We start from the raw sequence: 110,650 nt of genomic DNA, 5'->3' as shown, positions 1-110,650 counted from the left end.
AGACCCAGGCCAACGACGTCTCGGCCTACATCCCGACCAACGTGATCTCGATCACCGACGGCCAGATCTTCCTGGAGACCGACCTGTTCTACCAGGGCATCCGCCCGGCGGTGAACGTCGGCCTCTCGGTCTCGCGCGTCGGCTCCTCGGCCCAGACCAAGGCGATGAAGAAGGTCGCCGGCAAGATCAAGGGCGAGCTGGCGCAGTACCGCGAGATGGCGGCCTTCGCCCAGTTCGGCTCGGATCTCGACGCCTCGACCCAGCAGCTGCTCAACCGCGGCTCGCGCCTCACCGAGCTCCTGAAGCAGCCGCAATTCTCGCCGCTGAAGATGGAAGAGCAGGTCGCGGTGATCTACGCCGGCGTCAACGGCTACCTCGACAAGATGCCGGTGGCGAAGGTCCGCCCGTTCGAGGACGCGCTGCTCTCCGCGCTGCGCTCCAAGCACGCCGACCTGCTCTCCACCATCCGCGACTCGAAGGACCTGTCGGACGACAGCGCCGCCAAGCTGAAGAGCGTGGTCGAGGGCGTGGCCAAGTCGCTCGCGAACTGAGAACCCGCCGCATCGGGCGCCCGGCGACGGGCGCCCGATCGTGAACAGGCCCTGAGAGACCGGACCACCCGATGGCGAGTTTGAAGGATCTGCGCAACCGCATCACTTCGGTGAAGGCGACGCAGAAGATCACCAAGGCGATGCAGATGGTCGCCGCCGCGAAGCTGCGGCGCGCCCAGACGGCCGCCGAGAGCGGCCGGCCCTACGCCGAGAAGATGGCGGCCGTGCTCGGCAACCTCGCCGGGAACCTCGTCGGCGGCGTCGGCGCCCCGAAGCTGCTGGCCGGCACCGGCAAAGACCAGACGCACCTGCTGATCGTCTGCACCGGCGACCGCGGCCTGTGCGGCGCCTTCAACTCGTCGATCGCGCGCCTGGCGCGGGCCCATGCCGACAAGCTCATGGCCGAGGGCAAGACCGTCAAGATGATGACGGTCGGCAAGAAGGGCCTCGACCAGCTGCGCCGCCAGTTCCGCGAGCAGATCGTCGAGAGCCAGGACATCCGCGGCAACCGCCCGGTGGACTACCCCTTCGCCGCCGAGATCGCCGACAAGATCCTGACCCGGTACGAGGCCGGCGAGTTCGACGTCGCGACGCTGTTCTTCTCCGAGTTCCGTTCGGTGATCTCGCAGATCCCGACGGCGCAGCGGCTGATCCCGGCGGAGCTGCCCGAGGGCGTGGCCAGCACCACCGGCGCGCCGGCCGACTCGGCCCTGGAGTTCGAGCCGTCCGAGGAAGCGATCCTCGAGACGCTGCTGCCGAAGAACCTCACGGTCCAGGTCTACCGGGCGCTCCTGGAGAACGCGGCCTCCGAGCAGGGCGCCCGTATGAGCGCCATGGATTCCGCGACCCGCAACGCGGGCGAGATGATCAAGAAGCAGACGCTGATCTACAACCGCACGCGTCAGGCGATGATCACCAAGGAACTCATCGAGATCATCTCGGGCGCCGAAGCCCTCTAAGCGCCCTCACCGGCGCACCGACCGCATACCTTTCAAGGGCACGCAATCATGGCAAACACCGCTCTCCCCGGCGCCGGCTCCAACAAGGTCGGCAAGATCACCCAGGTCATCGGCCCCGTCGTCGACGTCCAGTTCGACGGCCACCTGCCGGAAATCCTGAACGCGCTCGAGACCAAGAACAACGGCGCCCGCCTCGTTCTCGAAGTCGCCGCCCAGCTCGGCGAGAGCACCGTGCGCTGCATCGCGATGGACACTTCCGAGGGCCTGACCCGCGGGCAGGAATGCACCGACACGGGTTCGCCAATCATGGTGCCGGTCGGCCACAACACGCTCGGCCGCATCATGAACGTCATCGGCGAGCCGATCGACGAGGCCGGCCCGATCCAGTCCGACAGCCTGCGCGCCATCCACCAGCCGGCGCCGGACTACACCGACCAGTCGACCGAGTCGCAGATCCTCGTCACCGGCATCAAGGTGGTCGACCTGCTCGCTCCCTACGCCAAGGGCGGCAAGATCGGCCTGTTCGGCGGCGCCGGCGTCGGCAAGACCGTGCTGATCATGGAGCTGATCAACAATATCGCCAAGGTGCACTCGGGCTACTCGGTCTTCGCCGGTGTCGGCGAGCGCACCCGCGAGGGCAACGATCTCTACCACGAGATGATCGAGTCCAAGGTCAACATGGACCCGAAGGAGCATAACGGCTCGGCCGAGGGCTCCAAGTGCGCGCTGGTCTACGGCCAGATGAACGAGTCGCCCGGCGCCCGCTCGCGCGTCGCGCTCACCGGCCTCACCATCGCCGAGGACTTCCGCGACCAGGGCCAGGACGTGCTGTTCTTCGTGGACAACATCTTCCGCTTCACCCAGGCCGGCTCGGAAGTGTCGGCGCTGCTCGGCCGCATCCCGTCCGCGGTGGGCTACCAGCCGACGCTGGCCACCGACATGGGCGCCCTGCAGGAGCGCATCACCACCACCAACAAGGGCTCGATCACCTCGGTGCAGGCGATCTACGTGCCGGCCGACGATCTGACCGACCCGGCGCCCGCCGCCTCCTTCGCCCACCTCGACGCGACCACGACGCTGTCGCGCTCGATCGCCGAGAAGGGCATCTACCCGGCGGTGGACCCGCTCGACTCGACCTCGCGCATGCTCTCGCCGGCGATCCTCGGCGAGGAGCACTACGAGGTGGCCCGCAAGGTTCAGCAGACGCTGCAGCGCTACAAGTCGCTCCAGGACATCATCGCCATCCTCGGGATGGACGAGCTGTCGGAAGAGGACAAGCTGACCGTGGCCCGCGCCCGCAAGATCGAGCGCTTCTTCTCGCAGCCGTTCTCGGTGGCCGAGATCTTCACCGGCTCGCCGGGCATCCAGGTGCCGCTGGAAGACACCATCAAGGGCTTCAAGGGCCTCGTCGAGGGCAAGTACGACGACCTGCCGGAGGCGGCCTTCTACATGGTCGGCACCATCGAGGACGCCCAGGCCAAGGCCAAGAAGCTGAAGGCCGCCTGAGGTCTTAAACGGCAAGATCATCCTTCTGGTCGTCGGCCTCCTGGCCGGCGGCCTCGTCGGCTACGTCACGCGGCCCGAGGCGGCCGAGCTCAAGATCGGGCCGCTCTCGGTCGAGGTGCAGGGCGACCGCCCGGCCGGCACCCGGGGCGGCGAGCTGACCACCGGTCAGATGCAGCATATCGGCCTGTTCGCCGGCATCGGCGCTCTGGTCGGCTTCGGCCTCGGCTTCGCCACGGACCGGCGCAGGGCCTAACCTCTCAGGTCGGCACGCAGCCTTCAGCAGGCCGCGTGCCGGGAATGACAAACGTCGGGATTCCGAGCGCATGGCCACCTTCCACTTCGATTTCGTCGGCCCCGAGCGGTCGCTGTATTCCGGCGAGGTCGAGTCGGTGCAGCTTCCCGGCACCGAGGGCGAGATGACCGTCCTCGCCGGCCACGCTCCGGTGCTGACCTCGCTCCGCGTCGGCGTGATCGTGGTCACCGAGCGCGCCAACAGCGGCAAGCGCATCTACGTCCGCGGCGGCTTCGCCGACATCGGCCCGACCGGGGTGACGGTGTTGGCCGAGCGCGCGGCGCCGATCGAGGAGCTGACCCCGGAATCCCTCGACCGCGACATCGAGGCGGCCGAGCTGCAGCGCGACGCCACCGAGGACCTGCAGAAGCGCGAGGAGCTGAACGGCCAGATCGTGCAGCTCCAAGAGACCAAGAACCTCCTCAAGCTCTGAGCCGTTCGCCGCTCTCGGCCGAGGCTCCCGAAGCCCGCTCGAACCGCCGTCACCGGTGCGGTTCGGTGGGCTTTTCCATGTCGAGGACGTGCGCGATCAGCGCCTCGGCCGCTTCCGGGCCGACGGGACAGCCCTGGTCGAGCCAGCGCCGGCGCGCCGCCGCCAGGGCGAGCCCGATCCGCGGCCCGGCCGGGATGCCGCGGGCGACGAGGATCGCGCCGGTCACCGGCAGGACCGGGGCCGGGCCGTCCTTCATGTCCCTCCAGGCAGCCGCGGCGTCGGCCCCGATCACCGGCCGCGGCTCGCCGGCGACGACGGCCAGCGCCGCCCCCAGGGCTGCCGTTCCGTGCTCGGCCGCGAGCGCCCGCAGCGCCGGAATGTCGATCACGGCCCGGGTCTTCAGCGCGGCGAGGGCGCGGGCGTAAGCCTCGAGGGCGACGTGCTCGGCCTTGGACAGGCGCAGGCTCTCGGCGAGGCGCTCGGCATCGGCCCGCGTCGTCACGGAAAGGGCGGCGAGCCGGTGGATCGTCGGAGCGCCGGCCGCGATCGCGCGCGACAGACGCCCCCTCTCGGCGACGCCCCCGGTGATGCGGGCCAGGAGGCCGGTCTCGGCGAGGACATCGACCGCCTCGAGCGCATGCGGCCCGGCCAGAAGCTTCAGGAATTCCGATCGCACGCGCTCCCGCGACAGGCCGTCGAGGGCCGCCCGCGTGGCGATGCAGGCGGCGAGCGCGTCCGCGTCCGGTCGGCCCTCGCCGAAGCGGGCATGGAAGCGGAAGAACCGGAGGATGCGCAGGGCGTCCTCGCGGATCCGGGTCGCGGGGTCCCCGATGAAGCGGACGCGGGCGGCCGCGAGGTCGGCGCGGCCGCCGGTGGTGTCGTGCAGCGTGCCGTCGGCCCCGAGCGAGAGCGCGTTGACCGTGAAGTCCCGCCGCTCGGCGTCGCGCACGAAGTCGCGGCCGAAGCGGACGACCGCGTGCCGCCCGTCGGTCTCGACGTCCTCGCGCAGGGTCGTGACCTCGACCGGTCGGCCGGCGACGACCAGCGTGACGGTGCCGTGCTCGATCCCGGTCGGAACCGCCTTGAGGCCCGCCGCCTGCGCGCAGGCGATCACGGCGTCGGGCAGCAGCGTCGTCGCCACGTCGATGTCGGCGGCGTCGATCCCGAGGAGCGCGTCGCGGACGCAGCCGCCGACGAGGCGGGTCTCCTCGCTGGCCTGGTCCAGGGCGCCGAGCGCCGCCCGCACCTCCGGCCTGGCGAGCAGCCGTGCCGGGCCCTCGGGGTCGAGGCTGCGCATCAGCGGAACTCGCCCGGCACCAGGCGGCCGTTCTCCATGTGGGTCGGCACGAAGCCGGCGGCATGGCGCTCGGAGAACAGGCCCGAGGCGACCATCGAGGCGATCACCACGGCCAAGCCGGCCAGGACGAGGCGGAAGGCCTGCGCGTCCCAGTGCGCCCGCTGCAGCGGGTTGCGGCCGACGAGCAGCAGGTAGGCGAAGAACAGCCCGAAGGGCAGCAGGAAGAGCCCGAACTCCTCCACGAAGCGACGCAGCATGGCACCCGATCGTTGGGCGCGGGCGATCCCCGCGCGGCTTAAGATTGGGCCTTCGGCCGCCCGAAATCGAGCCGTTCGGCGAGGTTGTGCAGGATGCCCGCTGTCACACCCCAGATCAGCCGCTCGCCGTAGGGGAGGGCGTAGAATCGCCGCTCGCGCCCCTGCCACACCCGCATCCGCAGCTCGTAGCGCGCGCGGTCGGCGAGCACCGCCAAGGGCACCTCGAAGATCGCGTCGACTTCGGCCGGGTTCGGCGCGAGGCGCGCCTCCGGGTCGATCAGCCCGATCACCGGCGCCACCAGGAACCCGGTGCCGGACAGGTAGGGATCGAGGTACCCCAGCATCCGCACGCGCTCCGGCAACAGGCCGATTTCCTCCTCGGCCTCGCGCAAGGCCGCCGCGTGCGGGCTCGCATCGGTCGGGTCGATCTTGCCGCCGGGCAGCGCGACCTGGCCGGAATGGTCGCGCAGGTGGGCGGCGCGCTGCGTCAGCACGATCGCGAGGCCGGCGTCGCGCGCGACGACCGGCACCAGCACGGCCGCCCGGCGATGGGGCGGCGGCGGGATCACGGCGCTGCCGTCGGGCTCCAGGCTGTGGTCGCCGCGCGGGTTCGAGGTCGGGTCGTCCGGCCCGGGCGGGTCGCGCGCGAGACGCGCTTCGGCGCGCGCCAGGAAGTCGGCGAGGTCCGCGTCGCGGGTCGGGCTGCCCACGATGCTCACGCCGCATCGGCCGGGGCGATGCGGTGGAAGCGGCCGCCGGCGGCGATCCCGAGCCAGGGGGCGCCGTCGAGGTCGCGTTCCTCGGCCAGGGCGACGAGGTCGTAGGTGAGCGCCCGCGTCACCAGCGCCCAGAGGCCGCGGCGGACGTGGAGATAGGGCTTGAGCGCCCCGGCCTCGCCTTGCGCGAAGCGGAGCTCGTGCTCGGCGTCGACGGGCACGAGGTCGTCGACGTTGGTGCGGAAGCTGATGCGGCGCGCCTCGCCCGCGCCGTCGACCGCCATCTCGACGGCGAGGAAGGCCGCATCCTCCACCACGATCGAGACCTTCTCCACCGGCGTGACCAGGACGGTGGTGCCGTCGGGCTCGCGCCGCAGGATCGAGGCGAAGAGCTTGACCATCTTCGGGCGGCGGATCGGCGTGCCCGCGTGGAACCACGTGCCGTCGGCGGCGATGCGCATGTCGATCGCCCCGCAATCGGGCGGGTTCCAGGTCTCGACCGGCGGCAGGCCGCGCCTGGGCAGGTCGGCCAGGGCCGCGCCGAGGCGGCTCAGGGTCGGATCGTCTGAGATGGTCATGGCGCTCTCAGATAGCGTCGCCGGTCGGTCCGGGAACGGGGGGCGCCTCCGGGCGCCGGCGCAGGATCTTCCAGACGCCGGAGGCGACGCCGACGACGCGCGCCGCGTGCCGAAGCTCGCAGCGCAGGAAGACGAGCGAGCCGGTGCGCTTGATCACCTCCGGCGCCACGGTGATCCAGTCGCCCAGCCGCGCGGTGTCGACGAACTGCATCTCCATCTGGATCGTCACGCAGTTCGCCCCGTCGGCCGCCCGCATCGCGGTCTCGCCCAGCGCCCGGTCAGCGAAGCTCATCAGCATCCCGCCGTGGACGACGCCGATCAGGTTGGCGTGCTTGTCGGCGGCCCGGAACGCGTAGGCGCCGTCGCGGACGTAGACCGGGCCGACATGGGCGATGAAGCCGGTGTCGTGGATCGGCGTCCAGCCGTCGCCCTCGGGCTGCCCGGCTTCAGGATTCTGCGGTTCTTCGGTCGGCATGCGGGCGGAGTCTCGATCTCGCGGCGGGCGGTCGCGCCCGGCTTCGTGTCACGGTCGCATCGCGCCCGCCGCCTGTCACCTGTCACCTGTCACCTGTTACCTGCCGTTCGCGCTCACGTGCCGCGCGGCTTGGCGCGGCGGGTCGGCGGCGCCTCCAGCGGGTTCTCCGGCCAGGGGTGGCGCGGATAGCGGCCGCGCATCTCGGTGCGCACGGCGCTCCAGGAGCCGCGCCAGAAGCCAGGGAGGTCACGGGTGATCTGCACCGGACGGTGGCCGGGCGAGAGCAGGTGGAGCACGAGCGGCACCCGGCCGATGGTCGGATGCGTCGCCAGCCCGAACAGCTCCTGCACCCGCACGGCCAGGACGGGGCCGCCCTCGGCCTCGTAGTCGATCGGGATCCGCGAGCCGGTCGGCACCTCGACATGGGTCGGTGCCTCGGCGTCGAGGCGGGCCCGGAGGGGCCAGGGCAGCAGCCCCTGCAGCGCCTCGCCGAGGTCGCTGGCGGTGACGGCGTCGAGGCCGAGGCGGCCGAGGAGGGCGGGCGCGAGCCAGTCCTCGACCGTCCCGGCGAGGGCGCCGTTCGCCAGATCGCGCCAGTCGCCGCCTTCCGCCGCGCGCAGGAACGCGATGCGGGCGCGCCACTGCGTTAGCGCCGGGGTCCAGGGCAGGCGCTCGAGGCCGAGCCCGGCGATGCCGCGGGCGAGGACCTTGGCCGAGTCGAGATCCGGCGGAACCGGGCGTGTGCGCTCGCCGAGCGTGACGGCGCCGAGACGGCGCAGGCTGCGGGCCCGCAGCGCCCGTGCCGCCGCGTCGAAGGTCACCTGCGTGACGCCCTCGATCCGGTCGGCGAAGCCGGCCTCGATCGCGTCGAGGTCGATCGCGGCGGCGGCGAGGATGCGGGCGTTGCCGGCGGCGCCGACGATGTCGGCGACGACGAGGAACGGCTCGCGGGCGAGCGGGGAGGCGGGGTCGAGGCGCCCGGCCCGGCCGTTGGCCATCACGAACTCGCCCTCGCGCCCGCGCGCCTTCGCGACCCGGTCGGGATAGGCCAGCGCCAGCAACGATCCGGCGCTCGGCTCGGGAGCCCCGCGCTCGCCGGATGCGGCGGCCGACCGTGCCCAGCCCTGCGCCATCCGGCGCATGTCGGCCGCGCGCTGGCCGCGGTCGCGGCGGAAGCGCTCGACCCGGTCGGCGAGGTCGACCGCGTCGCCGCCGAGGCCGCGCTCGACCAGGACGGCGGCGAGGTCGGCGGCGGCCGCCGCTGCGCCGAGGCCGGCGGCGGCGACCACCATGCGGGCGAGCCGCGGCGGCAGGGGGAGGGCGCGCAGGCGCCGCCCGGTCTCGGTGAGGCGCCCGTCCGCGTCGATCGCATCGAGGTCGCGCAGCATCGCGCGCGCTTCGTTCAGGGCGGGCGCCGGCGGCGGGTCGAGGAAGGCGAGGGTGCCGGGATCGGTCACGCCCCACTCGGCGCAATCGAGCACGAGGCCGGCCAGGTCCGCCGAGACGATCTCGGGGCGGGTGAACGGCTCGAGCGCGCTGGTTCCGGCCTCGGCCCAGAGCCGCCAGCACACGCCGGGCTCGGTCCGGCCCGCGCGGCCGCGGCGCTGGTCGACCGAGGCGCGGGAGGCGCGCGCGGTCACCAGCCGGGTCAGCCCGAGCCCGGGTTCGTAGACCGGCACCCGCGCGAGGCCGGAATCGACCACGATGCGCACGCCCTCGATCGTCAGCGAGGTCTCGGCGATGCTGGTGGCCAGCACCACCTTGCGCGCGCCGGGTGCGGCCGGCGACACCGCCCGGTCCTGCTCGGCCGGCATCAGCGCGCCGTAGAGCGGCGCGACCGCGACCTCGGGCCCGACGCGGCCTTCCAGCGCCGCGGCGACGCGGCGGATCTCGCCCTGGCCCGGCAGGAAGGCCAGGACCGAACCCGGATCGGCCCGCAGTGCACGCAGGATCGCGTCCGTCATCGCGTCCTCGATCCGGCGGTTCGGATCGCGGTCGGCGTAGCGGGTCTCCACCGGAAAGGCGCGTCCCTCGGACGCCACGACCGGCGCGTCGCCGAGCAGGCGCGCGACGCGGGCGCCGTCGAGCGTCGCCGACATGACCAGGATGCGCAGGTCGTCGCGCAAGCCGGCCTGCGCGTCGAGGGCGAGGGCGAGGCCGAAATCGGCATCGAGCGAGCGCTCGTGGAATTCGTCGAACAGCACCGCGCCGATGCCGGACAGTTCCGGGTCGTCGAGGATCATGCGGCCGAAGACCCCCTCGGTCACGACCTCGATCCGGGTGCGGCCCGAGATCTTCGAGCCGAGCCGGACGCGCAGGCCGACGGTGTCGCCGACGCGCTCGCCCAGGGTTCCGGCCATGCGATCGGCCGCGGCACGCGCAGCGAGACGGCGCGGTTCCAGCACGATGATCTTGCCGGAGCCGAGCCAGGGCGCGTCGAGGAGGTCGAGCGGCACCCGCGTCGTCTTGCCGGCACCCGGCGGAGCGACCAGCACGGCGGCGTTCGAGGATGCCAGCGCCGCGCGCAGGGCGGGAAGCGCCGCATCGATCGGCAGGGGGCTGAGCGGGGACAGAGCAGACGTCGGGGCGGATGGCATCGCGATCGTCCTACCGTGACGATCGGGCGGCGTTACGATTCAAGCCCGCGAACAATCCCGATTTAGCCAAGAAATTAATCCCCCTTCGACGGCACGATTCCACGGCCGATGCCTGGAACGACTTGAGGCGCTTGAACTTATAGCCCGGCAGCGCATGAGCGCGGACTGGAGAATTCTTGATGACACGTCTTTCCTTGACCCTTGCGACCGGACTGCTTCTCGGCGGCCTCGGCCTGGGGTCGATCTCCGTCTCCGCCGCGCCCGCGATGCCGCAGGCCGGCATCGTCGCCGGCAGCACGACAGACGCGGTCGCCTATCGCCGCCACTACCGTCATCACCACTCCACCAAGGCCGAGCGCATGATGCGCCGCCGCAATACCATGCGCCACGGGAACCCGAATGCGCGCAACCCGGCGATGCGCGGCTACCAGCAGAACCTCGGCAACACGGTCGGCGGCCCGCGCTACTGATCGATCCGCCTCGGAGCGATGCGAGGAAGCCGGCGCCCCATGGCGCCGGCTTCCTTCGTTCGTCGCGTCGCCGGCAGCGTCCGGCCTTCTCCCCAGCGATCCGGCGGGCGGCCGCTGATCAAACCCGGACGCGTCTGCTAAGAGCCGTCTCATGGCCCGCAGCTCAGCCCGAAACCTCGCCGACGTCGCCGGATCAGGCACCGCGGAGGTCGCCGGCCCGACGCCGATGATGGCGCAGTACATCGAGATCAAGGCCGCCAACCCGGACTGCCTGCTGTTCTACCGGATGGGCGACTTCTACGAGCTGTTCTTCTCCGATGCCGAGACGGCCTCGCGGGCGCTCGGCATCGTCCTGACCAAGCGCGGCAAGCACGGCGGCGCCGACATCCCGATGTGCGGCGTGCCGGTGGAGCGCGCCGACGACTATCTGAGCCGGCTGATCGGGCTCGGGCACCGGGTCGCGGTCTGCGAGCAGACCGAGGATCCGGCCGAGGCCAAGCGCCGGGGCCCGAAATCGGTGGTCCGCCGCGAGGTCGTGCGCCTCGTCACCCCCGGCACCATCACCGAGGACCGTCTGCTCGATCCGGGCAGCGCCAACCTGCTTCTGGCGGTCGGCCGTCGCAAGGTCTCGGACACGGCCTTCGCCTACGGGCTCGCGGCGATCGACATCTCCACCGGGCGCTTCGCCCTGAGCGAGGTTGCGGGCGCCGACCTTGCCGGCGCGATCGCCCGCCACGATCCGCGCGAGATCGTCCTGTCGGAGGCCATCCACACCGATCCGGCGCTCGCCCGGCTCTGGGCCGAGACGCGGGCGGCGGTGGTGCCCCTGGCCCAGGCGGAGCTGGAGCCGGCCTCGGCCGAGCGCCGCATCCGCGCGCAGTACGGCGTCGCGACGCTCGACGGCTTCGGCGCCTTCACCCGGGCCGAGATCGCCGCCGCCGGAGCGGCGCTGCTCTACGTCGCGCGCACCCAGCTCGCCGCCCGCGCGCCCCTGAGCGTGCCGACCCGCGAGGAGGCCGGGACGACGCTGGCGATCGACGCGGCGACGCGCGCGAACCTCGAGCTCACGCGCACGCTCTCGGGCGAGCGGGCAGGCAGCCTCCTCGACGCGATCGACCGGACCGTCTCGGCCAACGGCGCGCGGCTCCTGGCCGAGCATCTGGCCGGGCCGCTGACCGACCTCGCCGCCATCGCGCGGCGACACGAGGCGGTGGCGCGGCTGGTGGAGGATCGCGCCCTGCGCGCGACGCTGCGCGACGCGCTCGCCCGCGCGCCCGACCTGCCCCGCGCGCTGGCCCGCACCGGCCTCGGCCGCGCCGGCCCGCGCGACCTCGCCGCGATCCGCGACGGGCTCGACGTGGCGCTGGCGCTCGGCGCGCGCCTGTCGGACGGACGCGACCTGCCGGAGGATCTGGCGCGGCTCTCCGGCATCCTCGCCCGCGCCGATCGCGACCTGCTCGACATGCTGCGCGCGAGCCTCGCCGACGAGCTGCCGCTGAACCGCCGCGACGGCGGATACGTCCGCGCCGGCTACCATCCCGACATCGACGAGGCCCGCCTGCTCGGGAGCGACTCGCGCAAGGTCGTGGCGGCCCTGCAGGCGCGCTACGCCGAGGAGACCGGGTGCCGCACGCTGCGGATCAAGCACAACGGCCTGCTCGGCTACTTCATCGAGGTGCCGCAATCGGTCGGCGAAGCCTGCCTGAAGGGCCTGATGCGCGACTTCGTGCATCGCCAGACCATGGTCGACGCCATGCGCTTCACCAGCGTCGAGCTCGGCGCGCTGGAGCAGAAGATCTCCGGGGCCGCCGAGCGGGCGCTCGCCCTGGAAGGTGCCGTCTTCGACGACCTCGCCGCCCGCATCGTCGCGCAGGCCGAGGCGATCGGCGGCATCGCCGAGGCCCTGGCCGCCCTCGACGTGGCCGCGAGCCACGCCGAGCTTGCGGTGGAGCTCGACTGGCGCCGGCCGCAGGTCGACGCGTCGCTGAGCTTCGTCATCGCGGGCGGCCGCCATCCGGTGGTCGAAGCGGCCCTGCGCAAATCCGGCGCGGCCTTCATCGCCAACGATTGCGACCTCTCGGGCGAGGGGCGCGGCCGCATCCGGCTGATCACCGGCCCGAACATGGGCGGCAAGTCGACCTACCTGCGCCAGAACGCCCTGATCGCCGTGCTCGCGCAGATCGGCGCCTTCGTGCCGGCGCTCCAGGCCCGGATCGGCCGCGTCGACCGCCTGTTCTCCCGGGTCGGCGCCGCCGACGACCTCGCGCGCGGGCAATCGACCTTCATGGTCGAGATGGTCGAGACGGCCGCGATCCTGAACCAGGCGACCCGGCACTCGCTGGTGATCCTGGACGAGATCGGGCGCGGAACCGCGACCTATGACGGGCTCTCGATCGCCTGGGCCTGCCTCGAGCACCTGCACGAGACGAACGCCTGCCGCGCGCTGTTCGCCACCCATTTCCACGAGCTGACCGCCCTGGGCCAGCGGCTGGCGCGGCTCGACAACGCCACCCTGAAGGTCGCCGAGCACCGGGACGGCGTGGTCTTCCTGCACGAGGTGGTGCCGGGGGTGGCGGAGCGCAGCTACGGGCTCCAGGTGGCGCGGATCGCGGGCCTTCCGGGCAGCGTCGTCGCGCGGGCCGGCGCGATCCTGAAGGGGCTGGAGAAGGCCGAGCGCGAGCGCCCCAGCCGTCCGCGCATCGACGACCTGCCGTTGTTCGCGAGCCTCGCCCCGCCCCCTCTGCCGGAACCGGCGGTCGAGGCGGACGACGCGCTCGGCCTGCTGCTGGACGCGATCGACCCGGACGCGCTGACGCCGCGCGAGGCGATGGAGGCGCTCTACCGGCTCAAGCGCGAGCGCGAGGCGGCCGCCGGCTGAGCCCGGCTCAACCGGGCGCGCGGAAGAACCCGTCCGGGCAGGGCGGGGCCGGGACGCGCCCGGCGCGGCAGCCGGCCACGTAGTCGAGGGTGCTCGCCACGACCCGCTCGGAATAGGGCTTGGAGATCACGCCGAAGGCGCCCGCGAAGTCGTCGGGGATGCGCTTGGCGTTGGCGGTCATGAACACCACCGTCGTGCGCGGGTCGGCGCTGAGCGCGCGGGCGACGTCGACGCCGGTCGGCCCGTCGACGAGGTGGATGTCGACGAGCGCGATGTCGGGTGCGGTGGACTGGCCGAGCGCGATCGCCTCGGCCGAGCTGGCGGCGATGCCGACCGTGACGTAGCCGAGGTCGTCGAGCAGGAACTCGAGCTCGAGGGCGATCAGCGCCTCGTCCTCGACCACGAGGATGCGCAGGGCCGGGGCGCTCACGCGTCCTCCGCCAGGGGAATGTCGATCTCGACGACGGTGCCCGGCGCCCGATCGCGCCACGTGATCGTGCCGCGCAGCTGTCGCACCACCATCTCGACGAGGTTCCGGCCGAAGCCCGCCGGGTTCACCGGCCCCGCATCGAGGCCGACGCCGTCGTCCTCGATCGTGAGGTGCATGCCGGCGTCGGTGCGCTGCGCGGTGATGCCGATGCGGCCGCTCCGGTTCTCGGGAAAGGCGTGGCGGACGGCGTTGGTCGCCAGCTCGTGGATCATCAGGGCGAGCGGCGCGGCCATCGCGGCGGAGACGGCGATCGAGTCGATCCGAGCCTCGACCCGGGTCCGCTCCGCATCGAGCCCGGCGTTGAGATCGGACAGGAAGTCGTCGGTGAAGTCCGACAGGTTGAACTTGGTGACGTCGCCGGCCGAGTAGAGCATGCGGTGGGCGGTCGAGAGCGCGCCGATGCGCTCGGCCATGCTCGAGAGCGCATCGCGCGCCTCGCCCTCGGGCGTGCGCCGGGCCTTCAGCAGCATCAGCGACGAGATCACCTGGAGGTTGTTCTTGACCCGGTGATCGACCTCGTGGAGCAGGGCGGTCTTCTGCTCGAGGGCCGCCTGCAGGTCGGCGGTGCGCTGCCCGACCTGGCGCTCCAGCTCGTCGTTGGTGCCGCGCATCGCCTGCTCGACGGTGCGCTTGTCGGTCATGTCGGCCTGCGCGGCGAAGAAGAACGTCACCCGTCCATCGGCGTTTCGCACCGGGTTGACGGTCATGCTGTTCCAGAAGGCGGTGCCGTCCTTGCGGTAGTTCAGGAGCTCGCACTCGATCGGCTCGGCCGCCTCGAGCGCGGCGCGCAGGCGCGCGACCTCCGACGCGTCCGTGCCGGCGCCCTGCAGCATCCGGCAATTGCGCCCGAGAAGCTCGTCGCGGTCGTAGCCGGTCAGCTTCAGGAAGGCCTCGTTCACCCAGACGATCGGGTTGTTGTCGTGCGTCGCCCCCGTGAGCAGCATCGGCGTCGGGCTCGAGTCGAACGCCCGCGCGAATGTCGCCGGAGCGAGCGGATAATCCGCCTGATCGCTGGTCTCCATCATCCTGTAACCGATCGGTACGCGAGGAGCCTCGAGGCAGGGATGGCCGCCGCGCCGGGCCAGCGCGGCAGACCGTTGCGAGCGGAACGGCTACGCTCGCATCATCCGAACAGGTACGCAGGGGCAAGGTTCCCGCCCCGCCCCGCTTGTACCCAGGCAAATGTGCGATGTCGCGTTAAGCAGACATCGACCATGATCCGGCCGCCGCATCCCGCACGGATCGCCCCCGATGCGGGGGCGGCGCAAGGCTGCCACGATTCTCACGGATCAAGGCGGAAGGGCGTCAAGGAGTTCCACCGCATGGCCATGGACACCGCACCCGACAAGCCCGCACGACGGCTGCGGGCCCGCGACCTCGTCGAGGATCGGCGCATCGTCCTGATGCTGGCGCTCGGGTTCTCCTCGGGGCTGCCGCTGCTCCTGGTGCTCGGGACGTTCACCCTGCGGCTCGCCTTCTCGGACATCAACGTCAAGGCGATCGGCCTGTTCAGCTACGTGGCGCTGCCGTACTCGCTGAAGTTCCTGTGGGCGCCGATGATCGACCGGATCGACGTTCCGGTGCTGAGCGCTCGTCTTGGGCGCCGCCGCGCCTGGATGGTGACGACGCAGGTCGCGGTGGCGCTCTGCCTGGTGCTGATGGCCTTCGCCGATCCGCAGACGAGCCTCGCGCTGCTCGGCCTCGGCGCCTTCCTCGTCGCCTTCTGCGCCGCGACCCAGGACGTGGTCGTCGACGGCTGGCGCATCGACGCCGCCGGCACCGACTTCCAGGGCATCCTCGCGGCGACTTCGAACCTCGGCTACCGCCTCGGCCTGATCACGGCGGGCGCCGGCGCGCTGTTCATCGCCTCCGACAAGGGCTGGACCTTCGCCTACCTGACGATGGCGGCCCTGATGCTCGTCGGCCTGATCGCGGCCCTGCTCGCGCCTGCCTTCGACACCCGGCGCCCCGAGCCGGCGGCCGCAGCCGCGCAGACGCCGAAGGCGGCCGGGACGCGGCTGTTGTCGATCCGCCAGGCCGTGCTGGAGCCCCTGGTCGAGCTGCACGGCCGGATGGGGCCGGCCCTGTGGGGCGTGCTGGTGCTGGTCGCGCTCTACCGCATGCCGGATTTCGTCTCCGGCGTGATGGCGAGCCCGCTGTACCGGACGCTGGGCTTCGACCTGAAGGAGATCGCCACCGTCACCAAGCTCTACGGCATCTGGGTCGGCATCGCGGGCGGGTTCGCGGGCGGCTGGGCGATGGCGCGATTCGGGATGTTCCCGACGCTGCTGGCCGGCGCCTTCCTCGCCGCCGCCTCGCACCTCTCCTTCGCCTGGCTGTCGACCGGCGGGCCGGAGGTCTGGCGGCTGACGGTGGCGATCTCGATCGAGAATTTCTGCGGCTCCTTCGCCGGCATCGCGCTGATCGCCTACATGTCGAGCCTGACCACCCCCGGCTACGCGGCGACGCAGTACGCCCTGTTCTCCTCGCTCTATGCGCTGCCGGGCAAGCTCGTCGCGGGCACCGCCGGCTACATCGTCGCCGCCTTCGGCTACCCGACCTTCTTCGTCCTGACCTCGGCGGTCGGCATCCCGGTGGTGCTGCTCTGCCTCGCCGTCGGCAGAACGCCGAGCCGCAGGCCCGTGCCGGCCTCGGGCGACGCGGGGATGGCCGCTGCGGGCGGGCACGGGAACCCTCCCGCGCCCGTCCCGCTTCCTACCGGTTCGCCGGGCGTGCCCCTGAGAACCCAGGCTTGAGGAGGAATGCATGAGCGATATCGCGCTGACCGGTGAGGTCCTTCCGGCCGCTACCGAGTCCATCGAGCGTCCCTTGAGCGAGGCGGACCTCGCGGCATTGCGCCGGTCCGTCCGCGCCCTGGAGCAGCCGGGCCTCGCCGCCCGGCTCTCGGCCGCCGCCGGCGCTCCCCTCGACATGATCGGCCGGTCCCTGCCGGCCCCGGTGACCGAGGTCGTCGGGCGCTCGACCGAGGCGGCGATGCGCGGGGCGCTGCGCGTCGCGCTCAAGACCCTGCCGAAGGTCGCGGTCGCGCCGGCCGCCGGCACCGAGATCGAGAGCGTCGCCGTCAAGCCGGAGGGACGCCTCGGCGCGCTGCTCGGCAGCCTGACCGGATCGAGCACCTTCAACCACAAGGCCATGGCCGCGCTGTCGGGGGCGTTCGGAGGCGCCTTCGGCCTCGCGACGCTGGCCGTCGAGCTGCCGGTCTCGACCACCCTGATGCTGCGCTCGATCGCCGAGATCGCGCGGGAGGAGGGCGAGGACCTCGACGACCCGGAGGGTGCGCTCGCCTGCGTCCAGGTCTTCGCGCTGGGCGGAAAGGGCGATGCGGCGGGCGCGGCCGAGGGCACCGGCCTGACCGAGAGCGGCTACTTCGCGGTGCGCGCAGCCCTCGCCAAGACGATGGCGGAGGCCGCCCGCTACGCCGGGAGCAAGACGCTGCTCGACCAGTCGGCGCCGGCGCTGATCCGCTTCACCGCGCAGATCGCGGCGCGCTTCGGCATCGTGGTCTCGCAGAAGGTCGCCGCGCAGGCGGTGCCGGTGCTGGGCGCGTTCGGCGGCGCGGCGGTCAACACCGCCTTCATGAGCCACTTCCAGTCGATGGCCCGCGCCCACTTCACCGTCCGGCGCCTGGAGCGCACCTACGGGCAGGCGACCGTGCGTGCGGCCTACGAGGTGGAGAAGGCCGCGCTCGGCGTCGCATGACGGGCTGAACCGGCCTATCGTCCCCAGAGGATCGCGGGACAGAACGGAGACCGGCCCTGCTCGGCAACGGAGAGATGATCGGCCGGCTCGCGCTGGCGGCCCTGCTCGGCAGCGTGATCGGGCTCGAGCGTGAGCGCCTGCTCTGGGCGGCCGGCCTGCGCACGCACATGCTGGTCTGCGTCGGCTCGTGCCTGATCATGCTGGTCTCGACCTACGGCTTCGCCGACGCGCTGGGCGCCCGGAACGTCGTCCTCGACCCGTCGCGCGTCGCGGCGCAGGTGGTCTCTGGGATCGGCTTCCTCGGCGCGGGCACGATCCTGCTGCGCGGCGAGGTCGTGAAGGGGCTGACCACCGCCGCGAGCCTGTGGGCGGTGGCGGCGATCGGGCTCGCCATCGGCGGCGGGCTCTACGTCCCGGCGGTGGCGACCACGACCTTCGTCGTCGCGATCCTCGCGGGCGTGAAGCCGCTGGAGGAGCGCTGGCGCGACCGGATGCAGACGCGGACCCTCCGCCTCGTCGCCAAGCGCGGGACGCTGTCGATCGACACCCTGCACGCGGCGACCGGCGAACGGGCCTCGCGGGTGCGCCAGTTCGTGGCGCGCACCGCCGAGGACCCCGCCCTCGACGAGATCGAGGTCGCGTTCGTGCGCCTGTCGGCGACCAGCGTCGAGGCGATCGCCGAGACCCTGCGGGCGAACCCCGACGTCGTCAGCGTCGAGACGGCGCAGCGCTAGAGCACCGTCTTCACGCGAGCCGGGAGCCACCTCGCTCGAAGATGCTCATCTTGTGAAGTCGCATTTTCTTCACGCGAGCCGGGAGCCGCCTCGCTCGAAAATGCTCGGGGCGCGCCGGACCCGAGGTCGCTCAGGCCTTCCTGAGCCCGAACCAGCCGGCGATGCCGGTCTTGGCCGCCGCGGGCTCGCCGTCCAGGAACATCCGGTAGGCAGGGTTCTCGGTCTCGTCGAAGCACGGGAAGCCGAGAGCTTCGACAGCCCGGTCGAAACGGCCTTTGGCGTCGGGGGGCACGGCGATGCCGGCGAGCACCCGGCCGTAATCGGCACCGTGGTTGCGGTAGTGGAACAGGGTGATGTTGAAGTCCTCGCCGAGCGCGTCGAGGAACTTCAGCAGCGCGCCCGGCCGCTCCGGGAACTGGAAGCGGTAGAGCCGCTCGTGCGCCAGGCCCGAGACGCGGCCGCCGACCATGTAGCGGACATGGACCTTGGCCATCTCGTTGTCGCTCATGTCGTGGACGTCGTAGCCCCCGGCGACGAGGCCCGCGACGAGGTCGCGCTTCTCGGGCCGGCCGCCGGGCAGGTTGATGCCGACGAAGATCCTGGCCTGCGCGCCCGGCGCGTAGCGGTAGTTGAACTCGGTGATCGCGCGCGGTCCCAGGGCCCTTATGAAGGCCCGGTAGGCGCCGGGCTTCTCCGGGATGGTGACGCCGAGCAGGACCTCCCGCTCCTCGCCGAGCTCGGCCCGCTCTGCGATGTGGCGCAGGCGGTCGAAGTTGAGGTTCGCCCCGGAGGAGATCGCGACGAGCGTGCCGGCGCCGCCCTCGCGCTCGGCGTAGAGCTTGGCGCCGGCGAGCGCGAGCGCGCCGGACGGCTCGGACACCGCGCGGGTGTCGTCGAAGATGTCCTTCACCGCCGCGCACATCGCGTCGGTGTCGACGGTGATGACCTCGTCGAGGTGCTGGCGGCACAGCCGGAACGTCTCGGCCCCGGCCTGGCGGACGGCGACGCCGTCGGCGAACAGCCCGACGCTCGGCAGCAGCACGAGCTCGCCGGCCTTCAGGGCCTCGGCCATGCAGGCGGCGTCGTCCGGCTCCACGCCGATCACCTTGGTCTCCGGCCGCAGGTACTTGACGTAGGTCGCGATTCCCGCCGCGAGCCCGCCGCCGCCGACGGGCACGAAGATCGCCTCGATCGGGCCGGTATGCTGCTGCAGGATCTCCATGCCGATCGTGCCCTGGCCGGCGATCACGTCGGGATCGTCGAAGGGGTGGAGGAAGGTGAGGTCCTGCTCGGCCTCCAGGCGCCGCGCCTCGCTCAGCGCCTCGTCGAAGGCGTCGCCGTGCAGGATCACCTCGGCGCCTCGGGCGCGACAGGCGTCGACCTTGATCGCGGGCGTCGTGCGCGGCATCACGATGACCGCCCGCACCTGCAGGCGCGCGGCCGCCAAGGCCACGCCCTGCGCGTGGTTGCCGGCCGAGGCGCAGATCACGCCGCGGGCGAGCTGCTCGGGCGAGAGCCCGGACATCTTGTTGTAGGCGCCGCGCAGCTTGAACGAGAAGACCGGCTGCAGGTCCTCGCGCTTCAGAAGCACCGGCCGCCCGAGCCGGACGGTCAGGCGCGGCATCGGATCGAGCGGGCTCTCGATCGCCACGTCGTAGACCCGCGCGGTGAGGATCTTGCGGATGTAGTCGGGTGCCGGTTCGGCCGGAGGACTTGCGGGTTTCACGGTGTCGGACATGCGGCCGGCAATAGCCGCTTGCCGCGCAAGATGCGAGCGCGCGCCCCCGCTCGGCCCCGCATGCCTGCCCGGCCCCGGATGCCGGAGACCGCCGGACGTGCGGCAGGGACCATGGTCCGCACCGCCGCCCGGGCGGGACGTCGGAGCGCGAGCGGCTTCGTGACGATCCGGACGCCGGCTCGGGCGTTCCGCGAGCGTCCGAGCGACGGCGTCATGGTGAAGGCTCGCTCGGCAGTCCGCACGGTCCCGGCTCGGGAGCGACGATGGCGGGAACGCCGCGGCGTCAGAGCCGGTCGATCAGCGCGGCGACCCAGACCAGGGCGGCGATCGCCTGCGCCGAGAACGTCCCGGCCGAGGCGAGGTCCTTCACCGTGCCGATCCGCGGGTGGCGGCCGGGATGGAGGTGATCGCACAGCTTCTCGATCGCGGTGTTGAGGAACTCCGCGGCGAGCATCAGCAGAAGCGTCGCCATCAGCGCGACGCGGACCCAGAGGCTCGCGCCGAGCACGAGGGCCGCCGGCACGCCGACGACGAGCAGCGCCAGCTCGAGCCGCACGGCGCGCTCGGTGCGGGCGCCGTGGACGAGGCCGCGCCAGGAATTCAGGAAGGCGAGCCAGAGCGCGTGCATTCACGCCGCCTCGTCCATTCAAGCAGATTCCTGCGGCACCGCGCGGGCGATCCACTTGGCCAGCACCGGGCCGGTGATCAGGACCACGAACAGCCGGAGCGTCTGCACCGCGAGCACGAACGACACGTCGACCTTCGAGCCGACCGCGATGATCGCCACCGAGTCGAGGCCGCCGGGGCTGGTCGCGAGGAAGGCGGTGAGGAAGTCGATCGCGAGCAGGTGCGTCAGCCCGAGCGCCCAGCCGGCGCAGAGCAGGATCACGGCGAGCGTCGCGACGAGGATGCCGGGCAGCGCGTGCAGCGTCGCGCGCAGGGTCTCGCGGGTGAAGCGCAGGCCGACGTACCAGCCGATCGTCGCGTAGGCGAGCTCGAGGATCGGCAGCGGCAGGGTGATGCTGGCGACGCCGGTCGCGTGAAGCGCCGCGCCGAGCAGCATCGGCCCGATCAGCGCGCCGGCGGGCAGGCGGAGCCACAGCGCGATGCCGGCGCCGCCGGCCGCGACCGCGAGCGTGACCAGCACCGGCAGCACGGTCGCCGCCTCGGCGACCGCCGGCGGCGGGCCGGCCGCCACGGAATCGGTCAGCAGCCGCGCCACCAGCGAGGCCGAGAGCACCACGGCGGCGACGCGCACGTACTGCATGAAGGCGACGAGGCGGGGATCGGAGCCGTATTCCTCGGCCATCGCCACCATCGCCGCCGCCCCGCCCGGCGAGGAGCCCCAGGCGGCGGTCGTGCCGGGCAGCACCCGCAGGCGCGTGAGCACCAGCCCGACGAGGGTGCCGGCGAGCACCGTGACGCCGACCACGAGCAGGATCAGCGGGCCGTCCGCGATCAGGGTCTTGGTGATCTCCGCGGTGATGGCGTGGGCCACCATGCAGCCGATCATCGCCTGCGAGGCCTGGAAGGCCGGCCGCGGCATCCGGAGCGGCGCCCCCCGCACCCCGAACGCGATCGCCGCGATCATCGGCCCGAGCAGGAACGCGGCCGGGAACTGCCCGAGCTTCAGGCCGAAGCCGAGCAGGCCCGAGGCGGCGATCAGCGCCGCCCAGAGGGCGATGGTCCGTGCGGGAAAAGGCAAGGCGACGCGCCAGGTTCGATCGATCGCATGGCGGTCCGCGATCCTGGCGCCGCGCTACACCCTGTCGCCCGGCCTGTCACGCGCACGGGCGCACAACCCAGCCCTGTGCGACCCGTTCGTCACCCGGCGGCGATCGTCGCCTCGCGGCAGGCGGCGGTGCCGGCCGGCGCCTGGGCGCGGAAGAAGGCGGCCAACGCGGCGAGGCCCGGCGCCCGCGGGTCGCTCGCCCGCCAGGCCAGCGCGATGGTCCGGCCCGGCCCGTCGGTGTCGAAGCCGCGGATCACGGTGAGCCCGCTCGGATCGGGGCCGGACGGGACGGCGAGGGCGGGAAGCAGGGTGTAGCCGGCCCCGGCCGCCACCATCGAGCGCAGGGTCTCCAGGCTGGTGGCATGGCGCCCGGCGGCGCTGCCCGCCCCGCAGGCGGCGATCGCCTGGTCGCGCAGGCAGTTGCCCTCGTCGAGGAGCAGCAGGTCCGGCCCGGCGATATCGGCGGCGCGCAGGGCCCCGCCCTGCGCGAGCGCATGGTCGGCCGGGCAGGCGAGGCGGAACGGCTCGACGAAGAGCGGCGAGACGGTGAGCCCCGAGGCGGGCAGGGGCAGCGACACCAGGGCGGCGTCGACCCGCCCGTCGCGGAGGGAGGCGAGGATGTCGGCGGTGCGGCCCTCGCTGAGGGCCAGCGCCAGCATCGGGAATTCCTGGCGCATCGTCCGCAGCACCAGGGGGAAGAAGTACGGCCCGAGCGTCTGGATCGCCGCGAGCACGAGCCTACCGGTGAGCGGCGCGCCGCGGCCCTCGCTGGCCAGCGCGAGCAGGCGCTGCGCCTCGGCCAGCACCGCGCGAGCCTGACGCACGATGATCTGGCCCGGCGCCGTCATCAGCACGCGCCGGTTGGAGCGCTCGAACAGCACGAGCCCGAGCGCGCCCTCGAGCTTGCGCACCTGGACGCTGAGCGTCGGCTGGCTGACGTTGCAGCGTTCGGCCGCCCGGCCGAAATGCCCCTCGTCGGCGATGGCGACCACGTATTCGAGGTCGCGGAGCGACAGGCCGGCAAGATTCATAGTTTTTGTCTATCATACCCTTTGCGACGATGCATTGGCTAATGGGTTCGGAGTGGCGCATAAGGAGAGCCCGGAACGATTCCAGGAAACGGCGTCCCCTCGTTCGCGGGCGCAGGCGCCGATCCTCGAGCCTCGTCACCACCACGGAGAGATTCTTCGCATGAGCGATCAACGCCCGATCCTGACGACCCGCCAGGGCCACCCGGTCCGCGACAACCAGAGCACGCGCACGGTGGGCGAGCGGGGTCCCGCGACGCTCGAGAACTACCAGTTCATCGAGAAGATCACGCATTTCGACCGCGAGCGCATCCCCGAGCGGGTCGTGCATGCCCGCGGCGCCGGCGCCCACGGCTACTTCGAGGCCTACGGCAAGATCGGCAACGAGCCGGCTTCCAAGTACACCCGCGCCCGCGTCCTCAACGAGACCGGCGTGAAGACGCCGATGTTCGTGCGCTTCTCCACCGTGGCCGGCGCCAAGGAGAGCCCGGAGACCGAGCGCGACCCGCGCGGCTTCGCGGTCAAGTTCAAGACCGTCGACGGCAACTGGGACCTGGTGGGCAACAACCTCAAGGTCTTCTTCATCCGCGACGCGATCAAGTTCCCCGACATGATCCACGCGTTCAAGCCGGACCCGGTGACGAACCGCCAGGAGGCGTGGCGCTTCTTCGACTTCGTGGCGCAGCACCCTGAAGCGATCCACATGGTGACGCACCTGAAGTCGCCGTGGGGCATCCCCGCCAACTATCGCGAGATGGAAGGCTCCGGCGTCAACACCTACAAGCTGGTCAACGACCAGGGCGAGGCGGTGCTCTGCAAGTTCCACTGGGAGCCCAAGCAGGGCATCCGCAACCTGACCTCGGCCCAGGCGGCCGAGATCCAGGGCAAGGACGTCGGCCACGCCACGCGTGACCTCTACGACAACATCAAGGCCGGCAACTTCCCCGAGTGGGAGTTCTGCGTGCAGATCATGCCGGACGGCCCGAACGACCACCTGTCGTTCGATCCCCTCGACGACACCAAGCTGTGGCCGGTCGAGGACTTCCCGCTGCTGCCCGTGGGCCGCATGGTGCTCGACCGCGTGCCGGACAACTTCTTCGCCGAGGTCGAGCAGTCGGCCTTCGGCACGGGCGTGCTCGTGGACGGCATCGACTTCTCGGACGACAAGATGCTCCAGGGCCGGACGCTGTCCTACTCGGACACGCAGCGCTACCGGGTCGGCGCCAACTACCTGCAGCTGCCGATCAACGCGCCGCAGCCGGGCGTGAAGGTCTACTCGAACCAGCGCGACGGGCAGATGACCTACGGCGTCGACGGGACCGGCCCGAACAAGCACATCAACTACGAGCCCTCGACGCTGGCCGAGGGCCTGCGCGAGGCGCCGAAGCCCGCGAAGGACTACCACCAGCCGGTGCAGGGCAACCTCGGCCGCTACCAGACCTCCCGCACCGAGGACGACTACACCCAGGCCGGCGTGCGCTACCGCTCGTTCCAGGATTGGGAGCGCGACGACCTGATCGCCAACCTCGTCGGCGACATGAAGCAGTGCCCCGAGGCGATCCAGCTGCGGATGGTCTGGCACTTCTCGCATGCCGACGCCGATTACGGCCGCCGGGTCGCGGAAGGGGCCGGGATCGACCTCGCCAAGGCGCTGGCGCTGCCGCCGCTGCCGGGGCGCGCCGCGCCGGGCAAGCGCCTGACGCCCGAGACCTACACGGACGGCTCGCAGGCGCACCAGATCGCCGCCGAGTAGCCCGCTTCGCGCTTCGCGCGGACGACGACATCAGCCCCGCGCGGTCGAAGGACCGCGCGGGGTTCTTTCTTTGGCGCCAGCGCCGCCGCGCGGCGCGGCGTTTCCTCCCGCCCGGAAACGGTCTAAACGGCCGCTCCCGCGCCCCGCGCGGGGACCGACCCTCGTTTGCGCTTACCTGCCGCGTACGCAGGAGTGAGCCCGGAGACACCGCGACGATGCCCATCCTGACATTCCCCGACGGCAACACCCGCGGCTACGACGAGGCCGTGACCGGACGGAGCGTGGTCGAAGGCATCGCGAAATCGCTGGCCAAGCGCACCGTCGCGATGGCGCTCGACGGCGTCGTCGCCGACCTGTCCGACACGATCGAGCGCGACGCCCGCATCGAGTTCCTCGACCGCACCGACCCGCGGGCGCTGGAGCTGATCCGCCACGACTGCGCCCACGTGCTGGCTGAGGCCGTTCAGGCGCTGTGGCCGGGCACGCAGGTGACGATCGGCCCGGTGATCGAGAACGGCTTCTACTACGACTTCGCGCGCGACACCCCGTTCACGCCGGACGACTTCCCGGCGATCGAGGCGAAGATGCGCGAGATCATGGCCCGCGATGCGGCCTTCACCAAGGAGGTCTGGAAGCGCGACGACATCCGCAAGGTGTTCGCCGACCGGGGCGAGGCCTACAAGGTCGAGCTGGTCGACGCGATCCCGCCGGGCGAGGACCTGAAGGTCTACCGCCAGGGCGACTGGTTCGACCTGTGCCGCGGCCCGCACATGACCTCGACCGGCAAGGTCGGGCCGGCCTTCAAGCTGATGAAGGTCGCCGGCGCCTACTGGCGGGGCGATTCGAGCAACCCGATGCTGACCCGCATCTACGGCACCGCCTGGGCCACGAAGGAGGAGCTCGACGCCTATCTCCACCGCCTGGAGGAGGCCGAGCGCCGCGACCACCGCCGGCTCGGCCGGGAGATGGACCTGTTCCACTTCCAGGAGGAGGGGCCGGGCGTCGTGTTCTGGCACGCCAAGGGCTGGACGATCTTCCAGGAGCTGATCGCCTACATGCGCCGCCGCCTGAAGGGCGACTACGCCGAGGTCAACGCGCCGCAGATCCTCGACAAGGCCCTATGGGAGACCTCCGGCCATTGGGGCTGGTACCGCGAGAACATGTTCGCGGCCCAAAGCGCCGGCGACGAGGCCGAGGACAAGCGCTGGTTCGCCTTGAAGCCAATGAACTGCCCGGGCCACGTTCAGATCTTCAAGCACGGTCTGAAGAGCTACCGCGACCTGCCTCTGCGCATGGCGGAATTCGGCGTCGTGCACCGCTACGAGCCGTCGGGCGCGATGCATGGGCTGATGCGCGTGCGCGGCTTCACGCAGGACGACGCGCACATCTTCTGCACCGAGGACCAGCTCGCCGACGAGTGCCTCACGATCAACGACCTGATCCTCTCGACCTACGCCGATTTCGGCTTCGACCAGATCGTGGTGAAGCTCTCGACCCGGCCCGAGAAGCGGGTCGGCTCGGACGCCCTGTGGGACCATGCCGAGGAGGTGATGACCCGCGTGCTGGCGCAGATCGAGGCGCAGTCGGGCGGGCGCATCCGCACCGAGGTGAACCCGGGCGAGGGCGCCTTCTACGGGCCGAAGTTCGAGTACGTGCTGCGCGACGCGATCGGGCGCGACTGGCAGTGCGGCACCACGCAGGTGGACTTCAACCTGCCAGAGCGGTTCGGCGCGTTCTACGTCGATGCCGAGAGCCAGAAGGTGCCGCCGGTGATGGTGCACCGGGCGATCTGCGGCTCGATGGAGCGATTCACCGGCATCCTGATCGAGCACTTCGCCGGCCACTTCCCGCTCTGGCTCGCCCCCGTCCAGGTGGTGGTCGCGACCATCACCGGGGAAGCCGACGCCTATGCGGCGGAGGTCGTCCGGGCGCTGACGCGGGCCGGCCTGCGGGTCGAGGCGGACCTGCGCAACGAGAAGATCAACTACAAGGTCCGCGAGCACTCGCTGGCCAAGGTGCCGGTGATCCTGGCGCTCGGCCGGCGCGAGGCCGAGGAGCGCACGGTCTCGATCCGGCGGCTGGGCAGCCAGCAGACCCGGACGCTGCCGCTCGCGGAGGCGGTGGCGAGCTTCGTCGCCGAGGCGACCTCGCCCGACCTGCGCCGGGCCGAGGCCGTCGCCGAGAGCGTGCCGAGCACGGGCACGGTGCTCGACGGGCAGCATGGCGAGAGCCCGACGCCCTAAGGCGCCGGCGCCCGCTCACCCCGCCTTCGCCAGGACCTCGATGTCGCGGTCGAGCCCGCTCTCGACCTTGAACTCGCGGGTGTAGACCTGCCCGTCGTGGCGGGCGATCAGCACGTAGTCGCCCTCCGCCAGGGTGACCTGCGGGAACGCGCCGATCGCCTCGCGGATGGTGTCGCCGCCGGGCGTCAGCACCGAGAAGGCCGTGCCGGCGAAGGCCTCGGCGCCGGGGCTGGTGACGAGCTTCAGCGTCACCGTGGCGGCCCGGTGGTTGAGGGTGGCGTCGGTGACCTTGCCGTTCTCGACCTTCAGGTCGGCGCGCTGGATCGCGTTCGATTCCCCGTAGGTCGAGACCACGTGGTAGGTGCCCTCGGGCAGGCGCAGCAGCTCGCCGGCCTTGACGCCGCTGCGCACCAGCCGCCCCTCCGAGTTGGTGCCGATCGGCACGAAGACCGAGAAGGAGAGCTGCGCCGGAGCGATCCGGGTGTCGCCGATCGCGCCGGACAGCTTGAGCGCGCCGGCGGCCACCCGCAGGGTGTCGGTCGCGGGCTGGCCGGACATCGCGATCTTCTTCGTCGCGCTGGCGAAGCCGTAGGTCACGGAGGCGACGTAGGCGCCCGGCGCGAGCTTGAACGTCGGCGCCGGGTCGGTGGAGCGCGCGACGATCGCGGGCCGGACGCCGTCGGTGCGGTCCTCGTAGATCCGCCAGACCAGGCCGGACCGCAGCGGCTGGCCGATCCCCGACAGCAGCGCGGAGAGCGACAGGGTCGCCTCGCCCTCGGGCTGGCTCGGGGGCAGGTCCGGCGTCGTGATCGAGGGCGAGGGAAGGCCGCCGCCGAGGCGGTTGCCGAAGGGGTCCGGCGACTGCGCCGCGGCTGCGAGCGGCGCGACCGCAGTCAGCAGCGCCAATCCGGGCCCGAGCCTTCGTCCGCGCATGTCGCAAGCCTTCTCCCCAAAGGCCGAACCGGCCGAACGTCACCGTCTCGCCCGTGTGATCCCGGACCGTGGCGAGCGCAAGGCCGCCGAGGGTCCTCGCGCTTCCCGCGCCAAGCTGCCCGACTTCCCAGCCGGTCCCACCCGTGCGAAATCCCGGCGCGATCGCGGGACCGCCCCGCACCGGCCAGCCGAGACGCCCCGATGAACGCCACCCTCGACATGCTGCGCACCCGCCGCTCGGTGCCGCCCGTGCGGATGACGGACCCGGGACCGAGCCCGGAGCAGATCGACACGATCCTGACGCTGGCCTCGCGGGTGCCCGACCACGGCAAGCTCGCGCCGTGGCGCTTCATCGTGATCGCGGGCGCGGCGCGCGAGCGGATCGGGGCCGTGATCGCGAAGACCTACGCCGCCGACAACCCGGAGGCCGACGCCGCGCGGCTCGACCTCGAGGCCAAGCGCCTCGCGCACGCGCCGGTCGTCGTCGCGGTCGTGTCGCGGGCCGGGCCGCACGTGAAGATCCCGGAATGGGAGCAGGTCCTGTCGGCGGGCGCCGCCTGCATGAACCTCGTGGTGGCGGCCAACGCCCAGGGCTTCGCCACCGCCTGGCTGACCGAATGGTACGCCTACGATCGCCGCGTGCTCGAAGCCCTTGGCCTCGACCCGCGCGAGAAGCTCGCGGGCTTCATCCATATCGGTGCCCCCGAGGAGATCCCGGCGGACCGGCCGCGGCCGGACCTCGCCGAGATCGTCACGCGCCTGTAAGGCTCGCACCAATGCATTACGCCCCCGACGACCGCACCCTGCCGCACAACCCGCTGAAGGCGATCGTCGCGCCGCGGCCGATCGGCTGGATCAGTGCCATGAGCCGCGACGGGAAGCTCAACCTCGCGCCGTACTCGTTCTTCAACGCGGTCGGCGACGACATGGTCGCGTTCTCCTCCACCGGCCGCAAGGACGCGCTGACCTTCGCGGAGGAGGGCGGCGATTTCGTCTGCAACCTCGCCACCTACGATCTGCGCGAGCCGATGAACGCCTCCTCGGCCCCATTGCCGCGCGGCGAGAGCGAGTTCGATTTCGCGGGGCTGACCACGGCCCCGTCGCGCAAGGTGCGCGCGCCCCGGGTGGCGGAAGCCGCCGCCGCCCTCGAATGCCGGTGGCTGCAGACCGTGCCGCTGGTTCCGCTCGGAGGGGGCGAGGCCGCCAACTTCCTGGTGATCGGGCAGGTGGTCTCGATCTACATCGACGACCGCTTCGTGAAGGACGGCCTCGTCGACACGGCCGCGATGCAGCCGATCATGCGCGGCGGCTACTTCGACTACTTCAAGATCGGGCCGGACGCGAAGTTCGCCATGCAGCGCCCCAAGGGCGCCGGCGACTACACCGCGCGCTGACGCGACGGGAAGCGGAACAGGCGCGCGCTCGGGCTCTGCAGCCCGGCGCCCTTCGACGGATCTCCGCCCGCGCAGGGTCGTGTGCGCAAGACCCGTGCGCGCTCGAAGAAAGCTTAGACCCTCATCGCCGGCACGCGCCCCTGCATCCCCGTGCGGTGGCGACGCGCCCTGAGGCGGAGCGCAGGCCCGAACCCCGGTCTTGCCGGCGCTTCGTTAACCTTCGCCGGGCGCGAATGCCGGCACGGAATCTCCCCCTGGGGTCCGCTTCGCCACGGAACCTTCGGAACGATCGCCCAGCTTCAGCGTTAAGCTTGTGAATTCGATGGATCATCGAGAAAGGATCATCATGCGCAAGTTCGCTCTCGTCACCGCCGCGATCATCTCGGCTGGTGTCCTCTCCGCCACCACGGCCGATGCGCGTCCCGGCTTCCGCGGCGGATACGGCCACGGTTACGGCGGCGGCTACGGCCGGGGTTATGGCTACCGCGGCGGTCGCGGCATCGGCACGGGCGCCGCTGTCGGCCTCGGCATCGCCGGCCTCGCAGCCGGTGCGATCGCCGCCGGCGCAGCACGCGATGCCTACGGCTACAACCGCGGTTACGGTGCGTACGGCGGCTACGGCGCCCCGGCCTACGGCGGCTACTACGGCTCGCCCTACTAAGGGCTCGCCATCCAGCACGTGAATTTGGGGCGACCGGGCATTCCGGTCGCCCTTTTCGTTCGTACGGCTTCCCTCAGCGGGCGCGGTAGGGCGGGACGCCGGGATCGGGCAGCCAGACGGAGGCGGGCGGCGCACCGGTCTGCCAGAACACGTCGATCGGGATGCCGCCGCGCGGGTACCAGAAGCCGCCGATCCGCAGGTAGCGCGGCCCGAGCAGGTCGACGAGCGTCTTGGCTATGCCCACCGTGCAATCCTCGTGGAACGCGCCGTGGTTGCGGAATGCGCCGAGGTAGAGCTTGAGCGACTTCGACTCCACGAGCCAGCGATCCGGGACGTAGTCGATCACCAGGATCGCGAAGTCGGGCTGGCCGGTCACCGGGCAGAGCGAGGTGAATTCCGGGACGGTGAAGCGGGCGAGGTAGTCCGTATCCGGGTGCGGGTTCGGCACCCGGTCGAGGCGGGCCTCGTGCGGGCCGGCGGGGAGGGGCGTCGGCTGCCCCAGCTGCAAGGATTCATCGGTCATGGCCCTCCTTACCGCAGGCCTCGCCGCGGTGCATCCGACCCGCGTGCATGGTTCGGCCGCGCGTCGCTCGCGGCATCGCCGCTGGGGCTCGAAACCGGAACGGGCGGCGCCAGCTTTTGCATTCACTTTGCCGGTCGCATCGCGCGATCGCGCACCGCCTTGCCCGAGGCCGCGCCTTGACGGATAAGCCGCAGCGACGAGACCGAATCCGGGCCCGCCGCCGATCGCGTGCGCCCTTGGGGAGGAGCCTTCATGACCGCGATCACCAACATCGCCGCCCGCGAAATTCTGGACAGCCGCGGCAACCCCACCGTCGAGGTCGACGTGCTGCTGGAGGACGGTTCCTTCGGCCGCGCGGCCGTGCCGTCGGGCGCCTCCACCGGCGCGCATGAAGCGGTGGAGCTGCGCGACGGCGACAAGGGCCGCTACGCCGGCAAGGGCGTGCGCAACGCCGTGCACGCGGTCCAGACCGAGATCCTCGACGCGATCGGCGGCATGGACGCCGAGGACCAGGTCGCGGTCGACGAGGCGATGATCGAGCTCGACGGCACCCCCAACAAGGCCCGCCTCGGCGCCAACGCCATCCTCGGCGTGTCGCTCGCCGTGGCCAAGGCCGCCGCGGAAGCCTCCGGCCTGCCGCTCTACCGCTACGTCGGCGGCGTCCAGGGCCGGGTCCTGCCGGTGCCGATGATGAACATCATCAACGGCGGCGCGCATGCCGACAACCCGATCGACTTCCAGGAATTCATGATCATGCCGGTTGGGGCCACCTCCATCGCCGAGGCGGTGCGCATGGGCGCCGAGGTGTTCCACACCCTCAAGAGCGCGCTCAAGAAGGCCGGGCACAACACCAACGTCGGCGACGAGGGCGGCTTCGCCCCGAACCTGCCGACGGCGGAAGCCGGCCTCGACTTCGTCATGGAGTCGATCCAGGCGGCGGGCTTCAAGCCGGGCACCGACATGGTGCTCGCGCTCGACTGCGCGGTCACCGACTGGTTCAAGGACGGCGCCTACCACTACGAGGGCGAGGGCACCGTCCGCTCGATCGAGAGCCAAGTCGACTACCTGGCCAAGCTCGTCGACGCCTACCCGATCCTGTCGATCGAGGACGGCATGGCCGAGGACGACTGGGAGGGCTGGCGCCTGCTCAACCAGCGCATCGGCGACCGCTGCCAGCTCGTCGGCGACGACCTGTTCGTGACCAACGTCGAACGCCTCGCCCGCGGCATCGCGGAGGGCTCTGCGAACGCGATCCTGATCAAGGTCAACCAGATCGGCTCGCTCACCGAGACGCTGGCCGCCGTCGATATGGCTCACCGAGCCGGCTACACCGCGGTAATGTCGCACCGCTCCGGCGAGACCGAGGACGCGACCATCGCCGATCTCGCGGTCGCGACCAATTGCGGGCAGATCAAGACCGGCTCGCTCGCCCGCTCGGACAGACTGGCCAAGTACAACCAGCTGATCCGGATCGAGGAGGGCCTCGGCGCGCAGGGGCGCTACGCCGGGCGCGGCGCGCTGCGCCAATCCGTGCGCGCCTGAGGCGGAACCTCCGTACCCGCACCCGCGTCATCCCGGCCTGCAGCCCAGCGCAGGCCGGAGCCGACGATGACGAAGCCGGACGCGACGCCCACCGCCCAGCCCGACCCTGGACCTGCGGCCGACGCCCCGCCGCACGACCTGCCTCCGGCGCTGGCCGCCCTGTGGTGGGCGGCGAAGGGTCCGACGCATTGGGACCGCGCCCACGCGCTCGTCCAGGACGCGGCGGGTGCGGATGCCGCCTGGGTCCACGCCCATCTCCACCGTCTCGAGGGCGACCCGGCCAACGCGGCCTACTGGTACGCCCGCGCCTCACGCCCCGTCGCCACCGGCGATCTCGCCGCCGAGCGGGACGCCATCGCGGCCGCCCTCCGGCCGGTCGCCTGATCCTCCCCGATCGCCGGATGGATCCGCCGCCGCGCCTTCGAGGCGCACGAGCAAGGGGGCGGCGGCCTCCGCAGCCAGGCGCTCGACCGCGCGGTACTGCGCCACCACCTCCGCGCCGAAGGCGGACAGCCGCGCCCCGCCACCGCTCCGTCCGCCGATCTGTGCCTCGACCACCGGCTGCCGGAACCCGGCATTGATCGCCTCGACCAGCATCCAGGCCCGCCGGTAGGACATGCCGAGCGCCCGGCCCGCCGCCGAGATCGAACCGTGCGCGGCGATCATCTCCAGCAGTTGCACCTTACCGGGTCCGAGCCGGTTGCCCGGCCCGAGATCGATGCGGATGCTCAGCGTCGCCATCGGTTCCCCTCGTCCGGCATCCTAACCCGGACGGCGACGGCGCGGCGAGCGGCATCGACCCCGCGATCGGCCCTGGCCATCGCTATACTCCTTGGGATATAGCGATGCGGCCGGCTCGACCCCTGCGAGGCGGCCGTTTCGGAGGTCGTCTTGATCGGTATCACGCGCGCCGTCCTCGTCGCCGCCCTGCTGCTCGGGACCGCTGCGCAGGCCGCCGAGACGGTCACGGTGTTCGGTGCCGCGAGCCTGAAGAACGCCCTGGACGACGCCGGCAAGGCATTCACGGCGCAGACCGGGATCGCGGTCAAGGCGAGCTACGCCGCCTCCTCGGCGCTCGCCCGCCAGATCGAGGCGGGCGCGCCGGCCGACCTCTTCGCCTCGGCCGATCTCGAATGGATGGACTACCTCGACAAGAAGACGCTCATCCGGGCCGAGAGCCGGGTGAACCTGCTCAAAAACCGCCTCGTCGTCGTCGCACCGAAGGACGCCAAGGAGAGCGAGGTCCCGTTCACCGTAGAGGGCTTCGCCAAGGCGCTCGGCGTGGACGGGCGGCTCGCCACCGGCGAAGTCAGCTCGGTGCCGGTGGGCAAGTACGCCAAGGCGGCCTTCGAGACGCTCGGGCTGTGGGTCACGATCCAGCCGCGGCTGGCGCAGGCCGACAACGTGCGCGCGGCGCTCGCCCTGGTCTCGCGCGGCGAGGCGCCCCTCGGCGTGGTCTACGAGAGCGACGCGAAGTCCGATCCGGGCGTGAAGGTGGTCGGCGTGTTTCCGGCGGGCAGCCATCCGCCGGTGGTGTACCCGTTCGCCGTCACGTCCGAGGCTAAGGGCAACGGCGCGGCCCGTTTCCTCGACTTCCTGAAGAGCGCGTCGGCCAAGCGGTTCTTCGAAGCCCAAGGCTTCTCCGTGATCCCGGCCGGGCAGGGCGCCGAGATCCCGGCCGAGCCCGGCACCAAGTGACTTTTCTTTCATCCACAGAGGCTGTTCGATGAAGATCTCCGCACGCAACGTCATCAAGGGCAAGGTCGTCGCCGTCGAGAAGGGCGCGACCACCGCGCACGTGAAGATCGAGATCGCCGCCGGCCAGATCGTCACCGCGGCGATCACCAACGAGGCGGTCGACAGCCTCAAGCTCACGGTCGGCGGCGAGGCCTACGCCGTGGTCAAGGCCTCCGACGTGATGGTCGCCGTCGACTGACCGGCTGCGATCATGGGGCCAGGGGTATCCGCCGGCCTCGTGGGCGACCGACCCCTTGGGGGATGCCCCCGCGAGGCTCGGGATCACGCCAGGATCGGCGTGCAGACCGAGCGCCCGTGCCCCGGCAGGGGCACCACCGCCACCTCCACCCCGTAGACGCGGCGCAGGCTCTCGGGCGTGATCGTCGCCTCAGGGTCTCCGAGCGCGACGAGGCGGCCGCCGTGCAGCAGCGCGACGCGGTCGGCGCAGAGGAAGGCGTGGCCGGGGTCGTGCGTCGAAAGCACCACGGCGATGCCGGTGGCCGAGAGACGACGGACCTGCTCGAGCACGCGGGTCTGGTTGCCGAAATCGAGGCTCGCGGTCGGCTCATCCATCACCAGGATGCGCGGCTCGCCGGCGAGCGCCCTCGCGATCAGCACCATCTGCCGCTCGCCGCCGCTGATCTCGGTGTAGATGCGCTCGCCGAGATGCGCGATCCCGAGCCTCTCGAGCGCCGCGTCCGCCGCCTCGCGGTCCTTGCGGCCGGGGCTGGCGAAGGGCGCGAGCCGGGCCGCGCGCCCCATCAGCACCACCGCGCGTACGGTGAACGGGAAGAACGCCGCATGCGCCTGCGGCACGTAGGCGATCGCGCGCGCGATCCTGCGGCGCGACCAGCGCGACAGGTCCTCGCCGTCGAGCCGGACGCGGCCCGCGCGGGCCGGCAGCAGGCCGAGCAGGGTCTTGAACAGGGTGGTCTTGCCGCCGCCGTTCGGCCCGAGCAGGCACAGCACCTCGCCGGCCCCGAGCGAGAAGCTGACGCCGGCGCCGACCTCGCGCGCGCCGTATCCGAAGGCCAGCGCCTCGACGGACAGCATCAGGACCAGCCCCGCTTGCCCGCCGCCAGCAGCCACAGGAAGAATGGCGCGCCGGCGAGCGCCGTGAGGATGCCGAGTGGCACCTCGATCGGCGCCAGGGTGCGGGCGGCCAGATCCACCGCCACGAGATAGCCGGCGCCCAGCAGCGCGGAGGCCGGCAGCAGGCGGCGGAAATCCGGGCCGACGAGGCCGCGCGCGACGTGCGGCACGACCAGGCCGATCCAGCCGATCACCCCCGTCACCGAGACCGCCGCCGCGGTGACGAGCGTCGCCGCCGCGACGAGGAGCGGGCGCAGCCAGCGGGTCTCGATGCCGAGCGCCCGCGCCTCCTCCTCGCCGAGGCTCATCAGGTTCATGCGCCAGCGCAGCAGGACGAGGGGCAGGAGCCCGAGCCCGATCGCCGGCAGGATCGCCAGGACGTCGCTGAGGGTGACGGAGGACAGGCTGCCGAGCAGCCAGTAGGTGATGGCGGGCAGCTGGTTGTAGGGGTCGGCCAGCACCTTGAGCAGCGAGATGCCTGAGCCGAGCACGGCGCCGACCGCGACGCCGGCCAGCACCAGCGTCAGCACAGGATCGTGCCGGCCGACCAGCGCGCCGACCGCGTAGACGATCGCCACGGCGCCGAGGCCCCCGGCGAAGGCCAGCCCCTGGATCGCGAGGACCGGCAGCGCGAGGGTGATGCCGAGCACCGCCCCGAGACCGGCGCCGGCCGAGACCCCGAGGATGTCGGGCGAGACCAGGGGATTGCGGAACAGGCCCTGGTAGGTCGCGCCGGCCGACGACAAAGCCGCGCCGACGACGAGCGCGGCGGCCACCCGCGGCAGGCGGACCTGAAGCACCACCACCTGCGCGGTCGCCTCGCCCGGCGCGGTCCCGAACAGCTTGGAGGCCAGGATCGCGAACACCTCGGCGACCGGCACCGGGAATTTCCCCGCGGCGAGGGCGACGAGGACGAGCGCGCCGAGGCCGCACAGCGCGAGGCAGGCTCGCACGGCCGCCGAGGCACGCCGTCCCGCGCCGTGGACGGCCTGCGCCGCCGCGGGCGCGTCTGTCGTCGCGGTGCCCTGGGTCATCGCCCGGCGTCGCGTCATCGGCGCGCCGGCACCGCATCGGCGAGCAGCGCGTCGACCGCCTCGGGGGCGAGGGCGACGTGGTAGAACCGCTGGTAGAAGTCGGCGACGATCGCCGGCAGGGGCTCGGGGAACTGCGCCGGGTAGAGCAGGTGCGCGAGCCAGCGCACGCCGATCAGGCGGTTCACCCCCGGCGGCGCGTCGAACCAGGCGAAGGGCAGCGTCGGCGTCCGGTAGACGCGCCCCTCGCGTACCGCCTTCACCCCTTGCCAGAGCGGATCGTCGGCGGGCCGGAAGGCGGGATCGAGGGCGACGATCACGTCCGGGTTCCAGCCCAGGACCTGCTCCGGCGAGACGTTGGCGAGGCCGTTGCCGCCGACGGCCACGTTCCGGGCGCCGACCACCTCGAGGATCTCGGTGTTGATCGAGCCGGAAAAACCCGTCTCCAGGCCGCGCGGGCCGCGGGCATAGTACACGCGCGGACGCTCCGCCTCCGGGATCTGCGCGACGCGGGCGGCGACCTCCGCCACGGTGCGGTCGGCATAGGCCGCGAGCCCATCGGCAGCCTGATCCAGTCCGAGGACGGCGCCGAGCCGACGGTAGGTCTCGGCGGTCCTGGCGAAGGCGCCGTCGAGCAGGATGTAGGGGATGCCGATCTGGGCCTGGACCCGGTCGGCGAGCGAGGCGTAGGTCGGCCCCGTCGAGCCGACGTCGACGATCAGGTCCGGCTTGAGGGCGAGCACCGCCTCGACGTTGGCCGTGCCGCCGCGCCCGGTCAGGCGGCCGCTGGCCGGAAGTCCCCAGGTCGCCGGGGCGAGGTAGGGCCGCTCCGCGGGGGAGGGCGACCGGACCCAGGCCGCCATCCGCTCGGGCGCGAGCGTGTAGAGCAGCACGGACGCGGGCGGGCCGGCGGCGACGACCCGGGCGGCCCGCTCCGGAACCTCGACCACGCGGCCGGCCGCATCGGTGAACGGGCGGGCCCGGGCCGGCCCCGCCGGGAGTGCCAAGAGCGCCAGCAGGGCGAAGCGGAGGGTCGTGCGGGCGAGGCGTCGCGGATGCGGCATGCTGCAGCTTCGATCGGAGGATGTCCGCTCACCCTAGGGGCAGCGCGCCGCGAGGGCCACCGGCGACGCTCGGATCCCGCCCGAACACCGCGGCGAGGATGGCCGCCGCCGCGGCGGTCTCGGCGAAGCCCCCCCGGAACCCGTCGCGGCAGGCCGCCTCCACCGTCGCGCGATCGGGCGACGGGCCGGGCATGTCGAAGGCCGGGACGCGCAAGGCGGCGGCGGCCAGCACCAGAAGCCCGCGCGCCTGCGCCAGCGGAGCAGGCTGCGGCGCCCGCGACGAGGCCGAGACCCCGAGGTCGCGCGCCAGCGCGTCGAACGCGCAGAACAGGCCGGCGAGGCGCGCGAACCTTTCCGAGCCGCCGCCGAAGCGGAGCAGGGCGCCGGCGCCGTCGAGGCCGGCGACGATTCGCGTCGCACCGTCCGGGATGCCGGTCTCGGCCTCGTGCACGGACAGGCGCACGCCGAGCCGGGCGACGTCGCCGGCATCGGCGACACCCGGCAGGACGATGCCGTCGGGCCGCAGCGCCAGCGCCGCGGCGAGGTCGGCCGCGCTCGGTGCGACCCGGACGTAGAGCGGCAATGCGCCGGGCCTCCGCCGCAGGGGCGGGAGCCAGGCGGGCTCGGCGGCCGGGGCATGGTCCAGCACCAGGGCATCGGCGTGGGCGAGGTCGGGCGGCGCGCCCGCGGGCGAGGCGATCAGCAGGACGCGCATGAGGGCCGAGTCATCGGGCATTTAGGCTTTCTTTACCATGATGGCCAAAGGTCCCCGCATCCGGGGCGCACCGTGCGGCGCCTCACGCGACGCCCGTCCGGCGCGTGCGGCTCGAAGCGGCGATCGATGTTCCTGTTCACCACGCCTTCGAACCCCCAGCCAGCCGCGGCGCCGCCGCGGGCCGCGGGTCCGCAGGGCGCGGTCGTCGACGCGATCCGCGACGGGGCCCAGAGCAGCGGCGTCGGCTTCGACTACCTGCTCGCCACGGCCCAGCGCGAATCCGCCCTCGATCCCTCGGCCAAGGCCGGCACCTCGACCGCCACCGGCCTGTTCCAGTTCATCGAGCAGACCTGGCTCGGGGTGATGAAGTCCGCCGGGCCGAAGCTCGGCCTCCAGGCCTACGCCGACGCCATCGTCGCGCGGCCGGACGGCAGCTACACCGTCGCGGATGCCGGCCAGCGCCAGGCGATCCTCGACCTCCGGCGCGACCCGAAGATCGCCGCCTCGCTCGCGGGCGCCTTCACCCAGAAGAACGGCGAGGCGCTGTCGGCGGCGCTCGGGCGCGAGCCGACCGCGGGCGACCTCTACGCCGCCCACGTGCTCGGGGCGAAGGGCGCGACGACGCTGATCGCCGCCGCGCGGGCGACCCCGGACCGGGCGGCCGCCCTCGACATGCCGGAGGCCGCCGCCGCCAACCGCGGCCTGTTCTACGATCGCACCGGCCGGCCGCGCACCACCGCCGAGCTCTATGCCAGCCTCTCCGCGGCGGGCGCCGGCCGCACCGCCGCCAGCGACGTGACCCTGCTGACGCAGGGCGCCGCCGTCGCCCCGCCGGCGGCGGCGAGCGCCTACGCCGCGGTCGGGGGCGACCTGCGCACCCTGTTCCAGACCGACCGGCGCCAGGGCGCCCTCTCGGAGGGCGTCGCCAAGCTGTTCCAGGGCCGCGCGGCGGAGGCCGCCCGGCCGGCCCCGAGCTACTTCCCGCGCTCCGACCCGAGCCTCGACTCCACCGTGCCGGTCGCGGCGGTCGCCTCGGCCGACCCCGAGACCACCGGCGCCATCGCCGCGGCGATTCCGGCGGGCCGCGCGCTCGTCGATCCGCCGCTGCCGCCGCGCCGGCCGGCCGAATTCGCGGCGTCGCTTGCCGCCGCCCCCAACGCGTCGTTGTTCACGAACCGGAGCGGCCCATGAACATCCGCCAGTTCCTCGCCTGCACCCAGTCCACCTCGGCGGGGCGCCGGGCCGAGGCCGCCTCCGCGCTGACGCGGGCCTACCTGTACGGCAACCTCGAGGCGGATGCCGCCTGGGAGGCCAAGACCGCGATCCTGGCGCTGCTCGACGACCCGGCCCCGGTGGTGCGCCGCGCCATGGCCGAGGCCTGCGCCGCCTCGGCGCGTGCGCCGCGCCCCCTCGTCGTGGCCCTGGCCTCCGACCAGACCGAGGTCGCCTGCCTGGTGCTCGCCGCATCGCCGGTCCTGACCGATGCCGACCTCGTGGACGCCGCCGCGATGGGCTGCGAGACGATCCGCGCGACGATCGCCGCGCGCCATCACCTCTCGCACGCCGTGGCCGGGGCCCTGGCCGAGATCGGCGGCGGCGACACCCTCGCGGTGCTGGCCCGCAACCCGACGGCGCGCATCACCACGGGCCGCATGCTGCGCATGGTCGAGCGCCACGGCGGCGACGCCGACGTGCGCGAGGCGCTGCTGGCGCGGGCGGACCTGCCGATCGAGGTGCGCCACGCCGTCGGCGCCCGGCTCGCCCGGACCCTGTCGGACTTCGTGACCGCGTGCGGCTGGCTCTCGCCCGACCGCAGCGCCCGGATGAGCCGCGAGGCCGGCGAGCGCACGGTGCTCGAGCTCTGCGACGGCGCGGGCGCCGCCGCCACCGCGCGGATCGTCAAGCACCTGCGCACCACGGGCCAGCTCAATGCCGGCCTGATCCTGCGGGCGATCCTCTCGGGGCAGATGGCCTTTGGGGAGACCGCGTTCGCCGACCTCACCGGCCTGGAGCACGCCCGCGTCGGCACGCTGCTGCGCGAGCCGCGCGGGATCGCCGACCTGCACCGCCGCGCCGGCCTCGCCGAAGCGCTGCTGCCCGCGGTGGTGGCCGCGCTCTCGGCCTGGCGCGAGGCCGCCGACGGCACCAGCACGTTGCGCGGCGTCGGCCTGTCGCGGCGGATGATCGAGCGGGCGATCACCGCCTGCGAGGACATGCCGTTCTCCGAGATGCAGGGGGTGATGGCGCTGCTGACGCGCTACGAGGCCGAGGCCGCCCGCGACGAGGCCCGCGCGGTCGCCCGCGCCATCGCCGAGGAGGCCCTGGCGCGCGAGGCCGCCCGCCGCGAGGCCGACGAGGCCGCCGCGGAATGGCGCGCGGCGCAGGAGGCGGCCACGCTCCGGCTCGCGGCCGACGACATTCCCGAGCCGACGGCTTTGGACCGCATCGCGCTCGACCCCCGCGACCGCATCGGCGACCGGCGCTTCACGGACGTGGCGTCGCCCGAGGCCGACATCGTCGCCGAGCGCGAGCCGCGCACCGACCCGGTCGGCGCCATCCTCGACGCGCTACCCGAAGCGATCCTGGCGAGCTTTCGCGAGGAGCAGGAGCGGGTGCGCCTCGCCGCGGAGACCGAAGCCGCGTCGGATGCCCAGGACGCCCCGGAGCGCCGGCGTCTGGCGGCCTGACCGCCGGGGTTGCGAAGCGCCGGCTCCCGCCGACAGGGTCCGGGATCCAGAGCCGCCGAGGGTGCCAAGCCGAATTCCGACCTGCGGTTCTCGATTCGAGGCTCGCCTTCGGCGCCCCGGGCTGACGGGAAAGATTTCGGCGGAGGGCGTCACGAGACGCATCATCTCGATGCCCTAACCGGAAGCGGGCCGGGCGGTGTCCACGGCGGACGCGCGTGCCCGCCATCGCCCGCCGCAGCCTTGTCGCGCGCGGACCGATGCTGCAAAGCGTGCCCGTCCGCACGACCCGAGCCAGCCCATGCACGACATCCGCGCCATCCGGGACAACCCGGAAGCCTTCGACCGCGACCTTTCCCGTCGCGGCCTCAGCCCACTTTCGGCCGAGCTGATCGCGCTGGACGACGCCCGCAAGGCGGCCGTCTCGGCGGCGCAGGAGAACCAGGAGCGCCGCAACGCGCGGGCCAAGGAAATCGGCGCCGCCAAGAAGGCGAAGGACGAGGCCCGCGCCGCCGCGCTGATGGACGAGGTCGCCGGCCTCAAGGAGGCCGCGCCCGCTCTGGAGACGGCGCAGTCCGAGGCCGCCAAGGCCCTCGACGACCGGCTCGCCGCGATCCCGAACCGGCCCAAGGCCGACGTGCCCGAGGGCGCCGACGAGCACGGCAACGTCGAATACCGGCGCTTCGCGTCCGCGCGTGAAACGCTCACCGAGGGCCGCCAGCATTTCGAGCTCGGCGAGGCCTTGGGCCTGATGGATTTCGAGACCGCGACCAAGATCTCCGGCTCCCGCTTCGTCGTGCTCAAGGGCCAGATCGCCCGGCTGGAGCGGGCGCTCGGGCAGTTCATGCTCGATCTTCACACGCAGGAGCACGGCTATCTCGAGGTCGCGCCGCCGATCCTGGTGCGCGACGAGGCGATGTTCGGCACGGCGCAGCTGCCGAAGTTTCGCGATGACCAGTTCGCCGTTAACGACGGTTCGACCATTGAAGACATTCGTCGCAGCGTTGGCTCGATCATTGCCGTCGCGGGCCATCAACGCGAAGCAACCGACTTCATTTCGGGCGGAGTTCAGGATTGGCTTGACCAGACTTCGCGCTGGCTCATCCCCACAGCCGAAGTCCCGCTCACCAACCTCGTCCGCGAATCCATCCTAGCGGAAGACGAGTTGCCGCTCCGCTTCACGGCCCTGACCCCCTGCTTCCGTGCGGAGGCCGGGGCGGCCGGGCGCGACACCCGCGGGATGCTGCGGCAGCACCAGTTCAACAAGGTCGAGCTGGTCTCGATCACCGCGCCGGAGAAGTCGGCGGACGAGCACGAGCGCATGCTGGCCTGCGCCGAGACGGTCTTGAAGAAGCTCGACCTGCCGTTCCGCACGATGACCCTGTGCACCGGCGACATGGGCTTCGCCAGCCAGAAGACCTACGACATCGAGGTCTGGATGCCGGGCCAGAAGACCTTCCGCGAGATCTCGTCCTGCTCGGTCTGCGGCGATTTTCAGGCGCGACGGATGAATGCCCGGTACCGTAAGGACGGCAAGCCCGCCTTCGTGCATACCCTGAACGGCTCGGGCGTCGCGGTCGGCCGTGCGCTGATCGCGGTGATGGAGAACTACCAGAACCCGGACGGCAGCGTCACGATCCCGTCCGTGCTCGCGCCCTACATGGGCGGCCTCAACCGGATCGAAGGACCACGCCCGTAATGCGCATTCTCGTCACCAACGACGACGGCATCCACGCGCCGGGCCTGGAGACGCTGGAGGGCATCGCCCGGACGCTCTCCGACGACGTCTGGGTGGTGGCGCCCGAGACCGACCAATCCGGCGTCTCGCACTCGCTGTCGCTGAACGACCCCCTGCGCCTGCGCCACATCGCGGAGAAGCGCTTCGCGGTAAAGGGCACGCCCTCCGATTGCGTCATCCTCGGCGTGCGCCATATCCTGGCCGACCACGGCCCGGATCTCGTGCTGTCGGGCGTCAACCGCGGCCAGAACGTCGCCGAGGACGTGACCTATTCCGGCACCATCGCCGCCGCGATGGAGGGCACGATCCTCAACGTGCGCTCGATCGCGATGTCGCAGGCCTACGGGATCGGCGGCCGCGGCAACCTGAAATGGCAATGCGCCGCCCATCACGGGCCGATCGTGGTGAAAAAGATCCTCGAGACCGGGATCGAGCCGGGCATCGTGATCAACGTCAACTTCCCCGATTGCGAGCCGGAGGAGGTCGCCGGCATCGCCGTGGCGGCGCAGGGGCAGCGCAATCAGGCGCTGCTCGCCATCGACGCGCGCACCGACGGGCGCGGCAATCCGTATTTCTGGCTCGCCTTCGCCAAAGCCCGGTTCGAGCCGGGCAACGGCTCCGACCTGAAGGCGATCGCCGAGAAGCGCATCTCGGTGACGCCGCTGCGCCTCGACCTCACCGACGAGCCGACGCTGACGCGCTTCGCACAGGCCTTCGCGGAGTAGGCGGATCCCGCAGCCGCGGCGGTTCTGAATTCCGGGCTCGCCTGTGGCGCTTCGCAACGACGGGGCCGAAAGCGGACATCCTCTCGGGGGCGACCGCATCCCGAACCGGAGACTCGCCCGATGAGCCTCGTCCTGATCCCCGGATACATGGCCGATGCCAGCCTGTGGGACGACATGGCCGAGGCGCTGGCGCCCGCAGGCCCGATCCACCATGCGAGCCTCGCCCACGACGACACGATCCCGGCGATGGCGCAGCGGCTGCTCGCCGAGGCGCCGGCGCGCTTCGTGCTCGTCGGGTTCTCGATGGGCGGCTACGTCGCCCGCGAGGCGGCGCGGCTCGCGCCGGAGCGGGTGCGGGGGCTGGTGCTGATCGCGACCTCGTCGCGATCCGACTCGCGCAAGCAGGCGGTCGCCAAGCGCCTCGCCATCGAGGGTGTCGAGGCCGGCCACTTCGGCGGCCTGAGCCGGGCGGCGGCGGCCGCCTCGGTGCATCCGGACCGGGCCGGGGACGCGGCCCTGATCGAGCGCATCCGTGCGATGGGGCAGCGCCTCGGGCGCGAGGCCTTCCTGCGCCAATCCCGGCTCGAGCGGGTCGGCGACGCGGATCGGCTCGGTGCGCTCGGCTGCCCGACGCTGGTGATCGCGGCGGGCCGGGACCGCCTGCGCAGCATCGCGGAATCGGAGGAGCTGCGCGACGGCATCCCCGGCGCGACGATGGCGGTGGTCGCGGATGCCGGCCACATGCTGCCGCTCGAGGCGCCGGACGCGCTGGCGGCGCACATCCTCGCCTGGATCGGCGACCTGCCGCCATGACCGGAAGCGACGAGGACGCGATCGACGACCAGGCCGGCGCGAGCTTGAGCGGCCATGCCGGCCTCGGCGGGGCGATCGAGAACGCCGCCTTCGTGCTGGCCCTGCGCGGGCGCGGCACCCGCGACACGGCGGTGCTGCGGGCGATGGAGCAGGTGCCGCGCGCCGCGTTCGCCCCCGCCGCGTATCGCCACCTCGCCCGGCGCGACCTTTCCCTGCCGCTGCCCTGCGGCGCGGCGATGACCGCACCGAGCACGGTGGCGACGATGCTGACGCTGCTGAAGGTCGAGCCCGGAATGCGGATCCTCGAGATCGGCACCGGGTCCGGCTACGTCACGGCGCTGCTGCTGCAACTCGGCGCCGACGCGGTGACGAGCCTGGAGCGCTACGCGACGCTGGCCGGGCAGGCGAGCGCGAACCTCGCAGGGCGCGCCCGCGTGCTCCAGGGCGACGGCCTCGCCGACACCGCGGGGGGCGGCTACGACCGCATCCTGGTCCACGGTGCGGTCGCGGAGCCGCCCGCATCCTGGGCCGCGGCGCTGAAGCCCGGCGGCCGCCTCGTCGCCGGATCGGAGGGCGGGCTGATGGCGGCCACGCATGGCGGGCAGGGCCTCGTCGTCGAGCCGGGACCGCGCCTGCGCCTCGCGCCGCTGGTGCCCGGACGAGCCGCCGCGCTTTAACCAATCGTGCTCGCCGCTCCGCCTGCGGTAAGCATTCCTAAGCAGCGATCCCGAGAGCGAAATGGTGCTCGCGCGGCCGTGAACGTGGTGAACGGGAACGGTTGTTTAACCTGAATCCGGCTTTCATGGGCTCATCAAGTTGCGTCAGGCAAACGGGTGCGTCGATGCGGGTTCGCGGGACTGGTCGGAGGATGAAGACGCTGTCGCGCTTCGCTCTCATCGGAGTTATCGGCAGCGGTGCCGCCGCCTGCTCGTCGGACGCATCGCGTCTCGACAGCCCCTTCACCAACCCGTTCGCGTCGAACATGGCGAGCGAGCCGGCGGCGACGGGCAGCCTGCCGGACATGCCGTCGGCACCGCCGATCCGCACCGGCCGGATCCAGTCCGAGGCGCTCGGCGCGCCGACGGCGATCTCGCCCCGGCCCGGCCCGGTGGCGGCCCGCGTGCCGACCCAGCCGATGGCGCAGACGACCCGCGTCGCCTCCACCGGCACGCCCGGCTGGAACGCGCAAGGGGGCACCACCATCACCGTCGCCCCGAACGACAGCCTCAACCAGATGTCGACCCGCTTCGGCGTGCCGGCCACGGCGATCCTGTCGGCCAACGGCCTGACCAGCGCCGGCCAGGTGACGCCCGGCCGCCAGCTGATCATCCCGGTCTACAGCGCCTCGGGCATGAACCCGGCGGCCGCCCCGATGACGGCGCGGGCCGTTCCCGCCGCCCCCTCGGAGCGGATCAAGGCCGCCGAGGCCAAGCGCCAGGACGACACGAAGGCGGAGGCCAAGCGCAAGGAGGCGGCCAAGGAGGCGGCCAAGGAAGCCGCCAAGGAGGCCCAGAAGGAGGCCGAGGCCAGGAAGCTCGCCGACAAGCGCGCCGAGGAGAAGGCCCGCAAGGACGTCGCCGCCAAGGAGGCCGACGCCAAGAAGCATCACGTGCGCCCCGGCCAGGTCGCCAAGGCCGATACGAAGCCCGACACTAAGGCCGAGGCGACGCGCAAGGTTGAGGCGGAGGCCAAGCAGGCCAAGGTCGACGCCGCCAAGGCCGACGCCGCCAAGGACGCGGCGAAGAAGGTCGCCGAGGCGAAGGCCGCCAAGGCCGCTTCGGAGAAGGCGGCCTCGGAGAAGGTCGCGGCCGAGAAGGTCGCCGCCGCCAAGCCGGAGCCGGTCAAGACCGCCGCCGTGGCGAAGGTCGAGCCCGCCAGCACCGGCTCGGTCGCCGCCGCGGCCCCCAGCGCCCCGGCCGCGCCGGACCAGACCTTCCGCTGGCCCGCCAAGGGCCGGGTGATCTCCGGCTACGGCTCCTCGGGCAACGAAGGCATCAACATCGCGGTGCCCGAGGGCACCGCGGTGAAGGCCGCCGAGGACGGCACCGTCGCCTATGCCGGCTCGGACGTGAAGGGCTACGGCAAGCTCGTGCTGGTGCGGCACTCGAACGGGTACGTGTCGGCCTACGCCCACAACGGCGAGCTCGACGTGAAGCCCGGCGAGAAGGTGAAGCGCGGCCAGACGATCGCCAAGTCGGGCGCGTCGGGCAACGTCACCTCGCCCCAGCTGCACTTCGAGATCCGCAAGAGCGGCGCGCCGATCGACCCGATGTCGCAGCTCGCCAGCAACTGAGCGATTTCCCGAGACCCACGATCGAGGGCGGTCCGCGAGGGCCGCCCTTTCGCGTTTCGGCGCGTCGTCAGGTGCCGAGCGTGCGCAGCGTCCCGTCGGGGCTGTGCTGGTCGACCGCCGCGGGCAGCACCTTCGCCAGGACCGCGAGGACCTGGTCGGTCGGGATCCCGAGCTTGTCGGCGATCTGCCGGACCTGCTCGTTGTCCAGGACCTTGCGAAGGTCCTCGGTGGTGATCGGCGCGTTCGGGCCGCGGCCGAGCCAGGAATTCACCTGCGCGGCGTAGCCCGAATTCTGGAGCTGGTTCAGCAGCCCCTGAAGCCCGCCCGGCAGCACCCGCTCGACGATGCCGGGAAGGGCCTCGACGGCGGCCTGGCCCAGGCTGCCGCCGAGCGCCGACTTGAGGGTATCGAACAGGCTCATCGCTGGGTTCCTCGCCGTGATCCGCGCTTCACTCTAGCCGCCGGCCGGCGTCAGGCCACCTGCGTCGAGAATTGCCGCTGCGGCGCGAGCGTCCCGTCCCGGCTCTGGCGGTCAACCGCACCGGGCAGGAACTCGGCGAGCGCCGTCGGCACGCGCGCTTCCGGGATGCCGAGGTCGGCGGCGAAGCGCGTCAGCGCCTCGGGCGAGAGCAGGGCGGCGTAGGCGCCCGCGGGGAGGGCGACGTTCGCCTCGGATCCGAGCCACGAGGCGACGGCCGAGCCGTGGCCCGCCGCGCGCAGGGCATCGAGGAAGGCCGGCAGGCCGCCGGGATAGATCTTGGCGAAGGACATCGGCAGGCCGTCGCCGCCGATCGCGTCGATGCGGGCTTCCGCGCGGGCGAGAGCGGATCGGATCGCGTCGAAGAGTCCCATGATGTCAGCCCCGTCCCGCCTGCTCGTCCGCCGGGAGGCGGATCGCTCGAGGTGCAAGCTCGGGCGTAGCGGACGCAAGGCAAGCGCCTGCGGCGTCGAGAAATGCGCCTGCGGCGTCGAGAATGCACCTGCGGCGTCGACGACGCGCCCGCAACCGATCGGCCGACGGGATTTCGATCAGTCGAGGGTCCGGCCGAGCCGCCCGGCCAGATCCTGGATGAACTGGAAGGCGGTGCGGCCGGAACGCGAGCCGCGGGTGGTCGCCCATTCCAGCGCCTCGGCCCGGAGCGCGTCGGGCTCGACCGGAAGGGCGTGGCGCTCGGCATAGGCGCGGATCATCGCCAGGTACTCGTCCTGGCTGCACTTGTGGAACCCGAGCCACAGGCCGAACCGGTCCGAGAGCGAGACCTTCTCCTCCACCGCCTCGCCGGGGTTGATCGCGGTGGAGCGCTCGTTCTCCACCATCTCGCGGGCGAGCAGGTGCCGGCGGTTCGAGGTGGCGTAGAACAGCACGTTGCCCGGCCGTCCCTCGATGCCGCCGTCGAGCGCCGTCTTCAGCGACTTGTACGAGGTGTCGTCGCCATCAAACGAGAGGTCGTCGCAGAACACCACCCAGCGATGCGGGTCGGAGCGGAGCGTCGCCATCAGGTCGGGCAGCGCCTCGATGTCCTCGCGGTGGATCTCCACGAGCTTCATCGGCAGGGCGCCGGCCGCGCGGCGCGCGTTGATCTCGGCATGCACCGCCTTCACGAGCGACGACTTGCCCATGCCGCGCGCGCCCCAGAGCAGCGCGTTGTTGGCCGGCAGCCCGCGCGCGAAGCGCTCGGTATTCTCGGCCAGGGTATCGCGCGCCCGGTCGATGCCGGTGAGCAGGCCCATCTCGACGCGGTTGACGGTGCGCACTGGGATCAGCCGGCGCTCGGGCCCCCACAGGAAGGCGTCGGCGGAGGTGATGTCCGTCACCGGTCGCGCGGGCGGGGCGGCCCGCTCCAGCGCCGTGGCGATGCGCTCCAGCAGCGGCATCAGGGTCTCGAGGGTGGTCGCTTGCGTCATGGCGGATCGGTTCGGATGGCTCTTCGAGGACCGCACGGGCCTACGCGCGCTCGGCACGACTCGCAACACGAGCTGCGACACGGCCTGCAACGTCCGGAGCCCGCTCGCGTTGGTCGGCGCATCGCAACGCCGGAGACCCGCCTTGATCTTCCCCGCCACCACCGCCCTCTTCGCCGCCCTGTTCGCCTTGATCTACATCGGCCTGTCCGGCTGGGTGGTGGGGGCCCGGGTCAGCGGCAACGTCCTCGTCGGGGATGGCGGCCGGGACGGATTGCAGCGTCGCATCCGCTCGCACGGCAACTTCTCGGAATACGTGCCGCTGACGCTCGGCCTGATCGCCCTGCTCGAAGCGGGCGGGACCCGGCACTGGATCGTGCTGACGCTGCTCTCGCTGCTCCTGATCGCGCGCCTGCTGCATCCGGTCGGCATGTTCGCGCCGGTCAACTCGCCGCGCCAGTTCGCCTGCCGCGGCGGCGGCATCCTCGTCACCCTGCTCGTCATGACGGTGGCGGCGGTGCTGCTCCTCGTCCGGGCGATGTGAGGGGGTCGCGCCGCCCGGCGTTGCTTTCGGAACGCCCCTGGCTATAGTCCGCGCGCTTTCAGACAGGCCCGGCGACGCTTCCGACAGGCGCGCACGGGCTCGACGTCACATGAGGAGACGCGCTTGATCACCCCCGCCTTCGCGCAAGGGGCCGGCACTGCTGCCGGCGGAGCCGAGATCGCCTTGCAGGTGGTTCCCTTCGTCCTCATCTTCGTGATCATGTATTTCCTGATCCTGCGGCCGCAGCAGAAGCGGGTCAAGGAGCATCAGGCCCTGGTCAAGAACGTCCGCCGCGACGACACGATCGTCACCAACGGCGGCCTCGTCGGCCGAGTGGTGAAGGTGCTGGACGACGCCACCGAGATCGAGGTGGAGATCGCGCCGAACGTCCGGGTCAAGGTGGTGCGCACCATGATCTCCGAGGTCCGCGTCAAGGGTGGGCCGGTCAAGGCCGCCTAGGGCGCGCTCCGCCGAAGCCGGGGCCGGTTCGGCCCGAGAGCGCGTGGGACGGCAAGTGCCCGGAGCCGTTCCCCATCGCGACGCGATCGGGAACGGCTCCGGACCCGCCGGATCAGGATGCCGGGGCAAGTCCTCGGCAGGACTGCAGAAAACAGAGTCGGCGGATGCTGCGCTTTTCCCGTACCAAAATCGTCGTGACGCTCGTCGCGATCCTGATCGGCCTCAGCCTCGCGGTGCCGAGCTTCTTCTCGCCCGAGCAGCGCAAGGGCTTCATGGCCGCGCTGCCGGGCTGGTTCCCCGCCTGGATCGTGCCGACCCGCGCGATCGTGCTCGGACTCGACCTGCAGGGCGGCTCGCAGCTCCTGCTGGAGGTCGACCAGACCGAGCTCGTCGCCTCCCAGGCCAAGGCCCTGCGCGACGAGGTCCGCGGCGTGCTCCAGCGCGAGAGCGTGCGGGCCGACGGCGGCATCGGCATCCTCCAGCGCGGCGTCCAGGTCCGCGTCGCGGACGCGGCCGCCCGCGCCAAGGTGATGCCCAAGCTGCAGGAGCTGGCGCAGCCCATCTCGAACCCGCTCGTCGGCCAGACCGGCGGACGGACGCTCGACATCACCGAGCAGCCCGACGGCCTGATCCGCCTCGCGCTCACCGATGCCGGCATCAACGAGCGCACGCGGCGCGCCGTGACGCAGGGTATCGAGGTCATCCGCCGCCGCCTCGACTCGACCGGGACGCTGGAGCCGTCGATCCAGCAGCAGGGCGCCGACCGCATCCTGATCCAGGTCCCCGGCCTGCAGGACCCGGAGCGCCTCGAGGCGCTCCTCGGCAAGACCGCCAAGCTCGAGTTCCGGATGATCTCCGACAATCCGGCCGGCGACGTCGACATGCTGCCCTCGCGCGACGAGCGCGGCGCCAAGGTGGCGGTGGAGCGCCGGGTGATGGCCGACGGCGGCGACCTGACCGACGCGCAGCCGGCCTTCGACCAGCAGACCCACGAGCCGATGGTGAGCTTCAAGTTCAACCTGAAGGGCGCCCAGCGCTTCGGCCAGGCGACCTCGGAGAACGTCGGCCGCCGCATGGCGATCGTGCTCGACAACGAGGTGGTCTCTGCCCCGGTGATCCGCACCGCGATCACCGGCGGCTCCGGTCAGATCACCGGGAACTTCTCAGTGCAGCAGGCCAACGACCTGTCGATCCTGCTGCGGGCCGGCGCGCTGCCGGCGAAGTTCACCGTGGTCGAGCGCCGCGTCGTCGGGCCGGGGCTGGGCAGCGACTCGATCCGCGCCGGCAAGATCGCCACCGGCGTCGCCGGGCTCCTCGTCGTCGGCTTCATGTTCCTGACCTACGGCACCTTCGGCTTCATCGCGAACATCGCCCTCATCGTCCACGTCGGGCTCATCCTCGGCCTGATGTCGGTGCTGGAAGCCACCATGACGCTGCCCGGCATCGCCGGCATCGTGCTCACCATCGGCACGGCGGTGGATTCCAACGTGCTGATCTACGAGCGCATGCGCGAGGAGCACCGCGCCGGCCGCTCCCTGGTCTCGGCGCTGCAGGCGGGCTTCGACCGGGCCTTCGCCACCATCATCGACTCGAACTCGACCATGGCGATCGCCGCGCTGATCCTGTTCTTCCTCGGCTCCGGCCCGGTGAAGGGTTTCGCGGTCGTGTTCATCCTCGGCATCCTCACCACCGTCATCACCGCGGTGACGCTGACGCGGATGATGATCGCCGTGTGGTACAAGTCCTTCCGGCCCAAAGCCCTTCCGTTCTGAACGTCGCCCGTTTCGGGAGGCCGCTTCCCGATCGCAAGGTCCCAAAAGAATGCGCCTGCTTCGCCTCTGGCCCGACGAGTCGCACTTCGACTTCATGCGCTTCCGCCGCCTGAGCTTCCCGCTCTCGGCGATCCTGTCGGTCGTGACCGTGGTGCTGTTCCTCACCGTCGGCCTGAACTACGGCATCGACTTCAAGGGCGGCACGCTGGTCGAGCTGCAGGCGAAGTCGGGCACCGCCGACGTCGGCGAGATCCGCCACACGGCCGCTGGCTTCGGCTTCGGCGAGCCCGAGGTGCAGGAGCTCGGCAACCAGGGCACCGTGCTGGTGCGCCTGCCGCTTCAACCCGGCGAGCAGGGCCAGACGGCGGTGATGAACAAGGCGCACGGCGCCTTCGACAAGGATTACGAGTTCCGCCGCACCGAGACCGTCGGCCCCCGCGTCTCGGGCGAGCTGGTGCAATCGGGCACGCTCGGCGTCGTGCTCTCGGTCGTCGCGGTGCTGCTCTACCTGTGGTTCCGCTTCGAGCGCGAGCTGGCGCTCGGCGCCATCGTCGGCACGCTCCACGACATCGTGCTGACCATGGGCGTGTTCATCGTCACCCGGATCGAGTTCAACATGACCTCGATCGCGGCGATCCTCACCATCGTCGGCTACTCGCTGAACGAGACCGTGGTGGTGTTCGACCGGACCCGCGAGCTGATGCGCCGCTACAAGACGATTCCCACCGACGAGCTGCTCAACCTCTCGATCAACTCGACGATGTCGCGCACCGTGATGACCTCGATCTCGGCCTTCCTGTCGCTGCTGGCGCTGGTGCTGTTCGGCGGCGAGGCGATCCGCGGGTTCGCGGTGGTGATGCTCTGCGGGGTGGTGATCTGCACCTACTCGGCGATCTTCGTCTCGACGCCGGCGCTGATCTATCTCGGGCTGATGCTCTCGGGCACCAAGGCCCAGGCCGCCCGCGGGCGCCTGCCGCAGGCCGCGGAGTAGGGCGGAGAGACGGGGGACGCACAGCGCATGGCCGAGCTCGACGGCTTCCTGCCCGGGCGCCACCTGATCGACGCCTACGGCAACGGCGGCTTCCGCTTCGGCGAGATGTCGCACCGCGGCTCGATCCTGGCGCTGCCGTCGGGCATCCGCGCCTGGGCCACGACCGAGGGGAGGGCGATCGACCGCACCGCGTTGCGCCCGGTCCAGGCGGAATCGGCGGAGATCGAGCTGCTGCTCGTCGGCACGGGCCTCGACATCGTGCCGCTGCCACCCGATCTTCGGGCATGGCTCAAGGACAACCGGATCGGTCTCGACGTGATGCAGACGGGCGCGGCGGCGCGCACGTACAACATCCTGGTGGCGGAGAACCGCAAGGTGGCGGCGGCCCTGATCGCGGTCGCGTGAGCGCAGAGCCGGGGCAGGGGGACAGCCAAGCAGAGGGTAAAGGCGGCCTCGCCTTCGCCTTCCGCCACTGCGAGGACCTCGTCCGCGCGGGCGACCCCGACCGCTACTTCGCCACGCTGTTCGCGCCGCAGGCCTTCCGCCCGCACCTGTTCGCGCTTTACGCCTTCAGCCTGACGGTCGCGCGGGTGCGCGAGGCCGCCTCGAACCCGATGGCCGGCGAGATCCGCCTGCAATGGTGGCGCGACGCGCTCCAGGGCGAGGCCCGCGGCGACGTGAAGGCCAATCCCGTCGCCGCCGCGCTCCTCGACGTGATCGTCGCGCGCCGCCTCGGGCGCCAGCCCTTCGTCGATCTGATCGACGCCCGCGTCTTCGACCTCTACGACGACCCGATGCCCCGGCTGAACGACCTGGAAGGCTATTGCGGCGAGACCGCCTCGGCCCTGTTCCGGCTGGCGAGCCTGATCCTGTGCGACGGCACCGAGCCGGGCGGGGCGGCCGCCGCCGGTCATGCCGGCGTCGCCTACGGCATCACCGGCCTGCTGCGGGCGATGCCGTGGCACGCGCGGGCGGGCCAGGTCTACCTGCCGGCCGACGTGTTCCGCAGCCACGGCGTCACCCGCGAGGACATCGTCACCGGCCGCGGCGGTCCGGGCCTGCGCGGCGCCTGCGCGGACCTGCGCGCCGACGCCCGACGGCACCTGGCCGCCTACGCCGCGGCGAAGGACACGATCGCGCCGGCCGCGCGCGCCGCCTTCCTGCCGCTCGCCCTGGTCGACGGCTACCTCGCCGCGATGGAGCGCCCGGGCTACGACCCGCTCAACACACCGATCGAGACCGCCCGCTGGCGCCGCCTGTGGCGGCTGTGGCGCGGGTCGCGGGCGGCGGGGTAGGGGGCCAGTCTTCCTTCCCCCTTGAGCGGGGGAGGGACGCGCGAGCGATGTAACCCGCCCGCACGCGACGCGCGTTGGCGCCCGCGCCGTCCTCGTCTACGCTCGCCTCCGAGACGCTCCAGGGAAGAGACCAGACCCTCATGGCCGACAGCTACGACGTGCTCATCATCGGCGCCGGCCCCGGCGGTTACGTCACCGCGATCCGTGCGGCGCAGCTCGGGTTCAAGACCGCGGTGGTGGACCGGGAGCACCTCGGCGGCATCTGCCTGAACTGGGGCTGCATCCCGACCAAGGCGCTGCTGCGCTCGGCCGAGATCTACCACTACATGCAGCACGCCTCCGATTACGGGCTCTCCGCCAAGGAGGTCTCGTTCGACACGGGCGCGATCGTGAAGCGCTCGCGCGGCGTCTCGTCGAAGCTGAACGGCGGCGTCGGCCACCTCCTGAAGAAGAACAAGGTCGACGTGATCTGGGGCGAGGCCACGGTCGACAGCGTCGCCAAGGGCAACGGCACGGGGCAGGTGACGGTCAAGGAGACCGCCCGCGCGCCGGCGCCGAAGGGCGCGCTCGCGGCCGGGACGTATTCGGCCAAGCACATCATCGTCGCCACCGGCGCGCGCCCGCGCGCGATCCCCGGCATCGAGCCCGACAAGAAGCTGATCTGGACCTACTACGAGGCGATGGTGCCGGAGACGATGCCGAAGTCGCTCCTGGTGATGGGCTCGGGCGCGATCGGCATCGAGTTCGCCTCGTTCTACCGCACCATGGGCGCCGAGGTGACGGTGGTGGAGCTCCTGCCGCAGATCCTGCCGGTGGAAGACCCGGAGATCGCCGCCATCGCCCGCAAGCGCTTCGAGAAGCAGGGCATCAAGATCCTGACCGGCGCCAAGGTGACCAAGGTCGAGAAGGGCGCGGATTCGATCACCGCCACCATCGAGGCCGCCGACGGCAAGGTGCAGACGCTGACGGCGGAGAAGCTGATCTCGGCGGTGGGCGTCGTCGGCAACATCGAGGGGATCGGGCTGGAGAAGCTCGGGGTCAAGATCGAGCGCGGCATCGTCGTCACCGACGGGCTCGGCCGCACCAACGTGCCCGGCCTCTACGCCATCGGCGACGTCGCCGGCCCGCCGATGCTCGCCCACAAGGCCGAGCACGAGGGCGTGATCTGCATCGAGACGATCAAGGGCCTGCCCACCCACCCGATGGACAAGGCAAAAATCCCCGGCTGCACCTACTGCCAGCCGCAGATCGCCTCCGTCGGCCTCACCGAAGCCAAGGCCAAGGAGCAGGGTTTTGCGATCAAGGTCGGCCGCTTCCCCTTCGCCGGCAACGGCAAGGCGATCGCGCTCGGTGAGCCGGACGGGCTGATCAAGACGGTGTTCGACGCCAACACCGGCCAGCTGCTCGGCGCCCACATGGTCGGCGCCGAGGTGACCGAGCTGATCCAGGGCTACGTCGTCGCCATGAACCTCGAGACCACCGAGGAAGACCTGATGCACACGGTCTTCCCGCACCCGACGCTCTCCGAGATGATGCACGAGAGCGTGCTGGATGCTTATGGGAAGGTGATCCATACGTAGGCTGGTGAGGGGGCGAAAAGCTCCTTCGGAACAGGCTGTTAGGGCCCTGAGGCTAGTCCGGGGGCAGGCTCGGGGTCAAGCCTCGGGTCGGGGGTCGAAGGGGCCTCGGGCACAACTCAGTGTGCCCAGATTGTGCCAGAGATGGCAGCAGCGAGGGGTGCGCGAGGTAGGGGCCTGAGGGGTGAGACCACCCGGCATCGTGGGTCTGTGCGCAGCCTCTCCGGGTAGGGGAAGGGACCCGGGCCGAAACCTAGGGGTCACCCGCGCGACACCTCATACCTGACACGCAGCGGCGGAATTTCCCCCCGTACCCCCTTCGCGGAGTGGGCCTGCCTACTCCTGCCTATCCCGGGGGCCATGAACCCAAAGGGCGTGGACGACTTGCTCGCTGCCAACTTGCAAGGATCGCACGGAACGAGCCGGGCCTCGGCATTGAACCGCACCAGTAGGGATTTGGACCATGTGGGAGTGGCTGCGAGCATTACCGCCCGGACCCGCATCCTTCGTAGGAACGCTGACGGGCTCATCGATTGGGCTCATAGCAATCCTTGTGGGAGCCCTCTGGAACTTCAATCTCAGCCGCAAACGGGACGCGCTGGAACGAGCCCAGGAAGTTCGGTCAATCGCCGCAGCCCTGTACGGGGAAATGCTGCTCATCAGAAAGGAGGCCGCATCGGTCGCCAGAGCAGTAGCATACGCTTACGTTGAGATTGGAACCAAACGATACCCGGGAGTACGCTTTGACCATCACTTCCTGGAACGTTTTCGCCTTACCGAACCACTTCTATACAAAAGCCTTGCTTCGCGGCTGGGCGAGCTTCCTTCTGATATCGTGATATCTATTGCTGAGTTTTACTCCAACTATGAGGAAGTCAAAAAGTGGCTTCCCTTGATTATGGACGACGATAAACGTGGCTTTTCATACAGTCCCACTGCTGTCTTAGTTCCTGCGGTTGACACAGTGATAGGCATCAATCCGACTCTGCGCTTGATCGAAAATTTGCTGCATATCCGGACGCCTGTTGCCGATCCGGACTTGGGCAAAACTAACTCTGTCATTGAGATGATTGAGGACCAACACGCAGATGACTGAGGGCGGACTGGACGGGCGCCGCGTTCAACACCTGCCTCTTGTCACCAACCATCAACGGACGTTGCCGTGACATAGCAATCGTCCGAAAGGGTATACCGCAGCGTACGGCACCGAGGCTGTACGAATGGCCGTCCGTAAGGGTTGACATCACCCAACGGACAGCCATTCTTGCGGACACCTCCCTTTCGGACGGACGCCGCTCCCATGCAGACCATCCTCTACGCCCGCGTCTCGACCACCGACCAGACCATCGCTCACCAGCGTATCCAGGCCGAGGCGGCCGGCTTCGAGGTAGACGAGGTGGTTGCGGACGAGGGGGTGTCGGGCCTCACCACCAGCCTCAATGACCGCCCGCAGGGCCGCAGGCTCTTCGACATGCTCCGCCGCGGGGATACCCTCGTGGTCCGCTGGGTGGACCGCCTGGGCCGCAACTACGCGGACGTGTGTGACACCATCCGGGAGCTGATGCGCCGGGGCGTCATCGTCCGCACCGTCGTCAATGGCCTCACCTTCGACGGGGCCACCAAGGACCCGATGCAGCAAGCCGTGCGGGATGCGCTCATCGGCTTCATGGCCGCCACGGCGCAGGCCCAGGCGGAGGCTAGCAAGGAAGCGCAGAGGGCCGGCATCGACCACGCCAAGGGCCGCGAGGACGCCTACCGGGGCCGTAAGCCCAGCTTCACGCGGGCGCAGTTCAATGCCGTTAGGGAGGCTCTGAGCATGGGTGAAGGCGTGAGCGATATCGCGACTGTTACCGGCCTTACCCGGCAGACAATCTACCGCATCCGCGACAACCCTATAGACTCGGAAGCTGCAATAGCACGATGGTCGTAGGGATGGACGCACCAGAAAGACCATGGTCCGCCGCGAGACTGGCGGTTTCAGGGCTCCGCATGGCGGCAGCGGGCGACGAGCTGATGGCCAGCCACTATGCCAACCTCGCGGCTTATATGGACCGGCAGGGCCCGTGCGGGGCTGGCGAGCTGTTCCGCACCCTGAGCCGGCATCATGCCATCCAGGCGCTCGCTAAACGAGGCGAGGCGGCAGCCCTTGCTCAGGAGAATGGGCTGCTCTGGGAAGACTAACGGTCAAAGCCACTCGCGGCAGCGACTGAGGGCAAGCTGTGCTGACGCCGCCCCCTCACCGAAACGAAATGTTAACCATGCTTGGCCACGCATGTTCTGGGAGCTTGTAAAAGGGCAACGACCATGCTCGACGTGGTGTTCTGGTGCTGTGAGCTTGTCGCGGCCGCTGGAAGCGCGGGCCTTGTTGTCATCCATTTGCCCCGCCCGCGAGTCAGACACCCACGCATTGAGTGGGATCATTCTTCGGATGCGGTAGCGGTGGACTAGGGGCGTCGGGTTGAATGAGCCTGTTCTCATCGAGGGATGAGATGCGACGCAGTGGCACGAGCTTAAAGGCGTCCCTCGGCCTTTGCCATGCTCGCCGGGATGAAGGCGAGGACGACGGCAACCATCACCCCGAACCAGCACCCAGTGGCCTTCACGGCGAAGTCCCCGAAGCGACCATGCCGAGTTAGCTCAAGGTTCTGCATCGCTTCCATCGCACCAGCAAGCGCGATCAGCCCTCCCACGATCTGCCAACGGCGGTTCGGGTATCCGAGGGCGAACAAGAAGCTCACCACCGCGTAGGCGCCAAACCGCTCGACGGAGACCGGGGCATCGCTGATGGGTCGGAGGCCAATGGGCGCGAGCGTCGCGAAGACAACTCCCGCCAGGAGCAGCCAGCCGAGAATGCGGGAGGTCTTTATCATGAGGGGAGGGTGCCCGGTTGCCTTGGCGAGACTGAGGCGGAGGCAACGGTCGGGCCATCAGGTACCGCCTTGATCAAGAGCGCAGCGCCGGGACATCCTGAGAAAGGTGGGCGGGACCGGCTGACGGGATGAAGGGTAGGCGGCATGCAACATGCAAGCGTGGCGCTATCGCAAAACGAGCCCGCAGGCAGTACTTAGCCTTATTACCATCCTCAGGCTTAGGCGCTTAAGATGCCGCTGTTCTATATCGACCTTCATGACGGCACTAATTTCGTGCGTGACAAGAAAGGCTTTGAATTGCCAGACGCAGGAGCAGCGCGAGAGAAGTTGGGTCATGTTTTAAAGCGGTTCTCTGAGCTACTAGACACCACCTCAGACGGTCAAATATTCTTGGCGAGCGTTCGAGATCAGGCCGGAACGATAATCATGCGGGCACGGCTTACGCTTGCTATCGAAGAGCTTGAAACGGCTTAGTGGCTTCACCGCCCGCTTTCCCTCTTCGCCCTCATCCGCTAAGGGGCTTCACGGCCGACCTCGGCCCTTCACGAACGCTGCCTGCCCGATGGCACGTCGCCGGGCCAACTTTGACACTCCGGCCTCAATGGTCTCTCGGTCCAGCCCATCAGGATCGAACGGGCCGCCGTACCACTCCAGCATCCGCTTGCGCTCACGGTGCCGAGGCTTGGTGACTGCCTCAAGGAACTCCTCGAAGCCCATCGTGCCGCCCACGTCCTCGGGTGGTGCCCGTCTCGCCCCGTCGAGAAAGCGCGGGTAGGCGATTGCGGGGTGAGCAGGGCCGACCTCTTCGACCGTGATGGTGTGCTGCCAGTTGTCCCCGAAGTCGTAGGTATAGGCGAAGGCGGTGGTGCCCCGATCCACAAGCGCCCCGAGCTTGGTGGACTTCGCGCTGCGGGTGTTTCCGTCATGCCACTCAGGGTCGGGGATGACGTACCGAACAGCCCCCTCCTGAAACTGGAAGAGGTGGTAGTTCTGGAAAGGCATCGCCGCCTGGATCACCTCATGAAGGAGCTTGAGACTAGCTGCGAGCGGCACCTCGACGGTCCGCCAGATGGTTGGCTCGGTGTCGTCCAGGGTGATGCGGAGGCGGGCGATGCGACTCGGCTCAGGCATACCGCAAGGTTACTGCTCGGCGGGCAAGGCGCAACACTCGGAGGGGGCGTTAACCGAGCTAGCTTCGCGAGCGCTTTGCGGTGGCCTGAGTAGGCGGTTACTTTAGCAGGAGAGGAGGGCGTGTCCCGTCTCTCCCTCGCCCAATTCGCACAGGTGCCACGATGCTCCCGCAGGCAATCGACGCGCTGACGTTCAGCGATGTAGAGGCGATGGTGGAAGCGGGCCTCCGGGAAGGGCGTACGCTGGACTTTAAGCAAGCCCTAGTGGGCGGCAAGGACGACGACAAGCGCGAGTTCCTGGCGGACGTTTCCGCCCTCGCCAACACGGCCGGCGGCGACATCGTGTTCGGCATCACGGAGGCGCAGGGCGAGGCTACGGGCGCTCCTGGCATCGAGTTGGCGGACCCGGATGCGGAGGTGTTGCGCCTGGAGGGCAGCCTACGGTCCGGCCTTGAGCCTCGCTTGCCGAGGGTGGAGGTACGGTGGCTAGCGGGGCCGAGCGGCAAGGGTCTTCTTTTAGTGAGAATCCCGCGCAGCTACCTCGGGCCGCATCGGGTGACGTTCCGCAACCACGGGCACTTCTACGGCCGGACCAACGCCGGGAAGACCGCCTTGGACGTGACAGAGTTGCGGGCTGCCTTCCTGTCCGCCGAGGGTGTACATGATCGCATTCGCCGGTTCAGGAACGAAAGGCTGAGCATCATTGAAGCGGGTGAAGGACCCGTAGGTTTGCGAAGCGGTGCCAAGGCCGTCCTTCATGTGGTTCCCTTAGAGACGTTCGCGGCGAAGCGGGATGTCGGGATAGACCGTAACCACGACCTCATTTTTCCCTTCGGCCTCGCGGGCGGCAGTTTCAATGCCCGCCATACCCTGGAAGGTTTCGCGACGTTCTCCGGCCAGGAGCAAGACCCTGACGGCACCTACGGCTACGCGATGCTTTTCCGCTCCGGCATCATCGAGGGGGCTGCCACCGTAGGCCACAAGGGTGAAGACGGATGTTTCATCCCCGCCTCGACAGTTGAATGGTCTGCTCTACAGGCCTTGCAGAGCTATCGCGAGAAGCTGACAAAGAAGGGTGTCGAGCTGCCGCTCTACGTCTTCCTCTCACTCATCGGAGTTCGCGGCCACAATCTCTCCAGCTCTGGACGGGCCTTCGACCTAAAACGGCCGACGCGGACCGATGTGCTGCTTTTGCCCGAGGCCGTCATCACAGACCCGCAACAAACTGATGAGGAGGTCTTACGGCCAGTCTTCGATAGGCTATGGAACGCCTTCGGCTTTGATCGATCCTTCAGCTTCAACGCCGCCGGCAAGTACACCGGCGAGCGGTACTAAAGTGTGACTGCCCGGACCCCCGTGGCGGCAGCTATCTAGTGAGCCGTGCAGAACTCCAAGATCGAGTCGCACAGCCGCTCCAAACATGCCGGTCGGCATTCGCCCTTGTGGAGCGCATCGAGCCGCGCCGCTACATGGAGGGAGTTCTTCTTAAGGCCGCCAGCGTTGCCATACAGGCGGCTGGCAGCCTCTGCGGACTGAGACCAGCGCTCCGCACCAACCTCGGTCTCCGCGACCTTCGCCAAGTCCGTGTGCCACATCACAAACCGATTGTGCCAATAGGTCTCAGTCGGGAATGGCGCCCACCCTGTAGCGCCTAACAGAGCTAAGAGCGCTTGGTTGTCTCGCTCATGTACAATACGCCTAGACCTAGCAGTATCTGGATTGACATGGGCAAGTTTGTCTCCGTCACCATCAAAGACGACGAACGCAGAGATGCCTAGCGCATCAGCCACGATAAGCGGCTGAATGATCTCGCTCTTCCCGTTAACAGGGACTAGATGGCAGCTATGCTTCCGCATAGTATCCCACCGTTCCGTGAGCACCATCCAGGCGTTGATGTAGGCAACGTCCTCTAAGCCCTCGACGAGAACGATGCGGGGAGCGAAAAACATTTCATTGAGCATTGGCTGCATGACCTGATGCAGCTTCGCCAGGATTCCATCTCTCGCCAGCAATGGCTCCCCGGTTACCTCTGCCAAGCGCCGGCTTACATCTTCAAGTCTTGCACTGGTCACGCGCGACATGCGTTGAGCCCGATCTTTGCGGACAAGGCGCACACTGTCGAACCCACGGCCCTCAATGAAGAACGGGCTGTGCGTGGTGATGATGACCTGTGAGTTGCTGTCGCTCAGCTTTTGCAGAACCGACGCTAGGTGCCGAGCCTGTGGCGGGTGCTGATATAGCTCCGGCTCCTCGCACCCGAGGATCAGTTTCGGGCCTTGTTCATCGTCGTTAGACGCCAAGCCTTGCAGAAGCGCCATAATGTAGGAGCGCTGCAAGCCGTGCCCAAAGCGCGATATCTGGCCCTCGAACTCGCCATCACCTGCAAGCAGTCTCGCGGACGGCTCCTCAAGCCGAATGGAGGTCTTGGTGTCTTGGTGCCAAAGCAGTTTCGCTGTTGCCTCCGGGTGCGACCACTCCGCCAAACGCCCTTGGAGAGCCGCTGATATTTCATCGAGAGCGCCTTGCTCGGCAGCGACCATCTCGCGGTACTGAGCTTCGGCGGCGTCCCGAAGGCCCTTCATCTTCTCCGAGAAGTTGACGCGAGCCCGGACTGTCCGGCTCAAGAGCCGACTGAATGCCGTGTTCTTCGCTTCGGCTTGCTCATCGGCGGCATCTTTCACCGCCGGGATGTAGACCCACTGCACATAGGCTCTGAGCCGGCCCACCGCTTGGCTCACCCCGTAGAACTGATCCTCGCTCGGAAGAAGGACGCAAAGGTCAGGATGGTCGGTCTCGAACTCGCGGAGAGCTGCGGCCATGTCAGCCATCGAGGTGGCGGCCTTCACACCATCGTGGGCGCCCCGGAGGCGCAGGAAAATCTCTTTCAGTTCTGACGCCTTAGCGCCGTCCGATGCTCGCTCGAAGTACGGAGCAAAGGCTTCCATGCCCAGCCGATTGCCATACTGGACTACGACCGCGTGACCCGCCGTAGCATCGTAGTTGGCGCGGGCCGTAATGACCAACTGTCCTTGCCTAAAGTAATCCTTGAAGTCAGCCTGGGCCGCCTCGTTGAGCGCTTCAAAGGTTACAGTGATCTCGATGGGCTGGGAGGTATCTTTTTGATAAAAGTCCTCTGCATCGAGGTGGCTCAGGCTTGTTGCGCTATTTTCCGTCTCTCGGAAAAATATATTAAGAGCGCAGAGGATAGTCGATTTACCCGCTCCATTGGCACCGACCAAGCAGGTATAATCGCTTAGCCCGATGGTCTGATCCCTTAGCGACCGCAAATTCTGAATGCGAACGGACTTTATCTTCATGGGCCTGCGGCGGGCTTCGAGTGGCGCCGGCAGCATATCTGAACCTAAACGAGCGCCTAGAGCATCACCCTAGGTAGCCAACACTTTTGAGCTGCCGATGCGCACACGCCACAGGTGTAGCGCGAGGCTGATGCCGGTTGCGAGGGTGAAGGCGGCGGTGGCGTCCATGTGCGCGGCATCGGTGGCCGCGATGTCGGCTTCACGCTGCATAGGCTCGGCTGCGGTTCGGGCAAAGCTCCGCCGTGGCGTGCCCAGTGCGGGCAGCAGGCTGGTCTTCGGCGCAGAGGTGTCTGCCCCGGTTGAGGGATTACCGGCAGGACCACTCCGGTGAGTTGGACAGGGATCGCACGAAAGGCCGACTCAGCAGCAATTATCGCCCATCAATTTTCGCTTGAAATGCCAAATTTCAGCACCATGTATCGGCTCGTAACTGGAGCTTCCCCCCGCTGTCAGGATCGCCATGAACTCTCATTCGACCGACCAACTCGCTGTCGCTCTCGCTGGCTTGCGGCAGTTCCTCACTCAACCGTGCTCCGCTCAGACACTGCGGCTTCTGCTTCTGGCGGAGGTCGGCGGGATCACTCGTATTGCCGTCGAAGGTGAGGCAGGCGGCCTCCCAGTCATCGAGTTCAACCTAGAGGATAAGGATGGTAAAGCTCTCCGGTGCCGCTGCAACCCAGGCGCCTATGCCATGCTGTTGCTCATCGTGGTGTGCGGGCAGAGTGTTTTCGTGGACGCCACCAACGGCCGGCGTTACGTGAAGGTCTTCGGGAGGAAGGCCCGGAGCGCGGGAACGGTCTTCTCCAGGCTGATCGCCGGAGCGGAGTCCGAAGAAGACTTTGGTTATGCAGACGGCGACACGCTCAATCTGACGTGTGCGAACATTGTGTTCTCACGGAACAACCGGCGCACCGCCAACGACACGGTCGAGAACTACGGCGAAATCATCATCTCCGTGGTGGACGCACCCGATGCACTTTTCCCCGGCACTCCAGGAGACAAGACGGAAGCCGCCAAGCAACTCCTCCGCATGGCGATGGACGGACTGGAGGAGGATCGGCAGGCGGTGGTTCGCGCGTGAACCGTCGCGCTGCAATAGCGAACGCTCGGGGGCTCCGACCGGGCACGGTCGCACTCCGCGAGCGGACGGCCTATCGGGCGGATGGCGCTCTCCAGGTCTGCGTTGCGGCGGGGTGCGGACGGCCACCAGCTGCCTTAGCGGGGAAGGGCTTGTCCCTTCTCTACTGCCGTCGATGCTGCCAACGAGCCAACCGACACGGCTGCCACTGGAAGCAGACATATCCCGCCGCCGTCCTCGACCCGTACCGCAAGGCCGCCGAGCGTTTCCTCAAGACTCACCCGAACGACATTTGGGTGGTGGCGGCCATGCACGCCCTGGACTGCCTCATGGCGGACTCTGGGCCCGTGGAGCGGATCGTGGACGTGAACGAACTGCTAGATCCACCGGCAAAGGCGCGTGCCTCCCTCGCTCGCCTGCGCCGGGCCGGGATCGCACCACGGCGGCTCCTAGTGAACTACCTCGCGGTCTGCGCCGCCATCGCGGAAGACTCCGTTTCCCCCGGCAGCGAGACAACAGAGTACCGGCGGGTCCAGGCGGCCAAGGCAGTCTTTCGACTCGCGAGCGGCTCCCATGTGGTCTATGGGCCGGGGTCCCGATACGACCGCTATCCTCGTTCCGCCGGGTTGGCGCTTCGGCACCTCGGGCTGATGCTGGAGGAGGCGTGCGAGCATGTCCGCGAGGCACACCTGCCCGCCGTCCTCAGCCTTAGATCTACGCTCGCCCTCTCGACACAGGGAGGGAGCGATGCTGCTACGGCCTGACTGGCGGAAGGATGCCGCCAATGTGGAGACGGTAGGCGCGGTGGTCTCGCAAGCGAGTGATACGGCAGAGGGGTCAAGGGACTCACATAATGCTCGCCATGAGCATATGTTCAATCCGTGGTTGACCTGTAGTCTTCTCACGGTCCGGGCCGTTGGTGACAACATCATAGGCCATTGGACCTACGTCGGAACGCCTCGTGTCCGCCGCATGCGCGAGAAGGACAGACAAAGCCGCGACGCTATCGCCAGGACCGTTTTCGCCAACTTGGCATACGCCGTCGCGCTTGGTTTGGAGCCCCCTACCGTTGGCGTAAGTCTGAGGGCGGCCAAGCAGAAGCACACGCGTTACGACCGCAAAGGCTTCGGCAATATGCCGAGCGTAGTTGAACTCTTAGCTAGCTACGGCGACTCGGTGCTCTCACTCCATCGCTCCAGCCGTAAGGGGACATCGAGTTCGATAACGATCAGCGAAAACTGGGCTTCCACTCTGCGCAAAACTAAGATCGGGCTTCATCATTTCAGCCAGGAGCCCGGCCGCGAGACCATCTATCTCGGCAAAGTGGAGCGCGACTTTGCCGGCCGAGAGGAAAGCCGCGAGCTGATAGACTACGCGGACACCGACGAGACCCACCGGTACCGGGCGGAGATGAAGGCGATCAACGCCTTCCTCGCTTCGTCCGACATCAGCTTGGAGGATCACGAGGGCAAACCTTGCCCGACCAGCTTCCCGTTCCTTCGTCGGCATTTCAACGTCCAGCCTGATGATCCCGAGGGAACCGAGCGCTTCGACCTCGGGGGGCGCCTATTCGGGGGCTGGTGGCAGACACTCGCTAAGGATCAACGCCACCGAATCCGCATCAAGGGAGAACCGGTTGCGGACCTGGACTTCGACGCAATGTTCGTGCGGCTCGCGTACCTCCGCGCTAATCTCACGCCGCCGCCCGGCGACCTCTACGCAGGCCTTCCCGGACTCCCAGGGGCGCCGTGGCGGGCGGGGGTGAAGAAGGCGGTACTGGCGATGCTGTTCCGGCGGACCCCCCTCACGCGTGTCCCACGGGGCACCAGTGGCGAGCTTCCTCCAGGCACCTCGGGGCCGCAGCTTCGGGCCGCGATCCTCGCTGCGCATCCAGCTTTGGCGCCGATCTTCGAGACGGGCATCGGGCTTAGCTTGATGTTCACCGAGTCCCAGGTGATCGTGAAGGCGCTACTGGAACTCGCGGACCAGAAGATAACGGCTCTACCGATGCACGATGGCCTGATGGTCGCCCGCTCGAAGGCGGACAAGGTTGCTCGCATCATGAGCGACGCGGCGGAGACGGTCGCCGGCCATCGCCTGCCTATCTCATTGAAATCGCTCTACTAGTTACCTCCCACCTAAAGGGTACCAGGGGGTCATTAGGTAGAGCCATTCGATCCTCCCAAGCAGCTGGTGATGGTATTGTCCCCTTCACTCGCCCCCCCTCCGGCCGCCGACCTCATGTCACCGTCATTGCAACCATTCGGTCCTATCGCACAGCCATGTCGGCAGTGGGTCTACGGCTCTGCACCACCGGACCCATTTGGGTGCTCCAGGGGAGATCTCATGCCACCCACGGTACCCAGTGGCACCCCCGAGCAAGGGCATCAGGTACCCCTCAGAGGGAAGGGGGGGCAGGACTGCACCTATCATGGGTGCATCAAGACCTGGCAGTGAGGGAGGCCCGATGCCAACTCGGTGACGGGCTAGATGCCGGCTCAGAGTTGCCCGGTGAGAGGTAGACTACAGGGGGTAGTCGACTTGAGGCGTCCTGCTTCTTGGTCACCTTGAGTACAGCAGCACCGAGAAGCTTGAAGAGTGCAGAAGAGGCATTGAAGAAGAGGGGGTCTAGGCCGCAGGCGTCGCTTACGGGCACTGTGTCTGCGTGCCGAGAAGCAGCCGGCAGGTTGCTGATAGCTCTCCCGAAGGTGCGCGTGGCTGTTTTCGAGCAAGCTGTAAGCACCGTGCGGCTTCCGCCGCGCTGAACGGCCCTAAGACGGACCAACAGGCGGGCGCGGGGACCATCGCGCATGTGGGTCATGCGTTCGGAGTGGACCTGAGCGGGATGGTACCGGAGCAGTAGGCAGGCGAGATGGTAGCCGAGGGTTAGGCATTTCGTATGTCTGGCTTTGGCCATTGCTCCCGCCAAGGCTCATGAGATTTGCGCTATGAAAGCATCAATCGGATTTTGCAGAAAATTGTATTTCAAATGCTTTGCTTCGCGGAAATCCTCCGTGATCTCGGGTTTTTGGCTGCGGTAGTAAAGAGCGGTTTTCGCGTATGTTTGAACTGAATCATTTAGGCAGGTGGTTTCGCAAGGATGCAAAGATAAGGTCCTCAGTTTCGGATTAACGCTATACTGCGTAGGACGCGCATATAAAACGCTTATATTCGGGGTTAATGCAACAAGTATCTTTGGACTTGAAGGCGCGGCTGCCGGTGTGACGATATTGTGATAAAAGCCATCTCCAAATATAAACTCTCGACTGACAGAGTACATAATTACAAACTTACCGCTTGTGCCGATAGATTTGACTGCCCTGTCAAAAGAGTCGCGCATATTCATCCCTATCAGGGTGCTTCTCTCTGGTTCATTAATTGGACCTCGCAGACTCTCGGCTACGCTTACAGCGGCTTCTCGATTCATAGGGCTACGCACCGCGAGTGACACTATCCCCTGAACGAGCTTCTCTATCATTTTGTCAGGCGATTCTTGAACGATCAACCGCTCTGTAACAGCCGAGGTCGCAGGCTTCAGCTCCCGCTCAAGGCTGTCTAGCCAGGCAATCACAGAAGGGAAATTACTGTCGGCGTTTTGGAATACCGGCTCGAAGGACTGATCCCAAGCCGTTGACTCGTTCGGATTTCGCCCAAGCTTGATGTGATGCCCGTTACCAATCACTCCAAAATTTTTCGGTGGCGCTCGGCGCACAAGCCCGGTCGGGTCGAGCCAGTTCACGCAACCGTCAGCGTCTTTCCAGAAGCTTGATACGCATTCCGGCCACCAATGGTGGCGTTCTGATTTGAGCCGACTCACCGCTAGCTACCCCGCCAATTCATCCAATGAGCCACCGCGAAGACCGCAACGGCCACCACGGGGAACAGCGCGAGGAAGGCCGCCGCACACTGGAGGTCCCGCCCCGCTTTACCGTCGTCAACGATCACCTGCCGGGCGAGAGCAAGGGTGGGCGTCAAAGCGACCAGGAGTGAGGCCGTTGCGACCGCTGCTTTGGGCACGCCGATGCGTCATTCGCCCGCACTTCGAAGTGAAGCGTCACGCTGTGTCAGATAAAGGATCATGGCAGCGGTCTGATGCAATTGAAGTGCTGCCAGTTCCGGCGCAATAACCCGAGGAGTAGTGCCGGCGCCGTGCCCACCTTCCTTGTTTCGGATGGTCGGCGTCGAACTTTCCAGCAAGCCCTTAAGATGATTCAGGCTGGTAGAAGCGTATGGCGCAATGAATCCTGCCGTAGCCGCAGCTTGGATCAATTTGCTGGCCGTATCGTTGGCCCCTATCGGCCAACTACGGGCAGCTCCTATTACTTTAAGTACACTTTCAAAGGCTTTCCCGCAGTCGATAATACAATCTTCTAGTTCTCCATTGCGAAATGCCTGATGTGCCGATCTGTATTCCTGTTCTGCCGCAGCAAATCGCTCTTGGTTCAACAAGCCTAATGCGGGCAGTACAACCTCTTTGTGCATGTGCATGGAGTCAATTCGCACTATGTCACCTGAGACATATTGATAACCAATAGCCGCCTCTTGCATGCGCGCATTGAACTCGGCGATTGCTTCGTCGGGGCTTGAATGCCTGCCGAAATAGTACTCTTCCTTACCTCTAACCAGCCTATCTATTCCGCGCATTGAATACTCTACGCCGTCCAGCCACGCTTCTACGTCATTTGTATATTCTAGCCATCTCAGAAACTCATCATCTGCATTCCGCGCATGTTCAGTAAGCTCATGAACTCCTACCTCTTTTCGCATCTCACGCGCAATATATTCGTACAGCTTACCGGCGGAGCTATTGTTTCCGTTGTGATAGTATGTCCCTATGGCGCCACGAATGATTTGTACGGTTTGAACTTTTACCTTTTTCGGTACTGATTCGTACTTATATACCTCCACGTCGCTTGCTTCGCTCAATCTGCGGCGGCGAGAATAGGTCGGCGGAAGCATTCTGCGCTCCTGTGAATTAGCGTCGCGAGATGGTAATATCACATGAGGCAAACTATTCTTCGCCTCGCACCGCCTTCGGGGCTTCGATCCGACTTAACTCCTCCGCGAGAACCTTCAAGCTAAACTTCTGCCCTTGGTCCCGACCGACGCCCCCCCCCCGGCGCGTGTGACCAGTGAGAGCATCGTGGCCTCTACTCTTACCCCCGCCATCCAACCCACCGAGCCATCGCGAACACCGCCACGGCCACCACGGGGAACAGCGCAAGGAAGGCCGCCGCACCCTGCAAGCTCGCATCCGCGGTCCCGTCCTTAACGATCACCCGCCGGGCCAGCGCGAGGGTCGGCGCGAGGGCGACAATAAGGAACACCGTAGAGCCCGTTGCCTCCCGCATCCCAGTGGGTCTCCTCACGCCAGGACCGGGCAAAACTCGCAAGCGACCAGCGAGCCCTACAATGGGCGAAGCCCGCCATAGGCCGCCCATACGGCCCAGCCCAAGGCGGACCCACCCGCCCTATCCTCGCGTTGACGGTTCGCCTACCCGCCAGCCTGTGAGGTCGCCCTGTGGCACTTGGAACCGTCTCGGAGCTACGTCGGCCCGTCCCGCTCGGATTGGCCATTGCTGTCGTTGCCTTGCTCGCTGTCGGGATCATCATGGCCGTCCAGCAGGGCAATGAGCGTCGGGCGCATGCTCGGCACATCACCATGCTCGTGACAGCCCAAGAAGACTTCCGGCGGCAGCTTGCCCAGCAACAGGCGACGGCAGGCACTCTCACCGAGTTGCAGGCCAGAACCGCAGCAAGCGAGCAGGAGGGCAAGCTGGCCACTCAGAAGCTCGTGACGGCCAGGGAGGAGCTTGCCGCCTTGGAGCTTCGCCGCAGCGAGTTGCAGCAAAGAGCGGAAGAGGCCGACAAGATGGTTAGTGCCCAAGAGCAGCAGCTTGTTGCTATCCAGGCCCGGGCTCAGCAGTCGCGCGATGCCTTGGCGGTAGCTGCGCGAGACATAGCCCTCGCACACGCCGAGCGAGGCCAGATGCAAGATGCCGTTACGAAGTTGAGCGCGGAGAAGCTGATTAGCGCCTCTGAGCTGGAGGCGACCCGTAGCAAGCTCGCGGAGACGCAAGGCCAGCTTTCCTCGGTTGCAGAGGACCTCACGGCGAAGACCGGGGAGCTGGCAAAGCTCGACAAGCTGCTTAGCGTGACGCGCCAGCAGGTCGCCGCTCAAAAGGAGCCTACCGAGGGCGCAGTTAATCAGAACCGGGAGATTGATCCTGAGGCAAACCCAGGAGCCCCGGCGGCGAAGTAGACCTTAGCACTGGGCTCCCGCCTCAGACATCGGGCCGCCTCTGCCTACGGTAAGCCACCACCGCAACGAGACCCAGCAGCGCCGCGGCAGCAAGGACTGTAGAGGTTCGTGGCAGGGCGACCGGGAGCATGCTCGACTGTGGAAGCCGCCGCTCGCCTTCGACGGGGCCGAGAAGCCACGAGAGCGAGCGCCGCAGTTGGCTCGTAGCGTCGCGGTTGAACCAATGGCCATGCGTGAAGATGACCCGATCCGGGTTGAACGCCACGAGCCTCCAAGCTGCGAGTGCGACCTCTCGATGGTTCATGCGGAGGAGGAGGCGGAGGTAGAGCGGTGCCTTGCCGTTCGGCGCGACGATCCCGAGCACGCGGGCGAGGGTCCGAGGACCAACCGGTAGGAGGTCGCCTTCCAGGTTGATGATGAGGTCCGTGAGGAGGAGTGTCCTGCTCGGTCGGTGGAAGAGGCAGACCTCCTTGAACACAGGGCCTTTCACCAGCACTTGGTCAATCTCGCCCGCCCATATGCGAGGTGGCTTGTTCGATAGCTCTGCGTCGATCCGAACCCCGGAGCGGCGAACCTGCCCACGGTCCTTAAGCCCAGGGACCGCCCAGGTGATCGCGTTCTGGCAAGCGGCCTGCCAGTCTTGAAGGAACATCCAATGGCCCACGCTCGGGGCCACAAAGTGCTCGACGCGGCCCAGCGCCTCCAGAGCGCGGTGCAGGCTCGGGCGGTACGGAACAGGCGAATGCAGCAGTAGCCCGCCTCCAGCCAGCCGCAGCACCGTCATGCGAATGGGTAAGGGAATGCGGCCCGGGTGAACCGGCTCCGCATCCACGATCCAGACACCTTCGGCAACCTGCTTCGGCGTATTCAGCGGCGGGTAGCTAATGTGATCGGTCACGCCGCCAATCTCCTGTCCGCTCTCCGTCTTCACCTCAGGTGAACCGCTGGGCCGAGATCGGATCGCTCGCGGGGAAAGTCTCCTCAAGCCCATCATCGAGCAACCGCTCCTGGCGATCCCTCCCGATGCTGCTCGTGTCGTGGCCGGCTGGCACGGACGCCGTGGCCGGGTTGATGCCCCTCTGCCCCGCGTTCGATGCTGAGCGACCGTTCGACCTTGAGCGGCTGGTAGACCTGCCAAGGTACCCACCCTGCCAGAGCAGGTACCCGAGGCCGGCTACGGCAGTGCCGACGATAACGCCAAGTCCCATCTCACTTGACACAAGCTCGCCAAATCGAGTGGGACGGCGCCCCTGTATGACCCGCGTCTTGGCCCTGATGAATACGCGGGTCGCATCCCGGACCTCGTCCGCAGAGAGGACCTTTTGAGCCGCGGGCAGCAGTTCGCGCTTGAGCCGGTGAAGGTGCTGGTCAACGAGGAAGGTCACATCCTCGAAGGTGTCGAGCCAGCCTTCGGAGCCCTTCCGGCGATACCGGGTCAGCCCGTTAAGCTGCCGCATGAACTCCCTGTGCCCGGCATACAGCTCGGCGGCGAGTTGGCTCGTCTCAGGCCGCTGCGCGAGGGCGCCATACAGGCTGTATTCGATGGCCGAGGCGTGTGACTCCAGCTCGTCAATCAGTTCACCGAGGAGCGTCTCGCGGCTTCGCACGACACCGGGTCCGTTCAAGGCCCTCGGCGCCTCATGGATGAGATGCTCGATGTTCGCGTGGTCGCGTCCGATGAGCTGCCAGACATCCATAAGCGGTACTCCCTAAGTTGTACCTCCTAACCGTCTCGCTCTCTGGCTGTTCCTCGGCGTGGTTCTTCGCGGCTGGACTTTCCCAAAATTGCGCTGGCGTTTGCGGATGGCAGGCACTTCCGGGAAGGGCTCGGCGGAATAAAGCGCATTACCGTGAGGGCCATTCGGAACTTCAAGCCGAATGCAGCATGCCCCTGAGATGGGCCGGCGACAGGATGAGGCCGTCGCTCGTGGTGACCCAAGGCGTCCCGGTGCCGTCGTTGAGCGCCTTGAGGGCTTCATCCAGCGCCTCTTGGAGGCTGGGTAGCTCCCTCGGCTCCGTGGCCTTCGTGCTCATGTCGGCAGGCCATACGGTCAACGATGCCGGGCCTGAGAGGGAATGGTGGTGCTGCATCATAATTCTGCGCTGGCCAATTGCCGCCGCTCGATGGCCGGCGATTAAGGCAATATATGGCACATCCCACTCGGAGAAGGCCCTGCGGCGATAGAGCGGGCTTAAAGCGTCAGAGGGTTACTGGCACCATGGGACAACTACTGTGCGGCGGCCGGGCGGGATGCCGTTCGGCTTAGACCTCCCACCGCAGAGCCTCACCTGCCTCGCCGCTTGGCGCTCGCCGGCTCAGGGGCCCATCGTGACCGCCGCAAGAGTGCGGGCGCCGAAACCACCGTAGGCGCCCCGAGCTTCGCCAGTTTGTCCGCCAACGCCTCGGGCCTCAGGTGGGTATACCGCATCAGCATCCGGGTATCGCGGTGGCCGCTGATGAGGGCGACCTCAGGGATGCTCAGGTTCAGCTCGAAGAACCGGCTCACAGCCTCGTGCCGGAGGTCGTGGTACCGGAAGTCGGGGAGGGGGGCCCGCTTCATCACCCACCGCCACGCCGTCTTCACCGCGTCCTCAGTCGTCGGAAAGACCCGAAGCTCCCCCGAGGCCGCCACCGCCATCCGCTCCCGGAGCACCGCCAAGGCCCGCCCAGTCAACGGTATGGTCCGCGCGTGGCCATTCTTCGCGGTCGGGATGAGCAGGGTGCGCTTGGTCCAGTCGATATCCTGCCACTGCATTCGGAGGACCTCTCCGCGCCTCATGGCGGTCTCTAGGCCCAGTTCGACCATGGGCAGGACGTTCGGGTTCCGAGATCGCCGGCACCCCTCCCGCAAGACCTCCCACTCACCGGCCTCCAAGCGTCGAGTCCGGGCATTGAGCACCTTGGGCTTCACTACGAGGGCGAATGGGTTCTCGGAGAGGGGTACGTCCCAGACCTTCCGAGCAACCTCGAAGGCATGCCGGTAGAGGGCCAGTTCCCGGTTGATGCTCGCGGGCTTCACCGTGCGGAGCCTGAGGTCTCGGTGGGCAGCCACCTTGGCGACCGTGAGGGCGCTCAGGGGCACCTTCGCGATGGCATGCTTGAGCAGCACCTTCACCGCCATTGCCTCCCGGACGGCCCCCCTCTTGGTAGGGGTCACGGTGTCTCGGTAGCGCACCATGATGTCACCCACGGTGAGGGTGTCGAGAGTCCTGAGGCCAACCGGGAGACCCCTCCTGTCTGCCTGGGTCTCGGTCTGTCGTGCCCAGGTCTGAGCATCGGCCTTGGTGAGAAACGACCGGGTCATCGTAGCGGACCCCTTACGCCTCACCTGGACGTGCCACTTGTCGTTCCGCTTCCTGATGGTGGCCATGGGTCTCACTCACTGTGCCCAGATTGTGCCAGCGAGTTCCGCGAGGGTATCCTGTCGCCTCCTACCCCTACCTACCCCCTAGACCGGGGTGGTGCCCTAAGGCACTATCAGTGCATGGCTTTGTACGTCGTCGCCATGAACCTCGAGACCACCGAGGAAGACCTGATGCACACGGTCTTCCCGCACCCGACGCTGTCCGAGATGATGCATGAGAGCGTGCTGGATGCTTATGGGAAGGTGATCCATACGTAAGCTCACATTACGTCTGTTCACAATAATAGGGAACTAACATAAGCGCCCGTCGATGCATCCCGTAATCATGAGTTAATCATGCTGCATTGACTTTTACTCTAGGAATAATTCGCGTCCGACCCAAGTCTTATGGTTTTTTCGCCAATCAAAGACTATGGCTCGATTGGCAGTCAGTCGTAGAAAATTTCAATAAGCACACAAATGCTACGTAGCTGATAGGTAGATTGAACTCGGCCGACAAGCCCTGCACCGCGCTCGTAGCACCCTGGCTTTGGTAGAACAAAGCTTTACGGACTTGGTTGATGACGCGACGCTTAATCGGCAACCTCACGATGCCAAGCCTCACCGGCGCCGTTTGAGCCGTTTCTGCTCCAATTATAGGATTATAAGCAGATCGACCGGTTTGCCGCAACTCACTCAGTGGCCGCCATCACTTTGAATGCCACCACACATCAAAAGCCGATGAGCCAGTGCCGAAAACATCGAGGGCACTCATGCCACATTTAAAAAAGGTGTTATAGCTTATAATATCATACTATTCCTATTTCTTTCAGGTTGCGCGATGGCTTCGTGCCGCATACTCTGGTGGAAACAGGAGGATGCGTTGAAGAACGGATTACCAGCGAACCATGGATTATCGGCGGCGTATCTGGCAAGTAATTTGACATACCGCAATACAAGCGGCGAGATAGAACTGACAGACATTCAATACGAAGCACTCCTGGCGGGCGTCACAAATGGAACTAGCGTACTAGCTGTTGCACCCACGTCTAGCGGCAAGACAGATGTTGGTTTATATGCAGCAGCGTCATGGCTGGAGAAGGGCATTGCAGATGGCGCGAGAGTCGTTTTCCTTACATCGCATCGAGCGCTCGCACGCCGAAAATTCAAAGAGATCCGCGGGTATTTTGCAAGCTTATTAATGCTGGCGCCGGATGAGGTAGTACTGGCTACTGGGGATGATGTCGTAGACGGCAACGGAGATCCTGCAAGTGATGCTCTATCAGCGCCTGTGATAGTTGCCACCTATGAGAAATATCTCAATATAGTTTCCGGTAGCGGTCTAGAGACCGGCCGTAGAAAAATTTGCTTTGTCTGCGACGAAATTCAGCTGATCGGTGACTCGAACCGCGGTCAAACGGTTGAAATACTTCTGACATTACTCCGCAATAGGGTCGGACAGATTGTTGCCTTGTCAGCGGTGCTTGATCTAAAATACGCCGAACTTCTATCGTCTTGGCTTGGTACGTTACTTATTCGAACAACACGAAGAGAGGTGCCTCTCATATACGAACTTCGAACACTTCGGGGCACGTTTACAACCAGTACTGACGCGGAATCACCAGCCCAAAATGGACCTATTAAAACTGCTGGAACAATAGAAACTCTCAAGGAGTTGCTGAAAAATCCTTTAGACCATGAGCCCATTGCTGTATTTTGCATGTCTAAAAAACAAGTATTCGAGCTTGCCGAAACTTGGGCTGCTGAAGCTGCACGAATGGTCGCGAAGGTCGATGACGACTTACCACTTTTCCGTGAACCGACATCGTCTGCTGAAGAACTTGGGAAGTATCTGCCTCATCGATTTGCGTATCATACCGCAGATTTGAATGAAGATGAACGGATAGCAGTTGAAACAAAGTTGGACGATAGCAACTTAAGAGTCGTTTTTGCAACTACAACCCTAGCATCGGGACTCAATTACTCATTTAAAACTGTAATAATACACAAATGGAGGCGCTGGGATACCACCGACCGAGTTTGGATTCCAATCCCGCAAGGTGAATTCCACAACATGGCAGGCAGAGCTGGTCGTCTTTCAATGGTTGATAAGCCAGGCCGTATTATATATTTCGCTGAAGATGCTCAGGAAATGCGGGCGGCAACACGTTACCTTGAGTGGTGGAGACTTGAGACACCGCCTCCTCGTATTACAGTTACAGCTTTCCCGCAACTTTCTCTCCAACTTCTTGCTTCAGGCGTCGCAAACTCTGATTTGTCGTTATTTGATTTTCTTCAGAGTACTTTCAGCGCAGATCGCGAGCTCGAAATTAACGCACGTCAGCCAGAGCTTTGGAAAGCCGGAATCGATAGCGCATTAAAGAATCTCAAGGCGTGGAGGTTTGTTTCGTGAAGCTTACCGTAACACAAGGTGGCCGAGCCGTCGCGCGATCAGGCCTGCTACCTATCAGCGCCGACGAACTCATAGGCTACGTTTCTAGAAATTCAGGGGCTCTCGTAGCGCTTTTGCATCAATGTGCTCAATCTGATGCAGATTGTGATGATTTCGCTTTTACAATGGTTCATGCGGCCTACAGTTCCTCTGAGTATGCCGGCAAAGATTTAGGGGCAAAGCGTTTTCTTCCTTATCAACTTTTGACTCCACCGCTAACCGGCCCGCAATCTCGTACAAAAACTTATATGTTTTTGCCGCTTCAAACGACTCAATTAATGCTGCGGTTCTTGCAACGCGTTGGATGTCAGGCGAAAATATTCGAGTAATTGAGGGCGCTTTAAATGTTAGAAGCGGCACTCTTCTATCAATGTTCTCGGAGGCCGCAAATATTTTGAGAGGCCTTGCAGATATTTTATTTTCTATTACCGCGCCGCAAGATACTGAGTTTCTTCCTACTAGTTTCGATCCAGCTTCCAAGGCGAACATCATAGCTTTGATCGGCAGCATTCGTCGCATTGCGGCTCGACTCGACGTGGGTCTCCCAGATGATATTGTCTGGATGTCAACTTTGGAAGACGGCTCCCAGCCGGTGCTGGCACGAACGCAAATGATGAGTCTTCGCAGTAGTGGATTCGGTGCCCCAGATGCAATTTTGGATACTGGTCGGTTTCCATCTTTAATGGCTACGTTGGGCCCGCCATCCATGCAAACAACTCGGCTTGCTCAAAAACTCCAGGCTGCAGTTAGGGACTGGAGAGTTGAAGAACGCACGCGCTTAGTCGAGTCGCAGATCAAAAGGTTGCCTGCCGAATGCAAATCCATCGTGCAGAAATACTATCGATCAAGAGAAAAGGAATTTGAATCATCTTTAGAAGAAGTCTCTGCATGCCTAAATATAGCAATTTCTCATAAGGATGATGGTGCCGCACAATCTTTCCCGGATTTCATCATAGAATCCTTGCCAGGAAACACAGTATCGATTGAATGTAAATCGAAAGTAGTAGGTGATTCCGTCACTTTTAATGACGCGACCGATATTTTGCGTAAGGCCTCTGTTAATGGATTTCACCAATCGTTCAAGGTGACGGTCTGCCAGCCCTATATTAGTCCTGACGTTATCCGAAATATTACAAATTGCCCCGATTTGTGTGTAGTTAACGCCGAGGATCTCGCAGAGGCCTTCGTCAGAATCAAGATTGGTAAGCTTACCGTCAGTGAGTTTTCGGATTGGCTCCAGCGTCCGGGGCAGGCTTTGCGTGATACTATCCCGTCACGAACCACGAATAATGCATTGCAGAGCGGGTCTGCTTAAAACGCATCATCCCAAAAACAGATAGGTGAACGGTTTAATGGCACTATAGGTCGCTAGCGGACAATCATATGCTCGACGCCACAAAGCTCCTCGCCAACGCCCTCGGCGAGCACCTCGCCCTGGTCTATCGGCGCACCTTCGGCAGCCGGGAGCCGGGCTATGTCGAGGTGATCGAGGAATCGGCGCGGCTGACGATCGAGCGGATCGTGCAGAGCGATGCGCTCTATCACGACGCCTACCACACCACCCTGGTGACGCTGGTCGCCCAGGACATCCTGCGCGGGCGCTTCGTGGCGCAGGGGGTGTCGCCGCGCGACTGGCTGCACGCGATCCTGGCCGCGCTCTACCACGACATCGGCTACGTCCGCGGCGTCTGCGCCGGCGACACGCGCACCCGGTTCGTGATCGACCGCGACGGCACCACCGTCGGGCTGCCGCGCGGGGCGTCCGATGCCGGGCTCACGGCGCACCACGTCGAGCGCTCGAAGATCGCGGTGTGGGAGCGCTTTTCCGACCACGAGTTCGTCGACGCCGGCCGTGTGGCCCGCGCCATCGAGCTGACGCGCTTCCCCGTGCCCGACGACGGCGACCACGCCGAGACCGCGACGGAGGCCGGGCTGATGCGCGCGGCCGACCTCATCGGCCAGCTCGGCGATCCGCTCTACCCGCGCAAGCTCAACGCGCTGTTCCACGAGCTGAAGGAGGCGGGCCTGTGCGAGCCGCTCGGCTACGTCGACCCGGCGGATCTGGCCGAGCGCTACCCGAGCTTCTTCTGGGGCAAGGTCGAGCCGGTGATCGGCGACGCGATCCGCGCCCTCGACCTCACCGTGGAAGGCCGGCGCTGGGTCGCCAACCTCTACGCCCACGTCTTCGCGATCGAGCACGACCGCCGGCGGATGGGGCCGCATCCCGGCTCGGGCGAGCCGGCCCCGTCTCCGCCCCCTTCCGCGACCCCTTGACCGAACCTTAACCGATCTGGTGTGTTCTCGTTATGTTCTCAAACGAGTCGCACCCCATGCCCGTCGCCTCCGCTCCCGCCCGCCGGGCCGACCTGCCGCCCGCCAGCTGCCCGGTCGAGGACATCGCCCGCGCCTACCTCCTCACCAGCGCGGGCGACGCCTACCTCGCCCTGCGCTGCGTCATCGCCGACGCGCTCTCCGACCTGCTCGAAGCCGACCGCCGGGCGCGCGAGCGCAGCCGGCTGATCTCGCGGGGCTTCGTGCGTGAGCGGGACGGCTGAGACGAGCATTCGTCCCATCCATCTCCCTCATCCTGAGGTGCCCGCGTCAGCGGGCCTCGAAGGAGCCCTCCAGAACCCGCGGCGAAGGCTGGAGGGCTCCTTCGAGGCCTCCGCTTCGCTGCGGCGCCTCAGGATGAGGGGGATGGATGGGGGAGGGCGTCCTTCGTCGGGCCGCCCGGCAAAGGCTCAGTCGAACAGGCTCGACACGCTGGCCTCGGTCGCAGTCCGGCCGATGGCTTCGCCGAGCAGCGGGGCGATCGTCGCGACGCGGATGTTGCGGGCGAGCTTGACGGCCTGCGTCGGCTGGATCGAGTCGGTGATCACCAGCTCCTTCATCCGGGAGGCGGCGATGCGCGAGACCGCGCCGCCCGAGAGCACCCCGTGGGTGATGTAGGCCGAGACCTCCTTGGCGCCGGCGTTGAGCAGGGCTTCGGCCGCGTTGACGAGGGTGCCGCCGGAATCGACGATGTCGTCGACGAGGATGCAGGAGCGGCCCTCGACGTCGCCGATGATGTTCATCACCTCGGACTCGCCGGCGCGCTCGCGGCGCTTGTCGACGATGGCCAGCGACGCGTCGATGCGCTTGGCGACCGCGCGGGCGCGGACCACGCCGCCGACGTCGGGCGAGACCACCATGCGGTCGGTGCTCGTCAGCCGCTCCTTGATGTCGCGCACCATCACCGGGGCGGCGAACAGGTTGTCGGTCGGGATGTCGAAGAAGCCCTGGATCTGGCCGGCATGGAGGTCGAGCGTCAGCACCCGGTCGGCGCCGGCCTCGGTGATCAGGTTGCAGACGAGCTTGGCCGAGATCGGGGTGCGGCCGGAGGTGCGCCGGTCCTGCCGGGCGTAGCCGAAATACGGGATCACCGCCGTGATGCGCCGCGCCGAGGACCGACGCGCGGCGTCGATCATGATCAGCAGCTCCATCAGGTGGTCGTTGGCCGGGTAGGAGGTCGACTGGACGATGAACACGTCCTCGCCGCGCACGTTCTCCTGGATCTCAACGAAGATCTCCATGTCGGCGAAGCGCCGGACCATGCACTTGGCGAGCGGCAGTTCCAGGTATCCGGCGATCGCCTCCGCCAAGGGCCGGCTCGCATTGCCGGCGATGATCTTGATCGAAGACTTCATGCCTGCGGGCTCAACATTTGGGGTCTCGGGCCGAGACACGTCCTGAAGACCTGGAACGACCGGCCGATCGACAGGCCCGTCGGCATCCGCGTCGATCGGGCTCTTATCAGCGCGGTCGAACCGTCACAATGGCCGGCGCCGCGCCGGCCCGCGCTCTGCACAGCCGGCGCCCTACGGCTCCAGCAGGCGGTGGAGGTGGACGACGAAGTACCGGGTCTGTGCGCTGTCGACGGTGGCCTGGGCCTTGGCGCGCCACGCCGCCTTGGCCGAGGCGTAGTCGGGAAAGATGCCGACGATGTCGAGGCCGGCGAGGTCCTTGAACCGGATGCCCTCGATGTCCTCGAGCTCGCCGCCGAAGACGAGGTGGAGCAGCTGGTCGCTGGCGATCGTCGTGGTCACGGGTCTCTCCTGGTCGCGGCACGCACGCCCTCAGGCAGGACGCGTGCCGCAGGGCGCGGCATCGCCGGGCGCGTCGCAAACCCCATCGCCGCCGTCAAGCCCGCCCGGCGCGGACCCGCCAAGCGCAGACCTGCCGGGCCGACGCCATCAGTGCCGGGAGGCCTCGCGCTCGGCCCGCGCGATCTCGCGGCCGATCTGGAACAGCAGCCGGTCGGTCATGCCGCGCAGGGCCTCGGACCCGCTCTCGGCGACCGCGGCGTGCAGCGCGATGCAGAGGTCGGCGGCGCGCAGCAGCGGCGCCTCCTGCTCCGGATCCGGAGCGGCCACCACGTAGCCGGCCTCGGCCTTCCGCCCTTCGGTGATGTCGATTAGGATGCCGGTGCTGCGCACGGGCCGGCCATGCGGATCGTGGAAGACCCGCCCGCGGCTCAGGACCCAGCGCGGCTGCCCGGAGAGCATCCCGGCGCGGTACTCCGCCAGCACGAGGCCGCCGACGCGCATCGCGCGCTGCACCTCGGTCGTCATCCACGGCAGGTCGTCGGGGTGGAAGCCGGCGACCGCCTCGTCGAACTCGAGTTCGCGCCCGGCCAAAGCGGCGTCGCCCGCCAGGAGCTCGGCGGCCCCCCGGTCGTAGCGCACGCGACGCGTGACCGGGTTCCAGTCCCAGGTGCCGACGACGCCCGACGCCTGGAGGGCGGCATGCAGCTCTTCCGCCGCATGTCCTCTCTCGTCGATGCCGTCGAATTCCATCGGCCTGCCAAAGGTGTCATGAGGATCGGAAACGTCGAGCAACAAATCACATACGGTTTCGACTTCGTCGATACAACCACACGTTAAGAGTCTGGGCGGTCGGGTCCGCCTCCGTCCGTGATAGGAACCGCCCCCCCGGCAGCCCGCGGACAAGGCATGTCACAGCACGACGACCTCGCTTGGACGGCGGAAGCGGCCTGCCGCGACGCATGGCCCGCGACCCGTCAAGATCACCTCGACGGATGGCTGCTGCGCGCCTCGGGCGGGCCGACCCGGCGGACGAACTCGCTCAATCCCACCCGCGGGCCGCGCGGGCCCGCCGCCACGGCGATCGCGGCCTGCGAGCGCGAATACGCGGCGCTCGGCCAGCCGGCGATCGTGCGGGTGGTCAGCCTCGCGCCGGAGCTCGACCAACCGCTCGCGGACCGGGGCTACGGCGCGGAAGGCCATGCGCTCACCCTGTTCGCCGCCCTCGACGGGGTGCCGGCCGGGCTCGATCCGGGCGTGCGGCTGGTGCCGGTGCCCGACGCCGGCTGGCTCGCGCTCCGCGCCCGGCTTGCCGGCGCGGGCGCGGAGGCCGCCGCGATCTACGCCGCGATGACCGGCCGCATCCGCGGCCCCCGCGCCTTCGCCGCCCTGGAGCGGGCGGGCGAGACCGCCTCGATGGGCTACGCGGTGATCTGCGGATCGCTCGCGGTGATCGAGTCCGTCGCGACGCCGGAGCGGCTGCGCGGGCAGGGCCACGCCCGCCGCACCGTCGGCGCCCTGATGCGCTGGGCCCGCGCCAACGGCGCGACCGGCGCCTGCCTCCAGGTGGTGGCCGAGAACGAAGCCGCCCGCGCGCTCTACGACGGTCTCGGATTTCGCACCGAGCTGCTGCGCTACCACTACCGCCGGCCGGGCTGAGCCCGCGCGATCGCCGGGTCTTTTGTCGTCGGGATCTACGCCTCGAACAGCGAGCCCTGCGCGGCGGTCGGTGCGGGTGCGGCCGGCGCGGCCTTGGCCCGGCGCGGGGCGCGCTTCCGCGCCGGCGGGGCGCCCTCCGGCGCGGGTGCGGCCGCTTCCCCCTCGGTCCTGGCCGCCACGAGCCCGTCGGCGAACTGCAGCGTCACGGGCGTGCCCGCCGGCAATCCGAGGCCGGAGCGCAGCGCCGCGCCCGCGCCGTCGCGGACCAGCACGTAGCCGCGGGCGAGCACGGCGCGGTAGCCGAGGCTGCCGAGGAGGCCGCCGGCCCGTTCGAGTCGGGCGCTGCGGCGCTCGATCAGCCCGGCCCCGGCCTGCACCATCCGCGCGTGCGACGCGGCCAGCCGCTCGCGCGACCGGGCGGTCTCGGTCTCGGCCCGGCGCAGCGTCGTCGTCCGCGCGACAACCAGCCGGTGGCTCAGCGCGGCGAGCGCGTCGCCCTTGCGGGTCGCGTGGTTGGCGAGCGCCTGGCGCGGCCGATGGTCGATCGCCGCGAGCCGCGCCCGCGCCCGGGCCAGAACCAGTTCCGGCGGATGCCGCACGAGCCGGTCGAGCAGGCGCGAGAACCGCTCGCGGAAGGCGCGGGCGTTGCCCGCGAGCGCCGGCGCGAGCCGGGCCTCGGCGAGGTCGAGCCGCTGGCGCTTGGCCGCCAGGAACGCGTCGGCACCGGGCATCGCCCGCAGCGCCGAGCGGAAATCCGCGCCGAGTCGGTCGAGCTTGCGCTCCACCGCGCCGCGGCGGCGGCGGGTCAGGTCGTCGAGGGTGACCAGCAGATCGCCCCGCACCGGCACCGCCATCTCGGCGGCGCCGGTCGGCGTCGGCGCGCGCCGGTCGGAGACGAAGTCGATCAGCGTGGTGTCGGTCTCGTGCCCGACTGCCGAGATCAGCGGGATCCGGCCCTCGAAGGCGGCGCGCACCACCGCCTCCTCGTTGAACGCCCACAGGTCCTCGATCGAGCCGCCGCCGCGGGCGACGATCAGCACGTCCGGCCGCGGGATCGCGCCGCCGGCCGGCAGCGCGTTGAAGCCGCGGATGGCGGCGGCGATCTCGTCGGCCGCGCCGTCGCCCTGCACGCGCACCGGCCAGACCAGCACGGGGCGCGGGAACCGGTCTTCCAGCCGGTGCAGGATGTCGCGGATCACCGCGCCGGTCGGCGAGGTCACCACGCCGACGACCTGCGGCAGGAACGGGATCGCCCGCTTGTGCTCGGCCGCGAACAGACCCTCGGCCGCCAGCGCGCGCTTGCGCTCCTCCAGCAGCGCCATCCAGGCGCCGATGCCGGCCGGCTCGAGGCTCTCGATGACGATCTGGTACGAGGACTTGCCGGGAAACGTCGTGATCTTGCCGGTGGCGACGACCTCGAGCCCCTCCTGCGGCTTCTGCCGCAGGCGATTGAAGGTGCCCTTCCACACCACCGCGTCGATGCGGGCGTTGCCGTCCTTGAGCGAGAAGTAGGCGTGCCCCGAGCCGTGCTGCCCGCGGAAGCCCGAGATCTCGCCGCGCAGCCGCACGTGCCCGAACGCGTCCTCCAGGGTACGCTTGAGCGCCGAGGCGAGGTCGCCCACCGACCATTCCGGCTGGTTGGCGACCAGCACGGCCGCGGGCGGGACGTCCGCGGCCGGCGGCGACCTGCGGGGGGCGGGGGGCGGGACGAGGGCCATGGCGAGAGTGCTATGCGGACGCGGCGCCGAGGTCAAAGGCCGCCGCGCGACGGTGGATCCGGTGCACGACGCCCGCCTTCGTGCGAAACGGCCCTTTCCCCGCTCCCGGATTTCGGGAACATCCTGATCGCATGAACATCCTTCTCATCGGCAACGGCGGCCGCGAGCACGCCCTCGCCTATGCCCTCGCGAAAAGCCCGCTCTGCACCCGGCTGCTCACGGCGCCGGGCAATCCCGGCACCGCGCAGCACGGCGAGAACCGGCCGGAGCTGAACGTCGCCGACCATGGCGCGGTCCGCAGCTTCTGCGAGGCCGAGCGCATCGGCCTCGTCGTGATCGGGCCCGAGGCGCCGCTGGTCGCCGGCCTCGTGGACGACCTGACGCGGGCCGGCATCCGCGCCTTCGGCCCGACGAAGGCCGCCGCGCAGCTCGAAGGCTCGAAGGGCTTCACCAAGGAGCTGTGCACCGAGCGCGGCATCCCGACGGCGGGCTACGGCCGCTTCGCCGCGCTCGATCCCGCCCTCGCGCACGTGCGCGCCGCGGGCGCCCCGATCGTGGTGAAGGCCGACGGGCTCGCCGCCGGCAAGGGCGTCACCGTCGCCGAGACGGTGGAGCAGGCCGAGGGCGCGCTGCGGGCGCTGTTCGCGGAGGCGGGCGCGGAAGTCGTGATCGAGGAATGCCTGTTCGGCGAAGAGGCGAGCTTCTTCGCCCTGTGCGACGGCACGCGGGCGATTCCGATGGGCACGGCGCAGGACCACAAGCGGGTCTTCGACGGCGACCGCGGTCCCAACACCGGCGGCATGGGCGCCTATTCGCCGGCGGGCATCGTCACGCCGGCGATCGAGCGGACCGTGATGGAGACGATCATCCAGCCGACGCTCGACGGCATGCGCGCGCGCGGCACGCCGTTCACCGGCATCCTCTATGCCGGCCTGATGCTGACCGCGGACGGCCCCAAGCTCATCGAGTACAACACCCGCTTCGGCGACCCGGAGGCGCAGGTGCTGATGCCGCGGCTCGCCTCCGACCTGGTGCCGGCGCTGCTCTCGGCCTGCGACGGCGACCTCACCGGCGTCTGCCTGGAATTCGACGCCTCGCGCGCGGCGCTGACCGTGGTGATGGCGGCGGCCGGCTATCCCGGCACGGTGGTGCGCGGCTCGACGATCCGCGGCATCGCCGATGCCGAGCGCGACGGCGCCCTGGTTTTCCAGGCCGGGACCCGGGCCGAGGGCGAGGCCATCCTCGCCGACGGCGGCCGGGTGCTGGCGGTCACCGCGCTCGGCGACAGCGTGCTGGAGGCGCAGGCCCGCGCCTACGCGGCGGTCGCCCGGATCGACTGGCCGGAAGGGTTCTGCCGCCGCGACATCGGCCGGCGCGCCGTCGCCCGCGAGGTCGCCGGCCACGGCATCTGACCGTTTGCGACCGGGCGAGGCGGGTGTGTCCCGCGTCGCCAGATCGCAAACTAACGGCCGAGGGCGTAGAGGGCGATCGCGGCGGCGTTCGAGACGTTGAGGCTGCGGATCTCGCCGGTGAACGGGATCTTGGCGAGCACGTCGCAGCAGGCGCGGGTGCGCTCGCGCAGCCCCTTGCCCTCGGCGCCGAGCACGATCACCGCCGGCCGCGTCGGGGTCAGCGTGTCGAGGCCGGTCTCGGCGTCGGAATCGAGGCCGATGCGGGTGAAGCCCTGCGCGCCGAGGGCGATCAGGGCCTCGGCGAGGTTGCGCACCACCAGGAACGGCACGTGCTCCAGGCCGCCGGAGGCGGATTTCGCCAGCACGCCGGTGGCGCCCGGCGCATGGCGCGCGGTCGTGACGATGCCTGTGACGCCGAAGGCCGCGGCGGTACGCACGATCGCCCCGACATTGTGCGGATCGGTGATCTGGTCGAGCGCCAGCAGCAGCGCGTCGGCCGGCAGCGCGTCGAGGCCGGGCGAGGCGAGGGGTTCCGCCTCGAGGTAGAGGCCCTGGTGCACCGCATCCGCCCCGAGCAGCCGGTTGATGTCGGACGGCCGCACCAGCTCGGGCTCGATCCGCAGGGTGCCCAGCTCCTCCACGAGGCGCGCGGCGCCGTTCTCGGTGGCGAGCAGCCGGTGCAGGATCCGCTCGGCATTGCCCATCGCCTGCACCACCGGGTGGAACCCGTAGATCACCGCGGCGCCCTCGTGCGCCGGCTGCGGCCCGGCCGGCCGCGGCCGCTGACCGTAGGCGGGCTTGCCGAAGCCGGGTTTTCCGAAAGCGGGTCTTCCGAAGCCGGGCTTGCCGTAACCCGGCTTGCCGTGGCTCGGCTTGCCGTGGCTCGGCTTGCCGAAGCCGGGCTTCCCATACCCTGGCTTGCCATGATCGGCCTTGCCGAAGCCGGGCTTTCGCACCTCGGACCCGGTCGGCCGCCCGCCGTCGCCGCCGTCATCGCTCTCGCTCGCCATCCGCCCAACCATTCCAGACCCGTGCTGCGCGCGACCGCGCAGGAAGACAGCGCCCCGCCAAGGCGCGCGAAGCGGCAGCGTTAGCACGGGCGGGACGAAGTTGCCGCACCCGCCCGGCGCCGCCATCCCGCCCCATCCGCGACAAACCGGCCCGCGCCCGCCGCCGCCGCACAAGCCGCGATCCGCCCGTTGCCCTCCGCCCGTGGCCCGACTATAGAAACCTCGGCCCAGCGCCAGCGCCCTTCGTCTATCGGTTAGGACGTCAGCCTTTCACGCTGAAGAGGCGGGTTCGACTCCCGCAGGGCGCGCCATTTCCGTACAGAACTGCGAACACCGGGTGCGATGTGAGCATCGCCGCCCGCGATGACGGCTTCGCGGTGCGCCTCGTCCCCATCGATCCAGATGACATCGCCTTCGACGCGATCGACGATCGCCTGAAGCCAGGCCTTGCGGAACGGGATCTCACCGGGCGTCACGGCCTCGCGCATCGGCGCCCGGTGTTTGGTCCCGGCATTTGGCCGAGCGGATCTGACGTGAAGCGGTCGTTCTCGGCGGACCACCCTTGCAGATGGCCTCATGGAAGCGCGACCGCTCGAGCTGATCGCCGCCGACCACCGGCCGTCGGCCGATCCCGCAGCGCTGCCGTCGAGAACCTGGCCCATGGGGTGCCCATCCACGCGGACGTGAGGATGACGCCGTCAAAATCTCGGATCCAACACGCGACGATACTTGATGGCGAGCCGTGCCCCAGCCTTCTTCGGCAACCGGCTAAGTGTTGGAACCGCCCGTTGCGACGACATCCGCCCGCGGGATGCGGTCTGCCGATCCTCGCGACAGGCGCCGGCCCAACCGGATCATCGGACGCTCGATGCGCGTGTAGACCGCCCAGGAGACGCCCAGCGTCGACAGCGTGCAGATCGCCATCGTCAGCGCGTCCGGCATCGATCCCGTCAATGGCATCAAGCGATAGATGGCGACGTTCACGCTCCCGTGAAGGAGATACATCGCGTAGCTGATCAGCCCGATCCGGGCGAGCAGCATCGAACGCGGGCGACGCGCCCGAACGGCGATCCAGAACGTGGCCACCGCGAGCGCGTAGGCGCTCATGACGGGGATGCGTCCGTCGATGACGAACAGGTCGGCGCGCGCGAGGGAGTAGTCGGCCACCAGCAGGACGGCGCCCCCCTGCGCGAGGACGAGGAGGAGTACGGCCCCCATCGCCCCCCCGGCGCCGCTCGACCATGCCGAGGCGCAGCAGAAGCCCGACGAACAGCCAGGCGAGGTGAAGCCCGAGATACTGCACGGGCAGGTTCGCCAGCCCGTGGATGCGCAGCGTCACGGGCAGCACGGTGGCGGCGATCAGCCCGAGCGCCACGGCGAGAAGCACGCCGACCCGCCGCAACGCCCCCGCCGAGAAGAGCAGCGCGACGAGGAGGTAGAAGACGAGCTCGACGAACAGCGTCCAGTAGATCGGCGACAGCCAGGGCTGCCCGAGGATCGTCGGCGCCATGGTCATGTTGGCGAGGACGGTCGCCGTCGCCGGCGGCTCGCCGGAAACCCACGCCGTCGCCGTGAGGACGGCCAGCGCGAACCAGAGAGCCGGATAGAGCCGGAACAGCCGCGAGATGGCGAAGTGCGCCAGCGGGCGCTCGCCGCGGATGCTGAACGGCACGACGAAGCCGCTGATCAGGAAGAAGATCGCGACGCCGTAGCGGCCGAGGCTGACGCTCTGCGACAGCGCCGTGCCCACCGCGCGCATCGGCCCGGCTCCCGGGGCGGTCTGCCGCAGCAGGTCGCCAAGGTGCTCGACCATGACGCAGAGCGCGGCGACGGCGCGGAGCCCGTCGATGTTGGCGAAGCGCTCCTGCGGCACGGGCCGAGCGCAGGTGCTCCCCGGACGGGTCATCGGACCAGCCCGAGGGCGCGGAGCGTGGCCGCGTCGAAGCCCGGGCCGGCTTCGTTCTCGGCCAGGGCGAAGCCCCCGGGGCCCACGTAGGACCAGCAGGCCCAGGCGAAGCCGTGCCGCTCGGCGCAGGTGCGCATGTCGTGCAGCCAGCGCGCGCGGGCGGCCGCCCCGTCCCGGGTCCGCCCGTAGGGCGTGAGGCTGACGCCGAACTCCCCGAGCAGCACCGCGTGCACGGGCAGCCCGCGCGCCGCGCGCCAGGCCGTCACGCGCGCGAAGGTCGTCTCCAGCGCGGCCGCATCGAATCCGGAACGGGCGTAGTCCGCCAGGTTGTGCGGCGCCGCCCGCGCCTGCTCCCGTCCGGTCTCGTCGAGCGCGAGGCCGGCGATCCGGGCCTCGGTCGCCCGCAGCATGGCCTCGGGCGCGGCCGGCGCCGGGTAGGGCACCGCGTCGAGGACGTAGGCCGGGTTGCCGCGCAGGCCCTGATGCGTGAACTGCCAGGGCTCGTAATCATGGAAGGTGTAGAGCAGCGCGCCGTCGCCGTCGAAGGGGCGCGGATCGATCGCCTCCAGGGCGGTCGCGGCGTTCATCGAGCCGCCCCCGAGCACCAGCGGCAACCGCGCCGCGCCGGCGCGGGCCGCGCGGTAGGCGGCTTCCAGCATCGGCTGCCACGCCGCGGGCGAGACCTCCGGCTCGTTCAGGAGCTCGAGAGCCAGTCGCGGCGGCCCCGGGGCCCGCGCAGCCGCGAGGGAACCGAGACGCGCGGACAAGCGGGTCAGGAGTGCCAGCAGGCCTTGAACGGCGGCGTGTCGACGCCGCCGGTGAGCGCGTCCGGGCGATAGGCCGGGTGCATCCGGCTCGGATGCAGATCGACGACGACGCCCAGATCCGCGTCGAGCAGCGCACCGACGATGCCGAGGAGATGGTCGTCCAGTCTGTCGCGTTGCGCGCCCGTGAGGGCCAGGAACGGGCCGATATCGACGACGAGACGCACGAAGTCGAAGCCCGCCTGCCGGATCGCCCCCATCTGCTCCGCGCCGAACCGAAAGCGCGGCTCCGCGAAGGGCGGCTCGGCGTACGATCCGCTCGCTCCGACCTCCGCCCAGCCGAGCGCGTGCGAGACGCCGATGCCGCGGCGGAAGACGGGGATGGCGCGGGCCGAAGGTCTGCGACAGGGACGCGACCTGCCGGCGCAGGGCGGCATCCTCCCCGAGCAGCCCGGTCAGGGCCGACGACTGAACCGCGCCGGCCTGCGAGCCCGACTTGTCGAGCGCGCGAGAGACCGCACGGTAGCGCGCCTCCGCTTCGGCCAGGCGTGCGTGCGCGTCCGTCACCTTGACGCTCATGCGGTCCATCGCCTGGGTGCTGGTGAGCTCGCCGCCGGCGACCTGCAGCAACCCGTGCGCGCTGCGGAAGGCTTCCACCTTCCGGTCGGCCTCCTCGACCTTGGCCTTCAGCAGGCCGAGGCGATCGGAGAGGCTCTCCGCCGCCAGCCCGACCCGTTCCGCGTCGCCCCGCGCGATCTCGTCCCGGAACGCCTCCGCGATCGCGTCCGCGAGCTTGGCCGAGAGATCCGCCGTGCTCGCCCAGACCGAAACGGTCACCACGTAGGACCGCTCCTGGCGGACGACCTTGATCCGCTCGCCGAGCGCGGCGGCGACGGACCGGTCGGACGGGCCGGAGCCGGCCTCCGGATCGAGGCCGAGCATCGCGCCGACGTCGATCAGCGCGGGCTTTCTGTTGAACTCGGGGGCGTTCGCGAGGGCGAGCCTGTCCGCGACGCGACGCAGGACGTTGCTCGACGTCACGACCCGCATCTTGCTCTCGACGTCGAGGATCTGCGCGTCGCTCTGCAGGTTCTGCGCGTAGAGATCGTTGGTGACGACCCGAAGGTTCGACGGTGCCACGACCAGGTCCGTCGTCGCGGTGAAGCGCGGGGTGACCGAGCGGGTGAACAGGTAGCCCGCGAGGCCTCCGAGCAGCGTCGCGACGAGAAGCCAGGCCCAGCGGCGCAGCAGCCATCCGCTCACCTCGGCCAGATCCGGCGCACGGGGCGTGCGCGCGGGGCGAGCCGCCCGCGGGGGGACGTCGCGCGCCGGCGCGGGCGTCGCGTCGCCGATCCAAAGCTGGGCGCTCTCGGTCACCCTGTACATCTCTCTCGGCCCTGGCAGCGTGTGCGTCGATCTTAAGCGTTTGGCTGGTTTGTTCGGCTATAAGATCGCCGGGAGTCAAGAATATAACGTTAATATACCGGTTGGTCCGGCGATGCTCGCTTGAGATGTATGGTAATAACTGCTGGTTGTGCTGGAGGAATTCAGATGTCTTGGCATAAGACGACGATGGGAAGAGCGATCTCGCTGAAACCAATATTCTCCAGCTACGCGATGTCGGGCGGAGCTTTGGCGTCGGTCAGCATCGCCCAGCTCGCAACGTTCGCGATGCTTGCGCGTGCGCTCGGGCCGGTCGAGTTCGGGCTGTTCGTCCAGGTCGCGGCGATCAGCGCCATCGGCATTCAGATCTGCGGCCTCGGAGCCTCGGACAGCCTGTTCCGGCGGATCGTGCAGGCACCGGAGCGCTATCCCGATCTCCTGGGACACAACCTGCTGCTGATCGGGCTCAGCGCGGCCGTCCTCGTCCCGCTCGCTGCGGCGGGGCTGTCATTCTGGCTGACGATGCAGACCGGTCCGGGCCTCGGTCTGCCGAGCATCGTGCTCCTGCTCGTCACGAACATCCTGCTCGTGCGGGCGATCCTGCTGGTCGAGACCATCTACCTCGGCCTCGGACGGGAAGCGGCGGCGAATCGGTCCGTCGTGGGCTTCGCGCTGGCCCGCACGGCGACGGCGGCGCTGGCCTGCACCGTCTTCGGCGTCGATACGCTCGCCGGATGGGCGGCCTGGCAGTTCTGCGGCAACCTCCTCTACGCGCTGCTCTGCGCCGCGTGGCTGCTCCCGCTCGGGCGTCCGCGCGCGGTCATCCTGCGCGAGGAGTTGCGCCCGGGCCTCCTGTTCAGCTCCCAGTTCGCGATGCGGGCCCTGCGCCAGAACGCCGACCTCTTCGTCGTCGGCCTGTTCGCCTCGATCGAGACCGTGGCCAGCTACGGCGTGGCCCGGCGCATCATGGACAGCAGCTACATCACGATCGTTTCGATGAACCGCCTGGTCTACCGGCGCTTCGTGCGCGCCAGCCGCGACGGGCTGCACCGCGCCTTGCCGGATGCGGGCCGGGTGCTCGTCGGAGCGGTCGTTCTCGGGAGCGGGACGGCGTTCCTGCTCTTCCTGCTGGCGCCCTGGCTCGGCCTCGCGTTCGGCCGCGCCTACGACGAGGTCACGTTCTTCGTCCGCTGCCTCTCCGGCACGATCGCCCTGATCGCCGTCTGGTCGGTGGCGATCGACCTGCTCGGCGCCTCCGGCCGCCAGGGGGCTCGCGCGATGATCCTGAGCACCGTCAACCTTCTGGGGGGCGGCCTCATCGCCGCGGCCTCGTGGCTCGCCGGGCCGTCGGGCGCGATCGTCGCCCTCTACGCGATCGAGGCGGGAACCGCGGCGGCGGCCTGGCTCGTCCTGCTGAGCCTGGCCGCACGGAGCCGCGGGCGCGCCCTGAGCGCGGCCGCATGACGACGCACCCGGACCGGAGCCCGGGAGCAACCGCTTTGCACGACCGGCCGGCGGGCGGACGGGGCGAGGGCCGTCTCAGGCCGATGGAGATCGCGGACGTCGCGGCGGTCGGCCGGCTCTTCCTCCGCCACTTCCGGGGCATCGAGGCGGAGCCGGGACCGGACCTTCTGGCCTATCTCCGCACGCTCGCCTTCGGCGCGCCGGGCCAGACCCGCGAGACGGGCAGCTGCGTCTACGAGCGGTGCGACGGCCGCATCACTAGCGCGCTGCCCTCCGTCCACGTCGCGTTCCGCGTGGGCGAGCGGGACGTCGCGGGACGCCTGTTCTCGGCCTTCATGACGGACAGATCGAAAGACGCGGCCGGCGCCGCCAAGATCAGCCTGGCCATGCGGGCGCGGCATCAGGATCTGGCCTTCAACGATTCCTCCTCCCCGACGAGCCTGAAGCATTTCCAGGCCGTGGGCGGCACAATCGTGCCGATCCAGAACCTGGAATGGATCCGGACCTTCCGCCCCGCCGAGGCCGCGCTCGGTCGCGTCGTGCGCAGGACGCTGCGTCGGTGGGAGCCGCCGCTCGGGCCGCTCGCCTGGCCGCTCGACGCGGCGATCCGAGCCGTCCGCGGCCGCTCGGCTCGACCGTGCCGACCGGACGTGCGGGTCGAGCCGATGACGGTCGACGACTTCCTCGACCATGCGCCCGGGTTGATCGCGCATCATGCGGTCCGCCCGCGCTGGTCGCGGCCCGAGCTCGCCTGGTTCGTCGCGATGGCGGAGCAGAATCGTCGCCGCGGCCCCCTGGCGATCCGCCGTGTCGTGAACCGATGCGGGGCGGTCGTCGGCTGCTTCGTCTATCACGGTGCGGCGGGCCGGCCCGCCCGGGTCCTCAACGTGCTGGCCCGCCCCGCGCAGGAAGCCGCGATCCTGCACGCGATGTTGCGTCACCTCGACGAGGCCGGCTGCACCGAGGCGATCGGGCACGCGCAGCCCGCGCTCATGCACGGCCTCGCCCACCAGCGCGGCGTCGGCTTCCGGCATCGCGCCTTCGTGTGCGTGCTGACGCGGCATGCCGACATCGCCGCCGCGGCGAAGCGGGGCGACATCTACATCGGCGGCTTGGCAGGCGAGGATTGGAGCCGCCTGATGTCGGACTTCTAGAGAGCATTTTCTTCACGCGAGCCGGGATCCACCTCGCTCGAAAATGCTCTGGGACGTCCGCCGAGCCTGCCGCGGTGCGACCGGCGACGCGCCTCGGAGCGTCCCGCTCACGCGTCCGACCCGGCACGGGCGGGCGGACGTGCCGCGACGACATCCTGCAGGATGCGGCTCTCGATCCAGGCCTGCGGCGCTTGCCGTCGCCGGAGGAAGCCGAGGGGCAACGCCGCGGCATGGAAGATCCAGGCGACGACCGCGTAGAGCCCGAGCCGCAGGCTGTGCTGACGCCATGCCATCAGGCCGACCACGCCGACGACGAGAGCGAGATCGAGACCGAGCCCGAGCCAGGGGTGCGGGGCCAGGAACGGGAGGGCCAGCATCAGGATCAGCCACAGGTAGACCGCGGCCCAGAGCTTCAGCTCGGGCAGCTCGCGCACGAGCCGCCCCCAGCGCGGCGTGCCGAGCGCTGCCCGAAGAACTTCGCCGATGCCGCGGAGATAGCCGGATTTCCAGCGCCGGACGAGCAGGGCGTAGGCGTCGACGGCGTGCCCGAAATGGCTCACGAAGCGCCGGTCGAGCCGATGCAGGCCCCAGCCGCCCGCCCGCAGCCGCAGACCGAGGTCGAACTCCTCGTATCCGTGCAGGTTGCGGTCCGACAGATACCCGACCTGCAGCAGGGCTGCGCGGCGGTAGAGACCGCCCCCGTTCATGCGGTCGATCGATCCGGTCCGGTTCTCCGGCGCGGCGCGGCGCCCGCGCCGTACGTATTCGAGGCTGGTGTCGTTCATTTCCGCGACATGCCCGGTCACGCCCGCGCAGGAGGGATGCGCCTGCAGATAGGCGAGCGCCTCCCGCAGGAAGCTGGGGTCGAGCAGCATGTCCCCGTCCATGAGGCAGACGAACGGCTCCCGGCTGTACTGAAAGCCGAGTTGCGGACCGATCCCGCAGCTCGGCCGGACGGCGGAATCGAGCTGGACCACCCGGACCGGGAAGGCCGAGGCGACGCCGACCGTCCCGTCGCGGGAGCCGCCGTCGGCCAGGATGATCTCGCCGCCGATCCCGTCGAGCGCTGCCACGACGCTCGCGAGGGCTCCCCCGATCCGCGCTTCCTCGTTCAGTGCTTTGAGAATCACCGAGACCGTCATTGCAGCTCTCACGCCCCGCCACGCGTCGCCTTACCGTCGGGCTGCCTGCGGAGCGCCGTGTCGCCCCCCCGCCTGCCCACGCCCGAAGCGGGCCCTCGACCCATCCGCTTATAGGAATTCTTGCTGCCTGACAGGAGCCAAATCGCCCATCACCGTTTTCGGCGGCCGGGCCCACCGCAGGGGCGAACCTTTGGCAGCCTCCCGGTCGATCTCGAACGCAGACGTCACATCGACCTGCGGCCGACCGTTCGGCTGCGACGCCGACCGCTCGGCTCCGGCGCGATCCACAGATCCGGGTGGCGGCACGGGATTGCCGGGCCGAAGACGCGCGGGGGATCACGATAGGCAGGCAGGCACGGGAGGCGAGTGCGGATCATGCGTGCCGAGTCGCTTGACCGCAGCGGCGACCATGCGTCCGTCCGCCATGGTCGCCATGGGTCGATCCATTTCGATCGGGCCGCGGCCGGTCGCGCTGCCGCGCCGGACTTGGCGCAAGCCCGCGTGCGCGTCGGCCCTGTGTCGGGCCGATCCGCGGTTCAGCGAAACGTGCCCGACAGCTCCTGGCCGTGTGCTGTCATCAGGTCCCGCCCACCGGTCTCGTTCGCCCAGGAGAAAGGGCTGCGGTTGGGGCCGACGATGTAGATGTTCCGATCCATGCGGATGCTTCGATCGGAAAAAATTCTGAGATCGCCCGTGTCCTGAACGGCGCCGCTGCTGCCTCCCGCCGACACGTCGATCGTGTTGTCGTGAATGGAGATGTTGCGCAGCAGATAGGTCCCGAATTTTCCCGCCTGCCGGGATTGCTGGATCAGGGCGATGCCGTTGCCCTTCGTCGCGCCGTCGGACACGATCGTGTTGAAGGCGATGTCGATCACGGCGCCCTCGGTCGCGCCGGAGGCGGCGACGATGATGCCGGCGCACCAGAGCCAGCCAGGGCACGTGTCGCCGGAATTGTTGCGGACGACGTTGTGCCGGATCGCGGCGGTCCAGGAAATTTCGTGAAAGATGCCGCCGCAGCAATTGTTCTCGACCAGGTTCCACTCGGCCGTATAGTTCGTGTTGTCGATATCGCTCCAGATGCCGGGCCCCTGGTTGTCGTGGACCCAGTTGTGCCGGACGACGGCGCCGTCGCTCAAGGTGATCTTGCCGCCACCGGCCTCGAAGGCCGGATCGAACTTCTTCTGGTCATTGTTGAACGCGATCTCGTTGTTTTCGACGATCGGCGCACCGGGCATGGCGGTGCCGTAGCCCGACTGGGCATTGTGGTGGATGCTGTTGCCCGAGACCACGGTGCCGACGCCCATGGAGACGCCGATCCCGGCATTGCAGCAGATCTCGTTGTCGAGGACGCGCCAGCCGCGTCCGTGGGCGGCATAGACGGCCGCATCCTGGTTGCCGGCCGTATAGTTGCGGATCACGAGGTTTCGGATGACGACGTCGCGGGCGGTCCCGTCGAAGGCGCGGCGGACGCCGTTCCGACCATCGAGGACGGCGCCCTTCAGCCCGGTGAAGGATTGCGACGGGAGCGGGCTGACATGTTGGGCCGGGTAGAGACCGGGCTGAAGGCAGAAGGCAGCACCCGGGCCTGCCGCTTCCGCCATCTCCTGCAGCCTGGCGCCGGGTTGGACGCGGATTCCCTTGCAGGCGATGTCCTTCGGGCCGGCCGGTCCGAGCAGCCCGGCCGTCTCCGCCGCTCCCCCGGACGGTTTGTGGGGGGGGCCCGCAGCATCGACGTCGACGGCGATCGCCGGCGGGCGATGCTCGTCCGAGCCTGCGGCGGCCGGCGCCGAGATCGAGGACAGGAAGGCAAGGACGATGAGGGCCGCCCGCTGATCGCGCATCGCATTCGCTCTCGAAAATCGGATTCCCGTCGTGCCCTGCCAGACCGGGCACAGGCCTTTTGCCGACGGGCACGTCCCGTCGCCCGTTGCTATTTCGCGGCGCCCGAGAGGGCGTCGAAAGCGAATGATCTTCTCGCGGACCCGGGAGCCGGCCGCTTGTACGGCATCCGGTAGATCATCGATGCCGCGATGCCGAAGCCGAACAGGCACCAGAACCAGATCCCGAGCATCGGGCCCTCGAGAGCGACGTCGAAGGAGGCGTCGATCACGAACGCGAGACCGTAGGCGACGATCCAGAGCAGCACGTTCGACTGGTCGATATCCCCGCGTCGCCGAGCCTGGACGACGTCCCACAGCAATCGACCGAACCAGGTCGCGAGCAGCAGGATCCAGAGCGAGACCCCCGGCACGCCGGTCCGCGCCAGGAACGTCATGTTGACGTTGTGCGGGCTCCGCAGGGGATTGTCGGAGCGGGCGTTGCTGATCCCATCGACGACCGAAAGATTGATCCCGAGACCCTTGCCCGTCCAGAGATAAGGCCCGTGCAGCGTATAATCCTTGATCCTCTGCCACCAATGCAACCGCCACGTCTTGGTGTCGTCGAGATTGGCGGACTTGCTCTCGCCGAGGATGCTGTTGACATTGTCGACGATCTGCTCGAGCCCGATTTCGCGATGCGATCCGTCGGGATTGGGCGGCCCGATCTGTTTGATCCCGAGGACGGCCATCAGCCCGAAAAAGACCAGGCACAGGAGCATGATGCGCACGATCTTCCGCATCTGCCGGCCGACGACGGCGGCGAGCAGGCTCGGGACGAGACAGGCCAGCATTCCGCCGCGGCTCGGCGTCAGCAGGGCCAGCCCGAACAGCAACGCCAGGACCCATGGCAGGCTGACCTTGCGCAAGCCGAGAAGCACGAAGATCGTAGCGCCTGCGACGTGCACCGATGCTTCGCCGGGCCTGATCTCGAACATCGGCGTTCCCGACCATGGCCACTTCGGCACAGCGTCGTTGGTGTACTTGGCCAGGAGGAAGAGCGGTCCGCCGATCAGCCCATACAGCCACGCGAAGGACGCGTATCGGGCCACGAGGACGTCGATGCGGTGCGGCTGCTCCAGCAGGAGCGCGGTGACGAAGAACGCGAACAGCCCGTAGAAGACGAGCATGCTGTCGCGGATCGTGTCGAGGCCGTAGATGCCGATGTCGGGCGCGGCACGAATCACGATCAGGACCATCAACCCGGCGAGGATTTGGTTCTGCACCGGCACGAAGGTCGCGAGCACGCACCGTGTTCGGGTCCAGGCGACGAAACCGAGAAGCAGCAGGATTTCGCCCACGAAAAGGGGCGGCACGCCGAGATAGGCGAATCCCTTTCCCAAGACCGCATAGCCGAGCAGCGCAAAGCACCCGAATCGAAGATACGCGTCGCCGAAATACTGGGTCGGCCATCGCGACGCACGCGCCCGTCCGGTTGCATAGGTCATTTGCGCGAGACCTGCTCGAGTTCGATCGATCAAAGATCCGGCTCAGGATGCCACCGTGGCCCGCGCGGATCGGCGGAGCATCGGTGTCATTCCCGCGACCCGGAAGGGGGAGGCCCAATCCGGTTCGAGCCGCCGCCCTCGACCGATGAAGGCGGCGGCGGGTCCGCCGAACGCATCGGGTCCCGGACCGGGCCGATGCGGCGGGTCGGGCCCACGCTCCCATCGCGGGTCCGACCTGCCCGCGGCCGGATGGGATCAGACGGTGTTCTCGGCCCGACCGACCGTCCTGTCCCGGCGGATCAGCTGGGCCGTGGCCAGGGCGACGAAGCGCGGGATCATCGAGGCATAGCGACGCCATAGCCGCCTGGGCTCGGTTCCCAGGCGAAACGCCCATTCGAGTCCGTTCCGCTGCATCCAGCGCGGCGCTTGGCGCTTGGTGCCGGCGAGGAAATCGAAGGCGGCGCCGACGCCGATCAGCACCGGCGCCTCGATCCGATCCCGGTGGGCGCTCATCCAGCGCTCCTGCTTGGGCGTGCTGAGGCCGACCCACACGATGTCGGGCCTGCTCGCGTTGATGGCGCGCACGATCGCCTCGTCCTCCTCGGCGGTGACGGCGCCGAAGGGCGGGCTGAACGTGCCGGCGACGACCAGGCCCGGATGGGCGGCGCGCAAGGTCTCCGAGAGCTTGTCCGCGAGACCGGGGCCGCCGCCGAAGTAGTAGTGACGGTATCCGAGGGCCGGCGAGATGCGCGAGATCTCCCGCATCAGGTCGGGACCATAGACGCGCCGCACGCGGGGGCGGCCGAGCCTGTGGGCCATCCAGACCAGGGGCATCCCGTCCGGCGTGACCATGCCGGCGCTCGCATGGATCTCGCGCAGGGCGGCGTCGCGCCGGCATTCCATGATGCCGTGGACCCCGGTGACGCAGACGTAGTGGCGCCGGCGCGACCGGATCCAGGCATCGATCGTCATGACCGCATCCTGGAGGGTGATGGCGCTCACCGGAACGCCGAGGATCTCGACGCGCGGAGGCCTTGACGGAGCGCTCATGAGGCGGCCCTCAGAAGCGGGCTGACCGTGCCGCCCGGACCTGCCAGCAGCGCTTCGAAATAGGCGATGGTGCGCTTCAATCCGTCATCCAGAGCGACCTTCGGCGTCCAGTGCAGCAGGTTCTGCGCGCGACCGATGTCGGGGCAGCGCTGGGTCGGATCGTCCTGCGGCAAGGGTCGGTACACGATGGCCGAACCGGAGCCGCACAGGTCGATGATGCGGTGCGCGAGCTCGGCGATGGTGATCTCGACCGGGTTGCCGAGATTGACCGGGGCCTCGAGGTCCTGATCCATCGCCATCAGACGCACGAGCCCTTCGACGAGATCGTCGACGTAGCAGAAGGAACGGGTCTGCGATCCGTCGCCGTACAGGGTGATCGGCTCGCCGGTCAGCGCCTGGATGATGAAGTTGGAGACGACCCGGCCGTCCTGCGGATGCATGTGGGGGCCGTAGGTGTTGAAGATCCGCGCGACCCGGATCGGAAGCCGATGCTGCCGCTGATAGTCGAAGAACAGGGTTTCGGCGCAGCGCTTGCCCTCGTCATAGCAGGCCCGCGGTCCGGTGATGCTGACCCGGCCGCGATACGCTTCCGGCTGCGGATGGACGTCGGGATCGCCGTAGACCTCGCTCGTCGATGCCTGGAGGACGGGAATGCGCAGGCGCTTCGCCAGGCCCAGCATGTTGATCGCTCCCATGACGCTCGTCTTCGTCGTCTGCACGGGATCGCGCTGGTAGTGGATCGGGGAGGCGGGGCAGGCGAGATTGTAGATCTCGTCAACTTCGACATAGAGAGGAAAAGACACATCGTGCCGCAGAAGCTCGAAAGCCGATTGGTGGGCGAGCTCGGCGACGTTGCTTCGCGATCCGGTGTAGAAGTTGTCGACGCACAAGACGTCGTTGTTCTCCCTGAGCAGCCGGGCGCAGAGATGCGAGCCGATAAAACCCGCCCCTCCGGTGATGAGCACGCGTTTCTTCATTGTCTCCATCCCCGTACGATGATGTCGCGTCCTGCTCTCGATTGCCGATCACGTCTCCCGACCGATGCTTCGGACGCATCGGCTCGGAAACCCTGGCTGCTCGATCGGAGCGTGGCGGCCTTGAGCTTGCGCTTGCCGGACGCGGCGCCAAACCGTTCATCGGCAGGATGCCGAGCGTGAAACGCCACCCTTTCGCACTACTCCCGCTGACGGGCGTGTGCTTATGCGGCGCTCAGCTATGGTTGGTGCTCCGGCCTGAACCGGATCATCATTACATCAGAGATATCAGATATTTTTTCGATCAAGTTATATGGTATTACATAGTCTTATACGCTTGCGATGAAATTTTTTGTCCGAAAAAACCCGGAAATTCTTCCCCTCGATTAAGGCGGCTCGGTGGCGATGACTAGCCTTCGCGTTCTCATCTCTCACAACCGCTACCAGATCCGCGGTGGCGAGGACGCCGTCGTCGAGGGCGAAGCGGTGGCGCTCGCGCGGGCCGGCTGCCGGGTCGAGACCGTTCTCGTCAGCAACGACACCATCGACAGCCCCGTCGCCCGCTTGCGCGTCGCCATCGAGGCCGCGCACGCGCCGCGCGGGATCGCCCGTGTCCTGGAAGCGGTTCGCGACTTCCGCCCCGACGTCGTGCACGTCCACAATACGTTCCCGCTGGTTTCCCCGGCGGTTCATGCGGCGGTTCGCGCGGTCGGTCCCGCCACTGTGCAGACCCTGCACAATTACAGGATCGTCTGCGCCGGCGCGCTCCTCCTGCGCGACGGACGGCCCTGCGAGGATTGTATCGCGGGCACGCCGTACGCCGCGGCCGTCCATGGCTGCTACCGCGGCTCGCGGATCGGATCCCTCGCGGTCGCCCGCATGATCGCCCATCACCGCCGGGTGGGCACCTGGAAGCACGACGTCGACGCGTTCATTGCCCTGACCGGCTTCGCCCGCGATCGCTTCGCTCGCGCCGGCGTTCCCGCCGAACGGATCTTCGTGAAGCCCAACGGTCTCGCGGATCCGGGCCCCGTCTTCGACGGCCCGCGGCAACGCCTCCTGTATGCCGGTCGCCTCAGCGCCGAGAAGGGCCTGTCCGTGCTGGCCCAGGCCGCCGCGCAGGCAGGGTTGCCGGTCGATGTCGCCGGTGACGGTCCGATGCGATCGGAGGTCGCTGCCGGCCCCTGGCTCGTCCCGCACGGTGCTCTCGCACCGGCCGAGACGCAGGCGGCGATCGCGCGTGCCCGAGCCCTGGTCGTGCCCTCGCTCTGGTACGAGGGCCTCCCAATGGTGATCATCGAGGCGTTCGCCGCCGGCACCCCGGTGATCGCATCGCGCATCGGCTCGCTCGCCGAACTCGTCGAGGACGGCGTCACCGGCCTTCTCGTGGAACCCGACGACCCAGGGGATCTCGCCCGTGCCCTGAGGCGGATCTCCGGCGATCCGGCCGAGGCGCGGCGCATGGGACGTGCCGGGCGCGCGGTCTATGAGCAGCGCTGGGCCGAGCCGATCACGACGAAGGCCCTGATCTCCGTCTATCGGGCGGCGCTCGCGTCACGGTTTCACGCCCTGAAACGCGCGGCATCCGATCACGGTGGTCGGCACGGCTGCGGAGACGGCGCGTCGCAAGTCTTATGACGACGCAGAAGCCGCTCAAAGATGCGATTTCGCAGCACGCATCGGTATTATTGCCCAAAGAGCTGCGCCGCTGTCCCGAAGAATAGCGTCGAGCGAAGCCGAGGCACCGTAGGCTTTCGCGGTCGCGCCGGATGAACGCAGACGCGATTTCGAGATGATCCATTCGGGTCTCGACGGGAAGACAGGTCGGTCGCCATGCATGAGCTCTCTCGATGGGTCGGCCGCCTCGGCTCGGTGGTGCTCGCCGTCCTGGCGGTGATCGCGGTGGGATGTTCCGCCCACGCGCAGGACGCGGTCTATCGGATCTCGTCCGGCGACAAGATCACCCTGTCCGTGTTCGGTCAGCCGGAGCTGGCCGGGGACTACGTGGTCGGCGGCGATGGCAGCATTCTGCTTCCCATCGTCGGCGACGTCGCGGTCGCGGATCTGACGCTGCCCGAGCTTCAGAAGCGTGTGACGGAAAGGCTCGCCGACGGCTACTTCCATCAGCCGGTCGTGAGCGCCCGGATTTCCGAGATGCGGCCGATCTACGTGATGGGCGACGTCAAATCCCCGGGAAGCTATCCGTTCCGCTACGGTGCCACCGTCCAGAGTGCCATCGCCCTGGCAGGGGGATATGCGCTGCCCGAGCAGGCGCAGATCGGGCTGCGCACGGAGTTTCTCCTGGCCGAGGAGCGCGTGCGAGCGCTCGAGCTGACCCGCCGTACGCTCCTGGTCCGCCGCGCTCGCCTGTCGGCGCAGCTCAACGACGCGCCGAGCTTCGCGCTTCCCGCCGAGCTGACCGAGGACGATGGGACGCGCGCCCTCCTGAAGGCGGAACGCGAGATGCTGGAGACCCAGCAGAAGGCTCTGAAGGCCGAGGTCTCGCTGCTCGAGGAGCAGAAGCCCCGGCTCGAAGCGGAAATCGTGGGAAACAAGGCCCAGTCGGCTTCCGAGCAGGTGCAATTGAACCTGATCCAGGACCATCTTGCCGACTACAACAAGCTCATGAGCGACGGTCTCGCGCGGCGCTACACCGGGATCGAGCTCAAGCGCGAGGAAGCGCGCAACAAGGGAAACATCGCGCGCCTCTCCTCGGAGCTGGCCCGTCTCGAGCTGGGCATCGGCGATCTCGCCGTGCGCGTGCTCGACACGCGGAACACCTACAAGCGGCGCGTCATCGTCGAGTTGCAGGAGCTGCGCTCTCGCCTGGCCGAGGTCGAGACGAGCCTCCCCACGGCGCGGGAGGTCCGCGAAGCGCGCATCCAGCAGGGCGGCACCCTCGGCATCGCCACGTCGCAGGAATTGAACCGCAGCGCCTTCGTCACCCGGCGCCAGAACGGGAAGGCGGAGACCGTGCGCGTGACGCTGACCACGGTCCTTGCGCCGGGCGAGATCGTCGAGATCCGCCGGGACGGCGCAGCGTCGGATGCCATGGCGCAAGGCGGCGCGAGCAACGGCGTCGCCGCCAATGCCACGGCCTCCGACCGCGCAGCGCAACGCCCGACCACATGGACCTCCGCGGATCCGACCGACAAGTACCCGGGCGCTCTGCTTCGATAACCGATCGGCGCCGCGGGCATCGTCCGACCGCGTACCCGGCCCGACCGCGAGCGGCGCCCCGGAAGGCGCCACCGATGCCAGACCACCGGGCGGCCGAGCGGATGCTCTACGCCTCGAAGACGATCCGACAGCCTTCAACGACGAGGACGACATGAACCAGTTGCCGCGGTTCGATCCCCACCTCAGGGAGACGAGCGTCCGTGATCACTACGACGGCGTCGCGCAGTCGGCGATCAAGATGATCTTGCGTCGCCGCCGGCTCATCGGGGTGGCGCTGGTGGTCGGGTTCGTGATGGGCATCGCCGGGCTGATCCTCATCAAGAAGACCTATACCGCAGACGCCTTGATCCAGCTGACCTTCAGCCGCGACGAGCAGACGCGGACGGGATCATCGGCGCAATCGACCGGAACGGCGGTCGAAGCGTCGGCCCTCGTGGAGAGCGAAGCGCGCCTGCTCCGCTCCAGGGCCGTCGCCCGCCGGGTCGTCGCCCGCCTCAACTTGGCGGCAGACCCGGAGTTTGCGCCCGCGACCCCGTTCATCCTTCGTTTCGAAAGCTGGCTGCCCGACAATCTCCGCACCATTCGCCCTTGGCAGACGCCGTCCTCGGACCAGACGTTTCGCGAAGACCTGATCGCGCACGCACTTCTTCAGGGGCTCTCCGTCACCAACGACATTCGGTCCTACATCATCGGCGTTTCGTATGCTTCGGCCGATCCGGAGCGATCAGCGAAGATCGTCAATGCGTTCCTGGACGAATACATCAGCAACAACATGGAGACCGGCGTCAGGGCTGCCCAGCGGACAAGCGACTGGGTCGCCTCGCAGATCCGTCAGACCCGCGCGTCGCTCGACATCGCCGAGTCGGCCGTGAACGCGTATCGGCGCCAGTCGGGATTTCTCGAGCTGTCGACCGACGGCGGAATGCCACAGCAGCAACTGCAGAACCTCTCCGCCCGTCTCGATGCGGCGACCGCTTTGCGCCTGGCCGAGGAGGCGAGGGTCGCACACGCCAAAGAGGTCTTCGTCGCCGGAGGCGTTCCGTCCGCGGAAGACCTCGCCGGTGCTCCGGTGATCCGGGAACTCCTGGAGAACCGCGAGAAGCAGCGGAGGGAACTGGTGGAACTCGCCCTCAACGGACCGAAGCATCCCGGTCTCTCGCGCGCGCGATCCGCGCTCGACGACACGGAGACGCGCCTCCACGCGGAGATCGAGGGAGCGATCAAGGAATTGGACGGCCGCTTGAGATCCGCCGCCGACGCGGAGGCAGCGCTCGCGGCTCACATCAGGCAGACCAAGGACACCGCGATCGACTTCAAGAAGCGCGAGACCCAGCTGAAGAGCCTTCAACTCGACGCGACCTCGTTGCGTGACAGGCTGAAGGTGCTCACCGAAAGTTATGCCCAGGCCATCGCTGCAGCGGGCCTGGCGTCCACCAGCGCGCAGGTCGTGATGCGGGCCGAGGCGATCCCGCTTCCCTCGGGACCGAACCCGGTCGTGATCTTCGCCGTGGCGATGCTGGGCGCGACGGCGATCGGGATCGGCGGCGCCTACCTGCTGGAGAACCGGCACGACGGCCTCCGCTCGGAGGCCGAGCTGTCGGCCGAGACGCAGACGCCGTGCCTCGGCATGATCCCCGACCAGCCGAAGCGCCCGAAGCCGAGCGACAAGCGCCTTTTCGAGGAAGCGATCCGGTTCCTGGCGGCCTCGATCGACGTGCAGACCGCCGCCGCCTTCGGCCGCGTCCTCCTCATCACATCGTCGGTTGCCAAGGAAGGCAAGTCGGACGTCGGCCGCGCCCTGGCGACCGAGGCGGCCAGGAACGGCGGGAGAGCCCTCATCGTCGATGTCGCGTCGCGGTCGACCGAGGAAACAGGCACCCTATCCCTGCCGCTCGATGCGGCGGTGAGCGACCCTGATGCCTTCCTGAGGGATTTCGCCGACGATCCGGTCGTCCGTTTGGCAGCGCCACGCTGGATCGCTTCCGACGATCTCACCTGCATGCGTCTCGCAGCCTTCATCGAACGGGTGAGGTCCTCGTTCGAGATCATCATCCTCGAAGCTCCGCCGGTTCTGCAGTCGCTCGACTTTCTGCCGCTCGCAAGGCTGGCCGATCTGGTGGTTCATCTCGCCCGGTGGGGCACGACGCCTCGGGAGACCATCGCGGCCGCCTTCAAGCGGTTCGATAGCCTTTCGGTTCGCGTCTGCGGGACCTTGATGACCCACGTCGATCCAGCGACGAACCAGGGCGCCGGCAGGCGCGGTCGAGGCGCGTCGTCCTGGGACCGAAGGGACTCTGCCGCGAAAGGGCCCTTCCTCGGCTCCATCCGCTCGGCGATGAAGCGCACACGGGCTTCGCAGCTGCTGAAACACTGAGGATTCCGCGCTGCCCACGCGAAGGACGGCACGGCGTCGACGACCGTTCCGCGAGGCCGGTCGCTCTCCACGCCGCGAACGTCCGCGAGGCGAATGTTCCGGAGCCGCGCACCGTCCCCGTCGCCCTCGACCGCGACGGATCGGGCGCTCATTTGCGGCGTCTCGACCGGCCCCGACAGGGCGGATGGCGATGCCGAACCGATCCGACCTGTGCCGTCCCAGGGTCCCGGCCGACGAGGGCGACCGCGTGCCGGGCCCGGCTCAGGGCGCCCGGCAATTCATCGCATCGGCGGCCTCGGCGACGCTGAGCGACCGCCGGCGAACCTCGAGCGGGACGTCCGGTCGTTCCGATACCGCCGTCGCCTCGCGCCTGAGTGCCTGGTCGCACGCGCACGAGCGGTGCCCAGCCGCATCGTAGCAGGCGTCGTGGCGCTGGCAGGCGGCGTCGAGGGCGTCGGTCGGCGGCAGGTCGGCGCCGCGCTGGCCCGCACCGCAATAGTTGCCGTGAAACAGTTCCTTGCCCGTTAGCACGTTCGCGAGGTCGCCCTCCGGCGGGGGCGCCTCCTGCGGCGTGCCGCTCGGGTTCAGGTCGTTCGCCGGTCCGCCGGACTTGCTGGCCGACCCACGCAGCGTCTTGGGAATGCCCGATCGCGCATCGGGCTCTCCCAGACTTTCTCCGGTGCGGGAGTTCGGATCGGACAGGTCGGGAAGCGGCGGCGGCGGACCCGGCCTCGCCTCCTCAGAGCTCGTCGAACCCGGATCGTCCTCCGTCGTCTGCGCCACGGCACCGTGTGCCAGGAACACCGCCATGGAGAGGACCAGCGCAACCAGGGTTTTCAAGTCCGACTCCCGTGGAGCGAGGCGAGCACGTTGTTCGGCGCGCCTGGCCGGCGCCATCGGCCCTCCGAGACGGATCGCCTCGAAATCGAAGTCTCCGAACGCAAGGACGGTCCTCGCCTGGGTAGGGGCGGGACGCGGACCAGATACGGCGACGTCGAGGAAAGCGTTCCACGCCCTGTGCCGGAAAGCGCGATCGAACGGGACGACGGGGGGATCGCCGTCCCGACGATGTCGCTGCGCGTCGGCATGACCGCGACCGCGTCGAGCCCGCGGTGGATGCCAGAGAGCGGCCAGGCTCACCCGTTCGCCGGCACGGAGGCTGCCGACGACAGCCTGCCTGCGCGACGGATGGGAAGCGGGATGCCGGGCATCAGCCGGCTCGCCGACGCGGATTGCGCAGGCCGCACGTGGCTGCCGGCGAGGAAGCCACGATCAGAGATCACGCAAAGGTGAAGTCAGGCTTATCTAAGGTTGCCGATATCAAGCGGAACAATGCCCGAAGCCGTGCCGTTGCTTGGCGTCTGACGGCATGCCTCGGGCGCGTTGGGGTCTGCAGTTGGACGTCGAGAATTTCGAAGCTTATCACCGCCTCTACGGCGGTGTCGCCGACCTGTCGCGGATCGGCGCCGGCTTCAGCGCGCGCCTCAACGTCATCCGCCTCCCGCGCCTGGTGCTGCATGAACGGCGCGTGGAAGGCGTCTTGTCGAACCGCACCTGGGCGTGCGTCGGCCGCCACGGCTTCGATCACATCACGCTCCATCTCCTCAGATCCGGGGATTTCGTGTCCGGTCCGCCCGGTGCCGAGCGGCGGCTTCAGCCCGGCGAGGTCGTCGTGCTCGACACGAGCCGCCCCCACGTCTCCCGCATGACGACGCGCGCGGACCTGCTCTCGATTCAAGTGGCACGCGCCCACGTCGCGGAGGTGATCTCCGATCCGGCCGGGATCCACGGCACCGTCCTGCCGGCCGCGGCCTGCGGCCTGCTCACGGATTTCCTGGCCTCGCTCACGCGGCGATCCGCATCGCTGCGGCCCGATCCGTCGGCCCACGTCGCGGCGGCGGCGATCAACCTGCTGAGCCTAGGCCTCAAGGGCCTGCCGGCCTCGGCCGAGGCGCTTCCGGCCGAGGCGGGGGACGCGCTGCGGCGCCGGCGTGCCGAGGCCTTCATCGCGACGCGCCTGCCGGACCCGAACCTCGACGCGCATGCCGTCGCGGACGGGATCGGGATCTCGCGCTCCGTCCTGTACCGGGTCTTCGGCGTGGATGGCGGGGTGAGGCGGTTCATCCAGCAGCGACGCCTGGACGAGCTGCGCCGCGCCCTCCTGCGCCCCGGCGAGACGCGCCGTCTCGGAAGCCTCGCCTACGCCCACGGCTTCGCCACCGAAAGCCATTGCAGCCGCGCCTTCGCGGCGGCCTTCGGCCTCCCGCCGGGGCAGTTCCGGACCGAGCTGACGCGCCCGGATGCCGACGAGGCGATCGATCGCGAGGACAGCCTCATCGGCTTGGCCAGGGCGCTGTACTGACGATCGGCCCCAGCGCCAGGATCCGCGCACGCGCCGCATTGAGCCCGCGCGCGCCTGCGAAGGTCCGTGAAACCCGCTTGCCCGGCGCCACTTATCGCAGGGGAAACGGCGGGAGGAAACGGATGGCAGGCACGATCGACCGCGCGACGCTCGACCGTCTGATCGCCCTGGGGCGCGAGCGCGGGGAGCTGACCGCGAGCGAGCTTCAGGCGGCTCTGCCGGTCGAGACCTTCGACGTCGACGCCCTCGTCCTGGTGATGCTGGAATTGGAGGCGGCGGGGGTGAGCGTGGAGCCGGATGCGTTCGGCCCGCGCGCCGAGGCCGACGCCGCGCCGCGCCTGACCCTCGCGAGCCCGGAGCCCGGCGTGCCCCGCGTGATCGTACCGACCGGCGAGGGCGAGCCGGTCGCGGCCGCCGCGCCGGCGGCCGAGGCGGCGGAGCCCGAGGCCGACGAGACCGAGCCGGTCGGACGCGTCGTCCTGCTCGCCGGCCTCCTGGTCCTGCTGGTGCTCGGGACGATCCTGGTCCTGGCCTGAGATGCGGAGCGAGGCGGCCGGGCCTGTCGATCCGGTCCGCGCGCCATCGCGTTGGCTCCTCGGAGCCGGCGCCTTCGCGCGCCGGCCGCATCGTCGTTCGGCGTCAGGCGAGCTTGCGACCGTCGGCGGCGTAGCGGTCGATGGCCGAGGGCAGCTCGCGCGAGAGGCGCGACAGGAGCGCGGAGCGGCTCAGGCCGGTCTGCTGGGTCAGGTGGTCGAGGGTCTCCGGGCCGATGGCGCGCTCGAGATCGGCCTCGTGGATGTCGCGGTTGGCGCCCTGGTTGATCCAGGAATTCGCCGTCTCGCCGTGGCCGCCCTTGGTGAAGTGGTCGACGAGCTCGCTTAGGCCGCTGGCGATCAGGCCGCCGACGCCGGCCGAGCCGACGCCACCGAGGAGCCCGCCCAGGCTCGAGAGGCCGCCGCTGCCGGACGAGGTCGTGGAGCGGCTCGACACCGGCGGAATCGTCGTGTGCCCCGGCGTCGCATCATGCCCCTTCAGGAGCTCGGCGAGCTTGTCGCGGTTCTGGTAGCCGGCCACGGCCAGAAGGCCCAGCAGCGCGGTCATCGAGGGATAGCCCTTGCTCATCGGTCGTCCTTTTGGGTTGGAAGGTGGAAGGTCCGGCACCGGACCGGTGCTCGAAGGGAGCGGGAGCGCGCGCCGCCCGCCGATCCGCGAGGCGTCCCGCGCGCTCAGGATCGGGGGACCGGACCCGCAGCGTTGGCGAGCCCGGCGGGGTCTGCGATCACGGGCAGGGGTGACGGTCGCCGTCGTTGCCGAGGTAGGTCCCGCTGGCGGCATCGTAGGAGCGGAAGCGGCGCGCGCAGGCGGCGACCGCCTCGGGATCCGGGCCGCCCTGCACCACCACCGGCGCGGCCTGCGCCTGCGCGTTCGCGATGGCGCCGCCGATGATCGCCCCGGCCGCCAGGCCTGCGACGCCCGCGCCCACCGCCGCGCCGACGCCGGGCCCGCGACGATGGCCGTAGCCGCGTCCATAGCCGTAACCCCGGCCGTACCCCCGCCCGCCGCGCCAGCCGTGACGATGACCGAAGCGGCGATACTGCACGTAGCCGGTCGGCAGGTCACCGCGCACCAGCGCCTCGACGGGGGCGCTGGATGCCGGGGCGGCCTGGGCCGGCAGACCGACCAGGGTGGCGGCGACGGTGGCGGCGAGGGCGAGGGTCAGCTTCATCGTGGATCGTCTCCTGATGGGCGGGGGAAGGGGGATGCTTCAGTAGCCGCGGCGGTTCGGCGGGGCGGCGGCTGACGTAGGCGATGACCTTCGGGAGCAGAAAGGCGGTGAGCAGCTTGCGGATCATGGAATGCGTCTCCGATGGGATGGGTTCAGGACCTAGAACGGGACAGCCAGCCGACCGCGAAGGCGACGGCGGCGAGGCCGACCAGGGCGGAGACGCGGTTGTCGTCGGCGTAGCGCGCCGCCTGCCGGCCGTAGGACGATCCGCGCTTGCGGGCGTGGCGGGTGAGATCGCGGCCCTCGTCGATCCAGCGGCCGGCTTGGTCCTCGACCGCGTGGGCGAGGGCGCGCCCGTCGTCGAGGAGGTCCTCGGCCCGGTCGCGGGCGCGGCCGTAGGCGTATTGCGCGCCGCCGGCCGCCTGGTTCACGGCGCCGCGGACCTGGCGGCCCGGGTCGCCGGTGAGGCCGCCGAGCGCGCTCTGGGCACGGCCCTTGAGGTGGCGCGATGCGCCGCGGAACTGGTCGCCGTTCATGGATCTCTCCTGGCTTTCGAAGTATCGGGCGGCGGTCGGGCCCCGGTCGGGTCGCCCGCCGCCGTGCCGGATCAGCGCTTGCCGCCGACCTTGTCGACCAGCGACGACACGCCGTCCTTGGCCTCGCCGACGGTGCGCTGGGCCTCGCCCTTGAGCTCCTGGGCCTTGCCTTCGACCATCAGGCCGTCGTTGCCGGTGACCTTGCCGGCGGCCTGCTTGATGTTGCCGGCGGCCTCGTTGGCGAGGCCCTTCAGCTTGTCGGTGGTGCTGCTCATGGGATGGCTCCTTGCGCGGGAAGGGACGGGTTCGGGGGGGCCGGCCGGTCGCATGGACCGGCCGGTCGTTCGCCGAGCGTCGGGCTGAGCCGAGCTCGAGTTCAGCCGGGACTCGGCTCAGGCGCGGCGGGCGTCGTAGCCGGCGACCAGGGTCGGCGGCTTCGGGGCGCCGAGGCGGCCGCCGAGGAAGCCGGCGAGCGCGCCGAGGATCAGCGCGAGGGCGCCGTAGAACGCGCCCTGCGTGGCCGCACTGCGGGTGGCCTCGGCTGCGGCGGACGCCTTCTGCTTGGCGTCGGCGAGCGCGGCGTCGTACTGCTTCTCGTAGTTCTGAATCTGCGTCTTGGCCTGGTCGACCGGGATGCCCTGGGCCTTGGCCAGCGCGTCGGCGGCGCGGTTCTCGGCCTAGGCCTTCTGGGCCGGGTCGCCGGACAGCAGGGCACGGACCGCCGAGGCGGCGGCATCGCGCAGGGCCTGCGGGTCCTGGCCGGCCGCCTGCTGGCGCACCGACTTCTCGATCCCGTCGAGCGGGTTCGAGATCTGCGCCAGCGACGGGGCCGCCGCCTGCGCCGCGGTCTTCACGGTGCCGCCGACGAGCGAGCCGGCGCCACCGAGCGTGCTGGTCACGCCCGAGAAGGCGCCGCCGATGAGGCCGCCTGCGGCCGAGGTGAGCAGGTACAGCACGACGAGGGTCGTCACCGCCCAGGCGACGAGGCCGTGCAGGCCGGCAGCCCCCGTGACGGGCTTGCCCGAGAGGCGCCCGGCGATGAGCCCGCCGGCGAGCGAGGCGACGATGCCGGAGCCGACGAACCAGAGGCCGGCGCCGAGCGACAGGGTCGAGGCGGTCGGGTTGTCGACCGCCGGGCCGCCGACGCTGGACAGGCCGACGCCGACGCCGAGCATGTTGAGGATGACCTGGGTCACCAGCGCCGTCGCGGCGCCGGCGAAGATCGCGCCCCACGACACCTGGTTCAGCAGGACGGTTCGGACGTCGGCCGAGGCCGCGGCGGGAGGGGTCGCGAGGAGGGGGGAAGTGGACACGTACGGGTACTCCGGGTCGTCGGTCGTCCGAGAAGCTCGGTCGTTCGAGGGGTCGGTGGGTGGAGGCGGGATGAGCGGCCGCGCGAGCACGCGCGGCCGGGCCGATCAATCGCGGCCGTGGATCAGCAGGCCGAGGCCGTAGCCGAGGAGGCCGGCCACGAGCAGCGCGGCCATCGGGTGCTCGGCGATCCGGCCGGCGGCCTCGCGCCCGCCCTGGCGCAGGGACCGGGCGCCGGTCTCGTAGGCGTCCTCGGCCCGGTCGTAGGCGTTGCCGCCGGCGCTGCGGACGTAGCGCTCGCCGCGCTCGTAGCCGTCCTCGGCGGCGCCCTGCGCCCGGCGCGCGCGGTCCTCGACGTCGTCGGAGCCGACGAGGCTTCCGACCGCGTCGCGCACCCGGCCGCCGATGTCGCGGGCGGCGTCGGCGACGTGCTCGGCGGCGTCGCGCACGGTGTCCTTGGCCAGGCCGTAGAGGTTCTCGGCGAAGCCCTGCGCCTCGCGGGCGCGGCCCTCGACCGAGTCCCGCTTCGAGCCGGTGAGGTCGCCGACGGCGCCCTGCACCTTGCCGCCGAATTCCTTGGCGGCACCCGTGACCCGATCCGTATCAACCATGATGTTTGTATCCTGAGTTAAAAACGTTGCAGGAGGTGCGCAGTGTCGTCGATGCTACGTCTTGGGCCCGACGTTCGGTTTCACCGCATCACTCGGTAATTTCTGCTGAGCCTTGCCTTCGGTCTCGGCCTTTTCGTCGCCGATCAACTTGCCGATGGCTTCCTTGACCGAGCCCTTTATCTTTTCCGAAGCCTCGGATGACTTTTGTGCGCTCATCGGTGTCTCCGCAGCGACCGAGACGAAGTTCGTTGCCTGAGATGGTCCGCCGATCCGGCGGGACAATGATGCAGACGTACCAGTCGGGTAGTCTTTATTTCTCGGTCGGCGACAGCGGGAACCCGTTGTCCCGCCCCCAGACGATGGCCTCCGTGCGCTTGTGGACGTTGAGCTTCCGGTAGAGCGACGCGGAATGGTTGCGCACCGTGTTCTTGGAGAGGTTGAGGCGCTTGGCGATCGCCTCGTCGCCCTGGCCCTGGCAGATCAGGTCGAGGATCTGGCGTTCCCGGACGGTGATGTTCGGGGCGATGCCGTCCTTGTGGCCGGTCCCCGGTCGCCGGAGGTTGGCGAGCTTCTCGATCAGGCCGCGGCTGAACCAGGAGGTGTCGGCCATCACCGCCTCGACCGCCTCGAACATGTCCCGCTCGCTGCGCTTGCGGTCGGTTATGTCCTGCAGGACGAGCAGGGCGAAGACGGCGTCCCCGATCTCGACGCGCTCGGCCGAGGCGAGGCAATCGAGGTTCGTCCCGTCCTCGTGGCGCAGGCAGACCTCCAGACCGAGCACGAAGCCGGTGCGCAACAGGGCGGTCTCGAACTTGGACCGCGCCGCATCGTGGACCCACAGGCCGAACTCGGCGGGCGAGCGTCCCAGGACGGCGTCGGCGGCGTAGCCGAAGACGCGCGCGAAGGCGTCGTTCACGCCGGTGATCCCGAAGCCGTCGGCGCGCGCGAGCAGGGTCGGCACCGGCGTCAGCCGGAACGCCGTGGCGAAGCGCTCCTCGCTCTGGCGCAGCGCCGTCTCGGCCTTCTTGCGCAGCTCGAGGTCGGCGAAGGTGAACAGCATGCACGGCTCGTCGCCCAGCTCCATCGGCTGGCCGGCGACGATCACGAACCGTGTGCCGCCGT

At 69.0% G+C, this 110,650-nt stretch carries 109 protein-coding genes, 1 tRNA gene and 1 pseudogene (1 of these 111 cut by a window edge); 57 read left to right on the top strand and 54 right to left on the bottom strand.

Translation table 11 applies throughout. The annotated features are described in order from the left end of the window. The 3 genes from atpA to atpD form a co-directional block, all read left to right on the top strand. A protein-coding gene (gene atpA, locus MKK55_RS24185; RefSeq protein WP_147728192.1) for a F0F1 ATP synthase subunit alpha crosses the window boundary here: on the top strand, window positions 1-551 show its end. It extends 985 nt beyond the left edge of the window; 551 of the gene's 1,536 nt are visible here — the last part of the coding sequence; its start codon lies off the left edge, out of view; its stop codon occupies window positions 549-551. A 71-nt stretch (window positions 552-622) separates the two neighbouring features. Further along, window positions 623-1,510 carry a F0F1 ATP synthase subunit gamma gene (locus MKK55_RS24180; RefSeq protein ID WP_243938031.1) on the top strand — a complete coding sequence of 296 codons (888 nt, stop codon included), beginning with the start codon at window positions 623-625 and terminating at the stop codon, window positions 1,508-1,510. A gap of 48 nt (window positions 1,511-1,558) precedes the next feature. Continuing rightward, a complete protein-coding gene (atpD, locus tag MKK55_RS24175) occupies window positions 1,559-3,016 on the top strand; it encodes a F0F1 ATP synthase subunit beta (RefSeq protein ID WP_147728190.1) in 1,458 nt (485 codons plus the stop codon). A 4-nt stretch (window positions 3,017-3,020) separates the two neighbouring features. Here the strand turns inward: atpD and MKK55_RS24170 are convergent, their stop codons facing one another. Then, complete coding sequence (locus MKK55_RS24170) at window positions 3,021-3,341, bottom strand: hypothetical protein (RefSeq protein ID WP_243938029.1); 321 nt, start codon at window positions 3,339-3,341, stop codon at window positions 3,021-3,023. Here MKK55_RS24170 and MKK55_RS24165 point away from each other — a divergent pair. Beyond that, window positions 3,340-3,741, top strand: coding sequence for a F0F1 ATP synthase subunit epsilon (locus tag MKK55_RS24165; RefSeq protein WP_147728188.1), 402 nt, complete (start codon window positions 3,340-3,342; stop codon window positions 3,739-3,741). The two genes, MKK55_RS24170 and MKK55_RS24165, sit on opposite strands and share 2 nt — an antisense overlap. Window positions 3,742-3,790: 49 nt before the next feature. Here MKK55_RS24165 and MKK55_RS24160 read toward each other — a convergent pair whose 3' ends face one another. The 6 genes from MKK55_RS24160 to hrpB form a co-directional block, all read right to left on the bottom strand. Further along, complete coding sequence (locus MKK55_RS24160; protein ID WP_243938027.1) at window positions 3,791-5,038, bottom strand: CCA tRNA nucleotidyltransferase; 1,248 nt, start codon at window positions 5,036-5,038, stop codon at window positions 3,791-3,793. Next, entirely contained in the window at window positions 5,038-5,295 is a 258-nt protein-coding gene (locus MKK55_RS24155) for a DUF6111 family protein (RefSeq protein ID WP_147843531.1), read from the bottom strand. Before MKK55_RS24155 ends, MKK55_RS24160 begins: the two co-directional genes overlap by 1 nt. 38 nt (window positions 5,296-5,333) lie before the next feature. Further along, complete coding sequence (locus tag MKK55_RS24150; RefSeq protein WP_243938026.1) at window positions 5,334-6,014, bottom strand: CoA pyrophosphatase; 681 nt, start codon at window positions 6,012-6,014, stop codon at window positions 5,334-5,336. Continuing rightward, window positions 6,011-6,589, bottom strand: coding sequence for a DUF1285 domain-containing protein (locus MKK55_RS24145; protein WP_243938023.1), 579 nt, complete (start codon window positions 6,587-6,589; stop codon window positions 6,011-6,013). Before MKK55_RS24145 ends, MKK55_RS24150 begins: the two co-directional genes overlap by 4 nt. 7 nt (window positions 6,590-6,596) lie before the next feature. Continuing rightward, entirely contained in the window at window positions 6,597-7,064 is a 468-nt protein-coding gene (locus tag MKK55_RS24140; protein ID WP_147844603.1) for a PaaI family thioesterase, read from the bottom strand. Between the two features lie 113 nt (window positions 7,065-7,177). Continuing rightward, window positions 7,178-9,661 (bottom strand): ATP-dependent helicase HrpB, encoded by a 2,484-nt coding sequence (gene hrpB, locus MKK55_RS24135; RefSeq protein ID WP_243938021.1) that lies wholly within the window; start codon window positions 9,659-9,661, stop codon window positions 7,178-7,180. Between the two features lie 179 nt (window positions 9,662-9,840). Here hrpB and MKK55_RS24130 point away from each other — a divergent pair, with 179 nt between their 5' ends. Continuing rightward, window positions 9,841-10,131 carry a hypothetical protein gene (locus MKK55_RS24130; RefSeq protein WP_147729502.1) on the top strand — a complete coding sequence of 97 codons (291 nt, stop codon included), beginning with the start codon at window positions 9,841-9,843 and terminating at the stop codon, window positions 10,129-10,131. 226 nt (window positions 10,132-10,357) lie between these two features. Beyond that, window positions 10,358-13,009 (top strand): DNA mismatch repair protein MutS, encoded by a 2,652-nt coding sequence (mutS, locus tag MKK55_RS24125; protein WP_409566120.1) that lies wholly within the window; start codon window positions 10,358-10,360, stop codon window positions 13,007-13,009. Between the two features lie 7 nt (window positions 13,010-13,016). Here mutS and MKK55_RS24120 read toward each other — a convergent pair whose 3' ends face one another. After that, on the bottom strand, window positions 13,017-13,439 hold the full coding sequence (locus MKK55_RS24120; RefSeq protein ID WP_243932163.1) for a response regulator: 423 nt from the start codon (window positions 13,437-13,439) through the stop codon (window positions 13,017-13,019). Continuing rightward, complete coding sequence (locus tag MKK55_RS24115; protein ID WP_147842084.1) at window positions 13,436-14,524, bottom strand: PAS domain-containing protein; 1,089 nt, start codon at window positions 14,522-14,524, stop codon at window positions 13,436-13,438. Before MKK55_RS24115 ends, MKK55_RS24120 begins: the two co-directional genes overlap by 4 nt. Before the next feature lie 297 nt (window positions 14,525-14,821). On the opposite strand from MKK55_RS24115, the gene MKK55_RS24110 reads away from it, so the two are divergent. The 3 genes from MKK55_RS24110 to MKK55_RS24100 all read left to right on the top strand — a co-directional run bounded on the left by MKK55_RS24110 (window position 14,822) and on the right by MKK55_RS24100 (window position 17,953). Next, the gene (locus MKK55_RS24110) at window positions 14,822-16,255 is read left to right on the top strand and encodes an AmpG family muropeptide MFS transporter (RefSeq protein WP_243938017.1); all 1,434 of its coding nucleotides are present in this window, start codon (window positions 14,822-14,824) and stop codon (window positions 16,253-16,255) included. 10 nt (window positions 16,256-16,265) lie between these two features. Continuing rightward, window positions 16,266-17,219: an EcsC family protein gene (locus MKK55_RS24105; RefSeq protein ID WP_147842085.1), complete on the top strand. Its 954-nt coding sequence runs from the start codon at window positions 16,266-16,268 to the stop codon at window positions 17,217-17,219. A 74-nt stretch (window positions 17,220-17,293) separates the two neighbouring features. Further along, window positions 17,294-17,953, top strand: a complete 660-nt coding sequence (locus tag MKK55_RS24100) for an MgtC/SapB family protein (protein ID WP_243938015.1) — start codon at window positions 17,294-17,296, stop codon at window positions 17,951-17,953. A gap of 130 nt (window positions 17,954-18,083) precedes the next feature. Here the strand turns inward: MKK55_RS24100 and ilvA are convergent, their stop codons facing one another. From ilvA to MKK55_RS24080, 4 genes are all read right to left on the bottom strand, one after another. Beyond that, window positions 18,084-19,691 carry a threonine ammonia-lyase, biosynthetic gene (gene ilvA, locus MKK55_RS24095; RefSeq protein ID WP_243938013.1) on the bottom strand — a complete coding sequence of 536 codons (1,608 nt, stop codon included), beginning with the start codon at window positions 19,689-19,691 and terminating at the stop codon, window positions 18,084-18,086. Window positions 19,692-19,974: 283 nt separating this feature from the next. Further along, window positions 19,975-20,319 carry a diacylglycerol kinase gene (locus MKK55_RS24090; RefSeq protein ID WP_147842088.1) on the bottom strand — a complete coding sequence of 115 codons (345 nt, stop codon included), beginning with the start codon at window positions 20,317-20,319 and terminating at the stop codon, window positions 19,975-19,977. 18 nt (window positions 20,320-20,337) lie between these two features. Further along, on the bottom strand, window positions 20,338-21,396 hold the full coding sequence (locus MKK55_RS24085; protein ID WP_243938011.1) for an AbrB family transcriptional regulator: 1,059 nt from the start codon (window positions 21,394-21,396) through the stop codon (window positions 20,338-20,340). A gap of 119 nt (window positions 21,397-21,515) precedes the next feature. Further along, window positions 21,516-22,454 (bottom strand): LysR substrate-binding domain-containing protein, encoded by a 939-nt coding sequence (locus tag MKK55_RS24080; protein ID WP_147842090.1) that lies wholly within the window; start codon window positions 22,452-22,454, stop codon window positions 21,516-21,518. Window positions 22,455-22,614: 160 nt separating this feature from the next. Here MKK55_RS24080 and MKK55_RS24075 point away from each other — a divergent pair, with 160 nt between their 5' ends. Both MKK55_RS24075 and thrS read left to right on the top strand, forming a co-directional pair. Beyond that, window positions 22,615-24,204 carry a catalase gene (locus tag MKK55_RS24075; protein ID WP_147726248.1) on the top strand — a complete coding sequence of 530 codons (1,590 nt, stop codon included), beginning with the start codon at window positions 22,615-22,617 and terminating at the stop codon, window positions 24,202-24,204. A 215-nt stretch (window positions 24,205-24,419) separates the two neighbouring features. After that, window positions 24,420-26,447, top strand: coding sequence for a threonine--tRNA ligase (thrS, locus tag MKK55_RS24070; protein WP_243938009.1), 2,028 nt, complete (start codon window positions 24,420-24,422; stop codon window positions 26,445-26,447). Window positions 26,448-26,462: 15 nt separating this feature from the next. On the opposite strand, the gene MKK55_RS24065 is transcribed toward thrS, so the two are convergent. Then, complete coding sequence (locus MKK55_RS24065; protein WP_243938008.1) at window positions 26,463-27,380, bottom strand: hypothetical protein; 918 nt, start codon at window positions 27,378-27,380, stop codon at window positions 26,463-26,465. 201 nt (window positions 27,381-27,581) lie between these two features. Here MKK55_RS24065 and MKK55_RS24060 point away from each other — a divergent pair, with 201 nt between their 5' ends. From MKK55_RS24060 to MKK55_RS24050, 3 genes are all read left to right on the top strand, one after another. Continuing rightward, on the top strand, window positions 27,582-28,145 hold the full coding sequence (locus MKK55_RS24060) for a nitroreductase (RefSeq protein WP_243938006.1): 564 nt from the start codon (window positions 27,582-27,584) through the stop codon (window positions 28,143-28,145). 11 nt (window positions 28,146-28,156) lie between these two features. Next, window positions 28,157-28,774: a flavin reductase family protein gene (locus MKK55_RS24055; RefSeq protein WP_243938004.1), complete on the top strand. Its 618-nt coding sequence runs from the start codon at window positions 28,157-28,159 to the stop codon at window positions 28,772-28,774. Between the two features lie 346 nt (window positions 28,775-29,120). Then, window positions 29,121-29,435: a hypothetical protein gene (locus tag MKK55_RS24050; protein WP_147726243.1), complete on the top strand. Its 315-nt coding sequence runs from the start codon at window positions 29,121-29,123 to the stop codon at window positions 29,433-29,435. A 73-nt stretch (window positions 29,436-29,508) separates the two neighbouring features. Here the strand turns inward: MKK55_RS24050 and queF are convergent, their stop codons facing one another. Beyond that, window positions 29,509-29,958 (bottom strand): preQ(1) synthase, encoded by a 450-nt coding sequence (gene queF / locus MKK55_RS24045; protein WP_147726242.1) that lies wholly within the window; start codon window positions 29,956-29,958, stop codon window positions 29,509-29,511. Window positions 29,959-30,210: 252 nt separating this feature from the next. On the opposite strand from queF, the gene eno reads away from it, so the two are divergent. Beyond that, window positions 30,211-31,500, top strand: coding sequence for a phosphopyruvate hydratase (gene eno, locus MKK55_RS24040; RefSeq protein ID WP_243938002.1), 1,290 nt, complete (start codon window positions 30,211-30,213; stop codon window positions 31,498-31,500). A 66-nt stretch (window positions 31,501-31,566) separates the two neighbouring features. Continuing rightward, a complete protein-coding gene (locus MKK55_RS24035) occupies window positions 31,567-31,884 on the top strand; it encodes a hypothetical protein (protein WP_243938000.1) in 318 nt (105 codons plus the stop codon). Here MKK55_RS24035 and MKK55_RS24030 read toward each other — a convergent pair. After that, window positions 31,810-32,241 (bottom strand): winged helix-turn-helix domain-containing protein, encoded by a 432-nt coding sequence (locus tag MKK55_RS24030; RefSeq protein ID WP_243937998.1) that lies wholly within the window; start codon window positions 32,239-32,241, stop codon window positions 31,810-31,812. The genes MKK55_RS24035 and MKK55_RS24030 overlap by 75 nt on opposite strands. A gap of 150 nt (window positions 32,242-32,391) precedes the next feature. Here MKK55_RS24030 and modA point away from each other — a divergent pair, with 150 nt between their 5' ends. Both modA and MKK55_RS24020 read left to right on the top strand, forming a co-directional pair. Then, on the top strand, window positions 32,392-33,198 hold the full coding sequence (gene modA, locus MKK55_RS24025) for a molybdate ABC transporter substrate-binding protein (protein WP_243937996.1): 807 nt from the start codon (window positions 32,392-32,394) through the stop codon (window positions 33,196-33,198). A 28-nt stretch (window positions 33,199-33,226) separates the two neighbouring features. Next, a complete protein-coding gene (locus tag MKK55_RS24020) occupies window positions 33,227-33,436 on the top strand; it encodes a molybdopterin-binding protein (RefSeq protein WP_147726238.1) in 210 nt (69 codons plus the stop codon). An 83-nt stretch (window positions 33,437-33,519) separates the two neighbouring features. Here MKK55_RS24020 and MKK55_RS24015 read toward each other — a convergent pair whose 3' ends face one another. The 4 genes from MKK55_RS24015 to MKK55_RS24000 are packed head-to-tail and all read right to left on the bottom strand — an operon-like array spanning window position 33,520 to window position 37,160. Further along, window positions 33,520-34,290, bottom strand: a complete 771-nt coding sequence (locus MKK55_RS24015; RefSeq protein ID WP_409566119.1) for an ABC transporter ATP-binding protein — start codon at window positions 34,288-34,290, stop codon at window positions 33,520-33,522. Then, window positions 34,290-35,363, bottom strand: coding sequence for a FecCD family ABC transporter permease (locus MKK55_RS24010; protein ID WP_243937994.1), 1,074 nt, complete (start codon window positions 35,361-35,363; stop codon window positions 34,290-34,292). The genes MKK55_RS24015 and MKK55_RS24010 overlap by 1 nt, the downstream gene beginning before the upstream one ends. Window positions 35,364-35,377: 14 nt before the next feature. Continuing rightward, complete coding sequence (locus MKK55_RS24005) at window positions 35,378-36,424, bottom strand: iron ABC transporter substrate-binding protein (RefSeq protein ID WP_243937992.1); 1,047 nt, start codon at window positions 36,422-36,424, stop codon at window positions 35,378-35,380. 28 nt (window positions 36,425-36,452) lie between these two features. Then, complete coding sequence (locus tag MKK55_RS24000) at window positions 36,453-37,160, bottom strand: aldolase/citrate lyase family protein (RefSeq protein WP_243932177.1); 708 nt, start codon at window positions 37,158-37,160, stop codon at window positions 36,453-36,455. A 105-nt stretch (window positions 37,161-37,265) separates the two neighbouring features. On the opposite strand from MKK55_RS24000, the gene MKK55_RS23995 reads away from it, so the two are divergent. From MKK55_RS23995 to MKK55_RS23965, 7 genes are all read left to right on the top strand, one after another. After that, window positions 37,266-38,330 (top strand): transglycosylase SLT domain-containing protein, encoded by a 1,065-nt coding sequence (locus MKK55_RS23995; RefSeq protein ID WP_147858665.1) that lies wholly within the window; start codon window positions 37,266-37,268, stop codon window positions 38,328-38,330. Continuing rightward, complete coding sequence (locus MKK55_RS23990) at window positions 38,327-39,826, top strand: DUF2336 domain-containing protein (protein ID WP_243937989.1); 1,500 nt, start codon at window positions 38,327-38,329, stop codon at window positions 39,824-39,826. The genes MKK55_RS23995 and MKK55_RS23990 overlap by 4 nt, the downstream gene beginning before the upstream one ends. Before the next feature lie 298 nt (window positions 39,827-40,124). Beyond that, complete coding sequence (gene serS, locus MKK55_RS23985; RefSeq protein ID WP_243937987.1) at window positions 40,125-41,522, top strand: serine--tRNA ligase; 1,398 nt, start codon at window positions 40,125-40,127, stop codon at window positions 41,520-41,522. Then, window positions 41,522-42,286: a 5'/3'-nucleotidase SurE gene (gene surE, locus MKK55_RS23980; RefSeq protein ID WP_147728726.1), complete on the top strand. Its 765-nt coding sequence runs from the start codon at window positions 41,522-41,524 to the stop codon at window positions 42,284-42,286. Before serS ends, surE begins: the two co-directional genes overlap by 1 nt. Window positions 42,287-42,406: 120 nt before the next feature. After that, the gene (locus MKK55_RS23975) at window positions 42,407-43,099 is read left to right on the top strand and encodes an alpha/beta fold hydrolase (RefSeq protein ID WP_243937985.1); all 693 of its coding nucleotides are present in this window, start codon (window positions 42,407-42,409) and stop codon (window positions 43,097-43,099) included. Beyond that, complete coding sequence (locus MKK55_RS23970; RefSeq protein WP_243937982.1) at window positions 43,096-43,776, top strand: protein-L-isoaspartate O-methyltransferase family protein; 681 nt, start codon at window positions 43,096-43,098, stop codon at window positions 43,774-43,776. The genes MKK55_RS23975 and MKK55_RS23970 overlap by 4 nt, the downstream gene beginning before the upstream one ends. Window positions 43,777-43,967: 191 nt before the next feature. Beyond that, window positions 43,968-45,392, top strand: coding sequence for a peptidoglycan DD-metalloendopeptidase family protein (locus tag MKK55_RS23965; RefSeq protein WP_243937981.1), 1,425 nt, complete (start codon window positions 43,968-43,970; stop codon window positions 45,390-45,392). A gap of 67 nt (window positions 45,393-45,459) precedes the next feature. On the opposite strand, the gene MKK55_RS23960 is transcribed toward MKK55_RS23965, so the two are convergent. From MKK55_RS23960 to MKK55_RS23950, 3 genes are all read right to left on the bottom strand, one after another. Continuing rightward, window positions 45,460-45,813: a YidB family protein gene (locus MKK55_RS23960; protein ID WP_243937979.1), complete on the bottom strand. Its 354-nt coding sequence runs from the start codon at window positions 45,811-45,813 to the stop codon at window positions 45,460-45,462. 50 nt (window positions 45,814-45,863) lie between these two features. Continuing rightward, complete coding sequence (locus tag MKK55_RS23955) at window positions 45,864-46,244, bottom strand: YidB family protein (RefSeq protein ID WP_147727780.1); 381 nt, start codon at window positions 46,242-46,244, stop codon at window positions 45,864-45,866. 177 nt (window positions 46,245-46,421) lie between these two features. Continuing rightward, window positions 46,422-47,297: an ATP-binding protein gene (locus tag MKK55_RS23950; RefSeq protein WP_147727779.1), complete on the bottom strand. Its 876-nt coding sequence runs from the start codon at window positions 47,295-47,297 to the stop codon at window positions 46,422-46,424. 142 nt (window positions 47,298-47,439) lie between these two features. On the opposite strand from MKK55_RS23950, the gene MKK55_RS23945 reads away from it, so the two are divergent. From MKK55_RS23945 to MKK55_RS23900, 10 genes are all read left to right on the top strand, one after another. After that, complete coding sequence (locus tag MKK55_RS23945; RefSeq protein ID WP_243937977.1) at window positions 47,440-47,838, top strand: MAPEG family protein; 399 nt, start codon at window positions 47,440-47,442, stop codon at window positions 47,836-47,838. A gap of 123 nt (window positions 47,839-47,961) precedes the next feature. Then, the gene (gene yajC / locus MKK55_RS23940) at window positions 47,962-48,297 is read left to right on the top strand and encodes a preprotein translocase subunit YajC (protein ID WP_147727777.1); all 336 of its coding nucleotides are present in this window, start codon (window positions 47,962-47,964) and stop codon (window positions 48,295-48,297) included. 164 nt (window positions 48,298-48,461) lie between these two features. Beyond that, window positions 48,462-50,069 (top strand): protein translocase subunit SecD, encoded by a 1,608-nt coding sequence (gene secD / locus MKK55_RS23935; RefSeq protein WP_243937975.1) that lies wholly within the window; start codon window positions 48,462-48,464, stop codon window positions 50,067-50,069. Window positions 50,070-50,118: 49 nt separating this feature from the next. After that, window positions 50,119-51,060, top strand: a complete 942-nt coding sequence (gene secF / locus MKK55_RS23930; protein ID WP_147727775.1) for a protein translocase subunit SecF — start codon at window positions 50,119-50,121, stop codon at window positions 51,058-51,060. A gap of 27 nt (window positions 51,061-51,087) precedes the next feature. After that, window positions 51,088-51,465: an Mth938-like domain-containing protein gene (locus MKK55_RS23925; protein WP_147727774.1), complete on the top strand. Its 378-nt coding sequence runs from the start codon at window positions 51,088-51,090 to the stop codon at window positions 51,463-51,465. Next, the gene (locus MKK55_RS23920) at window positions 51,462-52,355 is read left to right on the top strand and encodes a phytoene/squalene synthase family protein (protein ID WP_187274720.1); all 894 of its coding nucleotides are present in this window, start codon (window positions 51,462-51,464) and stop codon (window positions 52,353-52,355) included. The genes MKK55_RS23925 and MKK55_RS23920 overlap by 4 nt, the downstream gene beginning before the upstream one ends. Before the next feature lie 140 nt (window positions 52,356-52,495). Continuing rightward, window positions 52,496-53,935, top strand: coding sequence for a dihydrolipoyl dehydrogenase (lpdA, locus tag MKK55_RS23915; RefSeq protein WP_147844476.1), 1,440 nt, complete (start codon window positions 52,496-52,498; stop codon window positions 53,933-53,935). Window positions 53,936-54,395: 460 nt separating this feature from the next. Continuing rightward, window positions 54,396-55,028 (top strand): hypothetical protein, encoded by a 633-nt coding sequence (locus MKK55_RS23910; protein WP_243937973.1) that lies wholly within the window; start codon window positions 54,396-54,398, stop codon window positions 55,026-55,028. Window positions 55,029-55,232: 204 nt separating this feature from the next. Beyond that, the gene (locus tag MKK55_RS23905) at window positions 55,233-55,862 is read left to right on the top strand and encodes a recombinase family protein (RefSeq protein WP_243937972.1); all 630 of its coding nucleotides are present in this window, start codon (window positions 55,233-55,235) and stop codon (window positions 55,860-55,862) included. Window positions 55,863-55,921: 59 nt separating this feature from the next. Beyond that, window positions 55,922-56,113 carry a hypothetical protein gene (locus tag MKK55_RS23900; RefSeq protein ID WP_243937971.1) on the top strand — a complete coding sequence of 64 codons (192 nt, stop codon included), beginning with the start codon at window positions 55,922-55,924 and terminating at the stop codon, window positions 56,111-56,113. Between the two features lie 329 nt (window positions 56,114-56,442). On the opposite strand, the gene MKK55_RS23895 is transcribed toward MKK55_RS23900, so the two are convergent. Continuing rightward, window positions 56,443-56,802 carry a hypothetical protein gene (locus MKK55_RS23895; protein WP_243937970.1) on the bottom strand — a complete coding sequence of 120 codons (360 nt, stop codon included), beginning with the start codon at window positions 56,800-56,802 and terminating at the stop codon, window positions 56,443-56,445. A gap of 231 nt (window positions 56,803-57,033) precedes the next feature. Here MKK55_RS23895 and MKK55_RS23890 point away from each other — a divergent pair, with 231 nt between their 5' ends. Beyond that, entirely contained in the window at window positions 57,034-57,276 is a 243-nt protein-coding gene (locus tag MKK55_RS23890) for a DUF6894 family protein (RefSeq protein ID WP_243937969.1), read from the top strand. A gap of 48 nt (window positions 57,277-57,324) precedes the next feature. On the opposite strand, the gene MKK55_RS23885 is transcribed toward MKK55_RS23890, so the two are convergent. Then, on the bottom strand, window positions 57,325-57,933 hold the full coding sequence (locus MKK55_RS23885; protein WP_243937968.1) for a plasmid pRiA4b ORF-3 family protein: 609 nt from the start codon (window positions 57,931-57,933) through the stop codon (window positions 57,325-57,327). A gap of 161 nt (window positions 57,934-58,094) precedes the next feature. Here MKK55_RS23885 and MKK55_RS23880 point away from each other — a divergent pair, with 161 nt between their 5' ends. Then, the gene (locus MKK55_RS23880) at window positions 58,095-59,267 is read left to right on the top strand and encodes a helix-turn-helix domain-containing protein (RefSeq protein WP_243937967.1); all 1,173 of its coding nucleotides are present in this window, start codon (window positions 58,095-58,097) and stop codon (window positions 59,265-59,267) included. Between the two features lie 35 nt (window positions 59,268-59,302). Here the strand turns inward: MKK55_RS23880 and MKK55_RS23875 are convergent, their stop codons facing one another. Both MKK55_RS23875 and MKK55_RS23870 read right to left on the bottom strand, forming a co-directional pair. Further along, complete coding sequence (locus MKK55_RS23875) at window positions 59,303-61,249, bottom strand: ATP-dependent nuclease (protein ID WP_243937966.1); 1,947 nt, start codon at window positions 61,247-61,249, stop codon at window positions 59,303-59,305. 69 nt (window positions 61,250-61,318) lie between these two features. Continuing rightward, on the bottom strand, window positions 61,319-61,459 hold the full coding sequence (locus tag MKK55_RS23870; RefSeq protein ID WP_187276105.1) for a hypothetical protein: 141 nt from the start codon (window positions 61,457-61,459) through the stop codon (window positions 61,319-61,321). A gap of 250 nt (window positions 61,460-61,709) precedes the next feature. Between MKK55_RS23870 and MKK55_RS23865 the strand changes: the two genes are divergently transcribed. The 3 genes from MKK55_RS23865 to MKK55_RS23855 all read left to right on the top strand — a co-directional run bounded on the left by MKK55_RS23865 (window position 61,710) and on the right by MKK55_RS23855 (window position 64,454). Then, a complete protein-coding gene (locus tag MKK55_RS23865) occupies window positions 61,710-62,330 on the top strand; it encodes a hypothetical protein (RefSeq protein ID WP_243937965.1) in 621 nt (206 codons plus the stop codon). Window positions 62,331-62,479: 149 nt separating this feature from the next. Continuing rightward, complete coding sequence (locus tag MKK55_RS23860) at window positions 62,480-63,091, top strand: hypothetical protein (protein WP_243937964.1); 612 nt, start codon at window positions 62,480-62,482, stop codon at window positions 63,089-63,091. A gap of 208 nt (window positions 63,092-63,299) precedes the next feature. Further along, window positions 63,300-64,454 (top strand): hypothetical protein, encoded by a 1,155-nt coding sequence (locus tag MKK55_RS23855; protein WP_243937963.1) that lies wholly within the window; start codon window positions 63,300-63,302, stop codon window positions 64,452-64,454. 805 nt (window positions 64,455-65,259) lie between these two features. On the opposite strand, the gene MKK55_RS23850 is transcribed toward MKK55_RS23855, so the two are convergent. Beyond that, complete coding sequence (locus tag MKK55_RS23850; RefSeq protein WP_243937962.1) at window positions 65,260-66,066, bottom strand: hypothetical protein; 807 nt, start codon at window positions 66,064-66,066, stop codon at window positions 65,260-65,262. A gap of 287 nt (window positions 66,067-66,353) precedes the next feature. Further along, on the bottom strand, window positions 66,354-67,286 hold the full coding sequence (locus MKK55_RS23845; protein WP_243937960.1) for an STM4504/CBY_0614 family protein: 933 nt from the start codon (window positions 67,284-67,286) through the stop codon (window positions 66,354-66,356). 652 nt (window positions 67,287-67,938) lie between these two features. Between MKK55_RS23845 and MKK55_RS23840 the strand changes: the two genes are divergently transcribed. Then, entirely contained in the window at window positions 67,939-68,589 is a 651-nt protein-coding gene (locus MKK55_RS23840) for a hypothetical protein (protein ID WP_243937958.1), read from the top strand. A 22-nt stretch (window positions 68,590-68,611) separates the two neighbouring features. On the opposite strand, the gene MKK55_RS23835 is transcribed toward MKK55_RS23840, so the two are convergent. From MKK55_RS23835 to MKK55_RS23820, 4 genes are all read right to left on the bottom strand, one after another. Further along, a complete protein-coding gene (locus MKK55_RS23835; protein WP_243937956.1) occupies window positions 68,612-69,487 on the bottom strand; it encodes a DUF4336 domain-containing protein in 876 nt (291 codons plus the stop codon). 34 nt (window positions 69,488-69,521) lie between these two features. Continuing rightward, the gene (locus MKK55_RS23830; RefSeq protein WP_243937954.1) at window positions 69,522-70,286 is read right to left on the bottom strand and encodes a hemerythrin domain-containing protein; all 765 of its coding nucleotides are present in this window, start codon (window positions 70,284-70,286) and stop codon (window positions 69,522-69,524) included. A 172-nt stretch (window positions 70,287-70,458) separates the two neighbouring features. After that, on the bottom strand, window positions 70,459-70,623 hold the full coding sequence (locus MKK55_RS23825) for a hypothetical protein (RefSeq protein WP_187276161.1): 165 nt from the start codon (window positions 70,621-70,623) through the stop codon (window positions 70,459-70,461). A 251-nt stretch (window positions 70,624-70,874) separates the two neighbouring features. Further along, window positions 70,875-71,960, bottom strand: a complete 1,086-nt coding sequence (locus MKK55_RS23820; RefSeq protein ID WP_243937952.1) for a site-specific integrase — start codon at window positions 71,958-71,960, stop codon at window positions 70,875-70,877. 114 nt (window positions 71,961-72,074) lie between these two features. Between MKK55_RS23820 and MKK55_RS23815 the strand changes: the two genes are divergently transcribed. From MKK55_RS23815 to MKK55_RS23790, 6 genes are all read left to right on the top strand, one after another. Further along, window positions 72,075-72,212 carry a hypothetical protein gene (locus MKK55_RS23815; RefSeq protein ID WP_187275488.1) on the top strand — a complete coding sequence of 46 codons (138 nt, stop codon included), beginning with the start codon at window positions 72,075-72,077 and terminating at the stop codon, window positions 72,210-72,212. A 604-nt stretch (window positions 72,213-72,816) separates the two neighbouring features. After that, the gene (locus MKK55_RS23810; protein ID WP_243937950.1) at window positions 72,817-74,346 is read left to right on the top strand and encodes a DEAD/DEAH box helicase; all 1,530 of its coding nucleotides are present in this window, start codon (window positions 72,817-72,819) and stop codon (window positions 74,344-74,346) included. Beyond that, entirely contained in the window at window positions 74,343-74,714 is a 372-nt protein-coding gene (locus MKK55_RS23805) for a hypothetical protein (RefSeq protein WP_243937948.1), read from the top strand. The genes MKK55_RS23810 and MKK55_RS23805 overlap by 4 nt, the downstream gene beginning before the upstream one ends. Continuing rightward, window positions 74,690-75,700 (top strand): hypothetical protein, encoded by a 1,011-nt coding sequence (locus MKK55_RS23800; RefSeq protein WP_243937946.1) that lies wholly within the window; start codon window positions 74,690-74,692, stop codon window positions 75,698-75,700. Before MKK55_RS23805 ends, MKK55_RS23800 begins: the two co-directional genes overlap by 25 nt. Window positions 75,701-75,768: 68 nt before the next feature. Then, entirely contained in the window at window positions 75,769-76,659 is an 891-nt protein-coding gene (locus MKK55_RS23795; RefSeq protein WP_243937944.1) for a metal-dependent phosphohydrolase, read from the top strand. A gap of 56 nt (window positions 76,660-76,715) precedes the next feature. Beyond that, entirely contained in the window at window positions 76,716-76,940 is a 225-nt protein-coding gene (locus tag MKK55_RS23790) for a hypothetical protein (RefSeq protein WP_243937943.1), read from the top strand. 186 nt (window positions 76,941-77,126) lie between these two features. Here the strand turns inward: MKK55_RS23790 and MKK55_RS23785 are convergent, their stop codons facing one another. From MKK55_RS23785 to MKK55_RS23775, 3 genes are all read right to left on the bottom strand, one after another. Further along, the gene (locus MKK55_RS23785; protein ID WP_147728058.1) at window positions 77,127-78,071 is read right to left on the bottom strand and encodes a ribose-phosphate pyrophosphokinase; all 945 of its coding nucleotides are present in this window, start codon (window positions 78,069-78,071) and stop codon (window positions 77,127-77,129) included. A 171-nt stretch (window positions 78,072-78,242) separates the two neighbouring features. After that, entirely contained in the window at window positions 78,243-78,470 is a 228-nt protein-coding gene (locus MKK55_RS23780; RefSeq protein WP_147728057.1) for a DUF4170 domain-containing protein, read from the bottom strand. A gap of 147 nt (window positions 78,471-78,617) precedes the next feature. Then, window positions 78,618-79,220 (bottom strand): PAS domain-containing protein, encoded by a 603-nt coding sequence (locus MKK55_RS23775; RefSeq protein WP_243937942.1) that lies wholly within the window; start codon window positions 79,218-79,220, stop codon window positions 78,618-78,620. Window positions 79,221-79,376: 156 nt separating this feature from the next. Between MKK55_RS23775 and MKK55_RS23770 the strand changes: the two genes are divergently transcribed. Next, window positions 79,377-80,126, top strand: a complete 750-nt coding sequence (locus MKK55_RS23770; RefSeq protein WP_243937941.1) for a GNAT family N-acetyltransferase — start codon at window positions 79,377-79,379, stop codon at window positions 80,124-80,126. Window positions 80,127-80,161: 35 nt separating this feature from the next. Here the strand turns inward: MKK55_RS23770 and xseA are convergent, their stop codons facing one another. Next, window positions 80,162-81,844 (bottom strand): exodeoxyribonuclease VII large subunit, encoded by a 1,683-nt coding sequence (xseA, locus tag MKK55_RS23765; protein WP_243937940.1) that lies wholly within the window; start codon window positions 81,842-81,844, stop codon window positions 80,162-80,164. Window positions 81,845-81,975: 131 nt separating this feature from the next. On the opposite strand from xseA, the gene purD reads away from it, so the two are divergent. Beyond that, window positions 81,976-83,256, top strand: a complete 1,281-nt coding sequence (gene purD, locus MKK55_RS23760) for a phosphoribosylamine--glycine ligase (RefSeq protein ID WP_147841946.1) — start codon at window positions 81,976-81,978, stop codon at window positions 83,254-83,256. A gap of 50 nt (window positions 83,257-83,306) precedes the next feature. Here the strand turns inward: purD and rlmB are convergent, their stop codons facing one another. Continuing rightward, window positions 83,307-84,266 (bottom strand): 23S rRNA (guanosine(2251)-2'-O)-methyltransferase RlmB, encoded by a 960-nt coding sequence (gene rlmB / locus MKK55_RS23755; protein ID WP_243937939.1) that lies wholly within the window; start codon window positions 84,264-84,266, stop codon window positions 83,307-83,309. A gap of 236 nt (window positions 84,267-84,502) precedes the next feature. On the opposite strand from rlmB, the gene MKK55_RS23750 reads away from it, so the two are divergent. Continuing rightward, window positions 84,503-84,577: transfer RNA gene (locus tag MKK55_RS23750), tRNA-Glu, on the top strand. Window positions 84,578-84,840: 263 nt separating this feature from the next. On the opposite strand, the gene MKK55_RS23745 is transcribed toward MKK55_RS23750, so the two are convergent. Together MKK55_RS23745 and MKK55_RS23740 are read right to left on the bottom strand one after the other, a co-directional pair. Further along, window positions 84,841-86,139: an acyltransferase family protein gene (locus MKK55_RS23745; protein WP_243937937.1), complete on the bottom strand. Its 1,299-nt coding sequence runs from the start codon at window positions 86,137-86,139 to the stop codon at window positions 84,841-84,843. A gap of 29 nt (window positions 86,140-86,168) precedes the next feature. Then, window positions 86,169-88,322, bottom strand: coding sequence for a cellulase family glycosylhydrolase (locus tag MKK55_RS23740; protein WP_243937936.1), 2,154 nt, complete (start codon window positions 88,320-88,322; stop codon window positions 86,169-86,171). Window positions 88,323-88,487: 165 nt separating this feature from the next. Here MKK55_RS23740 and MKK55_RS23735 point away from each other — a divergent pair, with 165 nt between their 5' ends. After that, on the top strand, window positions 88,488-89,783 hold the full coding sequence (locus tag MKK55_RS23735; protein ID WP_243937935.1) for a lipopolysaccharide biosynthesis protein: 1,296 nt from the start codon (window positions 88,488-88,490) through the stop codon (window positions 89,781-89,783). Beyond that, window positions 89,780-90,937, top strand: a complete 1,158-nt coding sequence (locus MKK55_RS23730) for a GNAT family N-acetyltransferase (RefSeq protein ID WP_243937934.1) — start codon at window positions 89,780-89,782, stop codon at window positions 90,935-90,937. The genes MKK55_RS23735 and MKK55_RS23730 overlap by 4 nt, the downstream gene beginning before the upstream one ends. Window positions 90,938-91,044: 107 nt before the next feature. Here MKK55_RS23730 and MKK55_RS23725 read toward each other — a convergent pair whose 3' ends face one another. The 5 genes from MKK55_RS23725 to MKK55_RS23705 all read right to left on the bottom strand — a co-directional run bounded on the left by MKK55_RS23725 (window position 91,045) and on the right by MKK55_RS23705 (window position 97,431). Beyond that, window positions 91,045-92,079, bottom strand: a complete 1,035-nt coding sequence (locus MKK55_RS23725; protein WP_243937933.1) for a glycosyltransferase family 2 protein — start codon at window positions 92,077-92,079, stop codon at window positions 91,045-91,047. A gap of 536 nt (window positions 92,080-92,615) precedes the next feature. Further along, the gene (locus tag MKK55_RS23720; protein ID WP_243937932.1) at window positions 92,616-93,920 is read right to left on the bottom strand and encodes a right-handed parallel beta-helix repeat-containing protein; all 1,305 of its coding nucleotides are present in this window, start codon (window positions 93,918-93,920) and stop codon (window positions 92,616-92,618) included. 89 nt (window positions 93,921-94,009) lie between these two features. Beyond that, window positions 94,010-95,437, bottom strand: coding sequence for an O-antigen ligase family protein (locus tag MKK55_RS23715; RefSeq protein ID WP_243937930.1), 1,428 nt, complete (start codon window positions 95,435-95,437; stop codon window positions 94,010-94,012). Window positions 95,438-95,659: 222 nt separating this feature from the next. Further along, a complete protein-coding gene (locus MKK55_RS23710; RefSeq protein WP_147841965.1) occupies window positions 95,660-96,454 on the bottom strand; it encodes a WecB/TagA/CpsF family glycosyltransferase in 795 nt (264 codons plus the stop codon). Further along, entirely contained in the window at window positions 96,451-97,431 is a 981-nt protein-coding gene (locus MKK55_RS23705) for a UDP-glucuronic acid decarboxylase family protein (protein WP_243937929.1), read from the bottom strand. Before MKK55_RS23705 ends, MKK55_RS23710 begins: the two co-directional genes overlap by 4 nt. A 402-nt stretch (window positions 97,432-97,833) precedes the next feature. On the opposite strand from MKK55_RS23705, the gene MKK55_RS23700 reads away from it, so the two are divergent. From MKK55_RS23700 to MKK55_RS23690, 3 genes are all read left to right on the top strand, one after another. Then, window positions 97,834-99,066 (top strand): glycosyltransferase family 4 protein, encoded by a 1,233-nt coding sequence (locus MKK55_RS23700; protein WP_243938039.1) that lies wholly within the window; start codon window positions 97,834-97,836, stop codon window positions 99,064-99,066. 237 nt (window positions 99,067-99,303) lie between these two features. Further along, window positions 99,304-100,608, top strand: a complete 1,305-nt coding sequence (locus MKK55_RS23695) for a polysaccharide biosynthesis/export family protein (RefSeq protein ID WP_243936437.1) — start codon at window positions 99,304-99,306, stop codon at window positions 100,606-100,608. Between the two features lie 151 nt (window positions 100,609-100,759). Next, window positions 100,760-102,982 (top strand): GumC family protein, encoded by a 2,223-nt coding sequence (locus MKK55_RS23690; protein ID WP_243937928.1) that lies wholly within the window; start codon window positions 100,760-100,762, stop codon window positions 102,980-102,982. Window positions 102,983-103,243: 261 nt separating this feature from the next. Here MKK55_RS23690 and MKK55_RS23685 read toward each other — a convergent pair whose 3' ends face one another. Beyond that, entirely contained in the window at window positions 103,244-103,879 is a 636-nt protein-coding gene (locus tag MKK55_RS23685) for a phospholipase A2 family protein (protein WP_409566118.1), read from the bottom strand. A gap of 499 nt (window positions 103,880-104,378) precedes the next feature. Here MKK55_RS23685 and MKK55_RS23680 point away from each other — a divergent pair, with 499 nt between their 5' ends. Then, complete coding sequence (locus tag MKK55_RS23680) at window positions 104,379-105,344, top strand: helix-turn-helix domain-containing protein (RefSeq protein WP_187274889.1); 966 nt, start codon at window positions 104,379-104,381, stop codon at window positions 105,342-105,344. A gap of 122 nt (window positions 105,345-105,466) precedes the next feature. Continuing rightward, on the top strand, window positions 105,467-105,880 hold the full coding sequence (locus tag MKK55_RS23675) for an RNA polymerase sigma factor region1.1 domain-containing protein (protein ID WP_243937927.1): 414 nt from the start codon (window positions 105,467-105,469) through the stop codon (window positions 105,878-105,880). A 103-nt stretch (window positions 105,881-105,983) separates the two neighbouring features. Here MKK55_RS23675 and MKK55_RS23670 read toward each other — a convergent pair whose 3' ends face one another. The 8 genes and pseudogenes from MKK55_RS23670 to MKK55_RS23635 all read right to left on the bottom strand — a co-directional run. Continuing rightward, the gene (locus MKK55_RS23670) at window positions 105,984-106,466 is read right to left on the bottom strand and encodes a YidB family protein (RefSeq protein ID WP_147859799.1); all 483 of its coding nucleotides are present in this window, start codon (window positions 106,464-106,466) and stop codon (window positions 105,984-105,986) included. Window positions 106,467-106,623: 157 nt separating this feature from the next. Next, on the bottom strand, window positions 106,624-107,070 hold the full coding sequence (locus MKK55_RS23665; protein ID WP_243937926.1) for a BA14K family protein: 447 nt from the start codon (window positions 107,068-107,070) through the stop codon (window positions 106,624-106,626). Between the two features lie 152 nt (window positions 107,071-107,222). Beyond that, window positions 107,223-107,606, bottom strand: coding sequence for a CsbD family protein (locus MKK55_RS23660; RefSeq protein WP_147859831.1), 384 nt, complete (start codon window positions 107,604-107,606; stop codon window positions 107,223-107,225). Window positions 107,607-107,677: 71 nt separating this feature from the next. Further along, the gene (locus MKK55_RS23655) at window positions 107,678-107,881 is read right to left on the bottom strand and encodes a CsbD family protein (RefSeq protein ID WP_147859832.1); all 204 of its coding nucleotides are present in this window, start codon (window positions 107,879-107,881) and stop codon (window positions 107,678-107,680) included. A 117-nt stretch (window positions 107,882-107,998) separates the two neighbouring features. Further along, window positions 107,999-108,919: pseudogene (locus tag MKK55_RS23650) on the bottom strand (PhnA-like protein). Between the two features lie 105 nt (window positions 108,920-109,024). Further along, window positions 109,025-109,528: a CsbD family protein gene (locus tag MKK55_RS23645; RefSeq protein WP_243937925.1), complete on the bottom strand. Its 504-nt coding sequence runs from the start codon at window positions 109,526-109,528 to the stop codon at window positions 109,025-109,027. Window positions 109,529-109,582: 54 nt separating this feature from the next. Next, a complete protein-coding gene (locus tag MKK55_RS23640; RefSeq protein ID WP_147843255.1) occupies window positions 109,583-109,744 on the bottom strand; it encodes a CsbD family protein in 162 nt (53 codons plus the stop codon). Between the two features lie 94 nt (window positions 109,745-109,838). Continuing rightward, the coding region (locus tag MKK55_RS23635; protein ID WP_243937924.1) for a helix-turn-helix transcriptional regulator at window positions 109,839-110,650 on the bottom strand (812 nt) is incomplete at its 5' end.

It is taken from the genome of Methylobacterium sp. J-059, assembly GCF_022829485.1.
Lineage (GTDB): Bacteria > Pseudomonadota > Alphaproteobacteria > Rhizobiales > Beijerinckiaceae > Methylobacterium.
Note: the sequence above shows the minus strand (reverse complement) of the source record. Positions and strands in the feature narration are given on the sequence as shown.

What these genes read in the sequence shown, in the direction of transcription:
- MKK55_RS23965 (WP_243937981.1), top strand. Translation starts at nt 43,968, where the DNA reads ATGAAGACGCTGTCGCGCTTCGCTCTCATCGGAGTTATCGGCAGCGGT.
- queF (WP_147726242.1), bottom strand. Translation starts at nt 29,958, where the DNA reads ATGACCGATGAATCCTTGCAGCTGGGGCAGCCGACGCCCCTCCCCGCC.
- MKK55_RS23845 (WP_243937960.1), bottom strand. Translation starts at nt 67,286, where the DNA reads ATGCTTCCGCCGACCTATTCTCGCCGCCGCAGATTGAGCGAAGCAAGC.
- MKK55_RS24075 (WP_147726248.1), top strand. Translation starts at nt 22,615, where the DNA reads ATGAGCGATCAACGCCCGATCCTGACGACCCGCCAGGGCCACCCGGTC.
- atpD (WP_147728190.1), top strand. Translation starts at nt 1,559, where the DNA reads ATGGCAAACACCGCTCTCCCCGGCGCCGGCTCCAACAAGGTCGGCAAG.
- MKK55_RS23665 (WP_243937926.1), bottom strand. Translation starts at nt 107,070, where the DNA reads ATGAAGCTGACCCTCGCCCTCGCCGCCACCGTCGCCGCCACCCTGGTC.
- MKK55_RS23900 (WP_243937971.1), top strand. Translation starts at nt 55,922, where the DNA reads ATGGCGGCAGCGGGCGACGAGCTGATGGCCAGCCACTATGCCAACCTC.
- MKK55_RS23735 (WP_243937935.1), top strand. Translation starts at nt 88,488, where the DNA reads ATGTCTTGGCATAAGACGACGATGGGAAGAGCGATCTCGCTGAAACCA.
- MKK55_RS24005 (WP_243937992.1), bottom strand. Translation starts at nt 36,424, where the DNA reads ATGCCGCATCCGCGACGCCTCGCCCGCACGACCCTCCGCTTCGCCCTG.
- MKK55_RS23660 (WP_147859831.1), bottom strand. Translation starts at nt 107,606, where the DNA reads ATGAACGGCGACCAGTTCCGCGGCGCATCGCGCCACCTCAAGGGCCGT.
- MKK55_RS23670 (WP_147859799.1), bottom strand. Translation starts at nt 106,466, where the DNA reads ATGAGCAAGGGCTATCCCTCGATGACCGCGCTGCTGGGCCTTCTGGCC.
- MKK55_RS24145 (WP_243938023.1), bottom strand. Translation starts at nt 6,589, where the DNA reads ATGACCATCTCAGACGATCCGACCCTGAGCCGCCTCGGCGCGGCCCTG.
- MKK55_RS23995 (WP_147858665.1), top strand. Translation starts at nt 37,266, where the DNA reads ATGTTCCTGTTCACCACGCCTTCGAACCCCCAGCCAGCCGCGGCGCCG.
- mutS (WP_409566120.1), top strand. Translation starts at nt 10,358, where the DNA reads ATGATGGCGCAGTACATCGAGATCAAGGCCGCCAACCCGGACTGCCTG.
- MKK55_RS23655 (WP_147859832.1), bottom strand. Translation starts at nt 107,881, where the DNA reads ATGAGCAGCACCACCGACAAGCTGAAGGGCCTCGCCAACGAGGCCGCC.
- MKK55_RS23990 (WP_243937989.1), top strand. Translation starts at nt 38,327, where the DNA reads ATGAACATCCGCCAGTTCCTCGCCTGCACCCAGTCCACCTCGGCGGGG.
- MKK55_RS24115 (WP_147842084.1), bottom strand. Translation starts at nt 14,524, where the DNA reads ATGATGGAGACCAGCGATCAGGCGGATTATCCGCTCGCTCCGGCGACA.
- purD (WP_147841946.1), top strand. Translation starts at nt 81,976, where the DNA reads ATGAACATCCTTCTCATCGGCAACGGCGGCCGCGAGCACGCCCTCGCC.
- MKK55_RS23830 (WP_243937954.1), bottom strand. Translation starts at nt 70,286, where the DNA reads ATGGATGTCTGGCAGCTCATCGGACGCGACCACGCGAACATCGAGCAT.
- MKK55_RS23785 (WP_147728058.1), bottom strand. Translation starts at nt 78,071, where the DNA reads ATGAAGTCTTCGATCAAGATCATCGCCGGCAATGCGAGCCGGCCCTTG.
- surE (WP_147728726.1), top strand. Translation starts at nt 41,522, where the DNA reads ATGCGCATTCTCGTCACCAACGACGACGGCATCCACGCGCCGGGCCTG.
- lpdA (WP_147844476.1), top strand. Translation starts at nt 52,496, where the DNA reads ATGGCCGACAGCTACGACGTGCTCATCATCGGCGCCGGCCCCGGCGGT.
- MKK55_RS23950 (WP_147727779.1), bottom strand. Translation starts at nt 47,297, where the DNA reads ATGACGCAAGCGACCACCCTCGAGACCCTGATGCCGCTGCTGGAGCGC.
- MKK55_RS23640 (WP_147843255.1), bottom strand. Translation starts at nt 109,744, where the DNA reads ATGAGCGCACAAAAGTCATCCGAGGCTTCGGAAAAGATAAAGGGCTCG.
- MKK55_RS23720 (WP_243937932.1), bottom strand. Translation starts at nt 93,920, where the DNA reads ATGCGCGATCAGCGGGCGGCCCTCATCGTCCTTGCCTTCCTGTCCTCG.
- MKK55_RS23970 (WP_243937982.1), top strand. Translation starts at nt 43,096, where the DNA reads ATGACCGGAAGCGACGAGGACGCGATCGACGACCAGGCCGGCGCGAGC.
- MKK55_RS23865 (WP_243937965.1), top strand. Translation starts at nt 61,710, where the DNA reads ATGAACTCTCATTCGACCGACCAACTCGCTGTCGCTCTCGCTGGCTTG.
- MKK55_RS23880 (WP_243937967.1), top strand. Translation starts at nt 58,095, where the DNA reads ATGCTCCCGCAGGCAATCGACGCGCTGACGTTCAGCGATGTAGAGGCG.
- MKK55_RS24020 (WP_147726238.1), top strand. Translation starts at nt 33,227, where the DNA reads ATGAAGATCTCCGCACGCAACGTCATCAAGGGCAAGGTCGTCGCCGTC.
- MKK55_RS24155 (WP_147843531.1), bottom strand. Translation starts at nt 5,295, where the DNA reads ATGCTGCGTCGCTTCGTGGAGGAGTTCGGGCTCTTCCTGCTGCCCTTC.
- MKK55_RS24170 (WP_243938029.1), bottom strand. Translation starts at nt 3,341, where the DNA reads ATGCGCTCGGAATCCCGACGTTTGTCATTCCCGGCACGCGGCCTGCTG.
- MKK55_RS23815 (WP_187275488.1), top strand. Translation starts at nt 72,075, where the DNA reads ATGGCTTTGTACGTCGTCGCCATGAACCTCGAGACCACCGAGGAAGAC.
- MKK55_RS23800 (WP_243937946.1), top strand. Translation starts at nt 74,690, where the DNA reads ATGTCAGGCGAAAATATTCGAGTAATTGAGGGCGCTTTAAATGTTAGA.
- MKK55_RS24050 (WP_147726243.1), top strand. Translation starts at nt 29,121, where the DNA reads ATGCGCAAGTTCGCTCTCGTCACCGCCGCGATCATCTCGGCTGGTGTC.
- MKK55_RS23730 (WP_243937934.1), top strand. Translation starts at nt 89,780, where the DNA reads ATGACGACGCACCCGGACCGGAGCCCGGGAGCAACCGCTTTGCACGAC.
- MKK55_RS24105 (WP_147842085.1), top strand. Translation starts at nt 16,266, where the DNA reads ATGAGCGATATCGCGCTGACCGGTGAGGTCCTTCCGGCCGCTACCGAG.
- MKK55_RS23855 (WP_243937963.1), top strand. Translation starts at nt 63,300, where the DNA reads ATGCGCGAGAAGGACAGACAAAGCCGCGACGCTATCGCCAGGACCGTT.
- MKK55_RS24090 (WP_147842088.1), bottom strand. Translation starts at nt 20,319, where the DNA reads ATGCACGCGCTCTGGCTCGCCTTCCTGAATTCCTGGCGCGGCCTCGTC.
- MKK55_RS23820 (WP_243937952.1), bottom strand. Translation starts at nt 71,960, where the DNA reads ATGGCCACCATCAGGAAGCGGAACGACAAGTGGCACGTCCAGGTGAGG.
- MKK55_RS23960 (WP_243937979.1), bottom strand. Translation starts at nt 45,813, where the DNA reads ATGAGCCTGTTCGATACCCTCAAGTCGGCGCTCGGCGGCAGCCTGGGC.
- MKK55_RS23725 (WP_243937933.1), bottom strand. Translation starts at nt 92,079, where the DNA reads ATGACGGTCTCGGTGATTCTCAAAGCACTGAACGAGGAAGCGCGGATC.
- MKK55_RS23645 (WP_243937925.1), bottom strand. Translation starts at nt 109,528, where the DNA reads ATGGTTGATACGGATCGGGTCACGGGTGCCGCCAAGGAATTCGGCGGC.
- MKK55_RS23770 (WP_243937941.1), top strand. Translation starts at nt 79,377, where the DNA reads ATGTCACAGCACGACGACCTCGCTTGGACGGCGGAAGCGGCCTGCCGC.
- MKK55_RS24035 (WP_243938000.1), top strand. Translation starts at nt 31,567, where the DNA reads ATGACGAAGCCGGACGCGACGCCCACCGCCCAGCCCGACCCTGGACCT.
- MKK55_RS24180 (WP_243938031.1), top strand. Translation starts at nt 623, where the DNA reads ATGGCGAGTTTGAAGGATCTGCGCAACCGCATCACTTCGGTGAAGGCG.
- xseA (WP_243937940.1), bottom strand. Translation starts at nt 81,844, where the DNA reads ATGGCCCTCGTCCCGCCCCCCGCCCCCCGCAGGTCGCCGCCGGCCGCG.
- MKK55_RS23840 (WP_243937958.1), top strand. Translation starts at nt 67,939, where the DNA reads ATGGCCGTCCAGCAGGGCAATGAGCGTCGGGCGCATGCTCGGCACATC.
- MKK55_RS23870 (WP_187276105.1), bottom strand. Translation starts at nt 61,459, where the DNA reads ATGCAGCGTGAAGCCGACATCGCGGCCACCGATGCCGCGCACATGGAC.
- MKK55_RS23905 (WP_243937972.1), top strand. Translation starts at nt 55,233, where the DNA reads ATGCAGACCATCCTCTACGCCCGCGTCTCGACCACCGACCAGACCATC.
- MKK55_RS23685 (WP_409566118.1), bottom strand. Translation starts at nt 103,879, where the DNA reads ATGGCGCCGGCCAGGCGCGCCGAACAACGTGCTCGCCTCGCTCCACGG.
- MKK55_RS23775 (WP_243937942.1), bottom strand. Translation starts at nt 79,220, where the DNA reads ATGGAATTCGACGGCATCGACGAGAGAGGACATGCGGCGGAAGAGCTG.
- MKK55_RS23895 (WP_243937970.1), bottom strand. Translation starts at nt 56,802, where the DNA reads ATGATAAAGACCTCCCGCATTCTCGGCTGGCTGCTCCTGGCGGGAGTT.
- MKK55_RS23795 (WP_243937944.1), top strand. Translation starts at nt 75,769, where the DNA reads ATGCTCGACGCCACAAAGCTCCTCGCCAACGCCCTCGGCGAGCACCTC.
- MKK55_RS24010 (WP_243937994.1), bottom strand. Translation starts at nt 35,363, where the DNA reads ATGACCCAGGGCACCGCGACGACAGACGCGCCCGCGGCGGCGCAGGCC.
- thrS (WP_243938009.1), top strand. Translation starts at nt 24,420, where the DNA reads ATGCCCATCCTGACATTCCCCGACGGCAACACCCGCGGCTACGACGAG.
- MKK55_RS24055 (WP_243938004.1), top strand. Translation starts at nt 28,157, where the DNA reads ATGCATTACGCCCCCGACGACCGCACCCTGCCGCACAACCCGCTGAAG.
- MKK55_RS24165 (WP_147728188.1), top strand. Translation starts at nt 3,340, where the DNA reads ATGGCCACCTTCCACTTCGATTTCGTCGGCCCCGAGCGGTCGCTGTAT.
- eno (WP_243938002.1), top strand. Translation starts at nt 30,211, where the DNA reads ATGACCGCGATCACCAACATCGCCGCCCGCGAAATTCTGGACAGCCGC.
- MKK55_RS23910 (WP_243937973.1), top strand. Translation starts at nt 54,396, where the DNA reads ATGTGGGAGTGGCTGCGAGCATTACCGCCCGGACCCGCATCCTTCGTA.
- MKK55_RS23975 (WP_243937985.1), top strand. Translation starts at nt 42,407, where the DNA reads ATGAGCCTCGTCCTGATCCCCGGATACATGGCCGATGCCAGCCTGTGG.
- MKK55_RS23675 (WP_243937927.1), top strand. Translation starts at nt 105,467, where the DNA reads ATGGCAGGCACGATCGACCGCGCGACGCTCGACCGTCTGATCGCCCTG.
- MKK55_RS23700 (WP_243938039.1), top strand. Translation starts at nt 97,834, where the DNA reads ATGACTAGCCTTCGCGTTCTCATCTCTCACAACCGCTACCAGATCCGC.
- secF (WP_147727775.1), top strand. Translation starts at nt 50,119, where the DNA reads ATGCGCCTGCTTCGCCTCTGGCCCGACGAGTCGCACTTCGACTTCATG.
- MKK55_RS23790 (WP_243937943.1), top strand. Translation starts at nt 76,716, where the DNA reads ATGCCCGTCGCCTCCGCTCCCGCCCGCCGGGCCGACCTGCCGCCCGCC.
- MKK55_RS24065 (WP_243938008.1), bottom strand. Translation starts at nt 27,380, where the DNA reads ATGCGCGGACGAAGGCTCGGGCCCGGATTGGCGCTGCTGACTGCGGTC.
- ilvA (WP_243938013.1), bottom strand. Translation starts at nt 19,691, where the DNA reads ATGTCCGACACCGTGAAACCCGCAAGTCCTCCGGCCGAACCGGCACCC.
- MKK55_RS23875 (WP_243937966.1), bottom strand. Translation starts at nt 61,249, where the DNA reads ATGAAGATAAAGTCCGTTCGCATTCAGAATTTGCGGTCGCTAAGGGAT.
- MKK55_RS24100 (WP_243938015.1), top strand. Translation starts at nt 17,294, where the DNA reads ATGATCGGCCGGCTCGCGCTGGCGGCCCTGCTCGGCAGCGTGATCGGG.
- hrpB (WP_243938021.1), bottom strand. Translation starts at nt 9,661, where the DNA reads ATGCCATCCGCCCCGACGTCTGCTCTGTCCCCGCTCAGCCCCCTGCCG.
- MKK55_RS23710 (WP_147841965.1), bottom strand. Translation starts at nt 96,454, where the DNA reads ATGAGCGCTCCGTCAAGGCCTCCGCGCGTCGAGATCCTCGGCGTTCCG.
- MKK55_RS24160 (WP_243938027.1), bottom strand. Translation starts at nt 5,038, where the DNA reads ATGCGCAGCCTCGACCCCGAGGGCCCGGCACGGCTGCTCGCCAGGCCG.
- secD (WP_243937975.1), top strand. Translation starts at nt 48,462, where the DNA reads ATGCTGCGCTTTTCCCGTACCAAAATCGTCGTGACGCTCGTCGCGATC.
- rlmB (WP_243937939.1), bottom strand. Translation starts at nt 84,266, where the DNA reads ATGGCGAGCGAGAGCGATGACGGCGGCGACGGCGGGCGGCCGACCGGG.
- MKK55_RS24080 (WP_147842090.1), bottom strand. Translation starts at nt 22,454, where the DNA reads ATGAATCTTGCCGGCCTGTCGCTCCGCGACCTCGAATACGTGGTCGCC.
- MKK55_RS23890 (WP_243937969.1), top strand. Translation starts at nt 57,034, where the DNA reads ATGCCGCTGTTCTATATCGACCTTCATGACGGCACTAATTTCGTGCGT.
- MKK55_RS24030 (WP_243937998.1), bottom strand. Translation starts at nt 32,241, where the DNA reads ATGGCGACGCTGAGCATCCGCATCGATCTCGGGCCGGGCAACCGGCTC.
- MKK55_RS24140 (WP_147844603.1), bottom strand. Translation starts at nt 7,064, where the DNA reads ATGCCGACCGAAGAACCGCAGAATCCTGAAGCCGGGCAGCCCGAGGGC.
- MKK55_RS23955 (WP_147727780.1), bottom strand. Translation starts at nt 46,244, where the DNA reads ATGGGACTCTTCGACGCGATCCGATCCGCTCTCGCCCGCGCGGAAGCC.
- MKK55_RS24130 (WP_147729502.1), top strand. Translation starts at nt 9,841, where the DNA reads ATGACACGTCTTTCCTTGACCCTTGCGACCGGACTGCTTCTCGGCGGC.
- MKK55_RS24000 (WP_243932177.1), bottom strand. Translation starts at nt 37,160, where the DNA reads ATGCCCGATGACTCGGCCCTCATGCGCGTCCTGCTGATCGCCTCGCCC.
- MKK55_RS24110 (WP_243938017.1), top strand. Translation starts at nt 14,822, where the DNA reads ATGGCCATGGACACCGCACCCGACAAGCCCGCACGACGGCTGCGGGCC.
- MKK55_RS23705 (WP_243937929.1), bottom strand. Translation starts at nt 97,431, where the DNA reads ATGAAGAAACGCGTGCTCATCACCGGAGGGGCGGGTTTTATCGGCTCG.
- MKK55_RS23925 (WP_147727774.1), top strand. Translation starts at nt 51,088, where the DNA reads ATGGCCGAGCTCGACGGCTTCCTGCCCGGGCGCCACCTGATCGACGCC.
- MKK55_RS23825 (WP_187276161.1), bottom strand. Translation starts at nt 70,623, where the DNA reads ATGAGCACGAAGGCCACGGAGCCGAGGGAGCTACCCAGCCTCCAAGAG.
- MKK55_RS23740 (WP_243937936.1), bottom strand. Translation starts at nt 88,322, where the DNA reads ATGTACAGGGTGACCGAGAGCGCCCAGCTTTGGATCGGCGACGCGACG.
- MKK55_RS24060 (WP_243938006.1), top strand. Translation starts at nt 27,582, where the DNA reads ATGAACGCCACCCTCGACATGCTGCGCACCCGCCGCTCGGTGCCGCCC.
- MKK55_RS23885 (WP_243937968.1), bottom strand. Translation starts at nt 57,933, where the DNA reads ATGCCTGAGCCGAGTCGCATCGCCCGCCTCCGCATCACCCTGGACGAC.
- serS (WP_243937987.1), top strand. Translation starts at nt 40,125, where the DNA reads ATGCACGACATCCGCGCCATCCGGGACAACCCGGAAGCCTTCGACCGC.
- MKK55_RS24015 (WP_409566119.1), bottom strand. Translation starts at nt 34,290, where the DNA reads ATGCTGTCCGTCGAGGCGCTGGCCTTCGGATACGGCGCGCGCGAGGTC.
- MKK55_RS23690 (WP_243937928.1), top strand. Translation starts at nt 100,760, where the DNA reads ATGAACCAGTTGCCGCGGTTCGATCCCCACCTCAGGGAGACGAGCGTC.